The organism is Caballeronia sp. LZ029 (genome assembly GCF_031451275.1).
Lineage (GTDB): Bacteria > Pseudomonadota > Gammaproteobacteria > Burkholderiales > Burkholderiaceae > Caballeronia > Caballeronia jiangsuensis.
Genome location: NZ_JARUXO010000003.1, coordinates 1,302,613 through 1,397,471 on the forward strand (window position 1 = coordinate 1,302,613; position 94,859 = coordinate 1,397,471).

Below are 94,859 nucleotides of genomic sequence, written 5' to 3' on the forward strand. Positions count from 1 at the left end.
CGCTGAGTACATCCGCCCAAACGTAAAACCCAGGAAGTGGAACTCCCCTTCCGGAACCGCGCAGATTTGTGTCTTCCCGTCGTTGACCGTCAGCGCCAGCTTGTTCATGATCTCGCGTAGTCGCGACAACGCTTCTTCAGCCTTGCCGCGCTTGCACAGGATCACCAGATCGTCCGCGTAGGTCACGATTCGACTGCCAAGACTTCGCTCAAGCCCGAGCTTCTTCCATGCCAGCACAAACCCGCGCATATAAATATTCGCCAGCAGTGGTGAGACGGGTGAGCCTTGCGGAATGCCGCGCCTGCTGTCCTTGGCTTCGGTCGTACGTGTCTTCCGGCCTCGATAATCGGTTTCTTCAACGGGGCACTCCAACCACATCTTGATCAGATGCAGCACGCGCCGGTCAACGATGGGTCGCGCAAGCGACAACATCAAATCGGCGTGGGGAATATTTCCGAAGTAGTCCGCGAGGTCGGCGTCGACGACGTCCGTGTGCCCCTGGTGCAGTCGTTCCACCACCTCGATCACCGCTTGCTGGGCGTTTCGCCCCGGGCGGTAAGCGTACTGCTCCGGTGGAAGATCAGCTTCGAAGATCGGTTCGAGCACCAGCATCGCTGCTGTCATGCACACTCGATCTCGCAAGGTCGAGATGCCGAGTGGCCTCAGCTTGCCATTGGCCTTCGGGATAAACACTCTTCTGATAGGGTCTGGCCGGTAAGTCTCCTTCCTGAGCGCAAGCGCCAGTTCGCCAAACCACCTCTGCACCCCGTACGCTTCAACCTCCGCGGCTCTTGCCTTCGCTTTCGCGTGTAACGCCATCTGCAGCTTCTGAGCACGATTCGGAGTTGATAGGTTGCCCAATCTCCACGTCCTCACTACGTACTGCGTCTATCTTGAACTGAGGCCCCTTTCCTTCCCGGCATTACCCGGTTTCATCGGTACTACGAGCCTCTCCGTCATCCCAAGGCGCCCGGCCTGTCCCTCACGGGCATCCGGTCGGTCATCCCTGACCACGCCAGGGGACTTCCCGTGTTGCGTACGCTTTCCTTGTGTACATGCTGTCGCCACTACCCCTGCACAGTGACTGGCGGCACTGCTTCGCTCATCCAGCCTGTCATATCAGCCTCCCCGCGAGGGTGGCCGCGTCGGCCTGCGCATCGGCATTTTCGAGGTTTGCTCAGCGTTCAGTCACGTTAAGGCCTGCACCTTCGCGCTGTCACCAATTCGTGGCACGCTTACCCGAAGACTTCAGCCATTTCGTTACCTCCATGACTGCTCCGGTTGCTTCCGGCTGGAGCGGTTGCCTGGCGAGACTTACACGCGCCGGAAAGCGCCGCCTTTTCACGGCGCACACCCTCTTCTGCCGCTCGGCACTTGTCCCGCTCAAGGTCGCATCCTGAATAAGTGCGGTCCTTCAATGAGGCCACGTTACGGGCCGCAAAGGGTTCTCAATGCGCCGTCAGTTGCCAGCGCAACATGGGATACGTCGCGCCCGCCGGCATCGCCCAGACGCCTGAAGGCCCGAAGTTCCACGACACGAAGCTCGCCGGATTGCTCATCTGCGCAGTGGTCAGTCCGTTTGTCGCGGGCGGTGCAGTGCCGCCCTCGCCGACATGCACCGCGTTCAGCTGATTCGTCGTTTCCTTGTTCCAGTACACGTCGTTGCGGATCGTCCCCGAGTTCAGCGTGGCGATCGCGCCGTTGATATCGGGCGTCGGTCGCTCACTCGACCGCCCCACGGCAAACGACTCTTCGATGATGCCCGTGCTGGCGTTGTATTCGACAAGTGCACCGTCTCCCATCAAGGAGCCGACAGGACCCGTGCCATAGGATTGCTGAATCACCCCGGTGTTCCTTGCGACCAGTCCGCCGCCGCTCGCGTGCGAACCGCCAACGTTGATCGAGCCGGTCGCGAAAGACTGCACGATCCAGCCGTCGTTCTGGTTGACGAGGCCGCCATACGAACCGTTGCCGCCAACGGATGCGCCGCTCCACGACCGTTCTATCGTGCCCTTGTTCCACCCGACGAGACCGCCACCCCCGACGCCGCCGAACGCCGCGCCCGACCCCACTCCACCGGTCGACCATGCATAGGCGACGACACCATCGTTTCGCCCGGCGAGCGCGCCGTAACTGCCGCCGATACCGCCCTCCACCTCGGCGTTCGCCACCCCGACGTTCCGTACGACGCCGCTCGCTCCAACGACACCGAACAGCCCGGCATACGGAACGTACGCTTGAGCAGGGACCTGGATATTCAGGTTACTGACGACATGGCCGAAGCCATCGAACTGCCCGGCGAAGGGCGCCGTGTCGGTCGGTGCGATCGGAGTGAAGGAGGTGCTCTGCGTCGTCTTCAGGTCGATATCCTTGCCGAGGGCGTAATTGCCCTTCAGATCCCGCGACACGTTCATCAAATCCGTGACGTTGTTCACGAGCGTGTATGCGGTGATCTGCGTGACGTAGCCGCTGAAGGGCAAGCCCGGCCAGCATCGATTGGCGAGCAGCGTTCCGGCCGAATAGCTGCCATTCAAGTCATAGAGCAGACTTACGATGCCGCTGCTCCTCGACCAGTCGATCGTGCCTTGATTGCCGATGCCGCCACCATTGTCGATGCCGGTTGCATCGGCGCGAACGGTGAGGTTGCCGCCGCCGGTGTTGCGAATGGCCGAGCCCGCGGCGATCATCACGCTATTCGCGGAATTCAGCGCAAGCGATGCGCCGCCTTGCCACTCGACGTTGCCGCTCACCGTGATATCGCTGTTCGCGCCTGTGATCGTAACGTCCACCGATGTGCCCTTGTCCAGGCTGCGCGAGATTGCATTGGCGGCGTTCGCGTCGATCGTGAAGATCGGGGCGCTCAATGTCCAATGGCCCGCAAGCACCGTCGCGCTGCCGATGTCGAGCGTCGTTGCGCGCGTGTCGACGGCGCCGCCGCTACCGTCCGCATTCTTCGCGATGATCGTGCCGTCCGCATGAACTTCGCCCTTGTCGGCGACGAGCCAGACGTGGCCATCGCGGGTTGCAGTGCCGGTCGCGCGGATCGCAGTGCTTTTGCCCGCGAGGGCATACACGTTGCCATCGGCGGCTTGCAAGCTGGCTTGCGCCGCCCCGATCGTGCCCGCGTTTATCACCGTGCCGCCGCTTCCCGCCTGCACGAATACCTGTTGGCCTGCGGACGCGTCCTGCAGCAGCACCTGATTGCCTGCAACCAGTTCAACCGTTCCCTTCGGCGCATCGATGCTTCCGACGTTGATCACCGACTTGCGCGACACGAGCAACACGTCGCCGCCGCTCGAACCAATGTTGCCGAGATTGATCACCACGCCGTTACCTCCGCCCGAAAACGCGAGCGGCCCGCCCTGCATGAAGGCGTTCGGATCGATATTCAGGGTCGATGCAACGAAGCGCCCGCCCGTCGCGATCACGCCACCGGGGGCCACGAGCACGCCGTGCGGATTGATGAGATAAACACTGCCGCTCGCGTGCATCTGCCCCAGGATCGTGGAAGGATCGCCGCCCGTCACCCGATTGAGCGTCGCACCGCTACCGTTGTCGAAGGTCACCGTGCGAGACGACCCGATCGAAAAGCTGCGCCAGTCGATCACGCCCCGCGACGACGTCTGATTGATCGTGACGGACCGGCTGCCGGTCGTTATAGCGCCGCTGCCCGCGACGAACTGGCCGCCGCCAGGGAGCGGCGGCGCCCCGGATCCCGCGATCGCGTAAGCGGACGCCAGGCCAAGCACGAACGGTCGCATCGGAAGGCAACATTGATTTGGGGTGCGAATCCATGAACACCGCGCCAAGCGTTGCATGTTTCCCTCCTTTGCCCTGAGCCGCTCGCCACTCAGTCGGGCAGTCGCCGTTCAAGAGTAGTTTGTCCAAGCATAAGCGGATAGTAGTCCGGAAGCCGGCAACGTGTACGTAATCACGCCCGATCTCGCTCATTCTGCGCGAACGCTGCCGGCGTTCGTTCAGCAATCCACGCAACAAAGACGCAAGGAGTTCGGCGAATGGGAGGTCGCGACCATCTCTTGCGGCCGCTACGATCGAACTATCCAGTCGCACGACGTCAACGTGAGTCCTCCTGCTCGAGTTTCACTATCGCGAACCAGACGAGCCATTGATATTCGCGCCAGTGGTCGCTCACCGCTCGAGCTTGCGCGACAGCATCGGTCAATCTGGCGCACCCGATCTCCAGCTCACCATCAGCGCGAGCGAGAAGCGCCTCTCCCTGCATGAGCTCAAGCACCCGCAGGTTACGGCGTCTGGCCATCGCGCCGGTGTCGGGTGCACTCGATGTCGTTCGCCAGCTGCGTCAGCCGTGACAGGCTGTAAAGGCCCTCGACCACGTCAAACAAAGCGCCTCTACGCTCCGGCAGCCTGCTCGCGCATGCGACGAGCTTCGTCGCGCAAGAACTGCTGATAATCGTCGAGATCGCCGTCGAAGGGCTCGACGCCACCCTTGGTAACGAGCCAGAATTCATCACATACCGCTCGCAGCAGGGACCGGTCGTGACTGACGAGCATCACAGTGCCTTCGAATTCGTTGAGTGCCATGCCTAGCGCTTCGCGGGTAGCCAGGTCCAGGTGGTTGGTAGGCTCGTCGAGCAGCAGCAAGTTGGGACGCTGCCACACGATCATGCACAACACGAGTCGGGCCTTTTCGCCACCGCTCATCGTGCCGACCGCCTGATGGACCATGTCGCCGCTGAAACTGAAGGTGCCGAGAAAGGTGCGAAGCGATTGTTCGGTACCACTCTGGCCGGGCGCTCGCATGTGCGCCGGCGTGTCCTTGGCGAGCCGAATCATGTGTTCCATCGGCGTGTCGAGAGGACGCAGCACGTCGAGTTCCTGCTGTGCGAAGTAGCCGATGTTCAACCCTTTGCCTTCACTGATTTCGCCGGCAATCGGCGCCAGCGCGTGCGCCACTGTCTTCACTAGCGTGGACTTGCCCTGCCCATTGGCACCGAGGATGCCGATGCGTTGACCGGCCAGCACAGATCGGTTGATGCCCCGAACGATGACGGTGGGGAGCGTGCCCGGCGGTGCGTCGGTCGGCGCCGGATAGCCGAAGCTCGCATCCAGCATCGACAACAGCGGGTTCGGGACGTTGAGCGGCTCCTTGAACTCGAAATTGAACTCTGCGTCGGCAAGCACTGGCGCGATCTTTTCCATGCGTTCGAGCGCCTTGACGCGGCTTTGCGCCTGCTTTGCCTTCGAAGCCTTGGCCTTGAAACGGTCGATGAATTTTTGCAGGTGAGCGATCTTGTCCGCTTGCCTGGCCATCGCGGCCTGCTGTAACAGGAGTTGCTCAGCGCGCATGTCTTCGAACTTGCTGTAGTTGCCGCCGTAACGCACGAGCTTGGCGTTGTCGACGTGCACCGTCACCTGCGTCACCGTGTCGAGAAATTCGCGATCGTGGCTGATCACGACCAGGGTCCCCTGATAGCGCTTGAGCCACGCCTCGAGCCAGACCAGCGCGTCGAGGTCAAGGTGATTCGTCGGCTCGTCGAGCAGCAGCACGTCGGACGGGCACATCAGCGCGCGCGCCAACTGCAATCGCATGCGCCAGCCGCCGGAGAAACTATTGACCGGCTCGCCAAGCTGCGCAGCAGTGAAGCCAAGGCCCAGGATCAGCGCTTGGGCGCGCGCGGGGGCATCATGTGCACCTGCGTCGTGCAGGGCCATGTAGGCGTGCGCCATGCGCATGCCGTCGTCGCTGGCCTCAGCGGCGGCCACTTCGGCCTGCGCGGCAAGCAGTCCGATGTCACCCTCGATTACGAAATCGGTCGCACTCAGCTCTGTTTCCGGCATATCCTGCGCGACTTGGCCCATCTTCCACGCAGCGGGAATCGAAAACTCGCCGCCGTCTTCGTGCAGCGTGCCGTTGAGAAGGCCGAAGAAGGACGATTTTCCCGCGCCATTGCGGCCAACAAGGCCAATCTTTTCGCCGGGGGTGAAGGTGACGGATGCGCGGTCGAGCACGACATTGACGCCGCGGCGCAGCGTGACATTTCGGATGGAAATCATGAGGAGCGGCTTCGAAGAGGATAGGCATGATAGCCGACCGGACGTACAGACCGGACACTTTTCGGGCCGCACGAGTGAAGAACCACTTTCGCTTTGCGGCGTCCACCACCCAAAAGCAATACGCACGCTGACGCACGGGCGTTCCAGTTGCGGGGACACCGACCATATTGTGAAAGGCGGATCTTGGTCGATCGTGAATTTTCGAGGCTGGACCGGAACAACAGCGATCGATGATTGAAAGCCAAACTTTCCTAGACGACCCACAAGAGATGTGTCGTCCCACTTTGAAACGGTCATTTAGTGCCTGCAAGTCACATCAGTAGAAAGAAGCGAATCCACCGTCTATGCCATCATCCGGTACATTGACCCGACTACCGGAGATCATGATGAGCAGCAAGTGGTTTTCGAAATTCGCGAGCTACCTTTCCACGATGACCGGTAGGCCCGCCACCTTTGTGATGGCCGTTGCCCTTGTGCTCGTGTGGGCGATCACCGGCCCGTTCTTTCACTACAGCGACACATGGCAACTTGTGATCAACACGTCGACCACGATCGTCACGTTCCTGATGGTCTTCCTGATCCAGAACACGCAGAACCGTGACACGGCCGCGATGCAGATCAAGCTCGACGAGCTGATCCGCGCGATGGAAGGTGCGCATAACGCGCTGCTCGATCTCGAAGAACTCGAGGAAAAAGATCTGAGTCGTTTCCGAAAACACTATGAAAAATTGGCGGAAGAAGCGCGCACCGCGCTGCGCGCGGGCGATAGCGACACCGGTTCGCCGTTCGTCGACAACCACGATGGCAATGATGACGAGCGGCGAGGCGATGAGAATGCACCAGATCCAGGACTAGCACCTCGTTAGTTTCGGTCGAAGCCGAATTGCTCGACGTTCAAGAGCAGGCGCCCCGTCCTGCCGTTTCCATCCACGAACGGATGAATCTTGACGAACCGCGTTTGAAGTTCCGCCGCGCGCGCGACAGGATGCATGTTCTCCCCTCTCGCATGCCACTCGATGAGCGCAGCCAATTCGGCCGGCAGATTCAGAAAGTCCGGCGGAGTCGTGCGCGCGCCGACTGTCGTTACATTCACATGTCGATAGCGGCAGGCTTCCTCACCGATACGGCCTTTCAGCACGACATTGTGGATGTTCCGGATCTGCCATGCGCACAGGGGCTCGTTCTTCGCCTCAGTCTTTCATGCAGCGAAGCCAGAGCCGGAGGCGAAAGCGGACGCACCGCGTCCAGCTTCGCCTTGTCGGCATCGATCGCTTGCAGCATCCGTTGCAGAGACGAGTCCATGGCTCCGATCCGATGTCGCCGGGGAACGCGATGGACGTCCCGGCCCGCGTTGTCTGGCCGTGCGAATCGAGGAAGAAGAGCTTAGTCATGCAGCGATAAATATCAGTCATCCTTAATTGTTTAAACGCTTCTGACACAAGATGACCGTAACCACTGATAGGCTCAGCCTCGGCGCGGCGACTGAAAACATGTATCGCCGCGCCGGGTGCGTTCAGTCCCTGCTTGGGAAGAGGCCGTTTATGCAGATTGCAAAGTTCATCGGCGGGTAAGGCTTTTCGTTTGCCTGGCCACCGGCCACCGGCATTGGCGTTAGATTGGGCAACTGGAACGTACTTGTCCCGTCGCCCCCGTAGAAATTGCCAATCAATGCGAACAGCGCCTGGAATTGCGCGATGTGCAGCGTCTGGCCCTGACACAGCATCCAGCCCTTGGGCGCCCAGCCGAAGCTGAACATGCGGATTTCACCGATATACGCGTCTCCCATTGAACTTCTTCTTGGTTGTCATCGATCGAAGGAACGACACCTGCTCCAGGCTACTCCTGGCCCTGCGCGGACGTTACTGTTCGATTTGCCACGCAAGTACCGGCGATATGCTCACACTCGGCTCGTCGACAAACCAAATGAAGTCGGGACCGGTGTTCGGGAGCCGAGGCCTGTCGCTTCTCCCGTTAACTCGATATTCCAGAGACGTTGTCGAAGATCGTGCGACCATTATAGGCCGCTTGCTTGTTCCGAGATTTTTCGGTGACGCGGGTTTGCGCATCGGGCAGGAACAAACTTCGCTATTGCCAACGACCTTGCTAGACTCATGTTCCAGAAGCCGATCCCCCTTGCCATGGAAAGGTAAAGAGGAGAGCGCAGACGTTGATCTGCACGAAGTGCACGGTTCGAAATCGGATGCCGAACAGGAGAGTTGTTTCGTGAAGAACCGCCTTCTCTGCGTGCTGTCCTTCATGTGGGCCAGCGCCGCCTGGGCCGCCGCCCCTGTCTGCTTCCCGGTCGGAACTACCATGACGCTTCGCGGCACGCCCGTGCAGGACGTGATGGAAACGGACGGCGGCTCCCGACAGCCCGTCTCGCTGCTGGCGATGGACCCACCGCTGTGCGTGATCGACAAGCGCTATTCTCAGGACGCGCAAGGCCGGGTCATGGTCCCGCGGGTGCTGATCATCGGACCACCGCTTCCGACCGGCGTGACGCTCTCGGTCACCGGCACGCTGATGCGGCGGAGCGCACCGCCCTACTACATGGTGCCGACGGCAGCCTGGGTCGTCCCGCCCACGATGGTTCCGCCGCGCCAATAGGGACTTCGCTTCGGCGCACGCGGTGCATCGGCCAGTTGATCCGCGGATGTGATTGCCAGCAGCCACGAGCCGAGCGCCTCAGCAGATCGAAGCTGCCAGCAGCAACTCGCGACAAGCTGCGATCTTACGTCCCCAGTCGTCAATCATCGCAGCGAAGCGCTCGCCTTCGTAACCTTCGAGCGCCTGTTCGCCCGCAGCGTTCAGCGCTGTGAGTTCGTAGCTCACCCATACCTCGGTGCGGGCTTCGTCGAGTGCGACACAGCGCACCTCGACACGACCGGTGCGCGAGGCCGGCGTGCAGCGCAAATAGCACGATCGGTGTGCCTTGCGGTCGAAGTTCGTCAGCGTCCAGATAGTCCGCTCATCACCCTGACCGGTGATGAACACCATACCGGTCTCTGTGCGGCCATCGCGGGGGTAGACGTAGACTGGCGCCCAGCCGTCGACCCACAGCTCCTCACCGGCCGGCGTGAAGAACATGAAGGCCTGATCGACCGCGGCGTCGACCACGATCCTGTGACTGACGTTCAGCCGGGGCGTCACGGGTTGATCCTCCGATGATCATACGATGAGCTGGCCAAGCTGCCATAGCCCGAGCCCAGCCAGCAGCGCGGCAGAGCACAGGTTGACGGCGCGTTGCCAACGTTCGTCGAAACGGTCGCGCAACTGAGCCACACCGGCAGACAGGATCAACCACCATAGGGCCGAGCCCACCAGTACGCCGGCCACCATCACCCAGGGCGACGCCGAAGGCGAGCGGCCTGCCAGTGCACCGAACACCGCCATGAACGAGAGGATGGTCGTCGGGTTCGACATCGTCAGCACGAAAGTGCCGGCCATATAGCGCAGCAGCGTGCTGGTCGGCGGGGAGGCATTCGCGCTGCGCACCGCCGGCTTCGTGGCGATGCGCCAGGCAAGCCACAGCAGGAAGCCGCCACCGAACAGGCCCAGCCACAGCCTCAGGCTCAGCAACCAGCCGATCAATCCGCTGACGCCAAACGCGCCGATGGCGCCGTACACCGCGTCGGCGAATGCCGCCCCCAATCCAGTGGCGAGCCCCGCAGGGCGACCATGATCCAGCGTGCGCTGGATGGCCAGCAATCCTATCTGCCCGACCGGCGCAGCGATCGACAGCCCGATCAGTAGCGACTGGCCGAACAGCACGGGAATGGGTGACGACGAGATGAGATCCATGTCGGAGATTATCCGGCGGCATCGAAGGCTTGCACAGAATAAAACACCAATCGAAAATCCAGTTCATCTTCGATTTTTCAGGTGGAAGCCCGTCATGACCGAAGCACTGCAACTCGACGCCAAAGCCTGGGCGCTTCTGATGGCGCTACAGGAGGATGGGCGCGCGCCCTTGAAGGCGCTGGCCCTTGCCGCGGGCTTGTCGGTGCCTGCAACGGTGGAACGACTCAAGCGCCTGAAGGACGCCGGCGTGGTGCGCTCCGTAGGCGCCGACCTGGATCCCGTGCGGCTCGGCTATGCCGTGCGCGCCATTGTCGGCATCACCGTGCAGCAGCCCGGCAAAAAGACCTTTCTCGACAAACTGCGCCGCGCGCCCGAGGTGCTGGAATGCCATCACGTCGCCGGTGCCGATTCCTACATCGTGACCGTGGTATCCCCCAGTCTCGAACAACTGGAGCGCTTTCTCGCCACCATCAACACCTACGGCGAGACGCGGACCTCGATCGTCTTCTCTACCCCGATTCCGCGTCGCGGTCTGGTGGCGCCGGGTGCGTCGCGCTGAGCCTCCAACCGTCGCTTCGGGTACTCGCCGAGCATCGCCTGCGGGTTCAGCCGCTCAGCGTCGAGACTAGGCGCGTTCGACGCTGTCGGCGAGCGCGCGCAACAAGGCCGCGCCATCGCCATGCCAGGCGCTGCCGTGCATGCAGGCCAGCGTCGTCGGCTGCAATGCGGCAAGGCGTTCCAGCATTGAGCGGGCGTTTCTGGTGTGCGAGAAGTAATCCATCTCGTGACGGAACGCCTCGCTGGGTTCGAGGATATCGCCCTCGGTAAGCGGCGGAAGGTGCGAACCGCCTTGGGTAAATAAGTCCCCACAGAGCAGCGTCGCCGACGCGGTCTCCATGAGAAAGCCGCATTCCCATGCGTGCGGTAGATGTGGCGTATCGAGCCAGCGCACGCTGTGCTGGCCCAGCGAGATCGTCTCGTCATCATCCATCGCGCGTGGCGGGCGGTCAGCATAATCGCTGACCGAGACCATGGCCGCGACTTGGCCGCACAACGGCTCCGCATGCGGCGCGACCGCGAGAAACTCGTTGAGTGCGCCGCATTCGTCGGACTCGAAATGAGAGAAGCCGATATAGCGCAGACGATCGATCGATATGATGCGTTCGACTGCTTCACGGATGACCGGAAACAGCCTGCGCAGACCGGTATGAAATAGCAGGGGCTCGTCGTCGTCGATCAGATACTGGTTGAACGAAAAGCCACCCCCACCGGGAATCTCGACCGGCGTGGAGATGCGATAGATGCGTTCCGCAATCTCGTCGATTGTTGTACCGCTCGAAAGGGACTGGCTCGGCATGGTGCGCTCCTTTCTTGGACAACTTACGTAATCCAGGCTCGGTCAGATCGTCGATGCACGTGCGCCGATTTTCGGCCATCCGGGTATCGATGTCCATTGCTTATCGGTCGATCAGGGGCGGCGAGATCACATCGTATTAGACCAATGGAGTTGCAAGCCCTTCCGTTTCGATCACGCGCTGGATCGCAGGTCGCGCTAGCATCCGTTGCAGATACTGACTGAGCAGTGGCCATTCGCGTGCGGGTTTCGTGAAACCTCTTGTCCACCGGCAGAGCATGAATGCGTAGGGATCGAGGATCGTGTATTGGTCCCCCAGTAACCAAGGGCCTTCGCTCGATCGAAGTTGCGACTCCAACTGTTCAAGCAATATGCCGATCTTCGATTCAGCATGAGTCTGCACTTGCTTCGCGCCCGGCGCGTTGCCGGCATCCACCCAACGCTCGGGATAGAAATAGACAATCAACGCCGCTTGCAGTGTGTTCGTCAACCACATGAGCCACTTGTAGAACTCGGCCCGCTCTGGCGTTGCCAGTGTGGGCGCCATTCCGCTTTCCGGATGGGTATCGGCTAAATGCAGGCAAATGGCCGCAGTCTCGTACGGCACCGTGTCGCCATCAACCAATACCGGAATCAATCCATTGGGATTCAGTCGTAGATAGTCTGCCGACTTATGCTCATCCTGCGTGCGATCTACAAGTACTAACTCGAAAGGCTGGCCGATTTCCTCCAGAACGATGTGGGGGGCCATGCTTGCGTTGCCGGGGTAATAGAACAGTTTTTTGGCGGTCATGTTTAACGTCGATTGCTTATGTCGAGATCGTTTTGCGCATGATGACGCTGCGGTGACTCGCATTCTCCCATAGCGCATACGCCTGGCAATTGTTGACGATTTGCGCGCCGATGTCGATTGGCCGCTTATGGCTGAACACGGAAGTACGCGAAGGCTGAATTCGTCCGGATACGTCGCTGGCCCAGCGCCCTTTTGACGCCCGGTCGCGACCTTATCCGATTCTCGGGTTCACCACCGAGACGTTCGGGCCTGACGGCATCCAGTCGCCCAGATACCAGTTCTCCTTCCACACCGGATTCGTGCTCGTGATCGCGCCCGTCACGATGTAGCCGCTCGGTTCCAGACCGCCGACACTGAACGGACCATCGGTCTCGCTGTTGTCGATATGGTTCGTGATCTGAATATCGACGGTCTTGGCGACCGGTCCCGCGAGCGAGCCCAGATCGATCTGGATGCCCGGGCCCGCGCAGCCCAGCGTCTTCGGGCTGACGATCCTGATCGCCCGGAACACCGCCGTGTTGTCATTCGGCTCGATGTCGAGCCCTGCCTGCGGCGCGGTTCCACCTATGTTCTGCCAGACAGGATGGTCGAAGGTGATGGTATCGCCCGAAATGATCGTCACACCCTGGCGACGACAGCCGTCCGCGAGATGATTGGTGATCGTCGCGGCCTTGCTCGTCACGCCGTCCTCGACATAGCTGTTGGTGATGTAGATGCCGTCACCCCAGCAGTTGATCGTCGTCGGCGACGTAATCGTGACGTTCGAGCTGCCGGCGATCGAGATGCCCATGCCCCACTCCCCCGACGTAGCCGCATTGAGCGACTTGCTGCCGTCGAGGTACGGCGACTCGATGTTCACGTTGCTCGCATCCCAGATGCGCATCATCTGATACGAGTCGGTATTGTGAGCCAGCAGCTTGATCGAAGCGCCCTGAGCGAAGCGTATGTGGGTGTTCGAGCGCAGCGTGAGTCCCGTGGTGTCGATCCGGCTTTGCCCGGTAATCAGGAGAATCTGCCCCACCGATCCGTCGATCGCGGCCTGGAGTGCAACGCGATCGTTCGTGGTTCCGTCGCCTTTCACGCCGAAGGATACGTCGAGCAGGACGCCGTTCGGGCTGGTGTCGCTCGCGCTTTGAACGCCGGTGGATGTGCCTGAACTGGTTTCGCTCGCGCCTTGCGGACTGGTGGCCGTGACTGGACCGGGTTCGCTTGTGTCCTGCGAGCCGGTGGTCGTGGTTGTGCTTGGGCTCGGGCTCGGGCTCGGGCTCGGGCTCGTCTTGCTCGACGATCCGGCCGCATTCGACGAACTCGCGCCGCCGCCTCCACAAGCGGACAGCACGAGGGAGCCAGCGCCGAAGACCAGCGTCGAAAGCACTTTGCGACGCATCGTGCTGGAAATATCGGAGCGTGTCGAGGCCATGAAGGGTTCCCTCGAATGACAAGTGCGCGACCGGGCGGAGTCGGATTGATTTGCGCCTCAGGAACGTGAAGCGACAGGCGACGAGCGAATCGTTTCGGCGCTTGTTTGGTTTACGGCGCGAAAAGCAAAGTCCTTAGTGAAAAGGTCGTGGGAGCGTCGTCTTTGCCGGTCGCGGTTCACGATGGATCGGCGACAGAAGGTACGTTGTGGTGTTGGATGAGCCACTGCGACCGTTGTTATCAACGATTCGCATCGATCGAGCGTTCGAAAGCCCGTCGTATCCTTTGAGGCAGTCGCGACGATTTCGCTGAACTCGACACAGGCGCCGAGATTCCAGCGCTTGAACGGCAACCGGCAACCCCTACGCCAATCGCAGATCCCACAACACATCGAGTACGTGTTGAGTGGCACGCTCGACGTGCCCTGCACGATGTGCAATGCCTAGTCGACGCCACAGCGCCGGGCGCAGCGGACGCATGACGACGCGGCTGTCGGGTAACGGCGTCGTGGCTTCATGCGGCAAAAGTGCCGCGCCGTAACCGGCCGCTACCAGACTCTTGATCGCGTCGTTGTAGTTGAGCTGAATGCGCGGCGCAGGATGATGTCCCGCTGTCGCAAACCACTCCGTCGTCAGGCGCGAGAGACGCGTGGTGGCGTCGTTGAGGATGAGAGGCTGAGCGGCGAGCCATTGAGGCGTTACACGAGCCGGGCATCGCCAATGCGCCGGCACGAAGGCCATCACGGGATCGCGGCGCCAAGGCTTTATCACGAGTCCAGCCACTGGCGGCTGAGGCAGCGCGATCAGCCCGACATCGAGCGTCCCATCCGCCAATCGCGACAGCGTTTCATGCGACGTGAGCACCGCAAGCTGAATATCGATTGCGGGATTGCGCTGGCGCAGCGCCTCGAGCGCTTGCGGCAACAAGTACGCGATCACACCGGTCGACGCACCGAGCCGCACGCGCCCTTCGAGCCCCTGCACCTGGCGTTGAATATCGTCCAACGCCTGCTCCGCATCGGCCAGCAGGCGACGCGCGCGCTCCACCAGCACCTCGCCTATCGCCGACGGCTTTACCTGCCCGCGCTTCCGTGACAGGAGCGGCGCCCCAATGCGGTCTTCGAGTTCGGCGATATGAAGGCTGACTGTCGGAGGCGCGAGATTCAACGCACGCGCTGCATCGGCGAATGAGCCACGCTCGGTAATCGCGATCAGAGTGCGCAAGCGGTCCAGGCTGATCTCTCGCATATCGGCGTCCAAATTCAGAAAAACTGAATGTTTAGGTTATGAAATTCAACTTTCTCTATTCTAGCGGTTCGGTGAACATGGGAGCTCTTTCAACCCGGTACAACCATTCGGAGGATCAGCGTATGAGCGCTCCCGTTGTTTTCATCGATGGCGATCAAGGCACCACCGGACTGCAAATCCATGAGCGGCTGCGCAATCGGACCGACATCACGGTGCTCACGCTTCCCGCCGCAGAACGCAAGGATGCGCGTCGTCGTGCAGAAGCCATCAACGCCTGCGATATCGCCATTCTCTGTTTGCCCGATGCCGCCGCACGCGAGGCGGTAGACGCTATCGTCAATCCTGCCGTCAGAGTCATCGACGCAAGTTCGGCCCATCGCACACAGCCAGGCTGGACATATGGCTTTCCGGAAATGACGCCGGGACAGGCTGAGCGCATCGCGAGCGCGCGTCGGGTCACGAATCCCGGCTGCTATCCGACGGGGGCGATCGGCTTGCTGCGTCCCCTGTTGCAGGCCGGGCTCATACCGGGCAACTATCCCGTCAGCATTCATGCGGTGTCCGGATACTCCGGACGTGGTCGTGCCGGCGTGGAGGAACACGAAGGGCATGATGCCGTCAACGCACCTTCATTTCAGGTATATGGTCTGGAACTCGCGCACAAGCACGCTCCGGAAATTCAGGCGCACGCAGGGCTCGCGCAGCGGCCCATTTTCGTCCCTGCGTATGGTGCGTTTCGTCAGGGCATTGTGTTGACGGTGCCGCTGGCGTTGCGGCTTCTCGCTCCCGACGTGGATGGCGCCACGTTCCACGCATGTCTTGCACGCCACTATGAGGACGCAGCGCACGTGCGTGTCTTGCCGATGCATGAAGCGGATGTGTTGAAGCACCTCGATCCGCAAGCGCTGAACGGTACGAACGACATGCGCTTGAGCGTATTTTCTAACATGGAACACGGGCATGTTCTGCTGTCCGCGGTCTTCGACAATCTCGGCAAAGGCGCATCCGGCGCTGCAGTTCAGAATCTGAACCTGATGCTCACGCGCGAATAGCGGCCGTGACGAAGCCGCAATGCTGTTTTCACTTCGAAGTGAAATGAACCGCGCAGCCTCGATCCGGGACTGCGCGCACAGTCCCGGATCTATCGGTTTGCGATGCGAAGGCGCTAAACGAAAGACGCCAGGCCGGTCAGATCGATTCGGGAATGAGCAAGACCTTGCTGGACGTCGCCAACCCGGCGTGGAGATCGGCAAAGGCTTGCGCGCCTTCCGAAAGCGGCCGTTGCTCAAGCCACGTCAACGTACCGAACGCGCCTTCGTGCAGCGCGCTGACCGTCGCTCGAAGGTCGGCCATCGTGTAGGTATAGGTGCCCAGCAACGTGATTTCAGCGAGCGTGAGCTTTCGCATATCGATCTCGCTCGCCCAGTCTTGCAGGCCGATATGCATCATGACGCCGCCCGGTTTGACCGCGACGAGCGCGCTGTTCCGTGTCGCTTTCGCCCCCACCGCGTCGATCACGCAATCGAAGCGGTTCGGCTCCGCCTCTTGCTCCAGCGGATTGTAGGTTCCGCACTTCGCTTCGTTCTCCACCGATGCACGTCGGCCAGCGTTCGTCTCGGCGACGGTCAGGTCGCGACATCCATACGATCGAAGCAGTAGCGCACAGAACAGTCCGATGGCCCCTCCTCCGATGATCAGAACGCTGCACTCCGGAATCGGCCGGCTCAACGCACGCATGGTCAGATTCACGGCATGCAGTGCAGTAGCCGCAGGCTCCGTCGCGGCAGCGACGTGCGCCGGCATTTCCGGCGGAATGGCGACGAGGCTGGCGGCCGGAATCGACATGTATTCGGCGAAGGCTCCCGGCCGCGTCATGCCCACCATCGTGCGATTGGCGCACAGGTTATCCCGCCCTTGCACGCAATACTCGCAAGTGCCGCACGTAATCAGCGGATTGCCCGTCACGCGCGTGCCTTCCTTCCATTTGGCATCGCGGCTTTGCGCGATGGTGCCTGCAAATTCATGGCCGAGAACCAGGCCTGGCTTACGGCGAGGATCATGGCCGTGATAGGCATGCATGTCGGACCCGCAAATACCGACGGCATCGATCTTCAATACGACCTCGCCGTCCTCCGCCACTGGTACCGGGCGTTCGAGCAATTGCATCTCGTTAGGCTGTGTATAGACGAGCGCTTGCATCACAAAGTCTCCAGACGTTGAGTGGCATTCGATGTGCGCGCGCGAATGCGTTCGCATCGCGGGGATTTGCGGTGGCGTGCGAGCCAGGCGCAACACAGCGCGCTCAACGTCCCGGCACCTAGCACATAAGCGCACAGATACCACGGCTTGCCGGACTGAAGGCCAGTGAGATATGTCGCCGCTACAGGCGTCAAGCCTCCCGCGAATACACCGGCGAACTGATAGACGAAGGAAATACCGCTATAGCGAACATCGGGTTCGAAAGCCTCGGAGAACAACGACGACATGGTGCCGAACACCGCCGCATGAAACACGCCGAACGGGATGACGATCGCGATCCACACGGGCAACGCGGAATGGCTGGCGTTCTGCATCAGCATGAACGCCGGATAAGCCGAAAGACCCGCGAGCAATGCACCCATGCCGTAGACGAGCGGCTGTCCGACCTTATCCGACACACGGCCCCAGAAAGGAATGAAGAACGTCATCACCGCCGCGCCGAACACGACGCCGAGCAGCGCGGTCATTCTCGGGAAGTGCAGCGTTTCGGTGAGATAGTGGATCGAAAAGACGCCGAATACATTGAAGAACACACCATCGATGACACGCGCGCCCATACAGGCGAGTACCGTGCGCGGATACTTGCGGAACACATCGATGATGGGCAGCGCATCGTGCTTCGTTTTCTTGGCCTTGTTGAAATCGTCAGTCTCCGCCACGTGCTTTCGCATGTAGAAAGTGAGGATCACGAGCACGCCGCTTGCGACGAACGCCGAGCGCCAGCCCCATGCGAGGAATTGAGCATCGTCGAGTGTGTAGGACAGGATGGCGACCACGCCCGATGCCAGCACGAGTCCGAGCGACATCCCGATCTGCGGCAGGCTCGCATAGAAGCCGCGCTTCTCGACGGGCGCGGATTCGTATGTCATCAGCACTGCGCCGCCCCACTCGCCACCCAGCCCGATGCCTTGCACGATGCGGCATACCAACAGAAGCAGCGGCGCTGCGATACCGATGGACGAGTAGGTCGGAATCAGGCCGATCATGACTGTTGCGCCGCCCATCAGAAGCAGCGTGAGCATGAGCATTTTCTTTCGGCCGAGCCGGTCGCCGAAATGGCCGAAAATCACACCGCCTATTGGTCTTGCGACGAAACCAAGCGCAAACGTGGAATACGCGAGCATGGTCGAGACGACAGCGTCCGCCTGCGGAAAATACAGCCGATTCAAAACGAGTCCTGCAACGACACCATAGAGGAAGAAGTCGTACCACTCGATGACGGCACCGAGCACGCTGGAGATCGTGACCGCTCTGAGATTGTCGGAACCCGCCGCGGCTCGGCTTTGCATTGCTTCCTGTGCGGCAGGGGGCGCTCCGGGAAGGCCCCGCCCCTGACTTTGCCTGTCCTGTATCAACATGGTTGTCTCCACCATTGTTAATCAACGTGCGGTATATCCGCCGTCGATCATGATTGTTTGACCACTGATATAGCTGGATGCATCGCTTGCAAGAAACACGGCGAGGCCGTCGATGTCCTCCAGTTTGCCGTTACGGCCGATGCACGTCTGTTCGGCATGCTTGCTCGCGAGCGCTTCATCGGCGAACACGGACGCGGTGAGCGCTGTAGGGAAAAAGCCAGGACCGATGGCGTTGCACGTGATCCCGTGCCGGCCCCACTCCTGCGCGATCGCGCGGGTGAGCTGGACCACGCCGCCTTTGCCTGCGCCATAGGGCGCGCTGTTTGCAAACGCCCGATACGACTGCAAGGACGCGATATTGATGATTCGTCCCCAGCCCTGCGCTCGCATGAGCGGCGCGAGTTTCTGAGTGAGGAAGAATGGCGCGCCCAGATGAAGCGCCAGTTGCGTCTGCCAGGTCTCGGGCGTGACCTCGGCGAACGGCTGACGCAAGTTGACGCCAGCGGCATTGACGAGAATATCGATGCGCCCGTTTTGCGCGAGCGCTTCTTCGGCGCAGCCGATCGCGGCCTGAGGCGAGCTTATGTCGGCGGCGATGAAACCCGCTTCGATGCCCTGGGTCGCGAGGGTTTCCGTTGCGTCGCGCAATGCGCCTTCGCGTCGGGCCGCGAGCACTACGCGCGCACCCGCACGTCCCAACGCGCTCGCGATCGCGAGGCCAATGCCGGCATTTCCTCCGGTCACGAGCGCGACGCGTCCTTTAAGACTGAACATACTGGCAAGTTCCATCGTCACTCCATCGTAAGTGCGTTTCGGGACTCAAACCTGCACAGCGTCGCCCTTTTCGAACTGCTCGTTCGGGAAGTACTTCTTCAGACGATCGTCCGCCGTGCGTGCATGCGCTTCCATGCCTTCGAGCCGCGAGATGCGCGCGGTCACTTCGCCGATACGACGCGCTGCGTCGCGCGTCATGCGCTGCCAGGTGAGCGTCTTGACGAACTTGTGCACGGACAGGCCGCCCGAGTAGCGCGCCGCGCCCTTGGTCGGCAGGACGTGATTCGGGCCGCTGGTCTTGTCGCCGAACGCGACGGTCGTTTCCTCGCCAAGGAACAGCGAGCCGTAACACGTCAGGTTATCGAGCCACCATTCGAGATCCGCCGAATGTACTTCGAGGTGCTCCGACGCATAACGGTCCGACACTTCGACCACTTCTTCACGCGTATCACAGACAATGACTTCGCCGTAGTCGCGCCACGCACTCGCGGCTGCGTCGCGTGCGGTCGGCGGCAGATCGTCGATCAGGCGCGGCACGAGCGCCATGACTTCGGCAGCAAGCGCCTTCGATGTCGTGAACAGCCATGCAGGCGATTCATGTCCGTGTTCGGCTTGCCCCACGAGATCGCTTGCGACGATTGCCGGATCGGCGGTGTCGTCGGCAATGACCGCGACTTCCGACGGACCCGCGAATACATCGATGCCCACCTTGCCGAACAGAGTGCGCTTCGCTTCCGCGACGAACTTGTTGCCAGGCCCGACGACCACATCGGCAGGCTTGCCCGTGAACAGCCCGTATGCCATCGAAGCGATCGCCTGAACGCCGCCGAGCGTCATCACCACATCGGCGCCCGCCGCCTTGAAGCCATAGAGCACGTAAGGATGAATGCCGCCGCCGCGGAACGGGCTCGAGCACGCGATCACGGTCTTCACGCCCGCTGCCTTGGCGGTCGCGACGCCCATATAAGCCGAAGCGATATGGGCATAACGACCCGCCGGCGCGTAGCAGCCGACCACATTGACCGGGATGACACGCTGGCCCGCCGTCACGCCCGGATGCAGTTCCACGGAGAAATCTTCGATCGAGCGACGCTGTGCGACGGCGAAGTCGTGAACCTGCTTCACGGCGAAATCGATGTCATCGCGGATATGCTGCGGTACTTCGCGCGCGCGCCGCTCGATCTCCTCGCGCGGCACGATGATGTCGCCGTCCCAGTGATCGAGCTTCTTCGCGTACGCCCGCACGGCCGCTTCGCCGTTGGCTTCGATTTCAGCAAGCATCTCCGTGACGACGCGCTGCGCCGTGGCAGTTTCGGTCTCCGGGGTTTTGGTGGCCTTCTTCAGATAAAAAACCGTCATGGTCCGCTCCTGATGTGGAAGATCTTCGGTTGCGCCTAATGCAAGCGCTTGCATTTCGAGGGGAAAAATAAGCCGGCTAGGGCTCCGGCGATCTGATCGCTCGCATGTAAATGCAAGCGCTTGCATCTATAATAAAAGAAGCAGTTTCACTTTGAATCAGTATTGACACCTATAAGCCTCGCGTCACGTCGGTGGGATGCTGACGCAGAGCCTGACCAAGCAGAATGACGATGAACGACGCAACTGAAACGAGTACCGTAGACCGACCGCGACTGTCCGATGTGGCAGCACTGGCGGGCGTATCGACAGCAACGGTGTCGCGGGCGCTTTCGAATCCGGACATGGTGAAAAGCAACACGCGCGAGCGCATTCTGCAAGCGATTGCGCGCCTGGGCTATGTTCCGGACGGCGCCGCGCGGGCGCTGGCGTCAGGGCGCGCCCGCATGGTCGGCGCTATCGTCCCGACGCTCGACAACGCCATCTTTGCGCGCGCCGTTCAGGGCCTTCAGAGCACGCTCTCGAACGCGGGCTACCAGTTGCTGATCTCCGCGCACGAATACAGCCTTGCGGCCGAGACGGAGGCGGCGCGTGCGCTGCTCGAACGCGCGGTGGATGCGCTCGTGCTCGTTGGCGCGGAGCACGCGCATGAAACATGGGAAATGATGCGAGCCAGCCGGATTCCAGTGCTCATCACATGGACCAATGCCGCCGCCGCAAGCGAGATTTTGACGACGACAGCACCGCTCATCGGTTTCGACAACAGGTTGATCGGAAAGCTCGCGGCCGAGCATCTGCTCGCTCTCGGTCATCGGACCTTCGGCATGATCTCGGGGATGATGCGTCAGAACGATCGCGCGCGTCATCGGGTCGATGGCTTTCGCAGCGCGCTCGCCGATGCAGGCATACGACTGCCCGAAGCGAACGTGATCGAGCAGCCTTTCGGCTTCGACGGCGGCCGTACCGGACTCAAGCATCTGATGCAACTGCGCCCTCGCCCCACTGCCGTGTTCTGCGGCAACGACGTTCTCGCGCTCGGTGCGCTGTTCGAAGCGCAATCGCTCAACATAAAGATTCCGGACGAGCTGTCGATCGTCGGTTGCGACAACCTGCCCATCTCGTCGCAGATCACGCCCGGGCTCACGACCGTATTACTGCCGACCTATGAACTCGGGCAGCGCGCGGCGCTTACATTGCTCGACTGGCTGACCACGCAGCGCGCTCCCGCGGATGTATGTCTGCCGATCGAACTCGTCGTGCGCGGAACCAGCGGCCCCGCGCCCGTTTGAGCGCTCGTTCAGCGGGTCACAGCCTTCGGAGGCATCCCGAGCGTTTCCCGCATGCACACGTCGTCACGCTGACGCTCCCAGTGCGCGACCGCCACGGTGGCAACCGCATTGCCGATCATGTTCGTCGTTGCGCGGATTTCGGCGATGAAACGATCGACGCCCAGCACGATGGCCGCGCCCTCGATGGGAATATGCTTGAACGCGGCGAGCGTCGCGAGCAGGCAGATGAAGCTCGCGCCGGCGACACCCGCCATGCCTCGCGAGGTCAGCATCGAAATGCCGACGAGCACCGCCTGTTCCGCGACCGACAACTGAATGCCGAACGCCTGCGCGATGAACACCGCGCAAATGACCTGCGCAACGCACGTCCCCGCGAGATTGAACGTGTAGCCCATCGGCATGACGATACCGACCACGCCGGTCGGACATCCAAGCGCTTCGAGTTTCTTCACGAGTTGCGGAAATGCGGCTTCGGACGACACGGTGGCGATCACCAGCAGGATCTCGCCACGAATGTATTTGAGCAGACGCCACAAGCTCACGTCACACATCAGGCAGATGCCGCCGAGTATCAGCACGATATACGCGAGCGTCGCCGCATACACCGTGACGAGCAGCATGAACAGCGAGTTCATCGTGCCGAAGCCGAACTTGCCGACCGCATACGCCATCGCACCGAATGCACCGATGGGCGCGAGCCGCATCACGATACGCACGATGCCGAACAGCGCGCTGCCCACGCCTTCGAAGAACTTGTAGGCCGTCTCCCCTGTCTTGCCCGAATGCGACAGGCCGATCGCGAAGAGCGTCGAGAACAGCACGACCTGAAGCATGTCCGCGTTCGCGAAGGCCGACACCGCGCTATCGGGAATGATGCCGAGCAGAAATCCCATCACGCCGCCGGAAGAAGCATGCAGCGATCGCTCGTAGCCGTTCAGCACGCTCGCATCGATCGAACTGGGCGTGAGGTTCATCCCCACGCCGGGCTGGATGGTGTTGACCGCCCACAGTCCGATCAGCAAGGCGATGGTCGTCGTCAGTTCGAACAGGATGATCGACTTGCCGCCGATACGCCCGAGCGCACCCGCCCCGCCCATCTCTTTCGCGCCGAGCACGATCGTCACGAAGATGAGCGGCGCGGTCACCATCTTCACGAGCTTGATGAACGCCGTGCTGAGCGGCGCGACGCTTTGCCCGGCATTGGGAAAGTAATGGCCGAGCAACGCGCCGGCTACGATTGCGATGAGAACCTGCACGTAAATCTGACGAAAGATCTTTCGCATGCTTGTCTCCGGGCGTCCTGCCGACGCCTGCATTTGTATCGCTGTGGGATGAAGCCGGATGCGGGGTTCTGTTCCTGTCGGTGTCGTCGTGATGAATGCGCGTGCCGGCTCGCGTCAATGCGCGTCGGCGCTGTCGTTCGCGAGCGCGCGAAGCTGCTCGAACAGCTTGCGATTCAGCACGATGCCCGTGCTCTCGCTCGCCGCCGCGATCTCGTGGCGTCGATAGCCGGGCAGGCGCACGTCGTCATCCACGAGCATCAGTTCGATGAGCGTCTCGATGCGTTGCTGATAGACGCGCGAGCCCGCGAGCGCATCGGGGTCGAGCAGCCAGAACAGATGCCCGACGCGCGAACGCGGCCCTTCTTCTGTCAGAAACGAACCGGCTTCCGAGCCGAATTGCGCGCCGGAAAGCGCCGCCGCGAGCAGTTCGACCATGAGCGCCAGCACCGCCCCCTTCGCACCGCCGAAGGGCAGCATCATGCCGCCGAGCGCGGCGTGGGCATCGGTGGTCGGCTCGCCGTCGATGGTCGTCGCCCAGCCTTGCGGAATGGGCTTGCCGTCGCGCGCCGCGACCATGATCTTGCCGCGCGCCACCTGCGACAGCGACAGGTCGATCATCAACGGCTCGGCCTTTGCGCGCGGAAACACGGCGGCAATCGGATTGGTGCCGAGCAAAGGATGCTTGCCGCCCCACACGGGCATCGAACCCGGCGCATTGCTGAATGCAAGGCCGACGAGCCCCGCGCGGCCGACCGCTTCGAGATGGTACGCACCCGCGCCGAAGTGATGACTGCGCGTCACGCTCGCCGCCGCGGTGCCGAACGTGCGCGCCCGTTCGATGCCGGTCGAGATCGCGAGCGCGCAGGCGTCGAACGCGAGGCCATCGGCGGCATCGACGAGAAACGCCGCGCCCTTGTCGCGCACGATGCCGGGCACCGCCGCCGCATCGACGCGGCCGTTGCGCAGTTGCGCGAGATACATCGGCAGGCGCGCGACGCCGTGTGACGAGAGGCCGCGCGCATCGGCATAGACGAGCGCCTTCGCGGTGGCTTCGGCAGTGGCTTCGGTGGCGCCCGCTTCGACCAGGGCGAGGCGCGCCAGCGCGTGCAGCGCGGCGGGCGTGATGGCGATGTTTTCGGATGCGGTCATTTCTGCATGTCCTGCGCGGGTTCGATCAACATGCGCGCGTCCTCTTCGAGGGCAGCGCGCGGATCGGCGAGTATGGCACGCGCTGCCTCGACATCGAACACGCCCTCCCAGCGCGCGACCACCAGCGTCGCCACTGCATTGCCGATCATGTTGACAAGCGCGCGGATCTCGTTGAGCACGCGGTCGATACCGATGATCAGCGTGATGCCCGCCACCGGAATGATGTTGTGCGAGGACAGCGTGGCCGTCAGCGCGACCAGCGCCGCGCCCGCCACGCCGGCGCCGCCCTTCGACGTGAGCAGCAGGATCGCGAGCAGGCCGAGTTGCTGCATCAGCGTGAGATGCGTGTTGGTCGCCTGCGCGATGAAGAGCGAGGTCATCGTCAGATAGATGGCCGCGCCGTCGAGATTGAACGAGTACCCGGTCGGCAGTACGAGACCCACGACCGACTTCGGGCAGCCGAGCCGTTCGAGCTTCTCCATCAGACGCGGCAGCACGGACTCCGTCGTCGATGTGCCGAGCACGATCAGCAACTCCTCGCGCAGATAACGCAGCAGAGACCACAGACTCACGCCCGCCCAACGGCACGCGGTGCCCAGCACGAGCACGACGAACAGAATGCTGGTCACATAGAAGCAGAGAATCAGCAGGCCGAGTTGCTGCAAGGTGCCGATGCCGTACTTTCCAACCGTGAACGCGATCGCGCCGAATGCGCCGAGCGGCGCGAGCCGCATGATCATTTCGACGATGCGCATCAAGGCGTCGCCGAGTTGTTCGATGCACTGCGAGAGGAACTTGCTGCGCTCGGACATCAGCGACAACGCGACGCCGAACAGAACCGAAAAGAGCAACACCTGCAGCAGATCGCCACGCGCGAACGCGCCGACCACCGAGTTCGGCACGAGTTCTTCGAGCAGGCTCCTGTGTTCCGCCGAATGCACCTCGGTGACGAAATGCGAGACCGCGCCGGGATCGAGCGTCTTCGGATCGATGTCGAGGCCCGCGCCCGGATGCACGACATTTGCGACGACGAGTCCGATGACGAGCGCGATCGTCGTGACGACTTCGAAGTACAGGATCGTCTTGAAGCCAACGCGCCCTACCTGCTTGAGGCTTTCCATGCGCGCGATGCCCACGGATACCGTGCAGAAGATCAGGAGCGTGATCAGCATCTTGATCAGACGGATGAAGGTATCGCCGAGAGGCTTGAATTGCACGCCGAGGCTGGGCGCGAAGTAGCCGACGAGAATGCCGGCTGCCAGTCCGATCAGGACCTGGACATAGAGATGCTTGAGCACGCGCAAGATGGTGTCTCCTCCACTCGCTGCTGCAAGATGTGACGACGGGCGCGCGAACCCGGTTCGCGCCGCCTCTGTGATGGCTGTCGAACCGGTGCGCGCACCGGGCGGGGACTGCTGGTTGTCTGCTTCTGCGTGGCGACGAAGCTGCGTCGTCGCGGGCTTACGCGCTTTCGAACAGACGCGTCAGCACGAACTCGCGATGGCCGAGCGTTTCGGCGGCGGTCCAGCGACCGTTGGCCGTCGCGAGCATGCATTCGAGCAGCTTGTCGCCGCTTTGATCGAGGTTCTGTTCGCGTTGCAGGATGCCGGACACATCCACGTCGATGTGCTCGCCCATCGTGCGAACCGTGCGCGGATTCGCGCAAATCTTGATGACCGGCACGATTGCATTGCCGATCACATTGCCTTGCCCCGTCGGGAAGAAGTGCACCGCGAAGCCCGATGCCGCGCACAGCGTCACCATTTCCGCCGCCGCCGACGACGAGTCCATGAACCACAGACCCGAATGCGTCGGCTCCTCGGCCTTGTCGAGCACGCCATCGACCATGCACTTCTTGCCGATCTTCTGAATGTTGCCCAGCGCCTTTTCTTCGATGGTCGTCAGGCCGCCCGCAATGTTGCCCTTGGTCGGTTGCGACTCGGAGAGGTCGTCGGTTTTCCAGCGGTTGATCATGTCCTGATAGCGGTCGAACATGAACTGGAAGCGCTCGCGCACGCCGTCGTTCGCGCAGCGTGCAGCGACGATCTGCTCGCCGCCCGTCAACTCCGACGTCTCGCCGAACACGAGCGTATTGCCGAGGCCGTAGAGCTTGTCGAACGCATTGCCGACGGTCGGATTCGCGCCGCAGCCCGAGGTCGTGTCCGATTCGCCGCATTTGGTCGACACCCACAGCTCGCTGATCGGGCATTCCTCGCGTTCGAGCGCGGTCGCGTACTGCACCATTTCCTTCGCGGCCTTCGATGCACGCATGATCGTGTCATGGTCGCCATGCAGTTCGATGCCGAAGCCCATCACCGGCTTGCCCGATTTGGCGATGCCGTCGACCACGCGCTTGGTCCAGCCTTCCTCGATGCCGATCACGATCACCGCCGCGACGTTCGGATTGCTGCCCGCGCCGATCAGCGTGCGGAAGTGCAGGTCCAGGTCGGCGCCGAATTGCAGGCGGCCATACGGATGCGGAACGGCCATCGTGCCTTTGATCGCCGACTCCACGGCCAGTGCCGCGGCATTGGACAGATCGTCCACCGGCAGGATGATGACGTGGTTGCGCACGCCGACGCGGCCGTTTTCACGGCGATAGCCACGGAAGGTAGTGTCCAGTTGAATCACGCTCATGATGTCTCTCTCGATATGGGGTGGAAAAAGCCTGGCTGCGTGTCTGCTGATTACCAGCGCTTCGTCTTGATGTTGTGCACGTGCGCGTGCTCGCCCGCCGTGATGGGCGCGACCACCTTGCCGATATCCACGCCGTACTTGAACACCGTATCGCCCACTTTCATGTCCTTCAGCGCCACCTTGTGGCCGATGGGAATGTCCTGCTTCGCGTTCACCGTGACGATCTCGTCCTCGTCCATGATCCACGCGTTCAACTGCGAACCCGCCTTGATGCCCTCGATCACAGCGACGCCCACCGTGTCCTTCGCCTCGTGCAGCACGATATGAATCGTCTTGCGCTCGCCCGCCTCTCCCTTTGCCGCACTGCTTGCTCCCGCTGCTGCTTGGTTCATTTGCTCCTCCAGGTTGATGAATCGGAGGCCAGTTCACTTGGCGCCGTCCGTTGAGTGCATAGTAGGCCCACATCTCATACATGTCAACTAGCTCATCTATATGTGTTGAATGTCTCGCGAGGAACGGTACAATCGGCGTCATGGAACAATCAAGCCAGGGAGACGTGATGAGCACAGTCACGGTCATGCCAACCAGTCCCGGTGGCACGCGGTACAAGGAAGTGAAGGAAGCGATGCTGGCCGCCTTGACGGCGCGGGAATGGAAAGGCGGCGAGGTGATTCCGTCGGAGAAGCGTCTGGCCGAACGTTTCGGCGTGTCGATAGGCACGTTGCGCAAGGCGATCGACGAGCTGTGCGCGGAAAAGATCCTGATCCGTCACCAGGGGCTCGGCACCTTCGTCGCCCAGCATCGGCGGGATCGCCACTTCTTCCGATTTTTTCGCGTCGTACGGCGCGACGGCGAGCGCACCTATCCCGCGGTCACGCTCGTCAACTTCAAGAAGGCGAAGGCGTCGGCGCTCATTGCGGCCAAACTCGGCATCGAGAGCGGCGCACGGCTGTTCGTGTTTACGAATGCGCTGTCCTTGCACGGCAAGGTCGTGCTCATCGACACGGTCATGCTCCCCGAGGCAAAATTCCCCGATCTCACCGAGACCATGCTGCGCGACCGGACGGATACGCTGTACAACTTCTATCAGGACGCTTTCGGCATCAACGTGACCGGCACGGACGAGCGCCTGCGCATCGCGCGCGCGAGCGAGCTCGAAAGCGAACTACTGAAGATAGACGTTGCCAGTCCGGTTCTGGAGGTCGAACGCGTCGCATATTCGTTCAATCAGATGCCGGTCGAATACCGCCTGACTCATATCAATACCGAAGAATACGAGTACGTTGCGAGCACGATGAAGGACGGCGAGGGCTGACTCTGCTCGCGAACGGCCGTCATCACATCTGAAAGCGGTCACGCGTCGTCACATAGTCGCTCGCGCCGAAGCGGCCTACCGGAAAGTAATGCTCCAGGCGCACGCGCCAAGTATCGATATCGATGAGTTCGTCACGCGCATGCAGCATCAGCACGCGGCCGATGAAGATGTGGCGGCTCGCCGTTTCGAGCGTCTCCCATAACGCGCACTCGAACGCGACGGGCGCCTCGGCGATGCGCGGCGGCTTCACGCGCGTCGAGGCAAGCGCGCTCAAACCAACCTGTTCGAGCTCCGAGACATCCGCGGCGAAGCGTTCGCCGCAGCGATGCATCTGCTGCGCGATGGCTTCATCGGCGAGATGCACGACGAACTCCTTTTCGCGCGGAACATTCACCGCGGTGTCCTTCAACGTGCCGTCCGCCAGCCGGTTGATGCTGATCATGACGATGGGCGGCTCTTCGCCCAGCATATTGAACATCGAGAACGGCGCGGCATTCACGGTGCCGTCCGCGCCGAGCGTGGTGACGAGCGCGATCGGGCGCGGCACGATGAGACTCGCCATCAGCTTGTAACGCTGATACTCGGTAATCGCTTCGAAATCGATTTCCATGTCACTCCACTGCGGTTCGTTGCGCGGGATCGATGCCGAGCAGATGCGCGAGCCCGTTCGCACCCGGCATGCGCGATGTCTCGATGCGCGCCTCCAGGCTGCGCAGATGCGCCGTCATGTGCGCGATCGCGCCCGCGGCATCGCGCGCTTCGAGGCAATCGAGGATGGCGGTGTGCTCGTCGTGCTCGCACGGCGCGTTGCCGGCCGGCTCGTAAGCGCCGACGATCAACGAGCAGCGCGAGATCAGTTCGCTGAGATAGTGTTCGAGGATCGCATTGCCCGCGAGCGCCGCGATACGCAGATGAAACGCGCTCGCAAGCCGCGCCCACGATGGCTGATCGAAGCGATGCATCGCCTCGTGTTCCTCGTCGAGCTGTCCGCGCAACGCGGCGATATCGGCGGCGCTCGCGCGCTCCGCCGCGAGTTCGACGAGCGCACGCTCGACCGAGCGCCGCGCCTCGAAAATCGCCCGCGTCTCCTCGCGGGTCGGCTGCGCGATCACCGCGCCCTTGTTCGGACGCAGCACGACGATGCCGTCGTACGCGAGCTTTTCCAGCGCGCGCCGCACCGCCGCGCGGCCCACGCCGAACAGCGCGCATAGCTCGGGCTCGGGCAGCTTCGTGCCGGGCGCGAGCCTGCGATTGAGCACGCCTTCGAAGATCGACCGATAGACGCGCGCGTCCGCGCTCTCCTTGCCGCTCTTCATGCGGCCTGCGCCGGCACGGGCACGGCTTCTTCGGCATGACGCGCTATCGCGCCGGGCGTCGCGAGCCAGATGTCCTCGCGCGCCGCCGCGATATGCGCGAGCGCACGCCGCAAATGCCGCAACCGGTACGGCTGCCCGACGATATACGGATGCAGCGCGATGCCCATCACGAGCGCCTGCGGCGTGCGCGCGCGCAGCGTCTGTTCGAGCATCTCGTCGAACTGATCGATGATCATGTCCGCGAAATCGCGCATGTCCATGTGGCGCACCATGATCATCGGCAGGTCGTTCAGCTCCTGCGGATAGGGAATCGACCAGAGCGGGCCGCCGCGCGTGTTCATGCGCACGGGCCGGTCGTCGTGACACCAGTTGAGCGTGTAGCGAAAGCCCGTCTCGGCGAGCAGGTCCGGCGTGCGATGCGATTCGGAGATCCACGGCGAGAGCCATCCCGAAGGCGCTGCGCCCGAACATTCGAGGATGCGCGCGCGGCAGTGCGCGAGCAGCGCGCGTTCGCCGTCTTCGTCGAGATCGCTTTGACGCTGCGCGTTCGTGTGACCGTGCGCGATGAGTTCGTCGCCACGCGCGGCGCATGCTTCGACGAGCGCGGGACAGTGATCATAGAGCGACGTATTGATGAGCGTGCCCGCGGGCAAATCGAGTGCATCGAACAGTTCGATGCAGCGCCACGCGCCCACGCGATTGCCGTACTCGCGCCAACTGTAGTTGAGCACATCGGGCTGCGGCGACAACGGCCCGAGCGCCGCGCCCAGCCCCTCGCCGAACGCGAAGTGTTCGAGGTTGAAGCCGAGATAGACCGCGAGGCCCGCGCCGTTCGGCCAGCGATAACCATCGCTTTCGTGGATCGGCCGATAGTCGAAGCGTCCATGCGTCTTCAACGGAGCGAAGTCGTTCATTGTCGAATGTGATGAACCGGTTTGGTTAGGTCATGCCCCATAGCGGACGTGATCCGCACCTCGATCGCACACGTCAGGTGTCCAGAAATGCTGACGATCGGGGTCCGCGATCGTGTGCAATATGCGCGCCAATTCGTCGACGCCTGCTGTCAGCGTATGCGGCAGCGTTCCGGTCGCGCGACTCGACCGCACGCCCGCGCACGAATGGCATATGTCTTGCAATGGCTTGCCCGCTGTATTCAATCAGCGTCTTCAACAGGACAAGCCTTCATGGTTCAACCGGCATCCACGGTGGTTCGCGCGAGCCCGGCCGATATCGAGCTCGTGCATGTTTCGAAGCGCTATGGCGATGCGCTCGCCGTCGACGCCATCGACCTGCGCATTCCCGGCGGCGCGTATTGCTGTCTGCTCGGGCCGTCCGGTTGCGGCAAGACATCGACGCTGCGCATGATCGCGGGCCACGAGTGGGTGTCCGAAGGCGATGTGCTGATCGGCGGGCGCAATGTCACGCGCGAGCAGCCGGTCGCGCGCGGCACGGCGATGGTGTTTCAGAGCTACGCGCTCTTCCCGCATCTCTCGGCGCTCGACAACGTCGCGTTCAGCCTCAAGGTGCGCGGCGTCGCGAAGGATGCGCGCAGGAAGCGCGCGGGCGAACTGCTGGACCTCGTCGCGATGTCGGCCTATGCGAACCGCAAGCCCGCGCAGCTTTCGGGCGGACAGCAGCAGCGCGTTGCGCTTGCACGCGCCCTTCTCAACGAGCCGCGTTGCCTGCTGCTCGACGAGCCGCTCTCCGCGCTCGATCCGTTTCTGCGCGTGCAGATGCGCGCCGAACTCAAGCGCTGGCAGAAGGAACTCGGCATCACCTTCGTGCACGTCACGCATTCGCAGGAGGAAGCGATGGCGCTCGCCGATCTCGTCGTCGTGATGAGTCACGGTCATATCGAGCAGAGCGGCACGCCCTTCGACGTATTCAACCGGCCGCGCACGGAATTCGTCGCGCGCTTTCTGGGCGGTCATAACGTGCTCGGCTCGAACGGACGGCTCTTCACGGTGCGCGCAGATCATCTGCGCATCGCGCCGCAGGGCGTCGCGCCCGGCACGAGCGCGGGCGACAGCGGTCTTCTGCGCATCGGCGGACTCGCGTGCACGGTGCGCGAAGCCGAGTATCAGGGCACGCATCTGCGCATGACGCTCGATCCGCTCGACGGCTCCCCCGAGCTCGTCTCGATGATCAGCGACGCCGACTACGACGCGCAACGCGCCGGCCCCGGCGCGCGCGTGACGGTGTGGTGGGACGAGCAGAACGCGCATCCGCTCGCCGCGTGAGATCAGGCAATCACAACTTCAAAATCGAGGAGAGTCCATGAACGACGAACAAGCCAACGCACGCGAAGCAGACACCACGAACGCAGGCATTTCACGCCGCACTTTCATCAAGGGCGCGGTGGCGGCGGCGGGCATCGCCGGGTTTCCGTATGTGCACGCGCAGGAGAAGATCACGCTGCGCTATCTCGGCACCGCGGTGAACCAGAGCGCGGAGATCGCGAAGAAGTTCAAGGAAGATACGGGCATCGAGATTCAATACATTCCCGTCACCACCGACGATGTGACCAAGCGCATCATCACGCAGCCCAATTCGTTCGATATCGTCGATACCGAATACTTCTCGCTCAAGAAGCTGATTCCCGCCGGCACGCTCGCGGGCATGGATGCGAAGCGCATCAAGCTCGCGGACAAGATCACGCCCGTATTGACCAAGGGCGAGGTGAACGGCAGGAAGATCGGCGATCAGGGCACCGCGCCGAAGAAGGTGATGTTCCTCAAGGGCGCGCGTTCGACGGAGTTCAGCGCGACGCCCACCGAATGGATGACGCTCATCCCCACGACGTACAACGCGGACACGCTCGGCATCCGCCCGGACCTGATCTCGCGGCCCGTGACGACATGGGCCGACCTGCTCGATCCGCAATTCAAGGGCAAGGCGGCGCTGCTCAACATTCCGGCCATCGGCATCATGGATGCGGCCATGGCGATCGAGGCGACGGGTCATGTCAAGTACGGCGATAAGGGCAACATGACGAAGGCGGAGATCGACCAGACCATCAAGGTGCTGATCGAAGCGAAGCGCGCCGGACAGTTCCGCGCGTTCTGGCGCGACTTCAACGAGAGCGTGAACCTGATGGCCTCGGGCGAAGTGGTGATCCAGTCGATGTGGTCGCCCGCCGTCACCAAGGTTCGCACAATGGGCATCGCGTGCAAGTTCCAGCCGCTCAAGGAAGGCTATCGCTCGTGGGCCTCGGGCTTCGGCTTTCCGCGCTCGCTGCAGGGCAGGAAACTCGATGCCGCGTATGAATTCGTCAACTGGTTCCAGGACGGCTGGGCGGGCGCGTATCTGATGCGCCAGGGTTATTACCCCGGCGTGACCGAAACGGCCAAGTCGCACATGCAGGCCTACGAGTGGGACTACTGGATGGAAGGCAAGCCCGCCGCGCAGGACATCAAGGCGCCCGACGGCCAGTTGCTGGAAAAGGCTGGCACCGTGCGCGACGGCGGCTCGTACACGCAGCGCATGGGCGCGATCGCCTGCTGGAACGCGGTGATGGACGAGAACATCTACATGGTCCAGAAATGGAACGAGTTCATCGCCGCATAAGGGAGCGCCGCTCACGATGGCTTCGGTCGAATATCTCCAGCAGGCAAAGCAGACGCCGGTGCGTCACCGGCGCGTGAGCGCGTGGCTGCAAGCGACGCCGCTCACGCTGACCTTCCTGCTGTTTTTCATCGTGCCGCTCGTGATCACGCTGATCGTGAGCTTCTGGGACTTCAACGAATATCAGATCATCCCCGCCTTCACGCTGAAGAACTACGCGGCGATATTCGATGGTTGCGGTTCGTTCACGGACGTCTGCGTGACCTTCAAGACGTACTGGTCGACACTCAGGTTCTGCGCGATCGTGTGGGCCGTCACGCTCGTGCTCGGCTTCGCGATCGCGTACTCCCTCGCCTTTCACGTGCGCACCACCGCGATGCAGACCGTGCTGTTCCTCGTCTGCACCATTCCGTTCTGGACCTCGAACGTGATCCGCATGATCTCGTGGATTCCGCTTCTCGGGCGCAACGGTCTCGTGAATCAGGCGCTGATATCGGCGCATCTCGTCGAGCGGCCCATCGATTGGCTGCTGTACTCGAACTTCTCGGTCGTGCTCGCGTTCGTGCATCTCTACACGTTCTTCATGATCGTGCCGATCTTCAACGCGATGATGCGCATCGATCGTGCTTTGCTCGAAGCGGCGCGCGACGCCGGCGCAAGCGGCTGGCAGGTGATCCGCGACGTGGTGTTGCCGCTCTCGAAGACGGGCATCGTGATCGGCTCGATCTTCGTCGTCACGATCGTGATGGGCGACTTCCTCACCGTCGGCGTGATGGGCGGACAGCAAATCGCCTCTGTGGGCAAGATCATCCAGGTGCAGACCGGCTATCTGCAGTTTCCCGCCGCGGCGGCCAACGCGATCATCCTGCTCGCCGTCGTGCTGATGATCGTATGGGCGCTCACACGCGTCGTCGATATCAGAAAGGAGTTGTGACATGGCGGGTGCAATCGCGCATCGGGAACATCGGCCCGCGAGCTTCTACTGGCTCGCGCTCCTCTTCGGGCTATTCGTGCTGTTCCTGTACGGGCCGGTCATCACGATCTTCATTCTCTCCTTTCAGGGCCCGGAAGGCGGTCTCACCTTCCCGATGCGCGGCGTCTCGCTGCACTGGTTCGCCGGGTTGCGCGACGGCGTCGGCGATATTGACATCTGGGCCGCGTTCGGACGCTCGGTGAAGCTCGCGCTCGCGGTGACGGTGCTGACCGTGCTGTTCTCACTGAGCGCGGGCCTTGCGTTCAGGCGGCGCTTTCGCGGCGATACCGCCGTGTTCTATGTTTCCGTGGCGAGCCTCATCATGCCGTCGATCATCGTGTCGCTCGGTATCGGCCTCACGTTTCGCCTGCTCGATACGCTCATCAAGTATCTGGCGAACGAATGGGGCTTCCAGTCGTTCGCGGATGGCTGGACCACGTCGATGGGCCTCTTCACCTCGGCGCTCGGCGCGCATCTCACGTGGACGCTGCCGTTCGGCCTGCTCGTGATGTTCGCCGTGTTCAACCGATTCAATCCGGCGTACGAGGAAGCGGCGCGCGATCTCGGCGCTTCGCCGTGGCAGTCGTTCAAACATGTGGTGCTGCCGATCATCGGGCCTTCCGTGATCGGCGTCGGCATGTTCGGCTTCACGCTCTCGTGGGATGAGATCGCGCGAACCTCGCAGGCGATAGGCGATCAGAACACGCTGCCGCTCGAGTTGCAGGGCTTGACGACATCGGTGACGACGCCCGTCATCTACGCGCTCGGCACGGTGACGACGCTGATGTCGCTTGCGGTGATGGTCGGCGGCCTGTTGATCGTGAGATCGATTGCCAGGCGCCGAAAGCTCGTCGATTGAAGCGCCTACGTCAGTTCGAGCACCCGCTCTCCGGCAAGAAACGCGCGCACCAGTTCATGCGCCTGCGACTTGTGCGCGGCCTGCCATGAAGGCGCGAGCATGTCGGTATCGAACATCCGCGAGATCGTGTACGCGTTCGACTTGTGAAAATAAGCGAGGCTCACGAGCGTCACATACAGATGCAGCGGATCGATGCCGCGACGCAAGGTGCCCGCGGTTTCGCCGCGCCGGATGAGCGTGCGCAGCTTGTCGAGCACGGGCGATGACATCGCCTGAATCACTTTCGAGCGCTTCAGGAAACGTGCGCGATTCAGGTTCTCCCACGACAGCAGGCACAGCAACTCCGGATGCGCGGCGAAATGGCCTTCGGTGAAATCGTAGAGTTGCAGAATGCCGCTCGCGGGATCGACGCTGCGCACGTCGAGCGTCACCGCGAGTTCCGCTTCGCGCAACCGCGCGAGCACATGTTCGAGCACTTCGACATACAGCGCTTCCTTGCCGCCGAAGTAGTGATAGATCATGCGGATGTTCACCTTCGCGCGGCTCGCGATAGTCTCGACGCGCGCGCCGCTGAAGCCCTTGTCGGCGAACTCCCTGATGGCGATCCTGAAGATGCGCTCGCGCGTTTTGGCGGCGAGCTGCTGGCGGCGTGTGGGCTCGTCTTTCTTGTTCTTCGCGGGAACAGCGGTACGTGGCATGAATTCGATCGATGAGTTGAACACGGCGCGACGAAACACGATGGTACTCCGTCGCGCCGCCGCAGCTAGCGTTTGAACGGCTGCGTGAGCGCGGGCGGCGCGGTCTGCCGGCCGATCAGCCCCGCTACCGCGATCAGCGCGAGCAGGTACGGCAGCATGATGAGCAGCGCCGTCGGCACGTGCAGGCCGAACATCGGCAACTGAAACTGCATGGCGGTGGCCGCGCCGAACAGCAGGCACGCGAGCGCTGTGCGGCCGATCTTCCAGTTGCCGAAGATGATCGCCGCGATCGCGAGATAACCGGTGCCGTTGGTCATGCCTTCGGTGAACGTGTGAATATCGCCGATAGAGATGAAGCATCCCGCCGCCGCCGACATCACGCCGGAGAACAGCACCGCGCCGTAACGGATGCGCGCGACAGGCAGGCCCGACTGATCGACCGCGCGCGGCGCGACGCCCGTTGCATGCAGCGCGACGCCGAGCGCCGTGCGGCGCATGACGACCGAAGTCCCGAGCAGCACCGCGAGCCCCGCATACAACAACCAGACTTGCCCGAACACGGGTTCGCCGATCAGCGGCAATCTTCCGAGCACCGGCGGCGACCAGTGCGCGAGTCCCGGAATCGCGGCGCTCGACCGTTCACCGAAAATCTCGCGATAAGCGAGCGTCGTGCCGCCGAGCGCGAGAATGTTGATGCCGATGCCCGTCACGATCTGGTTCGCGCGCAAGGTCACGCTCAGGAATGCCTGCAGCAGCGCGAGCGGAATCACGCCGAGCATGCCGCACAAGAGGCCGATCGACGGATTGCCGGTGAGCCAGGAAAACGTCGCGCCGAGGAACGCGCCGGTGAGCATCATGCCTTCGACGCTCATGTTGAGCACGCCCGCGCGCTCGCTCACGAGTTCGCCGGTTGCGGCGAGCATCATCGGTGCGGAGAGACGAATGGATGCGCCCGCGAAGACCGCGAGAAGTTCGAGATTCATCGGCGTGCCTCTCCCTTGTCGAGCCACAACGCGCCGCCCGCGAGCGCGATCGTGACGATGCCCTGCACGATCAGCACGAGCGCCGAAGGCACCTGCGCGACCATCTCCATGTTGATGCCGCCCGAGCGCAGAAAGCCGAACAGCAGCGCCGCGGCGAACACGCCGGTAATCGATCCGCGCGCGAGCAGGCCGACCACGAGCCCGTCGAAACCATAGCCCGACGAAAAACCCGCCTTGAGCGAGTATTGATCGCCTTGCAGCATCAGCGCGCCGGCGAGTCCGCTGAACGCGCCCGCGAGCGCGAGCGCGCCGACCAGCGATGACGTGATCGGCAAGCCCGCGCGTTTCGCCGCGATGGCGTTGAGCCCGGCGGCGCGCAGCGCGAGACCGAAGCGCGTGCGCGCGAGCAGGATCGCGGATGCGACGGCGAGCACGATCGTCACCGGCAAGCCGATGTTCAGGTTCATGCCGCTCGCGGCGAGGATCGCGGGCAGCTTGGTCGGATCGGGGATTTCGAGCGATTCGGGCAAGGTGGCGCCGTTCGTCATCGGCTGGCGCAGCAGCGCTTCGCTCTGCACGCACCAGTAGAGCAGCCATACCGCGATGAACGAGAGCAGCAACGTGCTGATGACTTCGTTGGTGCCGGCCTTCGCCTTCAGCACGCCGGGCACGCCGCCCCACACCGCGCCCGCCGCAGCCGCGCACAGCATCGGCACGACGAACGACAGACCGAAGGGCAGATGCGCGCAACCGCCGTAGAGACTCATCGCGGTCGCGACGATGCCGCCGATCGCGAGTTGCCCTTCTCCGCCGACGTTCGTGAGCTTCGCGCGGTTCGCGATGACGAAGCCCGTGCCGACGAGCGCGAACGCGAGACTGCGATTGATCGACGCACCGATCGCATAGGGCGAGCCCCACGCGCCATCGGCGAAGGCGGCGAGCGCGTCGGCGATGGAAACGTGCATCAGCGCGATCAACGCGAGCGCGGCGAGCATCGCGAACGCGACGGCCGCCGCGATCACGCATGCGACGCGCACGTGCGGCCAGCGCGCGCGCCAGCTTTGCGTACCGTGCGCGGACGCGAGCGGCGTTTGCAACTTCATGTGCGGATTCATGCAGTCTCTCCCGCGCCCGCCATCCACGCGCCGATGCGTCCGCGATTGCTCGCATCGGGCGTGCACGTGCCCATGATGCGGCCGCGATACAGCACGACGATGCGATCGGCGACGCTCATCAGCTCGTCGAGTTCGGAGGAAATAAGCAGCACGCCCACGCCGCGATCGCGCGCCGCGCGGATGTGCGAATACACGGCGGCGACCGCGCCGACATCGAGACCGCGCGTCGGTTGCGCGGCGAGCAGAAAGATCAGCGGATCGAGCGTCAGTTCGCGTGCGAGCACGGCCTTTTGCTGATTGCCGCCCGACAGCCCGCCGAACAGCGCATCGGGACCGCTCGCGCGCACGTCGAAACGCTGCATCAGTTCGAGCGCGGCGGCGCGCATCGCGCGGCGCTTCAGAAAGCCGCCGCGCGTGTAGCGGTCGAGATGATTGAGCAGCAGATTGTCGGCGAGGCTCATGCCCGTGACGCAGCCGACCGCGTGCCGGTCTTCCGGCACGATGCCCACGCCCGCTTGCGTGAGTTCGCTCGGGCTCGCCTGAGTCATGTCGCGCCCCGCGATGAAAAAGCGTCCCGCCGATGCGCCCGACATGCCCGCGAGCACCGCGCCGAGTTCGCTCTGGCCATTGCCCTCCACGCCCGCAATGCCGACGATCTCGCCGCGATTCACGACGAGCGTGCAGTCGCTGAGGCGCGCGACGCCTTCGGCATCGCGCGCGCTGAGTCCATCGATCTGCAGCACTTCGTCCTGCAACGGTCGCGAGTACGGCGAGGCGCTCTTCACGAGCGACAGACGCCCGGCGAGATCGTCGGGGGTGTCGTCGCCTTCGCGATGGATCATCGCGTGCACGAGCCGGTCGATCTCCGTCGCGGGCGATGCGGAACGCGCCACCACGCGGCCCGATTGCAGCACGGTCGCATGGGTGGCGATGCGGCTGATCTCCTTCAGCTTGTGCGTGACGAGCACCACTGCACAGCCGCGCGCGGCCACGCGCTCGCAGGTGTCGAGCAGCGCGTCGATTTCGGCGGGCAGGAGCACGGCGGTCGGTTCATCGAGCAGCAGGAGACGCGGCTCGCGCATCAGGCACTTCACGATCTCCACGCGCTGCCGCTCGCCGACCGATAGATCCGCCACCTTCGCTTCGAGCGCCAGTTCGAGGCCGACGCTCGCGAGCACGGCGTGCACGCGTTCGGCTTCGCGCTGCCGATGAAGCCATCCGCGCGCCTGTCCGAGCAGCAGATTGTCGAGCACGCTGGCATCGTCGACGAGACTGAAGTGCTGATGCACCATCGCGATGCCGTGTGCGAGCGCCTCGCGCGGATTGCGCGGCCGATACGGCGCGCCGTTCACGCGCATGGCGCCGGAGTCCGGCTGATGCACGCCGAAGATCACGTTGCATAGCGTCGATTTGCCTGCGCCGTTTTCGCCGAGCAGGCAATGCACATCGCCCGGCATCAGGTCGAGCGAGACGCCTTCGAGCGCGGTGAACGTGCCGAAGCGCTTGCCGATGTCCGTGAGCGCGAGGATCGGCGCGGCATCGAACGAAGGAGAAGGCAGCGTGCTCATCCCTCGGACACCTTGATCTTGCCGCTCAGGATGTCGTCTTCGATCTGCTTGAGCTTCGCATCCATCGCGGGCGTCGACTTGCAGACCACCATGCCCGACGCCTTCGGTCCCATCGCGAGGCCGAACGCCTTGTAGCCGGGCTGCCACTGCCCTTTCTCCAGTTGCTCGATCGCGTATTGCGCCTGATAACCAACGCCCGTGATGCTGTACGCGATATAGAGCGGATCGCTTCCGCAGCGGTCCGTATAGCTGCCGATGATATGCGTGTCCTTCTCCTTGGCGGCCTGTTCGAGTCCGCGCAAGCCGAGGTTCAGGATGTGGTAGTGCACGTCCGCGCCCTGCGCGATGGCCGCCGCCGTCGCTTCGCGCGACTTCGCGACGTTATCGAAGTCGCCGGTATAGCTCTCGAAGTATTTGATCTTCGGATTGACGTAGCGCGCGCCGTTGCCGAACTCCTTGCCCGCGTTGACGATCGATGGAATCTCCATGCCGCCGACATAACTCACCGCGCCGTTCTTCGACAGCATCGCGGCCGCCGCGCCCGCGACGAACGCGATCTCGGCCTGCTTCACGTCATAGCCGGCGACATTGGCCGGCATGTTCTCGCCCTTGTTGCCGCCGACGACGGAGAACTTCACGTTGGGAAAGCGCTTCGCGATCTTGAGCACGGCCGCCTGCGTCTGTCCGCCGATACCGATCACGAGTTGATTCTTCGTCGCGAGATTGGTGAGCGCCTGCTCCATGTCCGCGTAGTTGATGTTCTCGATGATCTGCGTCTTGAGCTTCGGCCCGAACTCCTTCTGCGCGGCGAGCACGCCGTCGTAGCCCGATTCCATCCAGCCCTTGTCGGTCTTCGAACCCGGAATCAGCACGCCGACGCGCATCGCGTCATCGGCGGCGTGCGCATCGGAGAGAAGGAACGCGGGCGCGGCGAGCGCGACGACACCGGCCGTCACGACGAGGCGCGACACGAGACGACGGCGCAATTTTTCGCGAGAAGCCTGTTGCAAGCTGAACATCACTGGCACTCCTTTTGCGTTGACTTTCGGTAAGTAGGTTATTCATGACTGAAACGCTCATTGCAACTTCGATGCCAATGCGCCTTCGGTGCGATGAAGAACCGCTTCCTCGATGCCACGCAGAACACCGGCGGATGACGCGCTTGCGCTGCGTCTCCGATGCACTCGCACTACACTGATCCAACGCTTCGGAGAAACCGATGGACCACGCTTCAAACCCAGACCGGACAACGCCGGGCGGCCCGCTCGGCGCCTTCGCGCAGACCCGCTGGCACGCCACGGATGCGCTTGTCGACATGGCCGTGCAGGCGCCCGCGCCGCGCATCGCGATACTCGATTCCGCGCCGCAGAAAGTGCGCTTCGATATCGAAAAAGCGGCGCTCGTCATCATCGATATGCAGAACGACTTCTGCACCAAAGGCGGGTGGGTGGACCATATCGGGGGCGATTACGGTGCGGACCGCGCGCCGATTGCACCACTGCAGCGCCTGCTGCCGATCGCACGGAAGAGCGGCGTGCCGGTGATCTGGGTCAACTGGGGCAACCGGCCCGATCTCGCCAACATGCCGCCGAACCAGCTTCATCTGTACAAGCCGAAGGGCACGGGCATCGGGCTCGGCGAGGCGCTGCCAGAACATGGGGCGCGCGTGCTGGAAAAAGACTCGTGGGCCGCTGCCGTCGTCGATGAACTGATGATCGAGCCGCAGGACATTCGCGTGGACAAGTACCGCATCAGCGGCTTCTGGGACACGCCGCTCGACAGCATCCTGCGCAATCTCGGCGCGCGCACGCTCTTCTTCGCGGGCGTGAACACCGATCAATGCGTGATGCACACGCTCACCGACGCCAACTTCCTCGGCTACGGCTGCGTGATGCTGACCGACTGCTGCGCGACATCGTCGCCCGCGTTCTGCACCGAGGCGAGCATCTGGAACGTGAAGAAGTGCTATGGCTTCGTCGCGGACTCGCTTCAGTTCGCCGATGCGTTGAGGGGAGCAAATCAATGAGCGCCTTCGTTCCCGGCCCGCGCGTGCGCGTCGCCGCCACTTCGGGCGGTGTGCTCGATGGCCTTCGCTTTGCCGTGAAGGATCTGATCGACGTGGCCGGCGTCACGACGGGCGGCGGCAATCCCGACTGGCTCGCCACGCACGGACCCGCCGCGCGCCACGCGCCCTGTGTCGCGAAACTGCTCGCCGCCGGCGCGAGCGTGGACGGCAAGACCATCACCGATGAACTCGCCTACAGCCTCGAAGGCGTGAACGCGCATTACGGCACGCCGGTCAATCCGCGCTGGCCGCACGCGTTGCCGGGCGGATCGTCAAGCGGCTCGGCATCGGCGGTTGCGAATGGCGATGTCGATTTCGCGCTCGGCACCGATACCGGCGGCTCCGTTCGCGTGCCCGCCGCGTTCTGCGGCCTGTGGGGCATCCGCCCGACGCACGACGACGCCGCGCTCGACGGCGTGCTGCCCTTCGCGCCCTGCTTCGATACGGTGGGCTGGTTCGCGCGTTCGGGTGAATTGCTCGCGCGCGTCGCCGACGTCATGCTCGATGACGTCGCCGCGCTCGATGCGCCCGCATCGTTCGTGCTCTTCAAGGAAGCATTCGATACGCGCGCCGAGCGCGAGCCGGACGATGCGCAGCGCCTGCGCGAACTGTCGATGGCGCACGACGAGATCGAGATCTTCGCAGGCGATCGCGCACGCTGGCTGCACGTATATCAGCACTTGCAGGACGATGCGATTCGCGCGTCGCTCGGCGCATGGATCGATGCGCATGCGCCGCGCTTCGGCGCGGACATCGCAACGCGTTTTGCGCGGATGAAGTCGCTCGACGATGCGGAGGTCGAACGCTGTCGCGCGATGCGTACGACGCTCGCCGCGCACGTGGACGACATCGTGGCGAAAGCGCTGATCGTGCTGCCGACGACGCCCCGCGCGCTGCTCGACAGGAACGAGCCGCCTGACGACATCGGCGCGTTCTATCGCGATGCGCTCACGATGAACGCGGTCGCCGCGTTCGGCGGCTTGCCGCAAGTCACCGTACCGGTCGTGAACGGACCCGACAGGCCGCTCGCGCTGTCGTTCATCGGACCGCGCGGTAGCGATCGCGCGCTGATCGCCCGCGTGCGCCAACTCTTTCCCACTGTTTCGTGAGCATGAACGCCATGTCCTCTTCCATCGACGCTTATGTCGAAGCCGCGCTCGCGTTGCATTTTCCGTCGCTATCCGACGAAGCCGCCGCGCGCGTGAAAGCGCAATTCGCGCGCATTGCGCAACTCGCCGCGCCCGTGCTCGCGTATCACGTCGATGCCGACGACGAACCCGCGCCGGTATATCGCCCATGACGACATCGAACCATTTCCCGTATGGCGCACTCGCCATCGCGCGCGCCTATGCCAATGGCGACTTCAGCGCACGCGAACTGATCGAGGCGACGCTTGCGCGCATCGACGCCTACGACGCACAGGTCAACGCATTCACTACCATCACACGCGAACGCGCGCTCGTCGAAGCGGACGCGCTCGATGCTCGCCGCGCGCGTGGCGACACGTTGCCGCCGCTCGCGGGCGTGCCGTTCGCCGCGAAGAATCTCTTCGATATCGAAGGCATTGCGACGTTGGCCGGTTCGCGCGTGCTCAGGGACGCACCGGCCGCCGCCTGCGATGCGGCGCTCGTGACGCGTCTCACCTCTCAGGGCGCGATCATGATCGGCGCGCTCAACATGGACGAGTTCGCCTATGGCTTCACGACCGAGAATCATCATGCGGGGCCGTGCCGCAATCCGCACGATCTGACGCGCTCGGCGGGCGGATCGTCGGGCGGCAGTGCGGCCGCGGTCGCGGCGGGCTTCGTTCCCATCACGCTCGGCACGGACACGAACGGCTCGGTGCGCGTGCCCGCGTCGCTGTGCGGCGTGTTCGGCGTGAAGCCGACTTATGGACGTCTTTCGCGCCACGGCACCTATCCGTTCGTTGCGAGCCTGGATCACATGGGCGCGTTCGCGCGTAGCGTCGATGACCTCGCGGCCACCTACGACGCATTGCAGTTCGCCGATCCGCTCGATCCCGCGTGCGCGCAGCGGGCCTTCGAAACCGCGAATGCGAAGCACGGCGAATTGCGAGTCGCGCGGCTGGGCGGCTATTTCGACGACCACGCTAACGACGACGCGCGCGATGCATCGCATGCGGCGGCAGAGGCGCTGGGCGCGTCGGAAACCGTCGAGTATCCCGATGCCGATGCCGCTCGTGGCGCGGCGTTTCTCATCACGGCGGCCGAGGGCGGTCAGTTGCATCTGGCGAACCTGCGTGCGCGATACGACGAGCGCGAACCGCTGTCGCGCGATCGTCTGATCGCGGGCGCGCTGCTGCCCGCGGCGTGGGTGGTGCAGGCGCAGCGCGTGCGCGCGGCATTGAGAACGCGCGTGCTCGAATTGTTCGAACGCTACGACGTGCTCGTCGCGCCGGCCACGCCGATGGTCGCGCCGCGCATCGGCGACGAGTTCATGGACATCAACGGCGAGCGGCTCGCCGTGCGGCCGAATCTGGGTCTCTTGACTCAGCCGGTGTCGTGCCTCGGGCTGCCGGTCGTCGCCGCGCCGATGCGCACGAGAAGCGGCTTGCCTATCGCCGTGCAACTGATCGCGCCGCCGTGGCGCGAGGATCTCGCGTTCGAAGCGGCGCGCAGGCTGGAGACGGCCCAGGTCGCGCATTGCCCGCCGCCGCCGGTGTTCGACGAGGCGCTTCTTTTGCCGGGAGCTAACGCATGAACGAGATCAATCGGCCCGACGTGCTTGCCGAAGTCGATGCGGCTTTCGACGCGTACGAGCAAGCGCTCGTCACCAATGACGTCGCCATGCTAGACACGCTGTTCTTCGATTCGCCGCATACCCTGCGCTATGGCGCGACGGAAAACCTCTATGGCTACGATGCGATCCGCGCGTTTCGCGCTGCGCGGCCGGGCAACGGCCTCGCGCGGGAGATCACGGCGCGCGTCGTGACGACATACGGCGACGCGTTCGCCGTCGCCAATATCGAGTTTCGGCGCGATGGCGATCCGCGCATCGGACGACAGAGTCAGACGTGGGTGAAGATGCCGGACGGCTGGCGCGTGGTGAGCGCGCATGTGAGCTGGATGGGTGGGTAGACGCTGTGCTGTTTGCTCCACTCGGCCGCTTCACCCCCGCGCCCTCTCGACAGCAAGCTTGTCATCATATCTTCATGCGTGAAACATTGATGCCTGAGACCGACACGTCACCCATCACGCCGCTATTGGTCAGGACGATTGCTTCAACAGGTGCCGTGACCATTCTCCTGTGAATCTCTTTGTCCACGTCAAGCTTCAGCAGCGGCACCGATTCACCAACCGACCACCCTTTTGAATTGCGAAAGCTGTTGAGCGCGTCACGCGTCATAAATAAAAAGATGATGTCTTTCGACTTTTCATTTTGCAAGCCTATCGAACCCGACGTCATGCTGTAGTAGCCGGCGTTCTTCCCGCCTACTTGCAATGCGCCTTCGCCGTATTCCTCGACTATGAAGGGGTCCAGCAGAACTTCTGGAAACACGAGAACGCCGTTCGCCTTTGCGATGAGTTCCTTCGAACGATTGACCACATCGTAAAGCCGCATTAAAGCCTCGCGGACATTAGCGTTGATTTGTTGCCGCAGCAGCGAGGTGGATTCGGCGGCAAGCGTGTCACTCATCATCGCCGGAAAACCCGCCAGCGCAAGGCCCACAACGCTGAGCGCGGCCGTCCCAGACTGTATAAAGGTTCTTCTGCGCATGATGCCTCTGCCTCCACTAAACGCTTTCACCATTCGATTGGATTGATGAAACGCGCAGTCATCGAACCTCGACAATCGGAAAAAGCAGCGCTAAGAATAAAAGATAGCAATCTCACCTTAAGGGAGCCTGACGATCGCTGACAAACATGTGTCGGAGGCAGTGGTAAGCTGCCGTTGCTCGCCAACTTTGCGAGGAATAGTGCAATTTATAGGAAGCCTTAAAGGGAAGCAGAGTTCGCAGGACACTTGTTTCTATAGCCAAGTCGTGACCACATAAGCTCCCCTTAAGAATAAAGTACCAGAATAAAGCCAAAGTCCAATAGCCTTCCGATTGAAGCGCTAACAATATTGACGTCAGCAAGGTGACATGGCCGCCCCGCGCCAACGCGCATGCTGATTGGCAAACCAGATTCCGATACTCAGACAGATGTTTGGCGCTCCACGTTGATGTTTGACGTGTCCGGGCGCGAGTGTCGGGCACAGAAGCTGTCTCTTTCATTCCTTTTTTGCGGTAGGTAACCGCTTAATGCTGCCCGCGCAGGCGGGCTGAAAGGAGGGTGAGAAGATGTTGAAAAACATAGGTCCTCTACTGGCGACGATGACATTGGTCGCCTGCGCTGTCACGAACGAGCAATCGCTTTCCGATGTCGAAAAAGCGTCTAAGACAGGATTTCTAACCAAGTATTCCCTGCTGCACCCGGGCAAGGAAGGTGAGGCACGGCTTCGCTATGTCAATCCGAATACGAACTGGAATTCCTACACGGGCATCTTCCTCGAGCCTGTGGTGTTCATCAACGATGCCACTAAGCCTATCGACGCGCGGGAGCAGCAGATATTGACGAGTTATTTCTACACCAAGTTAAAGACTCGCCTGTCGAGCGTGATGCCGATCGTCGAACTGCAGGGCACACACGTTTTGGTCGTTCGCGCCGCGCTGACTAACGTCACGAGCGGGACGCCGGGATTGCGCACGATCTCGGTGATCATCCCGCAGGCCCGCTTGCTGAATATGGTACAGAGCCTCGGAACGGACACCTATGCCTTCGCCGGTTCGGCACAGGGCGAAGGCGAGATCACGGACGGCGAAACCGGACAGGTTATCGCCGAAGCGGTGGACGGCCGTGCCGGCGGAATGAGCGTCGAGAATGCGGGTGCCGGGAAATGGGGCGACGCAGAGCACGTAATGGATTATTGGGCGGACACGACGGCCAAACGCATAGTCCAATTCAGGACAGGCACGCCAGCGCAGTAAAGCGCCGATATTCGCCGGGCGCCGCCCTCTAAACATACGTCGTCGAGTGCGGGACTGAGACAGGATGTCCGTAAGCCTCAATCCCCACCGCGCGCCGCATGTTCACGCCGGCACCCCATCTGATCTCACGGTTCGGGCGACTGAAGCATCATGCCGATCTCCGTCATCGTCCCAAAGAAGCACACAAGCACTGACGTTCACCAGGAAGATTCCAGTCGAACACCCTCCCTCAAATCCCATAAACCCGCACCGCATTGTCATAAAAAAGGCGCAACCGATCCTCGACCGAATACCCCCGCACGATCGCCTTGAAGCCATCGAAGATATCGGTCATGCGATCCACCACACCATCGACCGGGTAGTTGCTGGCAAACGAGCAACGCTGCGCACCGAACACGTCGATGGCAGTACGCACCACAGCCCCATTCGACTCGACACTCCAGCGCTTCCCCGGAATGCAGATTCCCGATATCTTGAGATGCACATTCGGCTCGCGCGCGACGCGTTCGAGCGCCTCGCGCCATGCGTGCAAGCCCTCTTCCGACCGATCGGACGGCAATCCCGTGTGATTGATCACGATCTGCGTGTCGGGAAAATCGCGCGCCAGTTCCGCGGCTTCGATCAGATGCCACCAGAACACCTGCAACTCGAACAGCAATCCATGAGCGTGCAGCTTCGCGTAACCATCACGCCATTTCGGATCGCGCATCGATCCCGGCGCAACGAAGTCGTCCCTATGCTCGGCGCGCGGCACGGCGGCAGGCTTGTGCCGGATGCCTCTGACCAGCGGATGACGGCCATACACAGCAAGGACTTCATCGACGTCTTCGCGATCGAGCCACGCCTGAGCGCTCATCGCGTGCGGAAAGCCCTGTTCGCGCTGCAGCGATTCGACCCAGCGCAGTTCGCCCAGCGGATCGGCCGGATTCCACTCGCCTTCGATAAGCACCGTCTTCACGACCTTGTGATGCCCCGCCGCACGAAAGTAGTCATCGGGCAAAAACGTGCGCCGGATGTTGTCGTAATTGCCATAGCGAAAATTCTTCACCGGCTTGTCCGCAAGCCAGGGATAGTAATTGCGCTGGACATCGAAGAAATGTTGATGCGCATCGGCGATAGGCAAATCATCGTCCGCACCGCTCTCGAGGAATCGGCGGCGAAGTTCCATAGCATCTGACATAGGCTAGTCTCTAAACGATCATGCGATAGAACTGCAACGCGTTGCGATAGAAGATCTTTTCCAACGCTTCGCGCCCGAGCGGTTCGAGCATCCTTCTCATGCTATCGACGAGAACGTCATAGCTCACTCTCAAACCCGCCACAGGAAAATTGCTCGCGAACATGCAGCGGTCGATGCCAAAGATCGACACCGCATCGAGGACGATATGTCGATTGTCCTCGTAGTTCCAGGGCGCATCCTTCAGGCCGAATTCCGATAACTTCACGAACACGTTCGGCTGCCTCCCAAGCAGTTCCATGCCCCGTCGCCAGCGCGCAAGTCCTTCCTCGCTGCGATCCCATGGAAAGCCCGTGTGATTCAACGCGATCTTCGTATTCGGAAACGCGCTCGCCACTTCAGCCGCATCGGCGAGATGCCACGGCGGCACGCGCAAGTCCCACGAAAAGTCGAATCGGTCGAGCAGCGAGAAGCCTCGCAGCCACGCCGGGTCTCGCATCGTTCCGCGAAGATCGTCGAGCCGCTCGTGCGGAGCGCGTGATGTCACCGGCTTCGAGCGAATGCCACGCACCAGCGGATAGGCGGCGTGCTGCGCGAGGATCTCCTCCGTGTCAGGCCGATCGAACCACGCGTGCGCGATCACGGCGTCCGGAAAGCCGTATCTGTCGTGCACTTCGTGAAGCCAGCGCGTTTCCGCGACCTGCTCATCGCGCGCACGTTCAGCCTCGACATGCACGGTGCCTATGACCGGTTGCGCGCTGACCGTCGCAAGATACTCCTCGGGCAGAAAGTCTCGGCAAATGCTGCGATAGTCGCCAAGAAAAAATGCTTCGTGATAATCGTCCTGCAACCACGGATAGCGTCCCGCTGAAAGATCCCATAGATGATGATGCGCATCGATGATCGGAATCTCGTCCGGCGCGATGTCTTTCATATGCATACGTCGATCGCCAGTCAATTCGCGGGAAGAAAGCCCGTGGAAATCCACGGCACGGCGACGAGCACCAGCAGCGCAACGACGAGCGCGCCGAGATACGGCCACACGCGTTTCATCGCGCCATCCGGGTCGACCTTCGCAATCGCGCACGCTGCATAGAAGCCCACGCCGAAAGGCGGCGCGAAGAGGCCGAGTCCCATCGCGAAGATGGCGACCATCGCGTAATGAACCTCGTTGATGCCGAGCGAACGCGCCACCGGAAAGAGCAGCGGGCCGAACAACACGATCGCGGGAATGCCTTCCAGAAAGCTGCCGAGCAACACGAACGCCGCCGCCGATATCAGCAGGAAGCCCATCGATCCGCCGGGCGCCGTCGACATCAGTTGCGCGAGCTGACGCGAGAAGCCCGACTGCGTCAACGCCCAGGCCATCGCGGTAGCGCAGCCGATGATGATCAGAATCGCCCCCGAGAGCGAAGCCGTGCCGACGATGATCGGATAAAGGCGATTCCATTTGAACGAGCGATAAAACACGAGGCCGACGACGAATGTATAAGCCACGCCCACCGATGCCACTTCGGTTGCCGTCGCGATTCCCTCGACGACCGCCGCGCGAATCACGAAGGGCAACGCGAGCGCGGGCAGCGCGAACAGAAACGCCCTGCCGACTTCATGCGGTTTCGCGCGTTCGACTTCCTTCAACTCGCGCTTGCGGTTCTTGATCCAGATGACCGCGATCATCGCGAGCGCGCCCACGACAGCCGGCATGAAGCCGCCCGTGAACAACGCGGAAATCGATACGCCCGTCACCGAGCCGATGGTGATCAGCACGAGACTCGGCGGAATGGTCTCCGACATCGCGCCCGATGCGCTCAACATTGCGACCAGCTCGTTCTCGTCCTCGCCGCGCTTCTTCATCTCCGGAAAGAGCGCCGGCGCGACGGCGGCCATATCCGCGGCCTTGGAACCCGAGATGCCGCTGACGAGATAGATCGCGCCGATCAGCACATACGACAGCCCGCCCTTGAAATGCCCGATCAGCGATGCGAGAAAGCGGATCATCGCCTGCGCCATGCCCATCGCTTCGATCAGCGCGCCGAGAAACACGAACAACGGAATCGCGAGCAGGATCAGACTCGACATGCCTTCGTCGATACGGCCCATCACGACGAGCATCGGCGTCAGCGTCACCGTGCTCAGGTACGCGACGGTCGAGAGCCCGAACGCGACCATGATCGGCACGCCGATCACCACCATGAACACGACCGCGACGACGAAGAAGATCACGAGGTTCCAGTTGCCGAGCGCCGTCATCGCGATCTTGAACGTCATCAGCACGGCCGCGATGCCGCCGACCACCGCCGCCGAGATCACGAAGTGCAACGGGCGCGCCTGCTCCATGAGACGCGCGACGGAAATCGCGAGCATCAGCGTGAGGCCGACGGCGAGCGCGGCAACCCGATAACCATTGGAGATTTCCAGCGCCGCGCTCGTGATGGCCCACTCTTCCGACACGTACTCCCACGCCGGCGACAACAGCACCATGATGAACGCGATGACGATCACGGCCCCGAAGGTATCGACGAAAGCACGCCTCGACGGATTCAGATGCGCGATGAACGTCGTGAGCCTCATGTGCTCGTGGCGTCGCAGTGCGATGACCGCACCGAGCATCGCGAGCCAGATGAACAGCAGCGTCGCCAGTTCGTCGCCCCAGATGAGCGGATCGTGCAGCACGTATCGAAAGAACACGTTGGCGAAGAGCAAGATCACTTCGGCGACCACCAGCGCCGCCGCGCACAGTTCAGTCGACCAGCGAATGCACTTATCGAGAACATGACCCGCTTTTGCAACCGGGCCGGAAGGCTTGCTCGCAACCGCAACGGGCATGGTCCCTAGAGAAACGTCAGTGCTCATGATCCGCTCCTTGCTCACGAAAGCTGCCCGGAATACTTCTCTAGAAGTCCCCATGCCGCATCGCCGTACTTCTTCTTCCATTCGGCGTAGAAGCCCTTTTGCTGCAGGTCGGCGCGGAATGCCTGCTGATCCACCTTGTTGAACGTGACGCCTTTGGCCGTGAGCATCGGTTCGAGACTCTGGTTCAGGCGGATAACTTCCTCACGCTGCTTCAGCGCCGCTTCGTTGATGTTGCGCGCGACGATGTCCTGCACGTCCTTGGGCAGCTTCGGCCAGGTCTTGCCGCTCGCGAGCAGCCAGAAACCATTCCAGATATGACCCGTCAGCGAGCAGTACTTCTGCACCTCGTAGAAACGCGCCGACTGCACCACGACGAGCGGATTCTCCTGACCTTCGACTACTTTCGTCTGCAACGCGGAGTACGTCTCGTTGATGCTGATGCCGGTGGGCGCCGCGCCGAAGGTCTTGAACATCGAGGTCCATAGCGGACTGACCAGCACGCGGATCTTGAAGCCCTTGAGATCAGCGGGCGTCATGATGGGACGCGTCGAACTGGTGATCTGCCTGAAGCCGTTGTTCCAGACCTTGTCCATCGCGATGAGGCCGGCTTTCGCGGCCTGCTCGCGCACGTGCTTGCCGAGATCGCCGTCCATCGCGGCCCATACCGCGTCGTAGTTCTTGAACGCGAAGGGCACGCTTTCGATCGACGCAACCGGCACGAGCGTCGACAGGATCGCACCCGGCAACGGAATGAAATCGACGCCGCCCGCGCGGACCTGCGAGAGCATGTCGGTGTCGCCGCCCATTTGCGCGTTCGCGAAGACCTGGAGATCGACGCGGCCGTTCGTCTCCTTCTTGATCGCCGCCGAGGCCTCGCGCATGTGCGCGTTGAGCGGATGACTGTCCGGCAGGCTGCTCGCGTATTTGAGGACGATGGGCGCGGTTTGCGCGACTGCGCGCTTCGACAGGCTCAGGCCCGTCGTCGCGGCTACGGCGAGTCCCGCCGTCGTCAGGAAGTCCCGACGCGTGATGATTCCACTCATGTTTGTCTCCTGAACTCTGTCATGCGCGATTGATCGCGTCTTTACTGCGCCAGCGCTACGACGGCCTTCTCTTCGATCAGCCGGTCGACGTCCGCTTCCGAATAGCCCGACTCCATCAATACTTCTCTCGTGTGCTCGCCGAGCAGCGGCGCGGGACGATTTCCGGAGCGCTTCGCATCGGAGAAATGAATCGGCAGACCGAGACCTCTGACCTTGCCGGCCAGCGGATGATCGGTTTCGACAACCATCTCGCGTGCGATCGTCTGCGGATGGGCGAGCGCCGCCGCGATATCGAGCACCGGGCCAGCGGGCAGACCGATTCGGTCGAACTGCGCCATCCATTCATCCGTGCTTCGGCGCACGAGCAGTTCATTGAGGATCGCAACCAGCGCCTCGCGATGCTGAAGCCGCAGCGCGTTCGTCGCGAAGCGCGGGTCGCTTGCCAGTTGCGGCGCATCGAGCACGTCGAGCAGGCGCTCGTAATTGCTCTGATTGGCAGCGCCGATATTGATCCAGCCATCGCTCGTCTTGAAGACCTGATACGGCGCGCTCGTCGAATTCGCTGAACCCATCTTCGGCAGAATGGTGCCGTCGGCGAGATAGCTCGCGGCGGGCCAGAACATCTGCTGAAGGCCCGCTTCGAAGAGCGACGTGTCGACCATCTGGCCGCGTCCGGTGCGCAGCTTCTGCACATACGCCGCCGCGATGCCGAGCGCCGCGAGAATGCCCGAGTTGATGTCGGCCACGGGCGAACCGGCCTTGACGGGCTCGCGTCCTTCTTCGCCCGTCATGCTCATCATGCCGCTCATGCCTTGCGCGATAAGATCGAAACCGCCCTTCTCGCCGAACGGACCCGTGCGGCCGAAGCCCGAGATCGCGCAGTAGATGAGTCCCGGATTGAGTTCCTTGAGCGTGTCATAGCCGAGACCGAACTTCTCCATCGTTCCGGCGCGATAGTTTTCGGTGACGACATCCGCGTCCGATAACAATCGCTTCAATACTTCGCGGCCGCCTTCGCTCTTCAGATTGAGGCCGATGCCGCGCTTGTTGCGATTGACGATCATGAACGACGCGGACTCGCCGCTCGGAAGGATCGGCGAGAAGCGGCGGGAATCGTCGCCGTCGGGCACCTTCTCCACCTTGACGACATCCGCGCCCATGTCGGCGAGCATCATGCCGCACACCGGGCCGGACATGATGTGCGCCAATTCAACCACTTTCATTCCACTCAGCGGACCCATTTCACTTTCCCTTGAAGACTGGCTTCTGTTTTGCATTGAATGCATCGGCGCCGATGCGAAAGTCCTCGGTGTCGAAGCAATCGAAGGCGGATTCGATATCGGCGTCGCTGAGCGCGGGCGATGGCGTCAGCTTGTTCGACACCGCCTTGTGCCAGCGCGCGACGAGCGGCGCGCCGCGTGCGATGCGCCGCGCAGTGGCGATGGCTTCTTCCTCGACGGCATCGTCGGCGACGACGCGTGACGTCAGTCCCTTTGCAAGCGCTTCCCGTGCATCGAAGATGCGTCCTTCGAGCACGATCTCCATCGCGACAGGTCGGCCCGCGAGACGGATCAGCGCGCCGAGTTCGGCGCAGGACATCGTGAGACCGAGTTGTCCGACGGGCGCGCCGAAGCGGCTCGATTCGCCGCAAATGCGGATATCGCAAAGCGACGCAATTTCGAGCCCGCCGCCGACGCATACGCCATGAATCATCGCGACAACGGGATGACGGCAATGCTCGATAGCATCCATCGCATTGGTCGTGACCTCCGCATAGGCGCGCGCCTGCTCGCGATTCGATCGAAGCGTCGCGAACTCGCCGATATCCGCGCCCGCCGCGAACGCTTTCGTTCCCGCGCCGCGCAGGATGACGCATCGAACGCCGTCATCGTCCGATAGCTGCGTCATTGCATCGCCGAGATCGCGCCACATCGAGAGCGTGAGCGCGTTCATCTTCTCGGGGTTATCGAGCGTGACGATGGCGATATCGCCGTTGCGTTCGATCGTGATCTTGTCTCCCATGTCTTCCTCAATTCAGAACGACGCTTCGAGCATCGCGTGATAGTCGCTTTCGGATGCGTCGCGCGGATTGGTTTTATGACTGTGGTCCTTCAACGCGCCCTTCACGATGCCGGGGAACATGTCGTGCGTGACCCCCACGCCGGATAGTGTCGCGGGAAGGCCCAGGCGCTGGGTCATCTCTTTGATGGAAGGTCCGACGTTCGCGGGATTTTCGAGGCCCATCGCCTGCGCGAGCCGCGCGAGCTTGCCTTCTTCCCGAACCGTCGGCGCATCCTCGTTGAACGCGATCACGGCGGGCAGAAAGATCGCGTTGAGCGTTCCGTGATGCAGACGCGGATTGATGCCGCCGAGCGAATGACTGAGGCTGTGCACGCATCCCAAACCCTTCTGAAACGCGAGCGCGCCCTGCATCGATGCGCTCATCATGTTCAGGCGCGCGGTCCTGTCGTCGGGATGTGTCGTCGCGCGCTCGATGTGACGCCACGCGCGCCACAGGCCGTCGAGCGCGATGCCGTCGGCCGCGGGATTGAACGCGGGCGCCATGAACGTTTCTATGCAGTGCGCGATCGCGTCCATGCCGGTTGCGGCCGTCATCGTCGCGGGCAGTTTCAGCGTGAGTTCGGGATCGCAGATCGCGGACTTCGGCACCACGTAGGGCGATATCACGCCGACCTTTCTGCCGTCGTCGAGAATCAGGATCGCGCCGCGTCCGACCTCGCTGCCGGTGCCCGCCGTGGTCGGAATCGCGATGACGGGCGCGGTCGCCGACGTGATGCGCGTCGCGCCGCCTTCGATCACGGCGAAGCTCTGCAACGGGCCGTCGTGCGTCGCGCATACCGCGACGCCTTTCGCGAGATCGATCGACGATCCTCCGCCCACCGCGATGATTCCATCGCATCGTTCATCGACGAACACGGCGACCGCATCGCGCACCGCCGCTTCGTTCGGATTGGGCGGCGTGCCGTCATAGACCGGCACGTCGTAGTCCGCACCCAATGCCGAAAGCACCTTGTCGACGATGCCCGCCGCCTTGATGCCGCGATCCGTCACGACGAGCGGCCGCCTGATTCCAACCCTTTCGCATTCGCTCTTCAGCAACCGCAAGGCGCCGAATTCGAACTGTATCTGCGTGATGTAATTGATGAGAGCCATGTTGATCGACAGTTATAGATTCATGAAAACCCGAACAGCAGGAACCCTGATCGCTGCGGGTTAACGTTAGGCCCGGAGCTTTGCGCAATGCGGGTTTGATGGGGCAGTATAGGCAGCGGCCGAAACGGCCGGAATTGACAATAATGAATACGGGTATAACTATTCCTCAACTCGCGCGATGACTCCTTCGCTCAATTCGATCATTTCCCGGCTGCATCTGAAGCAGTTGCGTTTGCTCATCGCGCTCGCGGATCATGGTTCGCTTCTCAGTGCGGCCAAACAGGTTTCGCTCACGCAGCCGGGCGCGAGCAAGGCGTTGCACGAAATCGAAACGACCTTCGGCACGGCGCTTTTCAACCGGACGAGCCGGGGCCTCGAACCGAACGACATCGGGCATTGCGTGATCCGCTATGCGCGGCTCATTCATACCGACGTCGCGCATTTGCGGGAGGAAATCGTCGGCATCATGCGAGGTCATGGAGGACGCGTGTCCGTGGGCGTCATCATGGGCGCGGTGCCGCGCGTGATCGAAGCGATCTCTTCGCTCGTCACGAAGCATCCGGAGATGTCGATAGAAATCGTGGAAGACACGAGCGCCGCGTTGCTGAGCCTGATCGACGCAGGACGGCTCGATCTCGCCGTGTGCAGAACCACGATCAGTCAGACGCCGTTTCTCTACGACAGCGTCAATCTGCAGGAGGAGACGCTTGCGGTCATCGCGAACCTGAGTCATCCGTTTCAGAACGCGCGCAAGCTGCGGCTGAAAGATCTGGCCGATGTGCGATGGGTCGTCTATCGCGCCAACATGCCGATGCGCATGCTGCTCGAACGCGAGTTCCGCGAAGCCGAGATACGCTTTCCACGGCATCTCGTCGAAACCACGTCGGCGTTTGCCACGCTTTCGCTGTTGCAAAGCAATCCGACGTTCGTCGCGCTCGTGTCGATCGATGTCGCCGAGTTCTTCACGCGACATGGCATGACGGGCATGCTTCCGCTCAAGCTGTCATCGAAGAGCGAGCCTTATGAACTCGTCACACGCCGAGGCGCGCCGGTGTCCGCGGGCGCACGCGTGCTGATGGAAGAACTGCTCGCAGAACACGATCAGGCCGCGGATTTATCGTGAGGCATGAGCGCGGGTTATAAGCGTAGTCGCAACTCTCAGTATTCCGTCGTGAACGTCTTGTCTACACTCCGCCGCAGCCGAATCGAACGGCCGATAACATCAACGGAGACAGCTTCATGGACGAGACTTATCTGCGCAGGCATTTCTTCAAGAACATCGCGGCGCTGTCGGCCGGCGCGCTGGCGACATCCATCATCCCGAGCGGCGCGTCGGCGCAAACGCAATCGCCTGCCGAGTGCGAAGCGGGCGTGATCGCGGCAGGCGGCCCCGACGTGCAGCGCAGATACATCAGAACGCCCACGGGTTATTTCATGGTGCTGCGCATGGGCGATAACGTCTTCGAGCAACTGACGACGTTCGCGCTGGCGGAAAGCATTCCGGCGGTCAGTCTCACGGGCATCGGCTTCGGCCATCCGACGTTCGGCTTCTGGAACGCCGCGAAGAAGGATTTCGATGCGAAGACCTTCCGCAATGTCGAGATGGGCAGCCTGACCGGATCGGTCGCATGGAAGGAAGGCAAGCCGTCGATCCATATGCACGGCATGGCGGGCGACAGCAACTTCAACGCTTACGGCGGCCATCTATTGAATCTCGAAGTGGGCACCGGCTCGATGGAAATCACGCTGATCGTTCACCAGAAGCGGCTCGAACGCGCGATCGATCCGTGCATCGGCGCGAACGTGCTGGGCATAGGCTGACGCTTTATCGGCGGCCCGTCAGCGCGAATTCGGTGGACTTCACGGCTTCCGCAAGATAGTCGACGAACGAAGCGATGCGCGCGGAGATCGCCGTGTTGCGATAATAGACGGCGTTGATCGGTTGCCGCACTTCCTGCGTGTGACGCGCGAGAATCTGCACGAGCGTGCCCTCGCGCCGGTCGCGCAGCGTCATGAAATCGGACAGACACACGATGCCCGCGCTTTCCAGCGCGAGATGCCGCAGCGTCTCGCCGCTCGACGAAGCGATGCTCGGCTTGATTCGGTACGGCTCGTCGTCTCGCCCCGCAAGCGGCCAGAGATTGAGCGATTCCGGCTGCGTGAACCCGAGCAGCGAGTGATTCGCGAGTTCGTCGACGCGCTTCGGAAGTCCGTGTGTCTCCAGATACTGCGGCGTCGCGAGCACGCGAATGCGGCTGCTGCCGATCGGGCGGCTGTGCAGCGTCGAATCCTTCAGCCTGCCGATGCGAATCGCGACATCCGTACGACGTTCCAGCAGGTCGATCACGCCTTCGTTGCTGTTCAATTCGAGCTCGACATGCGGATAGCGCTCCCGATATCCCGCGACGAGCGGCACGATCACGTGCAGCATGAAGGGCGTCGCGGCATCCACGCGCAGCAGCCCGGAAGGCCGCTCGCGCCGGGCCGCGATCTGTTCCTCCGCGCTTTCCACCGCGCCGATGATCTCGCGCGCGTTCTGCAGAAAGCTCTTGCCCTCCTCCGTCAGCTCCAGACGTCGCGTGGTCCTGCGCAGCAGCGTCGTCTGGAGCTTCTCTTCGAGCCGTCCGAGCGTGCGGCTCGCGCCCGACACCGTCTGGTCCAGTTGTTCCGCCGCCTTGGTGATGGAGCCCGTGTCGACTACCGTCGCGAAGGTCTGAAGCTCGTCGAGAGTGATTTTCATAGTTGACTTTAATTCAAGAGTATTTCCTTTATAGCCCGGTTTTTGCGCAAGAGTAAAGCCGGCATACTGTGTTCGTCCACTCAGCCATTGGAGAACACATTCCATGAATCGCATTCCCGCTTTCGGCCTCGGCACGTTCCGCCTGAAAGATCAGGTCGTCATGGATTCGGTGCGCAACGGCCTCGAACTCGGCTACGGCGCCATCGATACCGCGCAGATCTACGGCAACGAAGCCGAAGTCGGCGAAGCGATCGCCGCATCGGGCGTGCCCCGCTCCGATATCTTTCTGACCACGAAAATCTGGACCGAGAACGCTTCGCGCGCCAAGCTCGTTCCGAGCCTCAAAGAGAGCCTGACGAAGCTGCGCGTCGATGAAGTGGATCTCACGCTGATTCACTGGCCCGCGCCGGACAGCGGCACGCCGCTCGAAGAATTCATGAGCGCGCTCGCCGATGCGAAGACGCAAGGACTCACGAAGCAGATCGGCATCTCCAACTTCAACATCGAATTGACGAAGCAGGCGATCGATGTGGTCGGCCGCGAGAACATCGCGACCAATCAGATCGAACTGAGCCCTTATCTGCAGAATCGCAAGCTCGTCGCGTTCCTGCGCGAGCAAGGCATTCAGGTCACGTCGTATATGACGCTCGCCTACGGCAAGGTGCTGAAGGACCCGGTCATCGGCGAGATCGCGAAACGGCATCACGCGACGCCTGCGCAAGTCGCGCTCGCATGGGCGCTGCAACTCGGCTATGCAGTGATTCCGTCATCGACGAAACGCGAGAACCTCGCGAGCAATCTGCTCTCGCAGCAACTCAGGCTGACCGCCGAAGACATGGCGCAGATCGCGGAACTCGAACGCAATGGCCGTGAAGTCAGTCCGGAAGGCCTCGCGCCGATGTGGGACTGAAGCCCAGTTTGATGCGATGCAACGAAGCGCCCTCGACGAATAGGCACTTTCAGCCAAAGCGTCGTCCGCATAAGACGCGCGCCTTGCCGAGTGACCCGCAAGAAACTAAGACATACTGAGCGAGCACTTGCGGCGTCACGACGGAAGGGGTGCATCATGGGCAAGAACATCGTTTTCTGCGCGGACGGAACATGGAACGGTCCGAACACCGACCACGACAACGACGGCATTCCGGATACCACCAACGTACTGAAGGCATTCCTTCTGTTATCCGGCGAGCCGGACCCCGCCTCGATGCTTCTCGCCTCCGAGCAGGAGATCGCGGAGCCCGGACCCGACGGACAGGTCGCCAAGTATCTGCATGGCGTGGGCGATTCGCGCAACGTCATCAGGAAGCTGGTGGGCGGCGCATTCGGCGACGGCATCATCGCGCGCATCGTGCGCGGCTATACCTTCATATCGCGCAACTACAAGCCGGGCGATCACATCGTTCTGATGGGCTTCAGCCGCGGCGCGTACACGGCGCGTGCGCTCGGCGGAATGATCGCGAACGTCGGGCTGCTCGACACCAGCAAATACGACAGCAACGACAAGGCGCTCGCGTATCGCATGGGCATTCTCGCGTGGCGCAAGTATCGCGAGTCGAGGCCGCCGGCAAGCGCGAGCGGCGGCGGCTTGAAAGGCCTGCTGGAGAAGATCGTCAATTTCGAGCCGTCGCTCGCGTTCACGCGGTTGCAGCCGGGAGACACGTTCGCCGTCGATGAAATCCGCGCTATCGGCGTATGGGATACGGTCGGCGCGCTCGGCATTCCGCTCTATCTCGACAGCGAGGACTCGACGGTCGATCTGTTCCGCTTCGCCGACACCGCGCTCAGCCCGAAGGTGAAATTCGGCGTTCACGCGATCAGTCTCGACGAGCAGCGCGGCGATTTCACGCCGACGCTCTGGGACACTCGCGCGGGCGTCACGCAGGTGCTGTTCGCCGGCGCTCATGCCGATGTCGGCGGCGGCTATTCGAACGATGAATCGGGCCTCTCGGATATCGCCTGCGAATGGATGCTGAACCGGCTTGCCGATCCGGCCATCGGTGTGCGTCTCAAGGCGCAGCCGTGGACCTTGCAGCCGGATTTTCTCGGCGCGGCGCATTCGCCGTGGAAGGAACCGCCCTTCTCGCTGCGCCCGTCCGGCCCGCGCGGGCCGTTCGCCTTTCCGCAGGATATCGGCGCGCATGTTTCAGTCGCCCAGCGCCTCGGTCTCGTGACCGTGGACGGAAGGCCGGTGCCCGTTCCCAATCCGTATCTGCCGACCGTTCTCGGCCCGGCCTTCACCACGCACACCAACTGGGTCATGTCCTGAAGCGATTCGGGCCCGGGACTTTCGTTCCCGGGCCCGCCTTGCTGCTACCACTTCGCGCTCTTGTGGCGATTGCGTCCGATCGTGTCCCACAGCTTGCGCGCCTGCTTCTGCACCGACTTCGCGTGTTCCTCGTGGTGAGGCTCCGTGTCACCGGCATGAGCAGCCGTGGCGCCGCGTTTCGGGCGCTTGAACATTTCGGCGAATCTCATCGCAACCTCCTTTCGCGGCTAGCACACCGCAAAAATAGTCTACTCCGGCTGGCGCTTCGCGGCACGGCCTTTCATACCGCCGATGCCGTGTGTCTCGGCTGCGTCAGCATCGCCGGTTGCAGGATTTCGTCGAGCTGCAACTGGCTCAAGAGCCCCTTTTCGATGACGATCTGCGCGACGCTCTTGCCAGACGCGAGCGCTTCCTTCGCGACTTCCGTCGAGTGCGTGTAACCGATATACGGATTGAGCGCCGTGACGATGCCGATCGAGCTTTCGACGATCATGCGCAGGCGCTCGCGATTCGCGGTGATGCCATCGACACATTTCGACGCGAGCGTAAGGCACCCCGCGCGCAAATGAGCGACGCTCTTGAACAGGCTATGCGCGATGATCGGTTCGAACGCGTTGAGCTGAAGCTGGCCCGCCTCGGCGGCGAATGTCACGGTCACGTCGTTGCCGATGACCTCGAACGCGATCTGATTGACGACCTCCGGAATCACCGGATTCACCTTGCCCGGCATGATGCTCGAACCGGCCTGCACCGGCGGCAGGTTGATTTCGCCGAGGCCCGCGCGCGGCCCGCTGGAGAGCAGCCGGAGATCGTTGCAGGTCTTCGAGAGCTTGACCGCGACGCGCTTCAGCACGCCGGAAAGCTGCACGAACGCGCCGACATCCTGGGTTGCCTCGACGAGATTCGGCGACGTCGTGAGCGCGATGCCGGTCACCTCGCTCAGATGTCTGCACGCCAGTTGCGCGTATTCCGGATGCGTGTTGATGCCCGTGCCGATCGCCGTCGCGCCGAGGTTGATCTCGCAGATCAGCCGGGCCGCTTCGCGAAGCCGTTCTTCGTCCTCGCCGAGCATCACCGCGAACGTGCTGAATTCCTGACCGAGCGTCATCGGCACGGCGTCCTGAAGCTGCGTGCGGCCCATCTTCAGATCGTTGCCGAACTCCAGCGCCTTGCGTTCGAAGGACGCGCGCAGCACGCCCATCGCATCGATCAACTGCATGATGCCCGCGTACGTGGCGATCTTCAGCGCGGTCGGATAGACATCGTTGGTGCTCTGGCCGAGATTCACGTCTTCGTTCGGATGCAGCACGCCGTATTCGCCGCGCTGATGCCCGAGATGTTCGAGCGCGAGATTGGCGATGACTTCGTTCGCGTTCATGTTGGTCGATGTGCCCGCGCCGCCCTGAATCACATCGACGACGAAATGCTCGTGCGCCGTGCCCGAGCGAACTTGCCTGCATGCCTGCACGATGGCCTGCGTCTTTACTTCGTTCAGGAGGCCGAGGCCGTGGTTCGCGAGGGCCGCCGCTTCCTTGACGCTCGCCAGTGCGTTGACGAGATTCGGGTAAGCGGAGATCGGAATGCCGGTGATGGGAAAGTTTTCCAGCGCGCGCAGGGTGTGCACGCCGTAGTATGCGGTGGCGGGCACGGCGAGATCGCCGAGAAGGTCGTGTTCGATGCGTTCGGTAGGTGCGAGCATGGGTTCCTCTTCAGGTTCTGAATATGACGGGCGAACGAAGTCATCCGGCACACGTCGTGTGCGGGTTCGTCGCGTGGATGAGTTGATGCGGTTCGGGTTAGTGCGGCGGCTTCATCGCATGGGCGACGCATTCCTTCGCGAGCACATCGGTCGGATCGATGATGCTCACACGCGCGCCGTTCGTGCCGATCACGTGCGCCTCGCGCAACAGAAGCGGCAATTCCGTGCAGCCGAGGATGACGACCTCGACGCCAGCGGCAATCAGCCCGTCGATGGCGGCGGCGATGTCGTCTTGACATCTCCCGGTCGTGAAGCCGGCTTTCACGCCTTCGTTGCCGTAGATCGCTTCCATCACGCGCGCCTGCAATGCGGGTTCCGGCACGATCTGCCGCAAGCCTTGCGATTCGAGCGCCTTCTCGTAGACGCCGCTCGCGATCGTGCCGGAGGTTGCGAGCACGCCCACGGAACGCACCGACGGAAACGCTTCGCGCAGATGGCGCACGGTTGTCGTCAGCATGTTCACGATGGGTATGCCGAGATACGGCTGAATGCGCTCGACGAACGCATGTGCCGTGTTGCACGGAATCGCGATGAGATCGGCGCCGCCCGTCTCCAGCTTCTTGCAGGTCGCATAGAGCGAGATGGTCGGATCGGGTCCATCGCCGATCAGATTCTCCGTGCGGTCCGGAATCTGCGGGTTCTGTTCGACGAGCAGCTTGATATGGTCCTGATCGCGCGTAGCGGGCGTCGCGCGCACGATCTTGTGAATGAAATCGACGGTGGCCGCCGGCCCGACGCCGCCCACTACGCCGACCTTGAAGATCGTCTCGGGCGAATGGTACTGGCCCGACACGACATACTGCGCATAAGCGAGATTCGAATCGACGAGCGGCACGCGCAATGCGCCCAGCTCCTCCGCGACGAGCGCAATCTCCGTGAGCCCCGGCACGATGACGTTGACGCCCTGCGCGATGAGATCGTCGCAGGCCGCGCGCAGCAACTCGACCGGACGGCCGCGCAGGTTGCCGCTCTTCACGCCGTCCGTGCCGTAGATGGCTTCGGTGACGAGATCGACGCCTTCGCTCGCGCGCGGATGAATCACTTCGAACTCGGGCGCCGCGAAATACTTCTCGAACAACTGCTTGCGCCGCGTATGAGCGGACGCGAGCACGCCGACGCGCCGAACCGCCGGAAACTTTCTGCGCACATGACTGCGCACGGCTTCGATCATATCGACGATCTGTAGCGGCGAGTTCGCCTTCAACTCGTCGATGAACGTGTGGCTCAGAAAGCACGGCAGCACGACCGTCGTGACGCCGCGCTTTTCGAAGCTCGCGATCAGATCGAAGATATAGAGCTTGCGCTGCGTCAGCGTCTCGCTGTCCGCGTCCGCGCTGCGGAACGGCTGCTGCTCGAAGATCGCGTCGAAGTGCTCGGCGTCGCGCGTGGCGGGCGTCGACTTGATCAGCTTGAAGAAGACGTCCGCGCTCGCGAGCGGACCGAGCCCGCCGACCACGCCGAACTTGCGACCGGGCGCCGTGTCCTTGCCATTCATTTCGTGTCGCCTTCGAGTTGGCCGAACGAAGGCGTGCTCATCGCCGCGCGGCGTTCCTGCCGTGCGACGCGTTTGCCTTCCCACTTCGCGATGGCCGCCGTCGCGATGCTGTTGCCGATCACGTTGGTCGCCGTGCGCCCCATGTCGAGAATCTGGTCGATCGCGAGCACCAGCACGACGCCCGAGGGCGGCAGATGAAACATCGGGGCCACCGCAGCGACGACCACCACCGAGCCGCGCGCGACGCCGGCCATGCCCTTGCTGCTCAGCATGAGCACGAGCAGCATCACGATCTGCGTGCCGATCGGCATGTCGATGCCGAATGCCTGCGCGATGAAGATCGCCGCGAAAGCCTGATACATCATCGAGCCGTCGAGATTGAACGCATAACCGAGCGGCAACGTGAAGCCGACCACTTTCTTATCGACGCCGAATTCCTCCAGCTTCTCCGTCAGACGCGGATACGCGGCCTCGCTGCTCGCGGTGGAAAAGGCCAGCATCGCGGGCTCGCGGATCGCCTTGAGCAACGCCCAGATCGGCTTGCCGAGAAACGCGTATCCGGCGAGGATCAGCGCGGCCCACAAGAGCGCGAGCCCGGCATAGAAGCTCGCGACGAGCTTGCCGTACGTGGTCAGCACATCGAGCCCGTGCACCGTGATCGCGGATGCGAGCGCGCCGAACACGCCGATGGGCGCGAGGCGCATCACGTAGTCGGTCAGCTTGAGCATCGCGGGCACGAGACCCTCTACGCCCGCGATCAGCGGGCTCACGCGCGGGTCCGACTTGATCACGCTGAGCACGATGCCGAACATCACGGAGAACACGAGAATCTGGAGGATGTCGTTGCGCGCCATCGCATCGAGCAGACTCGTGGGAAACGCGTGCGTCACGAAGTCCTTGAAATTCAGGCCCGCAGTGTTGAGGCCGGTGGCGACGTCGGCGCTCGTCTGGGTCATGTGCAGGCCCGCGCCCGGTTGAAACAGGTTTGCGAGCACGAGTCCGAGCGCGAGCGAAAAGAGCGATGCGCACACGAACCACGCGATCGAGCGCAGGCCGATTCTGCGCACATCGCTCGTGCCTTCCATGCCGGCGAGCCCCGACACGAGCGTCGCGAAGACGAGCGGCGCGATGATCATCTTCACGAGCCGCAAGAAAATATCCGTGACGATGGAAAAGTAGCCGGCGATGACCTTCGCTTGCTCGGCATCCGCCGCCATGCGATGGCAGACATAGCCGACGGCCACGCCGAGCACCATGCCGGCGAGGATATAGAGGGTAAGGCGATTCTTCATGTGTCTCCGTCCTGGGATGACGCACGAACGGTCGGTCGCGACCGGCGTGCGCTCGGGGAATGGCAAGCGCATCGAAGATCGAGGCGCCGCGCTTTCTTGTGTCAGGACGGAATCTTAGGGAAGGCAGAAAAAACGTGAATGCTAGTGCTGCATATGGCTATGCAATTTTCGCATAGCGTCGAAAATCGCTACTCGGCGGGTCCGAACGACGCGCGAAGATGACGCCAGAGCGTGTCGAGCAATTCGCTGCGATTGGCGAGATCGCGATATACGCGCAATTCGAGCGCCAGTTGCCATTCGCTCTGGCCGGCGGCCACGAGTTCGCCGGCATCCAGTTCGGCGGCGATCGAGCTCTTCGGCAGCCACGCCACGCCCTCGCCTTCGAGCACGAGCTTCTTCACGACTTCGGCCATATCGGACTCGTAATGCAGACGTAAAGCGGGCGTTGCTTTCGATTGCGCCATCAACAACGCGAAGCAGCGTCCGAAGTAACTCGTGTCCGTGTATGCGATGTACGGCATCGGACGATCTTTCGCGCCGGGCAGGCGGTGCGTCGGCGCGAGCCTTTGATTGGGTCTGCAGACCGGCATGAAGGTATCGACGCCGACGGTCACGTACTCGTACTTCTGCGGATCGAGATGCAGCGGCAACTGCGGATGATGATAGGCGAACATCAGTTCGCAATTGCCGTTGACGAGCATGAGAATCGAATCGTGGACGTTCGCCGGAATCACCCGCGCGCGCACTTCGCCGACATGCTTCGCCAGCGTTCGCAGCCAGGCGGGCAAGAAGTTGAGCGCGATGGTGTGGCCCGCAGCGATCTGAAGACTCTTGCCCGCGATGCGCTGCTCGGTGCGGATGATCGCGCGCGTATCGAAGAGCTTGTCGAGAATGTCTTCGGCCGCGTCGCGAAAGAGTTGCCCTGCGGGTGTGAGCGTCGGCGGAAAGCCGCTGCGATCGACGAGATCGGCACCGACCCATTGTTCGAGCGACTGGATGCGCCTGCTGAACCCGGACTGCGTGACGTTGCGAAACTCCGCCGCGCGCGAAAAGCTTTGATAGCGGGCGAGCGCGATGAAATCCTCGATCCACTTGATTTCCATGAGCCATCCGTCTCCGGTCAGGCGACGAATGGGCTCGCCGCCACGCGCCGGAGATTCTACGCTCGGCCTTGCGTCATCCGGTCATTCGATCTGCGCGATGCGCAGCAGATTGGTCGTGCCCGGCGTGCCGAACGGCATGCCCGCTGAAATCACGACCGTATCGCCGGTCGTGCCGAAGCCTTCCGCGCGCACGGTTTCGCATGCAAGCTCGCTCACTTCGAGCACGTCGACCACTTCCTTGCACACGACCGGATGCACGCCCCAGACGAGCGCGAGACGGCGCGCCGTGCCGATCTGCGGCGTCATGCCGACGATCGGCGCGCCCGGCCGTTCGCGCGCCATGCGCAGCGCCGAATAACCGGAGCATGTATACGCGACGGTGGCCGCGGCATCGAGCAGGCCCGTCACGTGGCGCATCGCGTAGCCGATCGCATCCGATGTATTCGCACGCGGCGCGGCGTGCGACGCGGCGATCACTTCGCGGTAGTACGGGTCGCGTTCGGTCTGCGCGATGATGAGGTCCATCGTGCGCACGGCTTCCACGGGATACTTGCCGCTCGCCGACTCCGCCGACAGCATCACCGCGTCCGCGCCGTCGTAGATGGCGGTCGCGACGTCCGATGCTTCGGCGCGCGTGGGCACCGGCGCGCTTACCATCGATTCGAGCATCTGCGTGGCGACGATCACCGGCTTGCCGGCCTTGCGGCACGCGCGCACGATGCGCTTCTGAATGGCGGGCACCTGTTCCGCGGGCATCTCGACGCCGAGGTCGCCGCGCGCGACCATCACGGCATCGGCTTCATCGACGATCGCATCGAGACTGCCGATCGCGGCCGGCTTCTCGAGCTTCGCGACGATGCCCACGCGGTCCCCGACGATCTTTCGCACGTCGCGAATGTCCTCGACGCGCTGCACGAAAGACAGCGCGAGCCAGTCGATGCCGAGCGTCATGCCGAATTCCAGATCGCGTCGATCCTTCTCCGTCATCGCCGATAGCGGCAGCACGACATCGGGGACATTGACGCCCTTGCGCTCGGAAAGCGGCCCGCCGACGATGACCGTCGTTTCCGCGAAGTCGGGCCCGCAGCGCTCGACGCGCAATTGCACGCGGCCATCGTCGAGCAACAGGTTCGTGCGCGCTTCGAGCGCCGCGAAGATTTCAGGGTGAGGAAGCGCGACGCTTGAGATCGCCGGGCGTCGCCGCGTCGAGATCGAGCCGAAAAGACGCGCCTTTCTCCAGCGTGACCGGACCATTTGCAAAGGTGCCGATCCGCAGTTTCGGGCCCTGCAGATCGAGCAACACGCCGATGGGCCGGCCCGCGTCCTTCTCAATGGCGCGAATGACTTCGAGCCGCCGTTGGTGATCCTCGTGCGTGCCGTGGCTGAAGTTCAGCCGGAACACGTCCGCGCCCGCCTTGTACAGCGCTTCGATGGTGTCGCGGCTGGTGCTCGCCGGTCCCAGCGTAGCGACGATCTTTGCATTTCGAGTGCGGCGCATGCTTTTCAACTCCTTTCAGGCGGCGTGGGCGGCTTTCGTGCCGATCAGCGCGCACACGGCGGCGGTCACTTGCGCGGTGGTCGCCTTGCCGCCGAGATCGCCCGTGTGCAGCGACTTGTCGGAGGTCACGGCTTCGATCGCCTGCATGACGCGCTTCGCGGCGTCGAACTCGCCGAGATGTTCGAGCAGCATCACGACCGACCAGAACGTGCCGACCGGATTCGCCAGCCCCTTGCCCATGATGTCGAACGCGGAGCCGTGGATCGGCTCGAACATCGACGGATAACGGTGCTCGGGATCGATATTGCCCGTCGGCGCGATGCCGAGACTGCCCGCGAGCGCGGCGGCGAGGTCGCTGAGAATGTCGGCGTGCAGATTGGTCGCGACGATCGTATCCAGCGTCTCGGGACGATTGACCATGCGCGCGGTCGATGCATCGACGAGTTCCTTGTCCCACTTCACGTCCGGAAATTCCTTCGAGATTTCCAGCGCGATCTCGTCCCACATTACCATCGCGTGACGCTGTGCGTTGCTCTTCGTGATGACCGTCAGCAGTTTGCGCGGACGGGACTGCGCGAGTTTGAATGCAAAACGCATAATGCGTTCGACACCGGCACGCGTGAGGATCGATACATCGGTTGCGGCTTCGATCGGATGGCCCTGATGCACGCGGCCGCCGACGCCCGAATACTCGCCTTCCGAGTTCTCGCGCACGATCACCCAGTTCAGGTCTTCCGGCTTGCAGCGCTTGAGCGGCGCGTCGATGCCCGGCAGGATGCGCGTCGGGCGCACGTTGGCGTACTGGTCGAATCCCTGGCAGATCTTCAGGCGCAAGCCCCACAGCGTGATGTGATCGGGGACGTCCGGATCGCCCGCCGAGCCGAACAGAATCGCGTCCTTGTCGCGGATCGCGTCGAGGCCATCGGCGGGCATCATCACGCCGTGCTCGCGGTAATAGTCGGCGCCCCAGTCGAAATTCTCGAACTGGAATTCAAAATTTTGCGTGTTGCGTGCCAGCGCTTCGAGCACTTGCTGTCCTGCGGGAACGACTTCCTTGCCGATGCCGTCGCCGGGAATGGTCGCGATGCGATAGGTCTTCATGTCTCCGTCCTCCAGATGTGTGTGTGACTGCACTTTAACCACATCCCGGCGCGGAAACCGGCGTCAAACTTAAAGCATTATTAAGTTTTATGCACGAATGGCGCTACCAGTTCGAACTGACGCGCGTCGGGCCGTCGGCATGCTGGCCCAGATAGTCGCGCAGGTGATCGACGAAGCATGCGACCTTCGCGGACAGGTTCAGGCGTTCGGGATAGACGGCGTAGATGTCGGCCGGCGGCGTGTCGTAATCGCCGAGAACCTGCACCAGACGGCCGCTGCGCAAATACTTCGCGATGTCCCATTCCGCGCGCATCAAGATGCCGTGGCCTTCGAGCGCCCAGTTGAGCGCCACTTCGCCGTCGTTGGTGCTCAGCTTGCCGTGCACCTTGATCGTCTCCGTGCGCCCGCCGCGGCTCATGCGCCAGTTGCCATAGGCGGAATCGTTCTGCCGCAGCACGATGCACTGATGATGCGTCAGGTCATGCGGATGAGCGGGCTGGCCCGCGCCACGCAGATATCCCGGCGACGAAACCAGCAGCCGCCGGTTGGACGCGATCTTCTTCGCGATGAGCCGTGAATCCGGCATCTCGCCGAACCGCACGGAGACGTCGATGCTCTCGTCGGGCAGGCTGATGGGTCTGTCGGTGAGAAGCAACTGCACTTCGACATCGGGAAAACGCTGACTGAACACCGAAATCGACGGGCCGATATAGGAGCGCCCGAATCCCAGCGGCGCGTTGACGCGCAATAGCCCCTTCGGCGCTGCGCGGCTGCTGGAGACGAGCTGCTCCATATCGTCGATGTCGCTCAGGATGCGCTGCGCATTCGAGAAGTACACCTCGCCTTCGCTCGTCAGGCTGATGCGCCGAGTCGTGCGGTTGAGCAGGCGCACGCCGAGACGATCTTCCATCGCCGAAAGCCTGCGCGAAACCGCCGGCGGCGTCAGATTCAGTTCGCGTGCGGCGGCGGCGAGACTGCCCTGTTTCACGAGCAGGCAGAAGAAACCCAGTTCCGAGTCCATGTTCATTCGTGAATTTTTTGCAACGATGTATTAAGTCTAGTTCGATTCATACGCGATTCCATCGGTTTTAACCTTGGTCCTGGCTAGTACGAAGCCGCACGAGACGGCTGACACCTTCGATTGATCGTCGGAACAAGGAGACATTCCATGGACATGGATCTGGAAAAACGCACCCTGCGCAAAATAAGCTGGCGCATCGTGCCGTTCATCATGCTGCTGTATTTCATCGCTTATATCGACCGCGTCAACATCGGCTTCGCGTCGATCACGATGAAAACCGATCTCGGCTTCACCTCATCGATGCTCGGCTTCGGCGCGGGCATCTTCTTCTGGGGCTACTTCATGTTCGAAGTGCCCTCCAACATCGTTCTTCACAAGGTCGGCGCGCGGCTGTGGATAGCCCGCGTGATGGTCACGTGGGGCATCATTTCCGCGATGATGGCCTTCGTTCAGGGGCCGACGAGCTTCTACGTCATACGCTTTCTGCTCGGCGCGGCGGAAGCGGGCTTCTTCCCCGGCATCATCCTGTATCTCAGCTACTGGTTCCCGGCGCGGCACCGGGCGGGCGTGACAGCGTTCTTCATGGCCGCCGCGCCGATCTCCACGGCGCTCGGCTCGCCGCTCTCCGCCGCATTGCTCGAAATGAACGGCGTGATGGGTCTGCGCGGCTGGCAATGGATGTTCATCCTCGAAGCCATTCCGGCGCTCATTCTGGGCGTCGTCGTGTTCTTCTACATGACCGACAAGCCCGAAAAGGCGAAATGGCTGAAGGACGACGAGCGCGCATGGCTCGTCAACGTGATGAACGCGGAAACCGCCAGCCGCGCCACGTCGGGCGCGAAGCACGGCATCATCAGCGGCCTCGCGAATCCGCGCGTGCTGGCGCTTTCGCTGATCTACTTCGGCACGTCGGCGGGCCTCTATACGCTCGGCATCTGGGCGCCGCAGATCATCCGCCAGCTCGGTGTTTCGTCGATGACGACGGGCCTCCTCAATGCGATTCCGCCGATCGTCTCGGTGATCGCGATGATCTTCTGGTCGCGCCATTCCGACCGCACCGGCGAGCGCACCTGGCACGTCGTGCTGGCGTGCGTCGCGGCGGCGATCGGCCTCGTGGTGGCGGCCATGGCCAACAGCGTCGTCGGGCTGATCGCTGCGCTGACGCTCGTGAATATCGGCATCAGTTGCGCAAAGCCGCCCCTGTGGACCATGCCGACGATGTTCCTCTCCGGCGCCGCAGCCGCGACGGGCATCGCCACGATCAATTCGATCGGCAATCTCGGCGGCTTCGCCGGCCCGGCGATGATCGGCTGGGTGAAGGATCAGACCGGCAGCTTCGCGGGCGGCCTCTACTTCGTCGCGGGCCTGCTCGTGCTGTCCGCCGTGCTCACGCTCTTGCTGGCCCGCACGCAGAAAGCGCCGGTCACGCCCGGCAACGCGGCCGTGCACTGAAAAGAACGCCTCTCCCCAATCACCACGACACGTCGTCAGAGGAATGCAACATGGATAAGGAACTCGCCATACAGTCCGTCACGGACACGATGGCCAAATTCACCGCTTACATCGGCAAGCGTCTGCCCAAGGATGTGAAGGCGAAGCTCGCGGAATTGCGCACGATGGAAACGAATCCGCTCGCCAAGTCGATCTACGACTCGATGGACGGCAATCAGGAAGCCGCCGACAAGCTGAATCGCCCGAGCTGTCAGGACACCGGCGTGATCCAGTATTTTGTCGAGGCCGGCGCGAATTTTCCGCTGCTCGGCGAGCTGGAGGAAATCCTGCGCGAAGCCACCGCGGGCGCGACCCGGATGGGACCGCTGCGCCACAACGCCGTGGAAACCTTCGACGAAAAGAACACCGGCACCAACACGGGCACGCAGATTCCGTGGCTCGACTGGCGCATCGTTCCGGAAAAGGATAGCTGCACCATCGACGTCTATATGGCCGGCGGCGGCTGCACGCTGCCGGGCGCGGCCAAGGTGCTGATGCCCGGACAAGGCTACGAAGGCGTGGCCGAGTTCGTGATGGACGTGATCACAGAGCGCGGCGTCAATGCGTGCCCGCCGCTTCTGGTCGGTATCGGCGTATCGACGTCGGTCGAGACCGCCGCGCGCCTTTCCAAGCTGGCGATCCTGCGGCCAGTCGATTCGAAGAGCGACAACCCGCGCGCCGCGCTGATGGAAGAACTGCTTGAGGACGGGCTCAACGAGCTCGGCATCGGCCCGCAAGGTCTGAAGGGCAACAACAGCGTGATGGGCGTGAACATCGAGTCGTCGGCGCGGCATCCGTCGACCATCGGCGTCGCTGTCAATACCGGCTGCTGGGCGCATCGGCGCGGCAAGATCCGCATCCATGCAGACCTGTCCTACGAAGTCCTTTCCCACGAAGGAGTGGTGCTGTGAAGAAGATTCTGACGACCCCCATCAAGAGCGAAGATCTGGAGGATTTGAAGGTCGGCGACGTCGTCTATCTGACGGGCCGCCTCGTGACGTGCCGCGATGTCGCGCATCGGCGGCTGATCGAACAAGGGCGGCAACTGCCTGTCGATCTCGAAGGCGGCGCGATCTTTCACGCGGGTCCGATCGTGCGCAAGAAGGACGACGGAAGTTTCGAAATGGTGTCCATCGGCCCGACGACGAGCATGCGCATGGAGAAGTTCGAGCGCGAGTTCATCGAGCAGACCGGCGTGAAGCTGATCGTCGGCAAAGGCGGAATGGGCCCGGAAACGGCCGCGGGCTGCGAGGAGCACAAGGCCGTGCACGCGATCTTTCCGGGCGGCTGCGCGGTGCTGGCCGCGACGCTCGTCGAGGAGATCGAAGGGGCGGAATGGCAGGATCTCGGCATGCCGGAAACCCTGTGGATCAATCGCGTGCGGGAGTTCGGGCCGCTGATCATTTCCATCGACACGAAGGGCAACAACCTGATTCAGCAGAACAAGGCCGTGTTCAACGAGAAGAAGAAGCCCATTCTCGACAGGATCAGCGCGCAGCTCGGCTTCATCAGGTAAGCCGCGCGCCGCCTAGCTGGCCGGACGCAGATACGCGAGCAACATGTCGAGCTGCATGGCGGCGATCGACGCCTGATGGCGTTGCTCGACGTAGTTGCGGCCGACGAATACATCGATGGTGTAGCGGTTCGACACGATGTAATAGCCCATGCCGACGAGCGTCACGTAGAAGTCCAGCGGATCGACGCCCTGACGGAACTGCCCCGCTGCCGCGCCGCGTTCGAGCGTGACGCGCAGCAGGTCGACCACCGGCGAGATGGTTTCGCGCAGGTGGCTCGAACGCTCCAGATAGCGCCCCTCGTGCAGATTCTCGTTATTGATGAGACTCAGCCACTGGGGGTTTTCCCGCAAATGCGTCCAGATGGACTTCGCCAGTTCGCGGATTGCATCGGCGGGCTGAAGGCCGGAAAGGTCGAGGCGCTGCTCGCGCTCCGCGAACTGCGCGTACATGGATTCGAGCACGGCGACGTACAACCCTTCCTTGCTTGCGAAGTAGTAGTACAGCATGCGTTCGTTCGTGCCCGCCGCCGTGGCGATGGCGTCGACCCGTGCACCGGCAAGGCCGAACTTCGTGAACTGCTCGGTGGCGGCTTCCAGAATGCGCCGTCGCGTGCCTTCCGGGTCTCTTTTTGCTCGTTGTTCGCTCATGGTTTGCGGCCCCCGATCGAATTACAACTGTTAATTGATGTCTGACATTATGCCGACCGTAACAGGCGCGGGGTTAGCTCCGAGTATAGGCATTGTTGCCGCCTTGACGACGAGAAAATGAAGCGCTGACAAAATAGCCTGCCGCTGCCTCCAGCGTGCTCAAGGATCGCGGAAAGACGCCGTTAACTGCGGCACAGACCGTTTCCGCCATCACTGACCTGGAGCGCTCAGCAATGAGTCGTAACCCAATCGTTCCGTTTGTCCACGGCGACGCGGATGGCAGTTTCATCGGCAAGTCGCCGGCGTTTCGTCAGCTCGTGCGCATGATCGACCGGATCGCGCCGACCGGACATCCCGTGCTCATCTTCGGGCCTACGGGTTCCGGCAAGGAGCTGGTTGCGCGCCGCGTTCACGCGGGCAGCGAGCAGCGCGATCACCCGTTCGTCGATATCAATTGCGGTGCGATTCCCGAGCATCTCGTCGAAGCCGAATTGTTCGGGCATGTCAAAGGCGCATTCACCGGCGCGGGCGAAACGCGTCAGGGCCTCTTTCAGCAAGTCGGCAAAGGCACGCTGCTGCTCGATGAAATCGGCGAACTGCCGCTCGCATTGCAGCCGAAACTGCTGCGCGCGCTGGAAACGCGCACCTTTCGCCCGGTCGGTTCGTCGACGAATCTGCGCTTCGAAGGACGTATCGTCGCGGCGACCCATCGCGACTTGCGCGAGCTCGCGAACGAAGGACGCTTTCGCGAAGACCTCTACTATCGTCTCGCCGTTTTCGTGCTGGCCGTGCCCGGTCTCGATCAGCGTGTCGAGGACATTCCGTCGCTGCTCACGCACTTCGCCGCACAACATCCGCGCAAGCTCGAATTCTCCGCCGCCGCGATCAGGCAGCTCTGCGCGCATCCGTGGCCCGGACACATTCGCCAGTTGCGCAATCTCGTCAGCCAGTTGAGCGTGCTCGCGGAGAGCACGACGATCGATGCCGACGCACTCGCGCCGTTTCTCGCCAACGAGAAGGCCGAGCGCGTCTCGCGTGCGAATCTCGCCGACATGCTTTTGCAACTCGAAGGCCGCGACAAGCTCGCGGCCGCCGAAGATCTGCTCGTCGATCACGCGCTCGAACGCAGCGGCGGCAACAAGAGCGCGGCGGCCGTCCTGCTCGGGGTCGGGCGAAAGACCATCGAGCGCCGGCTCAAGGCGCGGGAGCAGCATCATCGAAACGCGCGCATCGATCTGACGCGTGCGAATGCGCTCATCGACGATGCCCGTTTCGCGGAAGCCGCGCCGCTTCTGCGCCGCTGTCTGGAAACGTTGCAGGCGAATGGCGAGCAGGAGGACGTGCGGCGTCTGCAGTTCGACGCGTATCGTCTGCTCGGCATGAGTCTGCGCAGCGTGCACGGCTGGCTGCACGCCGAAGCGACCGCGTGCTATGCGGCCGCGCTGAAGATCGGCGAAGGACTCTGCGATACGCGCGAAATCGCGATGATCCAGTTCGGCATCTGGACGACGCAGCTCACCACGCTGCAACTCAAGCACGCGCGCGCGACGGCGCAGGACATGCTGCAACGCGCGCAAAACAGCGGCGATTCCGTCGCGCTGGACGAAGCGCACGTCGCGCTGACCAACACGCTGTTCTGGCTCGGCGACAGCGAGGAAGCGCTGGCCTGCCTCGCGCGCGGCAATCTCTCCGGCATCGGACGGCACGATGCGCGCACCGGTTCGCAAGGCATCGATCTGGCCGCGCTGGCGTTGACGTTCGAAGGGCTATCGGCCTTCCACACCGGCGCGTTCGATCGGGCGCGCCACGCGATGGACATGCTGATCGAGCGCGCATCCGATGCGGGCGGCCATGCGTTCGCACACGCGATCAATCTGCAGGGCGCGGCGTGGCTCGCGTGTCTCTTCGACGATATGGAACGGCTCGGCCGGCTTGCGAGCGAACTGGAAGGCATCTCGATCAGACACGGCTTCGCGTTCTATCGCGGCGTGGGACAGGTGCTGCGCGGCTGTCACGTCGCTTCGCTTGACCGCATCGATGAAGCAGAAGCCGTCATGCTGGATGGCTTCGACAACCACATGATGAGCAACGGCGGCGCGCTGTTCTTCTCGTTCAAGGCATGGCAGCACGGCGAACTGCTTTTGCGCGCGGGCCGCGCAGCGGATTGCAAAACCATGCTCGCCGGCGCGATCGAAGAAACGCTCGCGCGCCAGGAGCGCGTCTATATGGGCGAACTGCTCGTCACGCAGGCGCGTGCTCAATGGGCGCTCGGCGATCTTAGCGCCGCGGAATCTGGATTGCGCACGGCGCTTTCGACAGCGCTCGCGCTCGGTTCCGTGCCCGCGCGCGTGGACGCCGCGCGCCATCTCGCCGGGTTGCTGCGTGCATCGGGGCGTATCGACGAGGGCATCGACACGCTCGAACGTGCGTTGCGCACGCTCGTTCCGGGCGCAACGCCTCGCGTGGATGCCGCGATGGATCTGCTGGCCGAACTTCGCGAGGAATCGCGCTCGCCCGTGCTCACGGACCGACGCGTTCGCGCCGGATGAACTGGACGGAATCGTCCACATCGGCTCGTCCGCGCGGACGCGACTGACCGTTTTTTCGGCTCTATCCGCGCCGACGGATCGGACGACGCATGAATAGCATGCACTGGCACGGCGGTTGCTTGATAGTGCCTTCCACCCGAACGCGTTCGTGCGCCTCAGTCATGCTTCAATTCATCATCGAAAGAGACCTGCTGCATCTGGAGCGCGTCGTCGAACAGGCTTGCGACGGCACGTTTCCGTTCGCGTACTGGCATGCGCGCATCGATTCGCTCAGACGGCCGACCCTGGCGTTGCCACTCGCGCAACGCATCGATCGTCTGAAACGCAAGTTGTCCATGCTCGAATCGACACAGCGATGAAGCCAGTCAATGCAGCTTGACTCGCGGCGCGAGCAAGCGTCCGAGTCCATGCGCCGCGAGTCCGAACACAGTCCGGCGCAAGCCCGATACGGCAACGAGATGCTTTCGATAAAGCGCCGCGTACATCAGCTTCGCAATGAACCCTTCGACGAAGAACTTTCCGGTGCTGGTGATGCCGGCCACGCTGCCTACCGCTGTCGGCGAACCCAGCGACACGAGCGAGCCGTGATCCTTGTACATGAACGCACCGATCGCGCGACCTTCGATGCGCGCGCCGAGCGCCTTGCATAAGAACATCGCTTGCTGGTGCGCGGCCTGCGCTCTCGGCGGCACGAGTACGTCCGCCGTCCACGCGCAACTCGCGCAATCGCCCAGCGCGAAGATGTTCGCGTCGGTTTCGCTCTGCAGCGAAGGCGTGACCTTGACCTGATTGATGTGATTCACGGCGATGCCGTCGAGCGATGCCAGAACGCCCGGCGCCCTGATGCCGGCGGCCCAGATCGTGATGTCGGCGGGAATAGATACGCCGCCCGCGACCTCGACGCTTTCCGGCCGCACGCTCGTCACGGATGTCGATACCTTCACCGCGATGTTCATCTTTTCGAGCGTGTCGCGCGTGGTATCGGACACCCTTTGCGCAAGCGCGGGCAACACGCGATCGCCTCGTTCCAGCAGCGAGATGCGCATGGCCGCGCGAGGGCTTTCGGAGAGCAGCCTGAACTGCTTCAACGTGTGCTCCATGCGCCTGAGTTCCGCCGCGAGCTCGACGCCCGTCGCGCCCCCGCCGATGATGGCGATGTCCACCGCCTCATTCGTTTCCGTCGTGCCGTGCGCGCGCTTTCTGAGGCACACCTGAAGCAGACGCTTGCGCAAGCGCTCCGCCTGTTCGAGCGTATCGAGCGCGATGGCGTGTTCTTCCGCGCCCGGCACGCCGAAGAAATGCGTCCGGCTGCCGAGGGCGAGCACCAGCGTATCGTATTCGAGGCCGCGAGGCGGCAGCACTTCGGCATCGCTGTCATCGGATTCGAACATCGGACCGATCTTCACGGAACGGCTCGCGCGGTTGAGCGCCGTCATCTCGCCATGAACGAACGTGAAGCCGTTCCAGTGAGCGTGGGCCGCATAGGCAATTTCGTGCGCGTGAGTATCGAGGCTGCCGGCGGCGACTTCATGCAATAGCGGCTTCCACACATGCACGGCGCAACGATCGACCAGCGTCACGTGCGCGCGTCCCGCCTTGCCTAACCGGTTGCCGAGCCGGGTGGCGAGTTCGAGACCGCCCGCGCCGCCCCCTACGATTACGATCCGATGCATCGGCTGCCCTCTCGTTCAGTTGTAGCCCAGAATGGCGGCCGAATTGGCGTCCGCGCGTTCCGGGACATTGCCGGCCATGATGGAAACGGGTCCTTCCAGCAGCTTCGAATATGACGAACTGCGCGCCTTGTCGATGACATGCTTCGACGTGGGAAAATGACCTTTCAGGAAAGCCTGGAAAGAAAATGCGTCGTCGTCGATATAGTGGTTCATGTTTTGGATAAGAACGTCCGGTTCATAAAGCGGTGATGTCGGATCGATTCTCATGGCACCATTAATGGCCTGCAAACGAAATAAATACTCAACGTTGTGCGTAACGGGAAGGATGTGTGAGACGCAAGATACCGAGCATCGATGCTTTGATCGCCTTCGAGGCGGCAGCCCGACATCTGAGCTTCACTCGCACGGCCGAAGAGCTGTCGCTGACACAGAGTGCGGTGGGACGTCAGGTCGCGAGCCTGGAGGAATATCTCGGGACGCCGCTTTTCAACCGCTTCAAACGAAGAATCAGTCTCACCGAAGCGGGCGAGATCTACGCGAAGCGCGTGCGCGAGAATCTGGAGCGACTCGAACGCGACACGCTGGCCGCGATGGCGCACCGTAGCGCGGGCGGCATTCTCGAACTCGCGGTCATCCCGACATTCGCCACGCGGTGGCTGATCCCGAGGCTTCCCGAGTTCTATGCGGCGCACGATGACATCGTCGTGAATCTGACCACGCGAGCCGCGCCGTTTCTGTTCAAGGACACGCCATTCGATGCCGCGATTCATTTCGGCGATCCGGTGTGGCCCGGTTCGGTCGCGAAGTATTTGTTCGGAGAAGAGATCACCGCCGTGTGCAGTCCGCGATTGCTTGCGGGCAGAGCGAAACTCGCGCCCAGGGACGTCGCCGGCTTTACGTTGCTGCATCAGTCGGCGCGTCCGGATGCGTGGCGGCAGTGGCTGGCTCAGGCGGCCGTACATGACGTCGACAGCATGAAGGGTCAGCGATACGAGCTGTTCTCGATGCTCGTCGAAGCGGCGAAAGCGGGTCTCGGCATCGCACTGGTGCCGAGGTTCCTGGTCGCGCATGAGCTTCGTTCTCACGAACTGGTGCGGCCTTTCGAGTTGTCCTTGCCGAGCGACAAGGGCTATTACCTCGTCTATCCCGAGCGCAAGCAGAACTCTCCGCTGCTGCGAACATTCGAACACTGGCTGCTGATCGCGGCGCAGTCATACATCGAGACCGAGGAGTGAGCGCCATCATGCAAGCCGATAAGCCATCATCCAATCGACGACTCGAACAGGCTCGCCGCCTGCTCGCACTCGCGCAAACGGGACTGCACTACACGACCGGCGTATTCGACAAGGAGCGTTACGAAGAAATAGCGGCGATCGCTCATGCGCAAATCGCCGATATCGCCTCGATGGAAACAGGCAAGGTGGCCGAACTCTTCGCGTTCGAGTCAGGCTATGCGAACCCGAAACTCGACGTCCGATGCGCCGTGTTCAACGAGGCCGGACAGATCCTGCTCGTGCGCGAGGCCGCCGATGGACTGTGGTCGCTGCCCGGCGGCTGGGCCGACGTGGGGTTGTCCCCCGCCGAGAACGCCGCCAAGGAAGCGCGCGAGGAAAGCGGCTATACGGTCGAAATCGTTCGCCTGCTCGCGGCCTGGGATACGGCGAAGCATCCTCATCCGCCGTCGGTATTTCATATCTGGAAGCTCGTTTTTCTCGGTGAGATCGTGCGAGCGGGCGACGTGATCGGCGCGGAAACCGATGCCGTCGCATTCTTCGATCTCGATCGCCTTCCATCGTTGTCGCTGGGGCGGATCATGCCCGCGCAGATTCGACGGCTGGACGAACTGCGGCGCGGCAACAAGGTGGACTTCGACTGACGGCAATTAATCGATGGCGAAGCTGTGAAAGGCGGCATAAAACATGGACGGTTAGTTGCATCATATTAATAGTTAGTCATCCGATTCAATTCGATCCGACACGCAAGCTACTTATCGAGCAACGCCTCGCGATGCGCGTTCGCCAATTCCGCCATGCTGTTGAATCGGAAGTCGATTTTCGGCTGAGCGCCCGGGTCCATCGTCGCGCCGAAACCGGGCTGCGAATGACGGCGATAAATCCAGCACGATGCAAGGCCGAATCCATTGGCGGGTTTGTGATCGTGGAAGAGGCTTTCGGCGGTATGCAGAATGGTTTCCTTCCGGATACCGCGCTCGCCCAGTTTTTCCAGCATGTATTCGAAATTGCGCGGCGAAGGCTTGTACGATCCGATATCTTCCGCCGTCATGATCGCGTCGAATTCAACCTGTAGCCTTGCATTGCTATGGGCAAAGCTCTCGTTATCGACATTCGACAGAATCACGAGCTTGTAATGCTGCTTCAGATACCGGAGCGCATCCGCGGAATCCGGGAAAGCCGGCCAATCGCGAATCGAGCGGCCGTAAGCGATGCAATCGTCCTGAGTGAAGGACACGCCCCACTCTTCCGCGAGCCGTTTATAGACGATAGCCAGAAGCTCCTGATAGCGCTTGCCCGGCGTGTACTTCTGCTGCGACGACTCGTGACGCGCGTGCGCCTCCAGAACCTGATCGCGTGTCAATGCAGGTTCGACGCGATCCAGCAACGGGCGCAGCGCCTCGAAAATCCCTGTTTCCCAGTCGATCAGCGTGCCGTAGCAGTCGAACGTCAGCGTGTCGAAGTCGGTCAGTTTCACAGTCGCTCCTGTCGGTCGATAAGGATGATATGGATCACGGCATCGCGCTCGCCGTCATGTTACAAAACCGTGCGTTCCGGAGTATTCATTGCATCGAGTTGGTGTATCGTCAGTCCACTGCTTGCGCTCAAAGCGCGTGGAATACATCAGCAATATAATCCTATGAATCTTCGGGTTGCCTTTATCCCAGTCTTGATCCGCATCGGAGGAACAGATGGAATCTGCCTTTGACGTTTATGCGGGATTCGACATCTCGGTCGCGACGCGACGCAACGAACGCGGCGCATGGGTGGCCGACCTCTCCGTGAATCGCGATGGCAAAGCCGCGCTCGCTCCCTGGCCCGAAACCGTTCAGCCGGAATGGCGCACCCAGGACGAGGCGATACGCGACGGCATCGAACGGGCGCGGCGCGTGATCACGCAACATCTCACCGATCACCCCAATCATTCCTGGGTTGCTACACGCCGGCACGCGCAAACGTGGTTCACCACCGAAACGGAACGACTTTCCGGACACACGTTCACGCCCGGTAAATAGACCATTTCGTCGCTTCCGGAACGCGCCGGAATATCACGGGGATCATTCGCGCGCCGCTTTTGAATCGCGCGGGCATTCGCCGTGATGTGTCGATCGATTCGATCAACCGCTTCATGCAATCGAACTCTTCAGATGCCCAACAACACACCCGAACCACAAGCAGTCTGTAATCCGATTTCCCGAAGCGCGATCTTCATCGTCGCAACTGTGGCGCACGGCGAAGACAAAGCCGATGTCGTGCGCTCATGGTGCGGCGATATCGCGGCGCTGGTCCGCGCGGTCGGCACCCGTGCGCCCACAGCGAACCTGTCGTGCGTTTGCGGCTTCGGCGCCGATGCGTGGGACCGGCTCTTCGGCGCGCCGCGCCCCGCTTCGCTGCATCCGTTTCGCGAGTTCGGCCAGGGCGATCGCCGCGCGATCGCGACGCCCGGCGACATGCTCCTGCATATCCGCGCCGATCACATGGACCTGTGCTTCGAGCTCGCATCGCAGATGCTCAACAAGCTAGGCGATGCAGTCACGGTCGTCGATGAAGTGCATGGCTTTCGCTACTTCGATCTGCGCGACATGGTCGGCTTCGTCGACGGCACTGAAAATCCGAGCGGCAAGAGCGCCGCGCGCTACACGATCATCGATGAAGAAGATCCGGATTTCGCGGGCGGCAGCTATGTGATCGTGCAGAAGTATCTGCATAACCTGGATGCGTGGAACGGCCTCACCGTCGAACAGCAGGAGAAGATCATCGGGCGCGAAAAGTTATCCGATGTCGAGCTCGACGAATCGATCAAGCCTTCCTGTTCGCACAGCTCGCTCACGACGATCGACGATAACGGCAAGGAAGTGAAGATTCTCCGGCACAACATGGCTTTCGGCCGCCCGGGCGCGAAGGAGTTCGGCACGTATTTCATCGGCTATGCGCGCACGCCCGCGCCGATCGAGCAGATGATGGAGAACATGTTCGTCGGCAGGCCGCCGGGCAACTACGACCGGCTGCTCGACTACAGCCGCGCGGTAACGGGCGGCCTCTTCTTCGTGCCGTCCAACGATCTGCTCGACGAGCTGCCCGACCGGAACCCGAACGCGGCGCCGGCCTCCATCGGCGATAGCCAGCAAGAAAACGAAAGCGAAGGCACATTGAACATCGGCTCACTCAAAGGAACGTCACAAGATGAATAACCTGCATCGAGAGCTTGCGCCGATCTCCGGCGCCGCATGGTCGCAGATCGAAGCGGAAGTCGCCCGCACCTTCAAGCGCGCGCTCGCGGGCCGCCGTGTCGTCGACGTGAAGAGTCCCGGCGGCGTCGCGCTGTCGGGTATCGGCACGGGACATCAGACGAAGATCGCAGCGCCGAAGCAAGGCGTCCTGGCGAACCTGTACGACGTGAAGCAGCTCGTGCAGCTCACCGTGCCGTTCACGCTGCAACGTGAAGCCATCGACAGCGTGGAGCGCGGCTCGAACGACGGCGACTGGCAGCCCGCCAAAACCGCCGCGAACGAGCTCGCGCTCGCCGAGGACAGCGCGATCTTCGACGGCTTCGCGGCCGCCGGCATCACCGGCATTCGCGAAGGCAGTTCGAACGCGCCCACGTTTCTGCCCGCCGACGTCGCCGACTATCCCGCCGCGATCAGCCAGGCGCTCGAAAAGCTGCGTCTCGCCGGCGTCGATGGTCCCTACTCCGTGCTGCTCGGCGCGGATGCCTATACCGCGCTCGCCGAAGCGAGCGATCAGGGTTATCCGGTCATCCAGCATATCAAGCGCATCGTGAGCGGCGATCTCGTATGGGCGCCCGCGCTTCAGGGCGGCTGCGTGCTGTCCACGCGCGGCGGCGACTACGAACTGCATATCGGACAGGATTTGTCGATCGGCTATACGAGCCATACCGACACAGCCGTACAGCTCTATCTGCGCGAAACGCTCACGTTCCTGATGTTGACGAGCGAGGCTTCCGTTTCCATCGCGGCTGGCGAGTAGCCGCATCAGAAGAATTGCCGATAAGAAAATCTATGAGGGGAATGCACTGCTTTTCTGGCGGTGGTGCGGCCTGAGTTGACGATTGCATCGTAGGGCGCGTGATCGTTCGGGCCGGGCATCGACCGCCCTGAACATGGAGATAACGATCATGGCTGCCCTTTGCGAAATTTGTCATGCCCGGCCCGCGGTTGCACAAGTGACCGTCGTGCAGAACGGCCAGCGCAAGTCGATGTCGATCTGCGAGTACGACTACCGCCAGTTGATGCGGCATCAAAGCATGCTGAACCCGTTCGATTCGCTGTTGGGCGGCGGCGGGCTGTCGCGCCTGATGGGCGGCATGCCCGATGCCGGCGATGAGAACGACGATGAAGACATGGTGGCTTCGGTGCCGCGCGATTCCGTCGATGTCACTGATGCCTTCAGCGAGCAGACGATGGAACTGCTGCAGCGTGCCGCTGAAAAGGCACACGAACTGCAGAAGACCGAGCTCGACACCGAACAGGTGCTGTATGTGCTCGCCGACACCGACGTCGTTCAGGCGCTGTTCAAGGAGCTGAAGCTTTCGCCCGACGACATCAAGCGCTATATCGATGAGCACGCGCAGAAAGGCAAGGCGGAACCCGATGCGCCGGTCGAGAAGATGACGATTTCGCCGCGTCTCAAGAAGGCGTTTCAGTACGCATTTCAGGCGTCGCGCGAACTCGGTCATTCTTATGTCGGTCCCGAGCATGTGCTGATCGGTCTCGCTTCCGTGCCCGACAGCATCGCGGGCACGCTTCTGAAGAAATACGGCGTCACGTCCGAGGCCCTGCGCCAGAAGGTGGTGAAAGTCGTCGGCAAGGGCGCGGAAGACGGGCGTGTCGATACACCCACCGGCACGCCGACACTCGACAAGTTCGGCCGCGATCTCACCGCGATGGCGCGGCAAGGGAAGCTCGATCCCGTGCTCGGGCGCGCGCAGGAAATCGAGAGCACGATCGAAGTGCTCGCGCGGCGCAAGAAGAACAACCCTGTCCTGATCGGCGAGCCGGGCGTCGGCAAGACCGCGATCGTCGAAGGACTCGCGCAGCGCATCGTCAATGACGACGTGCCCGAGGACCTGCGCAACAAGCGGCTCGTCGAGATCAACATCAATTCGATGGTCGCGGGCGCGAAGTATCGCGGTGAATTCGAAGAGCGCGCCAAGCAGCTCATCGACGAGATTTCCGCGAAGCAGCACGAGTTGATCGTGTTCATCGACGAGCTGCATACGATCGTCGGCGCGGGTCAGGGCGGCGGCGAAGGCGGACTGGATATCGCAAACGTGCTGAAGCCCGCGCTCGCACGCGGCGAGCTGAGCCTGATCGGTGCGACCACGCTCAACGAGTATCAAAAGTACATCGAGAAGGACGCGGCGCTGGAACGGCGCTTTCAGCCGGTGCTCGTGCCCGAGCCGACGGTCGAGCAGACCATCGTCATTCTGCGCGGCTTGCGCGACAAGCTCGAAGCACATCATCAGGTGACCTTCGCCGACGATGCGTTCGTCGCGGCGGCGGAGTTATCGGATCGATACATCACGTCGCGTTATCTGCCGGACAAGGCTATCGATCTTATCGATCAGGCGGCGGCGCGGGTACGCATCCGTTCGAAGTCGCGTCCGCCCGAGATTCAGGAACTCGAAGCGGAGATCGCGCAATTGAAGCGCGAGCAGGATTACGCGTCCTCGCGCAAGCGCTTCGATCAGGCGAAGGGCTTCGAGGAACGCATCAACGAGAAGCAGGCGAAGCTCGATGAACTGACCGAAGCGTGGCAGCGCAAGACCGGATCGGAGACGCTCGAAGTGACGGTCGCATCGGTCGCGGAAGTCGTGTCGCGTCTCACGGGCATTCCCGTCACCGAGCTCACGCAGGAAGAGCGGCAGAAGCTGCTCGACATGGAGAACAAGCTGCGCGAGCGCGTCGTCGGGCAGGACGAAGCCGTGGTCGCCGTCAGCGATGCAGTGCGTCTCTCGCGCGCGGGCATGGGTCAGATGAACCGGCCGATCGCGACGTTCCTCTTTCTCGGCCCGACCGGCGTCGGCAAGACCGAACTCGCGAAGGCGCTCGCGGAAACCGTGTTCGGCGACGAACAGGCGGTGATTCGCATCGACATGTCGGAGTATATGGAGCGGCATGCGGTGGCGAGACTCATCGGCGCGCCGCCGGGATATGTCGGTTATGACGAGGGCGGTCAGTTGACCGAACGCGTGCGCCGCCGTCCGTACAGCGTGATCCTGCTCGATGAAATCGAAAAGGCGCATCCCGACGTGAACAACGTGCTGCTACAGGTTTTCGACGATGGCCGCCTCACCGATGGCAAAGGTCGCGTGGTCGATTTCAGCAACACGATCATCATCGCGACGAGCAATCTGGGCGCGTCCGTCATCATGGATAACCTCGAAAAGAGCGACAAGGAACGCGATTCGGAGAAGGCCATGCGCGCGAAGCTGATGGACGTGCTCAAAGGCCACTTCCGTCCGGAGTTCCTGAACCGTATCGATGAAATCATCGTGTTTCATGGGCTTTCGCGCGAGAACATCCGCTCGATCGTGCAGATACAAATCGATCGCGTCAAGCGCACTGCCGCGGCGCAGGACATTACGCTCAAGGTTCAGGAACCGGTCATCGATCATCTCGCCGATGTGGGTTATCGGCCCGAGTTCGGCGCGCGCGAATTGAAACGCCAGATTCGTCAGGAACTGGAAACGCATCTCGCGAAAGAGATTCTCGGCGACAAGCTGAAGTCAGGCGATACGGTCGATGTGAGCTTCGACAATGAAACCGACAAGGTCGCGTTCACCAAGGTCGAAGCCCCGGCGCAATCGAAGGAAAAGGAAAAGAAAGCCAGGCCCGCCGCGAAGAAAAGCGCGACGAAGTCCGAAGGCAAGAAGGAATCCGCGAAGAGCGAAAGCTGATCGCCTGCATGAAGCGAAGGCGGCGCTGTCAGCCGCTTTCGCTTCCAGTCATCTTTTCAAGGAGCATGGACATGGCCAGTCAACAAAGCGGCTTGAGCGACGACTTCATCGCGAAACAACGCGAGCGTCTGCTGGCGCTGAAACGCGAATTGCTCGGCAACGAGGAAGGCGGCATTGCGGCCGAGCGTCGATTGCAGGAGGAGCGCGGTTCCGAAGCCGAAGAGTATGAGGACGATGCCCAGCGCATGGAGCAGGACATCGCGAATCAGGCATTGCGCAACGTGAACGACGGGCGCATCGGCAATATCGAGCGTGCATTGGCGAAGATCGCGGACGGCACCTACGGTCTCTCCGACGAAAGCGGCGTGCCCATTCCAAAAGCGCGTCTCGACGCGATACCCGAAGCCATACTCACGGTCGAAGAACAGGAGAAGCGCGAAGCAGGCCGATGACGCAGCATCACGCCGCGATGCCGCTGCAAGTACCAGGCGCGGTCGAGCACGTTTGCCGTCGAACTGCTAACCTCGGGCGAATCCAATCGAATTGCGACGAGGAGCGTGAAGCATGAGCGCATTGCCCGAGTATGTGCCGCCGGCCGTGTGGACCTGGACCAAGGAAAGCGGCGGACGTTTTGCCAGTATCAACCGGCCGATCTCCGGACCGACGCATGAGAAGGCGTTGCCGGTCGGCCGTCATCCGCTGCAGCTCTATTCGCTGGCAACACCCAATGGCGTGAAGGTCACCGTGATGCTCGAAGAACTGCTCGCGCTCGGTCATCGCGGCGCGGAGTACGATGCGTGGCTCATTCGCATCGGCGATGGCGATCAGTTCGGCAGTGGCTTCGTGGACATCAATCCGAATTCGAAGATTCCGGCGCTGGTGGACCGCAGCGGCGCGACGCCCGTGCGCGTATTCGAATCCGGCGCGATCCTGCTCTATCTCGCGGAAAAGTTCGGTGCATTGGTGCCGACGGACCCCGCACAGCGCGCGGAATGCCTTTCGTGGCTCTTCTGGCAAATGGGCAGCGCGCCGTATCTCGGCGGCGGCTTCGGGCATTTCTATGCTTATGCGCCGAGCAAGATGGAGTATCCGATCGACCGATTCGCAATGGAAGTGAAGCGTCAACTCGATGTGCTCGACAAGCGTCTCGCTGACAGCGCGTATATCGCCGGCGACGCGTACACCATCGCCGATATAGCCATCTTTCCGTGGTACGGCGGCCTCGTGAACGGCTGGCTATACGATGCGGCCGAGTTCCTTTCCGTCCACGAATACAGGCATGTGCGACGCTGGGCCGACACGATCGGCGCGCGTCCCGCCGTGCAGCGCGGGCGCATGGTCAACCGTACCTTCGGCGAGCCTTCGACCCAGTTGCACGAGCGCCATGACGCGTCCGACTTCACCACGCGCACACAGGACAAAGTCGCCACGGAAAAGTGACGCATGGAACTGCGCCATCTGCGCTACTTCATCGCGGTCGCGGAACTGCGCAGCGTGCGCGCCGCGTCCGAGCATCTGCATGTCACGCAGCCCGCCATCTCGCGGCAGATTCAGGATCTCGAAGAGGCCATCGGCGCAACGCTCTTCGAACGCACGCCGCGTGGACTGAAGCTGACGCCCGCGGGCATCGCGTATCTGAGTGAAGCGCGCGATATCCTCGCGCGCGTCGATGCGGCGAACCGGCTCGCGCATCGCATCGCGTCCGGCGTGCAGGGGCATTTGCGCGTCGGCTTCGTCGAGAATGCATCGTGGAGCGGGCTGGTCTCGTCGGCGCTGAGCGCGTTTCAGCAATCCGCAAGCGACGTCGCCCTCGAATTGCAGCCGATGAACACGCCCGAGCAACTCGACGCCATCGCGGCCGAGCGTCTCGACGGCGGCTTTTGTTATCGCTTCGGCGCGTTGCCTGAAGGCTTCGCGAGCGTGCCGCTGCTGGAACAGAGCGTCGTGCTCGCGGTGCCCGATGCATGTCCGCTCGGCAAGAACGGGCCGGTCAAGGCGGTCGATTTGATCGGGCTGCCCTTCATCGCGTTTCCACGTCATGTATATGCAGCGTATTACGACCGCCTCGTCTCCGCTTGCGCCGAGCGCGGTCTCACGCTCGATATCCGTCAGGAAGCCTCCACCGAAACCGCGATTCTCTCGCTCGTCGCGGCAGGCGTCGGCGCGGCGCTCGTCAATGCGGCCAATCGCGATCGTCCGCCCGCCCGCGTGCGATTCGTCGACGTAGCGGATCTGTCCGTGCGTCTGCCGCTGGAATTCTGCTTTCTCGCGCAACACGGCAACGCGGCCTTGCAGCGTTTCATCGATCTGCTGATAGCGCATCGGCCCGAATAGCCGCGATGCCTGCGAGGCATCACCTGCTGCATGAAACGGCATTGGCCACGCGCTTTATCGTCGGCAATAGTGGAGTCGAACTCACTCGATTCGAACTCCGCTCATGTCAACGCTCCCCTCGCTCATCGCTACCGATATCGACTACGAACGCATCGGTTTTCAAACCGGCACGCTGCGTTTGCCGTGGTCGCACGACCGCTCCGCCTACGGTCATATTCCGATTCCGCTCGCCGTCCTGAATGCGGGCGACGGTCCCACCGTGCTGCTCACGGGCGGCAATCATGGCGACGAATACGAAGGCCCCGTCGCGTTGATGAAGCTGATGCAGCGCATGCCGGAACTCGCGATTCGCGGCCGGCTGATCGTGATTCCCGCGCTCAATATGCCCGCGTTTCTCAACGGCTCGCGCACATCGCCCATCGACGGCGGCAATCTCAATCGCCTCTTTCCGGGCGCGCGTCACGGCAAGCCGACGGAGATGATCGCGCATTACATCGAAACCGAATTGCTGCCTCGCGCGGATGTCGTCATCGATCTGCACGCGGGCGGCGCATCGTTCGATCATGCGCCGACGCTGCTCGCTTCGCCGCCATCGAAGAACAATGAAGCACGCCGCGCGCGTTATCTCGATCTCGTGCGCGCGTTCGGTGCGCCGAACACGATGGTGATGGACCTGCTCGGCGAGGACCGCACGTTCGCGGCGGCCGCCGAGCGCCACGGCAAGCTCTTTCTATGCGGCGAGTTCGGCGGTCACGCGGGCTGCGATGTGGCCAATCTCGCGATCGTCGAACATGGCTTGCAACGCGTGCTTCAGCGTCTGGGCGTCTTGCGCGACGAGCGCATCACGCCCGCACCGGCGACGCGCTATTTCCGTGTCGAGGGCGCGCAGCACTATGTCTACGCGCCTCATGCGGGCGTGTTCGAGGCCGCCTTTTCGCTCGATGACGATGTGCGCGCAGGCCAGCTCGCGGGCCGTCTCTTCGATCCGCACGAGCCCTGGCGCGCGCCGCGCGAGATCGCGTTTCGCGGCGCGGGCCGCGTGATGTGCGCGCGCACTTTCGCGCGCGTCGAAGCGGGCGACTGCATCGCGCTCATCGCCGCCGAAACCTCTCTCGACTGACACTCAAGGAGCACATGCATGAGCGCTCATCCCCTGCCCGCGCGCGCGGGCACGTCCATCGACGTGCGGCATCCGACGTATATCGTGCTGTTGTTCTTCGTCTGCTTCGCGTTCTCGTATCTCGACCGCCAGATCGTCAGCATTCTCGTGCAGCCGATCAAGCTGACGCTCGGCATCACGGATACGCAAATCGGCTTGCTGCAAGGCTTTTCGTTCACGATGTGCTATGCGACAGCGGGCGTGTTCGTCGCGCGTCTCGTGGATCGCGCAAACCGCGTGCGCCTGATCGCGGCATGCGTCGCGATCTGGGCGATATCGACGGCGCTCTGCGGCTTCGCGACCAGCTTCGCGGAACTGCTCGCAGCACGCGCCGGCACCGCGATCGCGGAAGCGGCGCTAAGTCCCGCGGCGCTCTCCATCTTCAGCGACATCTTTCCGCCGCGCAAGGTCACGCGTGCGAGCAGCGTCTTCATGCTCGGGCCGTATATCGGCGGCGGGCTCGCGCTATTCGGCGGCGGCATGCTGCTCTCTGCGACCGGCGGCGATACGAGCGCGCAGCTCGCGGCGCACGGCTTTACGCCGTGGCAGGCGGTGTTCGTGCTCGTCGGTCTGCCGGGTCTCGTGCTGGCGGCGCTTGTCGCATTCACGGTGCGCGAGCCCGCAAGACATGAAGCCGATGAACGCATGCACGCCGGCGACGATGCACTGCCCTCGCTGCGCGAAGTGCTCGTCGAACTGTTCGTGCGCAATCGCTTCTGCGCGCCCTACTTCGCCGCGTATGTCGCGCTCATCACGTTGTTCTATTCGCATGCCGCGTGGTTTCCGACGCTTCTGATGCGGCATTTTCATCTCGCGCCATCGGAGGTCGGCAAGATGGCCGCGCCTGCCTACATGATCGGCGGAATGATGGGCGTCGCGGCGGCGGGACTGCTTGCGGGGCGCGTCACCGATGAACGCACGCTGCGCAAAGTGCTGACGATATCGACCGGCGCGGTGGCCGCGCTCGTGCCCGCCGCAATCGCGATGCCGCTCGTCGCTCACAGCACGCTCGCGATCATCCTGTATGGCGCTTGCGCACTGGCCGCGAGCATCGCGATGGCGCTTGCGCCCGTGCCGTTGCAGATCGCCGTGCCGAACCGCATGCGCGGCCGCTCCATCGCCTTGCTCGTCTTCATGACCAACGCGATCAGCGGCGGTCTCGGACCGCTCGCGGTAGGCTATCTGAACGAACGTCTCGGCGGCCCGCATGCGCTGGCGATCGTCGGCGGAAGCGCGGCGCTCGCGAGTGCATTGCTTTATGCGCTGGCGACGGCCCGCATATCGGCCGCGCGAAAGGAGGCTTGCTGATGAACCATCACGCATTCAGTTGCCGTATCGGCGACATGACGATAACGCGCATCGACGAAACGGCATTCGCGCTCGCGCCGCAGAAGCTCTATCCCGATTGGGACGATGAATTGGGCACGGACGCAATCGAACTGCGCACGCATCTATGGGTGATCGAGCGTGACGGTCTCGTGTTCGTCGTCGATACGGGCATCGGCAATGGCAAGTCGCGCCCCTTCAGCGGGCTCTTCGACCAGCTCGACAATCCCGTGCTCGAACGCTTCGCAGCCGCCGGTTTCGATCGGCACGCGGTCGATTATGTGTTGCTCACGCATCTTCATGTCGATCATGTCGGCTGGAATACGCACTGGGAGAACGGACATTGGGCGCCGGTGTTCCCGAACGCGACGCATGTGTTCGGCGAACGCGAGCGCGCATTCTTCGATACACCCGGCGGCGAACCGCGCCGCATGGTCTATGCGGACAGCGTGCTGCCGCTCATCGATGCGGGCCTCGCGCGCACGATTCCGGATGAAGGCGCGACGCTCATCGAAGGCGTTCGCTTCGTGCCGACATTCGGACATAGCGCGGGACATATGGCGATCGAGATGCAATCGAACGGCGAAACCGCAATCTTTTCCGGCGATGTGATGCACAGCCCGATTCAGGTCGCCATGCCGCATTGGAACTCCGTGTTCTGCCAGCAACAGCAGCACGCGCGTGCTTCGCGCGACCGGCTGCTGAAACGCGCGGTCGAATCCGAAGCCGTCGTGTTCACCGCGCACTTTCCTCAGACATCAGCCGGGAGAATCCAAGAAACGGCGGATGGTTTCGCGTGGCGTTATCTTGCAGCGAACGATTGACGCGTCTCATAAGGACTTAATAAATTCCTGCAACGGGCATGAGTGCATAAAAATAAATGCACGTCATCCCTTTTTCATTAATGATCCAACCGTTGCAGTGCGCAAAAACACGATTGACGCCGCCCCGGCGATGCTGTCACGATTCGTAGGCCGTAAGGATCTGCTATCTCTCTGTTACTTCTTTTCATGAGACGAATAGCAGATCGATCCCGAAGACTCTGATTACAGCGTCCTTACTACGCGATAGCCGACATACGGGAGAACGTCCATGCTGAACGCTCGGGCTGGCGCCAGATCCACCGATAACATCCGGATCATTGCGGCTTTTCTCATGCTGGTCGCAGCGGGGTTTCTCGCGATCCGCATGGTCATCATCTATCACTATTCGCTGACCTATGTGTCCGACCATGCGCGGGCCTTCAGCGATTTCAATTTCTACTATTACGCGTTCAGCACCGTGCTGAACTCACCGCACGATCCATCGCTCATCTATAACAACGAGCATCTGGTTGCCTATCTGTCGAATCTCGGCGCCAACCTGGACGATATCCTCATCTATTGTTATCCGCCGCAGTTCGCGGTGATCTTTTCTCCATTCGCGTTGTTGCCGTCGTTCACCGCGAAACTCGTCTGGGTCGCGATGTCGGTCGTGCTGTGCATCGTCGGCGCGATTCTGCTTGCGAGGATGTCTTATCGCGGTGAAGACAGGCGCGTGACGGCGCTGCTCATCGCGGTGACGTTGTTGAGCTTTCCGGTACTGCATGACGCTTATCTCGGGCAATCGAACCAGCTTCTGTTCTTTCTGCTCGCGACGCCGTTCTTCCTGATCGAACGCGGCAATCGCTGGCTGGCGGGCCTCTTTCTCGCATTTGCAGTGGTGTTCAAGGTGACGCCGCTCGCGGTCGTCGGCCTGCTGCTATTGCGACGTGAATGGCGCACGGTGATATCGACAGGCGTCTGCGCCATCGCGCTCACGCTCTTCACCGCAAGCAGGCTGGGCTTTCGCGTGATCTGGGAGTACCTGACCGTCGAGATCGCACGCGCGCAAGCGCAGATCCTGAGCGCGGGCGGCCTGCCGGGCAATAGCTCCGTGCGCGGCGCCTTGCAGACGATATCGGAGAAGCTCGGCATGCCGGCATCCGAGGCAACGCTTCACACGACGCAGACGATCTTCGCCGTAATCATCTGTCTGTTCGCATGCTATCTCGTGATCCGCCGCAGTCGCGAAAGGCGCATGGACTACGCGCTCGCCTGCATGACGATGCTGCTCGCCGCGCCGATCCTCGAACCGATTCACATGGTCGTCGCGCTGATTCCTCTGGTGATTCTGCTCGGCACGGCGCTGGAACAACGCGATCTGCAACTGTCCGCGCTCGCGCCGCGTGTCGAGTTGTTCCTTCTCGCGATTGCGGTGCTCCTTCTGTTCTTCATGGAGCGATCCGCGATGTACACCGTCTCGGCGCTGATTACCTATGTGCTGTGCGTCGCGCGCTATTTCCCGCCCGCGACGGCGCTTCGGCGCAATCGGAACGCGGACACCGGCGGTTTCGACTCGCGGATCGCGTGAGATTTACGAGAGGTTAGCGCACGCCCAGCAACGCCTTCGGTTCGAGAAACGCCTCGATACCGAAGGTGCCGTATTCGCGCCCGATACCCGACTGCTTGAATCCGCCGAACGGCGCAGCCGGTTCGTGCGCGAGCGTATTGACGAGCACGCGCCCCGCGTCGATACGCTCCGCAACCGCATTCGCGCGCGCGGCGTCCGATGAAGCGACGTAGGCTTGCAGGCCGTACGGCGTATCGTTGGCAATCGCGATCGCATCCTCGGTATCGCCGTAAGCGATGATCGACAGCACCGGACCGAAGATTTCCTCACGCGCAATCGTCATGTCGTTCTTCACATCGCTGAAGACGGTCGGACGCACGAACCAGCCTGTATCGACGTTATCCGGACGTCCCTCGCCGCCCGCGATCAACCGCGCGCCCTCGTCGATGCCGATACGGATATAGCGCTGCACGCGCTCCCATTGCTTGCGGCTCACCATCGGTCCGATGCTGGTTTGCGGATCGCGCGGATCGCCTGATCGAATCCTGCCCACCGCATTCACGATCCTGTCCTCGAACGCCGCGAGCCGCGCGCGCGGCACCAGAATGCGCGTGCCGGCAATGCACGCCTGCCCGCTGTTCATGAAGCCCGCGTCGAGCGCGAGCGGCACGGCTGCGTCGAAATTCGCATCGTCGAGCACGATCATCGGCGACTTGCCGCCGAGTTCCAGCGTCACGCGCTTGAGCGTATCGGCGGCGGTGCGCAGGATCGTCTTGCCGACAGCCGTCGATCCGGTGAACGACAGCTTCGCGATATCGGGATGCGCGCTGATCTCCGCGCCGACGGTTTCGCCACGTCCCGTGACGATATTGAACACGCCTGCGGGAAGCCCCGCTTCATGCAGCGCCTCGGTGACGACGCGCGTCTGCATCGCGCTCATCTCGCTCGGCTTGATGACGGCCGTGCAGCCCGCCGCAAGCGCGGCCGCGAGCTTGCCGCAGATGAAACCGGCATCGCTGTTCCACGGCGTGATCAGTCCCGCGACGCCGAGCGGCTGCATGACGACCTTCGCCGTCCCGGCTTCGCGCACGAACGAAAACGTTTCGAGCACCGTCGCCGCTTCGAGCAGTACGTTGCCCGCGTGCTGCGCCATCCAGCGTCCGCGCGACACCGGCGCTCCGTATTCCGCAACGATCGCCTCGAAAAGCTCGTCCTCTTTCGCGACGACGGCGGCATGCATGCGCTTCAGCATGTCGATGCGCTCGCGCTTGTCGGTCCGCGAGAACGCGGGGAATGCGCGCTTCGCGGCCGCGATCGCATGGCGCGCGTCCTCGGCATCGGCGAGACGCACGCGACCGATGACCTGTTCGGTGGACGGATCGTAGAGGTCGAAAAGCTCGCTGCCGTGAGGCGTAACGAACGCGCCGTCGATGTAGATCTGGTCGATAAAGTGCATGTCCGATTGGTCCGATTCGATGTAGTGAGCCCAAAGATAAGGCGTTTGCATTGATTCGACTAGACGTACAATCCGGCATGACCTCTTGAGCGATTTAGCATAATGAAAACGTCCGGTCTCGCCGAACTCGAAGCCGTGCTGGCCGTCTCGCGACATCGCAGCTTCCGCGCCGCCGCGAGCGAACTGAGCGTATCGACATCCGCGCTCAGTCATTCGATCGCCGGGCTCGAAGCGCGCATCGGCGTGCGGCTCTTCAATCGCACGACCCGAAGCGTGTCGCTGTCCGAGGCCGGCGCGCAGTTCGTGCAGAACGTGGCGCCCGCACTGTCGACCATCCGCGATGCGCTCGAACAGGCCGGCAGCTTTCGCGATACGCCGTCGGGCACGTTGCGCATCAACACGTCGGTGGGCGCGGCGCATCAGGCGATGCCGGTCTTCGTCGCGTTTTTGCAGCGCTATCCCGACATGAAGCTCGATATCGTCACCGAAGGACGTCTGATCGATATCGTCGTCGAAGGCTTCGACGCGGGCATCCGTTTGCTGGAAACCGTACCGCAGGACATGATCGCGGTGCCCTTCGGCGAGCGTCAGCGTTTTGCCGTCGTCGGCAGTCCGGCGTACTTCTCGGAGCACAAGCCGCCGCGCACGCCCGCCGATCTCGCCGCGCATCGCTGCATACGCAGCCGGATGCCGAGCGGGTCGATCTATCAGTGGGAATTCGAGCGGCACGGTCAGACGGTGCGCATCGACGGCGACGGCGCGCTGACGCTGGACGAACCGGGCATGATGCTGGCGGCGGCGCGCGCCGGGCTCGGTCTCGCCTATCTGACCGAATGGAATGTCAGCGCGGATCTCGCGGCAGGCACGCTCGTGCGCGTGCTCGAAGAATGGACGCCGCCGCTCGACGGGCTATGCCTCTACTATCCGGGCCGGCGTCACGTGCCCGCCGGCTTGCGCGCGTTGATCGACATGATCCGCGACTACGCCGATGCGAATCGCAAGCGCGTGGCGCCGACCAGGAAGCGCAGGCAGGCCAATTCAAAGGCTTAACGCCGTCATCAGTTTTGTTTATCGCGATTCCGGCTTCGGTTCCGTCGAACATTGCGTGGACGCGCTCGCTACGCAAGGGTTCCGCGTCATCGCGACGCTGCCTTGCACTCGACGGTCGAGCCTCATCCACAGGTTAACCCTTTCTTTTTGCGCTCCGTGAACGGCGTACGTTCGAACCCGCGGGCAAATGGGCGCGTTGCGCGTCATGCCATCGCGTCATCAATCGAACGACAACGATGAGGGGTGTTCAAGAGTGAAAGGTCAACTGAAGCCATTGATTGCGGGCGTGCTGTTGTATGCGGCTGCCGTCGCAACGCCGGCATTCGCGCAAAGCAGCGTCACGCTGTACGGTATCGTCGACGATTCGATCGTCTACCAAAGCAGCCAGACGAACCTGAACAGGTCGACCCCGG

Annotated in this window: 88 protein-coding genes and 2 pseudogenes (1 of these 90 running past the window's edge); 40 read left to right on the plus strand and 50 right to left on the minus strand. The window is 62.5% G+C overall.

What is annotated here, in order from left to right; genetic code table 11:
* From QCE73_RS25225 to QCE73_RS25235, 3 genes are all read right to left on the minus strand, one after another.
* On the minus strand, positions 1–819 hold the 5' portion of the coding sequence (locus QCE73_RS25225) for a reverse transcriptase domain-containing protein (protein ID WP_309884047.1). It extends 258 nt beyond the left edge of the window; 819 of the gene's 1,077 nt are visible here — the first part of the coding sequence; its start codon is at positions 817–819; the stop codon falls past the left edge of the window.
* Between the two features lie 629 nt (positions 820–1,448).
* Positions 1,449–3,749 carry a filamentous hemagglutinin N-terminal domain-containing protein gene (locus QCE73_RS25230; protein WP_309884048.1) on the minus strand — a complete coding sequence of 767 codons (2,301 nt, stop codon included), beginning with the start codon at positions 3,747–3,749 and terminating at the stop codon, positions 1,449–1,451.
* Between the two features lie 622 nt (positions 3,750–4,371).
* A complete protein-coding gene (locus QCE73_RS25235) occupies positions 4,372–6,036 on the minus strand; it encodes an ATP-binding cassette domain-containing protein (protein ID WP_309884049.1) in 1,665 nt (554 codons plus the stop codon).
* A gap of 386 nt (positions 6,037–6,422) precedes the next feature.
* Between QCE73_RS25235 and QCE73_RS25240 the strand changes: the two genes are divergently transcribed.
* Positions 6,423–6,902 (plus strand): low affinity iron permease family protein, encoded by a 480-nt coding sequence (locus QCE73_RS25240; RefSeq protein ID WP_309884203.1) that lies wholly within the window; start codon positions 6,423–6,425, stop codon positions 6,900–6,902.
* Here QCE73_RS25240 and QCE73_RS25245 read toward each other — a convergent pair.
* Together QCE73_RS25245 and QCE73_RS25250 are read right to left on the minus strand one after the other, a co-directional pair.
* Positions 6,899–7,174, minus strand: coding sequence for a Fic family protein (locus QCE73_RS25245; protein ID WP_309884050.1), 276 nt, complete (start codon positions 7,172–7,174; stop codon positions 6,899–6,901). The genes QCE73_RS25240 and QCE73_RS25245 overlap by 4 nt on opposite strands.
* Positions 7,175–7,549: 375 nt before the next feature.
* On the minus strand, positions 7,550–7,822 hold the full coding sequence (locus tag QCE73_RS25250) for a tail fiber protein (protein WP_309884051.1): 273 nt from the start codon (positions 7,820–7,822) through the stop codon (positions 7,550–7,552).
* A gap of 437 nt (positions 7,823–8,259) precedes the next feature.
* Here QCE73_RS25250 and QCE73_RS25255 point away from each other — a divergent pair, with 437 nt between their 5' ends.
* A complete protein-coding gene (locus tag QCE73_RS25255) occupies positions 8,260–8,643 on the plus strand; it encodes a hypothetical protein (RefSeq protein ID WP_309884052.1) in 384 nt (127 codons plus the stop codon).
* Positions 8,644–8,721: 78 nt separating this feature from the next.
* Here the strand turns inward: QCE73_RS25255 and QCE73_RS25260 are convergent, their stop codons facing one another.
* Both QCE73_RS25260 and QCE73_RS25265 read right to left on the minus strand, forming a co-directional pair.
* Positions 8,722–9,186 carry an SRPBCC family protein gene (locus QCE73_RS25260; protein ID WP_309884053.1) on the minus strand — a complete coding sequence of 155 codons (465 nt, stop codon included), beginning with the start codon at positions 9,184–9,186 and terminating at the stop codon, positions 8,722–8,724.
* 18 nt (positions 9,187–9,204) lie between these two features.
* Positions 9,205–9,837 (minus strand): LysE family transporter, encoded by a 633-nt coding sequence (locus QCE73_RS25265; protein ID WP_309884054.1) that lies wholly within the window; start codon positions 9,835–9,837, stop codon positions 9,205–9,207.
* A gap of 94 nt (positions 9,838–9,931) precedes the next feature.
* Here QCE73_RS25265 and QCE73_RS25270 point away from each other — a divergent pair, with 94 nt between their 5' ends.
* Positions 9,932–10,396, plus strand: coding sequence for an Lrp/AsnC family transcriptional regulator (locus QCE73_RS25270; protein WP_309884055.1), 465 nt, complete (start codon positions 9,932–9,934; stop codon positions 10,394–10,396).
* Between the two features lie 66 nt (positions 10,397–10,462).
* On the opposite strand, the gene QCE73_RS25275 is transcribed toward QCE73_RS25270, so the two are convergent.
* From QCE73_RS25275 to QCE73_RS25290, 4 genes are all read right to left on the minus strand, one after another.
* Positions 10,463–11,194 carry an MBL fold metallo-hydrolase gene (locus QCE73_RS25275; RefSeq protein ID WP_309884056.1) on the minus strand — a complete coding sequence of 244 codons (732 nt, stop codon included), beginning with the start codon at positions 11,192–11,194 and terminating at the stop codon, positions 10,463–10,465.
* 136 nt (positions 11,195–11,330) lie between these two features.
* Complete coding sequence (locus QCE73_RS25280) at positions 11,331–11,984, minus strand: glutathione S-transferase family protein (protein WP_309884057.1); 654 nt, start codon at positions 11,982–11,984, stop codon at positions 11,331–11,333.
* 211 nt (positions 11,985–12,195) lie between these two features.
* Positions 12,196–13,404: a right-handed parallel beta-helix repeat-containing protein gene (locus tag QCE73_RS25285; RefSeq protein WP_309884058.1), complete on the minus strand. Its 1,209-nt coding sequence runs from the start codon at positions 13,402–13,404 to the stop codon at positions 12,196–12,198.
* 361 nt (positions 13,405–13,765) lie between these two features.
* Positions 13,766–14,650: a LysR family transcriptional regulator gene (locus QCE73_RS25290; RefSeq protein ID WP_309884204.1), complete on the minus strand. Its 885-nt coding sequence runs from the start codon at positions 14,648–14,650 to the stop codon at positions 13,766–13,768.
* A 122-nt stretch (positions 14,651–14,772) separates the two neighbouring features.
* Between QCE73_RS25290 and argC the strand changes: the two genes are divergently transcribed.
* On the plus strand, positions 14,773–15,702 hold the full coding sequence (gene argC, locus QCE73_RS25295; RefSeq protein ID WP_309884205.1) for an N-acetyl-gamma-glutamyl-phosphate reductase: 930 nt from the start codon (positions 14,773–14,775) through the stop codon (positions 15,700–15,702).
* Between the two features lie 136 nt (positions 15,703–15,838).
* Here the strand turns inward: argC and QCE73_RS25300 are convergent, their stop codons facing one another.
* The 4 genes from QCE73_RS25300 to hisD all read right to left on the minus strand — a co-directional run bounded on the left by QCE73_RS25300 (position 15,839) and on the right by hisD (position 20,400).
* Complete coding sequence (locus QCE73_RS25300; RefSeq protein WP_309884059.1) at positions 15,839–16,849, minus strand: alcohol dehydrogenase catalytic domain-containing protein; 1,011 nt, start codon at positions 16,847–16,849, stop codon at positions 15,839–15,841.
* Positions 16,849–18,198: an MFS transporter gene (locus QCE73_RS25305; protein WP_309884060.1), complete on the minus strand. Its 1,350-nt coding sequence runs from the start codon at positions 18,196–18,198 to the stop codon at positions 16,849–16,851. The genes QCE73_RS25300 and QCE73_RS25305 overlap by 1 nt, the downstream gene beginning before the upstream one ends.
* A gap of 90 nt (positions 18,199–18,288) precedes the next feature.
* The gene (locus tag QCE73_RS25310; protein WP_309884061.1) at positions 18,289–19,056 is read right to left on the minus strand and encodes an SDR family oxidoreductase; all 768 of its coding nucleotides are present in this window, start codon (positions 19,054–19,056) and stop codon (positions 18,289–18,291) included.
* Positions 19,057–19,086: 30 nt separating this feature from the next.
* Positions 19,087–20,400, minus strand: a complete 1,314-nt coding sequence (gene hisD / locus QCE73_RS25315; RefSeq protein ID WP_309884062.1) for a histidinol dehydrogenase — start codon at positions 20,398–20,400, stop codon at positions 19,087–19,089.
* A gap of 230 nt (positions 20,401–20,630) precedes the next feature.
* Here hisD and QCE73_RS25320 point away from each other — a divergent pair, with 230 nt between their 5' ends.
* Positions 20,631–21,686 (plus strand): LacI family DNA-binding transcriptional regulator, encoded by a 1,056-nt coding sequence (locus QCE73_RS25320; protein WP_309884063.1) that lies wholly within the window; start codon positions 20,631–20,633, stop codon positions 21,684–21,686.
* An 8-nt stretch (positions 21,687–21,694) separates the two neighbouring features.
* On the opposite strand, the gene QCE73_RS25325 is transcribed toward QCE73_RS25320, so the two are convergent.
* The 5 genes from QCE73_RS25325 to QCE73_RS25345 form a co-directional block, all read right to left on the minus strand.
* A complete protein-coding gene (locus tag QCE73_RS25325) occupies positions 21,695–22,969 on the minus strand; it encodes a cation:dicarboxylate symporter family transporter (protein ID WP_035500657.1) in 1,275 nt (424 codons plus the stop codon).
* Between the two features lie 114 nt (positions 22,970–23,083).
* Positions 23,084–24,118: an Ldh family oxidoreductase gene (locus QCE73_RS25330; RefSeq protein WP_309884064.1), complete on the minus strand. Its 1,035-nt coding sequence runs from the start codon at positions 24,116–24,118 to the stop codon at positions 23,084–23,086.
* Positions 24,115–25,422, minus strand: coding sequence for a C4-dicarboxylate transporter DctA (gene dctA, locus QCE73_RS25335; RefSeq protein ID WP_404989802.1), 1,308 nt, complete (start codon positions 25,420–25,422; stop codon positions 24,115–24,117). Before dctA ends, QCE73_RS25330 begins: the two co-directional genes overlap by 4 nt.
* Before the next feature lie 157 nt (positions 25,423–25,579).
* Positions 25,580–26,755 carry a UxaA family hydrolase gene (locus QCE73_RS25340; protein WP_035500559.1) on the minus strand — a complete coding sequence of 392 codons (1,176 nt, stop codon included), beginning with the start codon at positions 26,753–26,755 and terminating at the stop codon, positions 25,580–25,582.
* 50 nt (positions 26,756–26,805) lie between these two features.
* Complete coding sequence (locus QCE73_RS25345) at positions 26,806–27,075, minus strand: UxaA family hydrolase (protein ID WP_035500656.1); 270 nt, start codon at positions 27,073–27,075, stop codon at positions 26,806–26,808.
* A 239-nt stretch (positions 27,076–27,314) separates the two neighbouring features.
* On the opposite strand from QCE73_RS25345, the gene QCE73_RS25350 reads away from it, so the two are divergent.
* The gene (locus QCE73_RS25350) at positions 27,315–28,070 is read left to right on the plus strand and encodes a GntR family transcriptional regulator (protein ID WP_051626786.1); all 756 of its coding nucleotides are present in this window, start codon (positions 27,315–27,317) and stop codon (positions 28,068–28,070) included.
* Between the two features lie 22 nt (positions 28,071–28,092).
* Here the strand turns inward: QCE73_RS25350 and QCE73_RS25355 are convergent, their stop codons facing one another.
* From QCE73_RS25355 to QCE73_RS25365, 3 genes are read right to left on the minus strand one after another with little or no spacing between them, the layout of a single operon-like run.
* Complete coding sequence (locus QCE73_RS25355; protein WP_309884065.1) at positions 28,093–28,680, minus strand: flavin reductase family protein; 588 nt, start codon at positions 28,678–28,680, stop codon at positions 28,093–28,095.
* A 1-nt stretch (position 28,681) separates the two neighbouring features.
* The gene (locus QCE73_RS25360) at positions 28,682–29,386 is read right to left on the minus strand and encodes a GntR family transcriptional regulator (RefSeq protein ID WP_309884066.1); all 705 of its coding nucleotides are present in this window, start codon (positions 29,384–29,386) and stop codon (positions 28,682–28,684) included.
* On the minus strand, positions 29,383–30,300 hold the full coding sequence (locus QCE73_RS25365) for a polysaccharide deacetylase family protein (RefSeq protein ID WP_309884067.1): 918 nt from the start codon (positions 30,298–30,300) through the stop codon (positions 29,383–29,385). The genes QCE73_RS25360 and QCE73_RS25365 overlap by 4 nt, the downstream gene beginning before the upstream one ends.
* Before the next feature lie 270 nt (positions 30,301–30,570).
* Between QCE73_RS25365 and QCE73_RS25370 the strand changes: the two genes are divergently transcribed.
* The 4 genes from QCE73_RS25370 to QCE73_RS25385 are packed head-to-tail and all read left to right on the plus strand — an operon-like array spanning position 30,571 to position 34,782.
* A complete protein-coding gene (locus tag QCE73_RS25370; RefSeq protein WP_035500553.1) occupies positions 30,571–31,626 on the plus strand; it encodes an ABC transporter ATP-binding protein in 1,056 nt (351 codons plus the stop codon).
* Between the two features lie 37 nt (positions 31,627–31,663).
* Positions 31,664–32,953: an extracellular solute-binding protein gene (locus QCE73_RS25375; RefSeq protein WP_309884068.1), complete on the plus strand. Its 1,290-nt coding sequence runs from the start codon at positions 31,664–31,666 to the stop codon at positions 32,951–32,953.
* Positions 32,954–32,969: 16 nt separating this feature from the next.
* Positions 32,970–33,884 (plus strand): ABC transporter permease, encoded by a 915-nt coding sequence (locus QCE73_RS25380; RefSeq protein ID WP_309884069.1) that lies wholly within the window; start codon positions 32,970–32,972, stop codon positions 33,882–33,884.
* A gap of 1 nt (position 33,885) precedes the next feature.
* Positions 33,886–34,782: an ABC transporter permease gene (locus QCE73_RS25385; protein WP_309884070.1), complete on the plus strand. Its 897-nt coding sequence runs from the start codon at positions 33,886–33,888 to the stop codon at positions 34,780–34,782.
* Positions 34,783–34,787: 5 nt separating this feature from the next.
* Here the strand turns inward: QCE73_RS25385 and QCE73_RS25390 are convergent, their stop codons facing one another.
* From QCE73_RS25390 to QCE73_RS25410, 5 genes are all read right to left on the minus strand, one after another.
* Entirely contained in the window at positions 34,788–35,480 is a 693-nt protein-coding gene (locus tag QCE73_RS25390) for a TetR family transcriptional regulator (protein WP_309884071.1), read from the minus strand.
* 65 nt (positions 35,481–35,545) lie between these two features.
* Positions 35,546–36,463, minus strand: coding sequence for an ABC transporter permease (locus QCE73_RS25395; RefSeq protein WP_309884072.1), 918 nt, complete (start codon positions 36,461–36,463; stop codon positions 35,546–35,548).
* A complete protein-coding gene (locus tag QCE73_RS25400) occupies positions 36,460–37,578 on the minus strand; it encodes an ABC transporter permease (protein WP_309884073.1) in 1,119 nt (372 codons plus the stop codon). The genes QCE73_RS25395 and QCE73_RS25400 overlap by 4 nt, the downstream gene beginning before the upstream one ends.
* Entirely contained in the window at positions 37,575–39,146 is a 1,572-nt protein-coding gene (locus QCE73_RS25405) for an ABC transporter ATP-binding protein (RefSeq protein WP_309884074.1), read from the minus strand. The genes QCE73_RS25400 and QCE73_RS25405 overlap by 4 nt, the downstream gene beginning before the upstream one ends.
* Positions 39,143–40,168 (minus strand): BMP family protein, encoded by a 1,026-nt coding sequence (locus tag QCE73_RS25410; RefSeq protein WP_035500541.1) that lies wholly within the window; start codon positions 40,166–40,168, stop codon positions 39,143–39,145. Before QCE73_RS25410 ends, QCE73_RS25405 begins: the two co-directional genes overlap by 4 nt.
* Positions 40,169–40,365: 197 nt before the next feature.
* Here QCE73_RS25410 and QCE73_RS25415 point away from each other — a divergent pair, with 197 nt between their 5' ends.
* From QCE73_RS25415 to hpxZ, 5 genes are read left to right on the plus strand one after another with little or no spacing between them, the layout of a single operon-like run.
* A complete protein-coding gene (locus QCE73_RS25415; RefSeq protein ID WP_309884075.1) occupies positions 40,366–41,172 on the plus strand; it encodes a cysteine hydrolase in 807 nt (268 codons plus the stop codon).
* Positions 41,169–42,320 (plus strand): amidase, encoded by a 1,152-nt coding sequence (locus QCE73_RS25420; RefSeq protein WP_309884076.1) that lies wholly within the window; start codon positions 41,169–41,171, stop codon positions 42,318–42,320. The genes QCE73_RS25415 and QCE73_RS25420 overlap by 4 nt, the downstream gene beginning before the upstream one ends.
* 11 nt (positions 42,321–42,331) lie before the next feature.
* Positions 42,332–42,511: a DUF4089 domain-containing protein gene (locus tag QCE73_RS25425; RefSeq protein ID WP_309884077.1), complete on the plus strand. Its 180-nt coding sequence runs from the start codon at positions 42,332–42,334 to the stop codon at positions 42,509–42,511.
* On the plus strand, positions 42,508–43,932 hold the full coding sequence (locus QCE73_RS25430) for an AtzE family amidohydrolase (protein WP_309884078.1): 1,425 nt from the start codon (positions 42,508–42,510) through the stop codon (positions 43,930–43,932). Before QCE73_RS25425 ends, QCE73_RS25430 begins: the two co-directional genes overlap by 4 nt.
* Entirely contained in the window at positions 43,929–44,309 is a 381-nt protein-coding gene (gene hpxZ, locus QCE73_RS25435; protein ID WP_309884079.1) for an oxalurate catabolism protein HpxZ, read from the plus strand. The genes QCE73_RS25430 and hpxZ overlap by 4 nt, the downstream gene beginning before the upstream one ends.
* A 64-nt stretch (positions 44,310–44,373) precedes the next feature.
* Here hpxZ and QCE73_RS25440 read toward each other — a convergent pair whose 3' ends face one another.
* Positions 44,374–44,949, minus strand: coding sequence for a hypothetical protein (locus QCE73_RS25440; protein WP_309884080.1), 576 nt, complete (start codon positions 44,947–44,949; stop codon positions 44,374–44,376).
* Positions 44,950–45,514: 565 nt separating this feature from the next.
* On the opposite strand from QCE73_RS25440, the gene QCE73_RS25445 reads away from it, so the two are divergent.
* A complete protein-coding gene (locus tag QCE73_RS25445) occupies positions 45,515–46,201 on the plus strand; it encodes a DUF3313 domain-containing protein (protein ID WP_309884081.1) in 687 nt (228 codons plus the stop codon).
* A gap of 229 nt (positions 46,202–46,430) precedes the next feature.
* Here the strand turns inward: QCE73_RS25445 and QCE73_RS25450 are convergent, their stop codons facing one another.
* The 7 genes from QCE73_RS25450 to QCE73_RS25480 form a co-directional block, all read right to left on the minus strand.
* A complete protein-coding gene (locus tag QCE73_RS25450; protein WP_309884082.1) occupies positions 46,431–47,324 on the minus strand; it encodes an amidohydrolase family protein in 894 nt (297 codons plus the stop codon).
* 67 nt (positions 47,325–47,391) lie between these two features.
* Complete coding sequence (locus tag QCE73_RS25455; RefSeq protein ID WP_309884083.1) at positions 47,392–48,318, minus strand: amidohydrolase family protein; 927 nt, start codon at positions 48,316–48,318, stop codon at positions 47,392–47,394.
* A gap of 14 nt (positions 48,319–48,332) precedes the next feature.
* Positions 48,333–50,231 (minus strand): TRAP transporter large permease subunit, encoded by a 1,899-nt coding sequence (locus QCE73_RS25460; protein WP_309884084.1) that lies wholly within the window; start codon positions 50,229–50,231, stop codon positions 48,333–48,335.
* Between the two features lie 14 nt (positions 50,232–50,245).
* Positions 50,246–51,274, minus strand: a complete 1,029-nt coding sequence (locus tag QCE73_RS25465; protein ID WP_309884085.1) for a TRAP transporter substrate-binding protein — start codon at positions 51,272–51,274, stop codon at positions 50,246–50,248.
* A 41-nt stretch (positions 51,275–51,315) separates the two neighbouring features.
* Positions 51,316–52,497 carry a CoA transferase gene (locus tag QCE73_RS25470; RefSeq protein WP_309884086.1) on the minus strand — a complete coding sequence of 394 codons (1,182 nt, stop codon included), beginning with the start codon at positions 52,495–52,497 and terminating at the stop codon, positions 51,316–51,318.
* A 19-nt stretch (positions 52,498–52,516) separates the two neighbouring features.
* Entirely contained in the window at positions 52,517–53,296 is a 780-nt protein-coding gene (locus QCE73_RS25475) for an enoyl-CoA hydratase-related protein (protein WP_309884087.1), read from the minus strand.
* 12 nt (positions 53,297–53,308) lie between these two features.
* Positions 53,309–54,448, minus strand: coding sequence for an iron-containing alcohol dehydrogenase (locus QCE73_RS25480; protein ID WP_309884088.1), 1,140 nt, complete (start codon positions 54,446–54,448; stop codon positions 53,309–53,311).
* Between the two features lie 178 nt (positions 54,449–54,626).
* Between QCE73_RS25480 and QCE73_RS25485 the strand changes: the two genes are divergently transcribed.
* Together QCE73_RS25485 and QCE73_RS25490 are read left to right on the plus strand one after the other, a co-directional pair.
* A complete protein-coding gene (locus QCE73_RS25485; RefSeq protein ID WP_309884089.1) occupies positions 54,627–55,571 on the plus strand; it encodes a LysR family transcriptional regulator in 945 nt (314 codons plus the stop codon).
* A 116-nt stretch (positions 55,572–55,687) separates the two neighbouring features.
* The gene (locus QCE73_RS25490; RefSeq protein WP_309884090.1) at positions 55,688–56,269 is read left to right on the plus strand and encodes a DNA-binding protein; all 582 of its coding nucleotides are present in this window, start codon (positions 55,688–55,690) and stop codon (positions 56,267–56,269) included.
* A gap of 4 nt (positions 56,270–56,273) precedes the next feature.
* Here the strand turns inward: QCE73_RS25490 and QCE73_RS25495 are convergent, their stop codons facing one another.
* Positions 56,274–57,188 carry a LysR family transcriptional regulator gene (locus tag QCE73_RS25495; protein ID WP_238292338.1) on the minus strand — a complete coding sequence of 305 codons (915 nt, stop codon included), beginning with the start codon at positions 57,186–57,188 and terminating at the stop codon, positions 56,274–56,276.
* Between the two features lie 103 nt (positions 57,189–57,291).
* Here QCE73_RS25495 and dkgB point away from each other — a divergent pair, with 103 nt between their 5' ends.
* Positions 57,292–58,098, plus strand: coding sequence for a 2,5-didehydrogluconate reductase DkgB (gene dkgB / locus QCE73_RS25500; RefSeq protein ID WP_309884091.1), 807 nt, complete (start codon positions 57,292–57,294; stop codon positions 58,096–58,098).
* A gap of 156 nt (positions 58,099–58,254) precedes the next feature.
* The gene (locus QCE73_RS25505) at positions 58,255–59,454 is read left to right on the plus strand and encodes a DUF2235 domain-containing protein (protein ID WP_309884092.1); all 1,200 of its coding nucleotides are present in this window, start codon (positions 58,255–58,257) and stop codon (positions 59,452–59,454) included.
* 44 nt (positions 59,455–59,498) lie between these two features.
* On the opposite strand, the gene QCE73_RS25510 is transcribed toward QCE73_RS25505, so the two are convergent.
* The 8 genes and pseudogenes from QCE73_RS25510 to QCE73_RS25545 form a co-directional block, all read right to left on the minus strand.
* Positions 59,499–59,663 carry a hypothetical protein gene (locus tag QCE73_RS25510; protein ID WP_187606771.1) on the minus strand — a complete coding sequence of 55 codons (165 nt, stop codon included), beginning with the start codon at positions 59,661–59,663 and terminating at the stop codon, positions 59,499–59,501.
* A 71-nt stretch (positions 59,664–59,734) separates the two neighbouring features.
* Entirely contained in the window at positions 59,735–61,153 is a 1,419-nt protein-coding gene (gene aspA, locus QCE73_RS25515) for an aspartate ammonia-lyase (RefSeq protein WP_309884093.1), read from the minus strand.
* Between the two features lie 97 nt (positions 61,154–61,250).
* Positions 61,251–62,708, minus strand: coding sequence for an amino acid racemase (locus QCE73_RS25520; RefSeq protein ID WP_309884094.1), 1,458 nt, complete (start codon positions 62,706–62,708; stop codon positions 61,251–61,253).
* A complete protein-coding gene (locus QCE73_RS25525) occupies positions 62,705–64,000 on the minus strand; it encodes a dicarboxylate/amino acid:cation symporter (protein WP_309884095.1) in 1,296 nt (431 codons plus the stop codon). The genes QCE73_RS25520 and QCE73_RS25525 overlap by 4 nt, the downstream gene beginning before the upstream one ends.
* 188 nt (positions 64,001–64,188) lie before the next feature.
* Positions 64,189–65,103: a LysR substrate-binding domain-containing protein gene (locus QCE73_RS25530; protein WP_309884096.1), complete on the minus strand. Its 915-nt coding sequence runs from the start codon at positions 65,101–65,103 to the stop codon at positions 64,189–64,191.
* An 81-nt stretch (positions 65,104–65,184) separates the two neighbouring features.
* Positions 65,185–66,601: pseudogene (gene pyk, locus QCE73_RS25535) on the minus strand (pyruvate kinase).
* 15 nt (positions 66,602–66,616) lie between these two features.
* Entirely contained in the window at positions 66,617–67,702 is a 1,086-nt protein-coding gene (locus QCE73_RS25540; protein ID WP_035500507.1) for a tartrate dehydrogenase, read from the minus strand.
* A gap of 103 nt (positions 67,703–67,805) precedes the next feature.
* A complete protein-coding gene (locus QCE73_RS25545) occupies positions 67,806–68,729 on the minus strand; it encodes a LysR family transcriptional regulator (protein ID WP_309884097.1) in 924 nt (307 codons plus the stop codon).
* 141 nt (positions 68,730–68,870) lie between these two features.
* Here QCE73_RS25545 and QCE73_RS25550 point away from each other — a divergent pair, with 141 nt between their 5' ends.
* The 3 genes from QCE73_RS25550 to ttdB are packed head-to-tail and all read left to right on the plus strand — an operon-like array spanning position 68,871 to position 71,730.
* Positions 68,871–70,175: an MFS transporter gene (locus QCE73_RS25550; protein WP_309884098.1), complete on the plus strand. Its 1,305-nt coding sequence runs from the start codon at positions 68,871–68,873 to the stop codon at positions 70,173–70,175.
* Positions 70,176–70,225: 50 nt separating this feature from the next.
* Complete coding sequence (gene ttdA, locus QCE73_RS25555) at positions 70,226–71,125, plus strand: L(+)-tartrate dehydratase subunit alpha (RefSeq protein WP_309884099.1); 900 nt, start codon at positions 70,226–70,228, stop codon at positions 71,123–71,125.
* A complete protein-coding gene (gene ttdB / locus QCE73_RS25560) occupies positions 71,122–71,730 on the plus strand; it encodes a L(+)-tartrate dehydratase subunit beta (RefSeq protein ID WP_238212232.1) in 609 nt (202 codons plus the stop codon). The genes ttdA and ttdB overlap by 4 nt, the downstream gene beginning before the upstream one ends.
* A gap of 12 nt (positions 71,731–71,742) precedes the next feature.
* On the opposite strand, the gene QCE73_RS25565 is transcribed toward ttdB, so the two are convergent.
* Positions 71,743–72,378 carry a TetR/AcrR family transcriptional regulator gene (locus QCE73_RS25565; protein WP_035500501.1) on the minus strand — a complete coding sequence of 212 codons (636 nt, stop codon included), beginning with the start codon at positions 72,376–72,378 and terminating at the stop codon, positions 71,743–71,745.
* A gap of 233 nt (positions 72,379–72,611) precedes the next feature.
* On the opposite strand from QCE73_RS25565, the gene QCE73_RS25570 reads away from it, so the two are divergent.
* Positions 72,612–74,927, plus strand: a complete 2,316-nt coding sequence (locus tag QCE73_RS25570; RefSeq protein ID WP_309884100.1) for a sigma-54 dependent transcriptional regulator — start codon at positions 72,612–72,614, stop codon at positions 74,925–74,927.
* A 161-nt stretch (positions 74,928–75,088) separates the two neighbouring features.
* The gene (locus tag QCE73_RS25575; protein WP_035500500.1) at positions 75,089–75,286 is read left to right on the plus strand and encodes a hypothetical protein; all 198 of its coding nucleotides are present in this window, start codon (positions 75,089–75,091) and stop codon (positions 75,284–75,286) included.
* A 6-nt stretch (positions 75,287–75,292) separates the two neighbouring features.
* On the opposite strand, the gene QCE73_RS25580 is transcribed toward QCE73_RS25575, so the two are convergent.
* Both QCE73_RS25580 and QCE73_RS25585 read right to left on the minus strand, forming a co-directional pair.
* The gene (locus QCE73_RS25580; RefSeq protein WP_309884101.1) at positions 75,293–76,600 is read right to left on the minus strand and encodes an NAD(P)/FAD-dependent oxidoreductase; all 1,308 of its coding nucleotides are present in this window, start codon (positions 76,598–76,600) and stop codon (positions 75,293–75,295) included.
* 15 nt (positions 76,601–76,615) lie between these two features.
* Positions 76,616–76,867, minus strand: coding sequence for a hypothetical protein (locus QCE73_RS25585; protein ID WP_309884102.1), 252 nt, complete (start codon positions 76,865–76,867; stop codon positions 76,616–76,618).
* A 62-nt stretch (positions 76,868–76,929) separates the two neighbouring features.
* Here QCE73_RS25585 and QCE73_RS25590 point away from each other — a divergent pair, with 62 nt between their 5' ends.
* Both QCE73_RS25590 and QCE73_RS25595 read left to right on the plus strand, forming a co-directional pair.
* Positions 76,930–77,835: a LysR substrate-binding domain-containing protein gene (locus QCE73_RS25590; protein ID WP_035500495.1), complete on the plus strand. Its 906-nt coding sequence runs from the start codon at positions 76,930–76,932 to the stop codon at positions 77,833–77,835.
* Positions 77,836–77,843: 8 nt separating this feature from the next.
* Complete coding sequence (locus tag QCE73_RS25595) at positions 77,844–78,476, plus strand: NUDIX hydrolase N-terminal domain-containing protein (protein WP_309884103.1); 633 nt, start codon at positions 77,844–77,846, stop codon at positions 78,474–78,476.
* A 107-nt stretch (positions 78,477–78,583) separates the two neighbouring features.
* Here the strand turns inward: QCE73_RS25595 and QCE73_RS25600 are convergent, their stop codons facing one another.
* Entirely contained in the window at positions 78,584–79,309 is a 726-nt protein-coding gene (locus tag QCE73_RS25600; RefSeq protein WP_309884104.1) for a haloacid dehalogenase type II, read from the minus strand.
* Positions 79,310–79,523: 214 nt separating this feature from the next.
* Here QCE73_RS25600 and QCE73_RS25605 point away from each other — a divergent pair, with 214 nt between their 5' ends.
* The 11 genes from QCE73_RS25605 to QCE73_RS25655 all read left to right on the plus strand — a co-directional run bounded on the left by QCE73_RS25605 (position 79,524) and on the right by QCE73_RS25655 (position 91,961).
* Positions 79,524–79,847, plus strand: coding sequence for a DUF6566 family protein (locus tag QCE73_RS25605; protein WP_309884105.1), 324 nt, complete (start codon positions 79,524–79,526; stop codon positions 79,845–79,847).
* A gap of 132 nt (positions 79,848–79,979) precedes the next feature.
* Positions 79,980–81,023 carry a Dyp-type peroxidase gene (locus QCE73_RS25610; protein WP_309884106.1) on the plus strand — a complete coding sequence of 348 codons (1,044 nt, stop codon included), beginning with the start codon at positions 79,980–79,982 and terminating at the stop codon, positions 81,021–81,023.
* Positions 81,016–81,819 (plus strand): family 1 encapsulin nanocompartment shell protein, encoded by an 804-nt coding sequence (locus tag QCE73_RS25615; protein WP_187606788.1) that lies wholly within the window; start codon positions 81,016–81,018, stop codon positions 81,817–81,819. The genes QCE73_RS25610 and QCE73_RS25615 overlap by 8 nt, the downstream gene beginning before the upstream one ends.
* Positions 81,820–81,967: 148 nt before the next feature.
* Entirely contained in the window at positions 81,968–84,751 is a 2,784-nt protein-coding gene (locus tag QCE73_RS25620) for an AAA family ATPase (protein WP_309884107.1), read from the plus strand.
* Positions 84,752–84,822: 71 nt separating this feature from the next.
* Positions 84,823–85,203 carry a TraR/DksA family transcriptional regulator gene (locus QCE73_RS25625; RefSeq protein ID WP_309884108.1) on the plus strand — a complete coding sequence of 127 codons (381 nt, stop codon included), beginning with the start codon at positions 84,823–84,825 and terminating at the stop codon, positions 85,201–85,203.
* Between the two features lie 112 nt (positions 85,204–85,315).
* Positions 85,316–86,191, plus strand: a complete 876-nt coding sequence (gene yghU / locus QCE73_RS25630; RefSeq protein ID WP_309884109.1) for a glutathione-dependent disulfide-bond oxidoreductase — start codon at positions 85,316–85,318, stop codon at positions 86,189–86,191.
* A gap of 3 nt (positions 86,192–86,194) precedes the next feature.
* Complete coding sequence (locus QCE73_RS25635) at positions 86,195–87,085, plus strand: LysR family transcriptional regulator (RefSeq protein ID WP_309884110.1); 891 nt, start codon at positions 86,195–86,197, stop codon at positions 87,083–87,085.
* A gap of 103 nt (positions 87,086–87,188) precedes the next feature.
* Positions 87,189–88,205, plus strand: coding sequence for a succinylglutamate desuccinylase/aspartoacylase family protein (locus tag QCE73_RS25640; protein ID WP_309884111.1), 1,017 nt, complete (start codon positions 87,189–87,191; stop codon positions 88,203–88,205).
* An 18-nt stretch (positions 88,206–88,223) separates the two neighbouring features.
* Entirely contained in the window at positions 88,224–89,552 is a 1,329-nt protein-coding gene (locus tag QCE73_RS25645) for an MFS transporter (RefSeq protein WP_309884113.1), read from the plus strand.
* A complete protein-coding gene (locus QCE73_RS25650) occupies positions 89,552–90,394 on the plus strand; it encodes an MBL fold metallo-hydrolase (protein WP_309884114.1) in 843 nt (280 codons plus the stop codon). Before QCE73_RS25645 ends, QCE73_RS25650 begins: the two co-directional genes overlap by 1 nt.
* A gap of 331 nt (positions 90,395–90,725) precedes the next feature.
* Complete coding sequence (locus QCE73_RS25655; protein WP_309884115.1) at positions 90,726–91,961, plus strand: glycosyltransferase family 87 protein; 1,236 nt, start codon at positions 90,726–90,728, stop codon at positions 91,959–91,961.
* A gap of 13 nt (positions 91,962–91,974) precedes the next feature.
* Here the strand turns inward: QCE73_RS25655 and QCE73_RS25660 are convergent, their stop codons facing one another.
* Positions 91,975–93,396 (minus strand): aldehyde dehydrogenase family protein, encoded by a 1,422-nt coding sequence (locus tag QCE73_RS25660; protein ID WP_309884116.1) that lies wholly within the window; start codon positions 93,394–93,396, stop codon positions 91,975–91,977.
* Between the two features lie 102 nt (positions 93,397–93,498).
* Between QCE73_RS25660 and QCE73_RS25665 the strand changes: the two genes are divergently transcribed.
* Entirely contained in the window at positions 93,499–94,446 is a 948-nt protein-coding gene (locus tag QCE73_RS25665) for a LysR substrate-binding domain-containing protein (RefSeq protein ID WP_309884117.1), read from the plus strand.
* Between the two features lie 187 nt (positions 94,447–94,633).
* Positions 94,634–94,859, plus strand: a pseudogene (locus QCE73_RS25670) (hypothetical protein); the annotation flags it as partial.

Bases quoted from the DNA above. Each gene is read 5' to 3' on its own strand.
- QCE73_RS25240 (WP_309884203.1), top strand. From the start codon at position 6,423: ATGAGCAGCAAGTGGTTTTCGAAATTCGCGAGCTACCTTTCCACGATG.
- QCE73_RS25475 (WP_309884087.1), bottom strand. From the start codon at position 53,296: ATGGGAGACAAGATCACGATCGAACGCAACGGCGATATCGCCATCGTC.
- QCE73_RS25490 (WP_309884090.1), top strand. From the start codon at position 55,688: ATGGACGAGACTTATCTGCGCAGGCATTTCTTCAAGAACATCGCGGCG.
- QCE73_RS25585 (WP_309884102.1), bottom strand. From the start codon at position 76,867: ATGAGAATCGATCCGACATCACCGCTTTATGAACCGGACGTTCTTATC.
- QCE73_RS25650 (WP_309884114.1), top strand. From the start codon at position 89,552: ATGAACCATCACGCATTCAGTTGCCGTATCGGCGACATGACGATAACG.
- QCE73_RS25415 (WP_309884075.1), top strand. From the start codon at position 40,366: ATGGACCACGCTTCAAACCCAGACCGGACAACGCCGGGCGGCCCGCTC.
- QCE73_RS25470 (WP_309884086.1), bottom strand. From the start codon at position 52,497: ATGAAAGTGGTTGAATTGGCGCACATCATGTCCGGCCCGGTGTGCGGC.
- QCE73_RS25425 (WP_309884077.1), top strand. From the start codon at position 42,332: ATGTCCTCTTCCATCGACGCTTATGTCGAAGCCGCGCTCGCGTTGCAT.
- QCE73_RS25235 (WP_309884049.1), bottom strand. From the start codon at position 6,036: ATGATTTCCATCCGAAATGTCACGCTGCGCCGCGGCGTCAATGTCGTG.
- QCE73_RS25395 (WP_309884072.1), bottom strand. From the start codon at position 36,463: ATGAATCTCGAACTTCTCGCGGTCTTCGCGGGCGCATCCATTCGTCTC.
- QCE73_RS25570 (WP_309884100.1), top strand. From the start codon at position 72,612: ATGAGTCGTAACCCAATCGTTCCGTTTGTCCACGGCGACGCGGATGGC.
- hisD (WP_309884062.1), bottom strand. From the start codon at position 20,400: ATGACGGTTTTTTATCTGAAGAAGGCCACCAAAACCCCGGAGACCGAA.
- QCE73_RS25305 (WP_309884060.1), bottom strand. From the start codon at position 18,198: ATGCAAAGCCGAGCCGCGGCGGGTTCCGACAATCTCAGAGCGGTCACG.
- QCE73_RS25540 (WP_035500507.1), bottom strand. From the start codon at position 67,702: ATGAAGACCTATCGCATCGCGACCATTCCCGGCGACGGCATCGGCAAG.
- QCE73_RS25550 (WP_309884098.1), top strand. From the start codon at position 68,871: ATGGACATGGATCTGGAAAAACGCACCCTGCGCAAAATAAGCTGGCGC.
- QCE73_RS25360 (WP_309884066.1), bottom strand. From the start codon at position 29,386: ATGAAGAGCGGCAAGGAGAGCGCGGACGCGCGCGTCTATCGGTCGATC.
- QCE73_RS25365 (WP_309884067.1), bottom strand. From the start codon at position 30,300: ATGAACGACTTCGCTCCGTTGAAGACGCATGGACGCTTCGACTATCGG.
- QCE73_RS25325 (WP_035500657.1), bottom strand. From the start codon at position 22,969: ATGCGAAAGATCTTTCGTCAGATTTACGTGCAGGTTCTCATCGCAATC.
- QCE73_RS25580 (WP_309884101.1), bottom strand. From the start codon at position 76,600: ATGCATCGGATCGTAATCGTAGGGGGCGGCGCGGGCGGTCTCGAACTC.
- dkgB (WP_309884091.1), top strand. From the start codon at position 57,292: ATGAATCGCATTCCCGCTTTCGGCCTCGGCACGTTCCGCCTGAAAGAT.
- QCE73_RS25495 (WP_238292338.1), bottom strand. From the start codon at position 57,188: ATGAAAATCACTCTCGACGAGCTTCAGACCTTCGCGACGGTAGTCGAC.
- QCE73_RS25665 (WP_309884117.1), top strand. From the start codon at position 93,499: ATGAAAACGTCCGGTCTCGCCGAACTCGAAGCCGTGCTGGCCGTCTCG.
- QCE73_RS25565 (WP_035500501.1), bottom strand. From the start codon at position 72,378: ATGAGCGAACAACGAGCAAAAAGAGACCCGGAAGGCACGCGACGGCGC.
- QCE73_RS25595 (WP_309884103.1), top strand. From the start codon at position 77,844: ATGCAAGCCGATAAGCCATCATCCAATCGACGACTCGAACAGGCTCGC.
- QCE73_RS25380 (WP_309884069.1), top strand. From the start codon at position 32,970: ATGGCTTCGGTCGAATATCTCCAGCAGGCAAAGCAGACGCCGGTGCGT.
- QCE73_RS25405 (WP_309884074.1), bottom strand. From the start codon at position 39,146: ATGAGCACGCTGCCTTCTCCTTCGTTCGATGCCGCGCCGATCCTCGCG.
- hpxZ (WP_309884079.1), top strand. From the start codon at position 43,929: ATGAACGAGATCAATCGGCCCGACGTGCTTGCCGAAGTCGATGCGGCT.
- QCE73_RS25400 (WP_309884073.1), bottom strand. From the start codon at position 37,578: ATGAATCCGCACATGAAGTTGCAAACGCCGCTCGCGTCCGCGCACGGT.
- QCE73_RS25375 (WP_309884068.1), top strand. From the start codon at position 31,664: ATGAACGACGAACAAGCCAACGCACGCGAAGCAGACACCACGAACGCA.
- QCE73_RS25545 (WP_309884097.1), bottom strand. From the start codon at position 68,729: ATGAACATGGACTCGGAACTGGGTTTCTTCTGCCTGCTCGTGAAACAG.
- QCE73_RS25520 (WP_309884094.1), bottom strand. From the start codon at position 62,708: ATGAATGGCAAGGACACGGCGCCCGGTCGCAAGTTCGGCGTGGTCGGC.
- QCE73_RS25510 (WP_187606771.1), bottom strand. From the start codon at position 59,663: ATGAGATTCGCCGAAATGTTCAAGCGCCCGAAACGCGGCGCCACGGCT.
- QCE73_RS25605 (WP_309884105.1), top strand. From the start codon at position 79,524: ATGGAATCTGCCTTTGACGTTTATGCGGGATTCGACATCTCGGTCGCG.
- QCE73_RS25350 (WP_051626786.1), top strand. From the start codon at position 27,315: ATGAGCACAGTCACGGTCATGCCAACCAGTCCCGGTGGCACGCGGTAC.
- QCE73_RS25505 (WP_309884092.1), top strand. From the start codon at position 58,255: ATGGGCAAGAACATCGTTTTCTGCGCGGACGGAACATGGAACGGTCCG.
- aspA (WP_309884093.1), bottom strand. From the start codon at position 61,153: ATGCTCGCACCTACCGAACGCATCGAACACGACCTTCTCGGCGATCTC.
- QCE73_RS25635 (WP_309884110.1), top strand. From the start codon at position 86,195: ATGGAACTGCGCCATCTGCGCTACTTCATCGCGGTCGCGGAACTGCGC.
- QCE73_RS25320 (WP_309884063.1), top strand. From the start codon at position 20,631: ATGAACGACGCAACTGAAACGAGTACCGTAGACCGACCGCGACTGTCC.
- QCE73_RS25610 (WP_309884106.1), top strand. From the start codon at position 79,980: ATGCCCAACAACACACCCGAACCACAAGCAGTCTGTAATCCGATTTCC.
- QCE73_RS25300 (WP_309884059.1), bottom strand. From the start codon at position 16,849: ATGCAAGCGCTCGTCTATACACAGCCTAACGAGATGCAATTGCTCGAA.
- QCE73_RS25615 (WP_187606788.1), top strand. From the start codon at position 81,016: ATGAATAACCTGCATCGAGAGCTTGCGCCGATCTCCGGCGCCGCATGG.
- QCE73_RS25455 (WP_309884083.1), bottom strand. From the start codon at position 48,318: ATGCATATGAAAGACATCGCGCCGGACGAGATTCCGATCATCGATGCG.
- QCE73_RS25575 (WP_035500500.1), top strand. From the start codon at position 75,089: ATGCTTCAATTCATCATCGAAAGAGACCTGCTGCATCTGGAGCGCGTC.
- yghU (WP_309884109.1), top strand. From the start codon at position 85,316: ATGAGCGCATTGCCCGAGTATGTGCCGCCGGCCGTGTGGACCTGGACC.
- QCE73_RS25420 (WP_309884076.1), top strand. From the start codon at position 41,169: ATGAGCGCCTTCGTTCCCGGCCCGCGCGTGCGCGTCGCCGCCACTTCG.
- QCE73_RS25270 (WP_309884055.1), top strand. From the start codon at position 9,932: ATGACCGAAGCACTGCAACTCGACGCCAAAGCCTGGGCGCTTCTGATG.
- argC (WP_309884205.1), top strand. From the start codon at position 14,773: ATGAGCGCTCCCGTTGTTTTCATCGATGGCGATCAAGGCACCACCGGA.
- QCE73_RS25340 (WP_035500559.1), bottom strand. From the start codon at position 26,755: ATGAGCGTGATTCAACTGGACACTACCTTCCGTGGCTATCGCCGTGAA.
- QCE73_RS25655 (WP_309884115.1), top strand. From the start codon at position 90,726: ATGCTGGTCGCAGCGGGGTTTCTCGCGATCCGCATGGTCATCATCTAT.
- QCE73_RS25640 (WP_309884111.1), top strand. From the start codon at position 87,189: ATGTCAACGCTCCCCTCGCTCATCGCTACCGATATCGACTACGAACGC.
- QCE73_RS25525 (WP_309884095.1), bottom strand. From the start codon at position 64,000: ATGAAGAATCGCCTTACCCTCTATATCCTCGCCGGCATGGTGCTCGGC.
- QCE73_RS25275 (WP_309884056.1), bottom strand. From the start codon at position 11,194: ATGCCGAGCCAGTCCCTTTCGAGCGGTACAACAATCGACGAGATTGCG.
- QCE73_RS25385 (WP_309884070.1), top strand. From the start codon at position 33,886: ATGGCGGGTGCAATCGCGCATCGGGAACATCGGCCCGCGAGCTTCTAC.
- QCE73_RS25250 (WP_309884051.1), bottom strand. From the start codon at position 7,822: ATGGGAGACGCGTATATCGGTGAAATCCGCATGTTCAGCTTCGGCTGG.
- QCE73_RS25310 (WP_309884061.1), bottom strand. From the start codon at position 19,056: ATGGAACTTGCCAGTATGTTCAGTCTTAAAGGACGCGTCGCGCTCGTG.
- QCE73_RS25290 (WP_309884204.1), bottom strand. From the start codon at position 14,650: ATGCGAGAGATCAGCCTGGACCGCTTGCGCACTCTGATCGCGATTACC.
- QCE73_RS25440 (WP_309884080.1), bottom strand. From the start codon at position 44,949: ATGCGCAGAAGAACCTTTATACAGTCTGGGACGGCCGCGCTCAGCGTT.
- QCE73_RS25370 (WP_035500553.1), top strand. From the start codon at position 30,571: ATGGTTCAACCGGCATCCACGGTGGTTCGCGCGAGCCCGGCCGATATC.
- QCE73_RS25430 (WP_309884078.1), top strand. From the start codon at position 42,508: ATGACGACATCGAACCATTTCCCGTATGGCGCACTCGCCATCGCGCGC.
- QCE73_RS25390 (WP_309884071.1), bottom strand. From the start codon at position 35,480: ATGCCACGTACCGCTGTTCCCGCGAAGAACAAGAAAGACGAGCCCACA.
- QCE73_RS25480 (WP_309884088.1), bottom strand. From the start codon at position 54,448: ATGGCTCTCATCAATTACATCACGCAGATACAGTTCGAATTCGGCGCC.
- QCE73_RS25355 (WP_309884065.1), bottom strand. From the start codon at position 28,680: ATGGAAATCGATTTCGAAGCGATTACCGAGTATCAGCGTTACAAGCTG.
- QCE73_RS25445 (WP_309884081.1), top strand. From the start codon at position 45,515: ATGTTGAAAAACATAGGTCCTCTACTGGCGACGATGACATTGGTCGCC.
- QCE73_RS25285 (WP_309884058.1), bottom strand. From the start codon at position 13,404: ATGGCCTCGACACGCTCCGATATTTCCAGCACGATGCGTCGCAAAGTG.
- QCE73_RS25620 (WP_309884107.1), top strand. From the start codon at position 81,968: ATGGCTGCCCTTTGCGAAATTTGTCATGCCCGGCCCGCGGTTGCACAA.
- QCE73_RS25485 (WP_309884089.1), top strand. From the start codon at position 54,627: ATGACTCCTTCGCTCAATTCGATCATTTCCCGGCTGCATCTGAAGCAG.
- QCE73_RS25265 (WP_309884054.1), bottom strand. From the start codon at position 9,837: ATGGATCTCATCTCGTCGTCACCCATTCCCGTGCTGTTCGGCCAGTCG.
- QCE73_RS25625 (WP_309884108.1), top strand. From the start codon at position 84,823: ATGGCCAGTCAACAAAGCGGCTTGAGCGACGACTTCATCGCGAAACAA.
- QCE73_RS25460 (WP_309884084.1), bottom strand. From the start codon at position 50,231: ATGAGCACTGACGTTTCTCTAGGGACCATGCCCGTTGCGGTTGCGAGC.
- QCE73_RS25660 (WP_309884116.1), bottom strand. From the start codon at position 93,396: ATGCACTTTATCGACCAGATCTACATCGACGGCGCGTTCGTTACGCCT.
- QCE73_RS25465 (WP_309884085.1), bottom strand. From the start codon at position 51,274: ATGAGTGGAATCATCACGCGTCGGGACTTCCTGACGACGGCGGGACTC.
- QCE73_RS25530 (WP_309884096.1), bottom strand. From the start codon at position 65,103: ATGGAAATCAAGTGGATCGAGGATTTCATCGCGCTCGCCCGCTATCAA.
- QCE73_RS25280 (WP_309884057.1), bottom strand. From the start codon at position 11,984: ATGACCGCCAAAAAACTGTTCTATTACCCCGGCAACGCAAGCATGGCC.
- QCE73_RS25330 (WP_309884064.1), bottom strand. From the start codon at position 24,118: ATGACCGCATCCGAAAACATCGCCATCACGCCCGCCGCGCTGCACGCG.
- ttdA (WP_309884099.1), top strand. From the start codon at position 70,226: ATGGATAAGGAACTCGCCATACAGTCCGTCACGGACACGATGGCCAAA.
- QCE73_RS25645 (WP_309884113.1), top strand. From the start codon at position 88,224: ATGAGCGCTCATCCCCTGCCCGCGCGCGCGGGCACGTCCATCGACGTG.